80 protein-coding genes, 1 tRNA gene and 1 riboswitch (2 of these 82 only partly in view) are annotated in these 115,343 nt (G+C 45.8%); of the genes, 46 read left to right on the top strand and 35 right to left on the bottom strand.

Annotated elements, in window-relative coordinates:
• The 11 genes from JXR92_RS06840 to JXR92_RS06790 all read left to right on the top strand — a co-directional run.
• Positions 1–522: the final stretch of an MATE family efflux transporter gene (locus JXR92_RS06840; protein WP_138346426.1), read on the top strand. 831 nt of this gene lie to the left of the window's left edge; 522 of the gene's 1,353 nt are visible here — the last part of the coding sequence; its start codon lies beyond the left edge, outside the window; the stop codon is at positions 520–522.
• A 129-nt stretch (positions 523–651) separates the two neighbouring features.
• Positions 652–3,150, top strand: coding sequence for a heavy metal translocating P-type ATPase (locus tag JXR92_RS06835; protein WP_138346423.1), 2,499 nt, complete (start codon positions 652–654; stop codon positions 3,148–3,150).
• 88 nt (positions 3,151–3,238) lie between these two features.
• Positions 3,239–4,177, top strand: a complete 939-nt coding sequence (locus JXR92_RS06830) for a DMT family transporter (RefSeq protein ID WP_117599273.1) — start codon at positions 3,239–3,241, stop codon at positions 4,175–4,177.
• A gap of 21 nt (positions 4,178–4,198) precedes the next feature.
• Complete coding sequence (locus JXR92_RS06825; protein WP_117964922.1) at positions 4,199–4,714, top strand: nucleoside 2-deoxyribosyltransferase domain-containing protein; 516 nt, start codon at positions 4,199–4,201, stop codon at positions 4,712–4,714.
• 83 nt (positions 4,715–4,797) lie between these two features.
• Positions 4,798–5,508 (top strand): UMP kinase, encoded by a 711-nt coding sequence (gene pyrH / locus JXR92_RS06820; protein ID WP_117599271.1) that lies wholly within the window; start codon positions 4,798–4,800, stop codon positions 5,506–5,508.
• A gap of 129 nt (positions 5,509–5,637) precedes the next feature.
• A complete protein-coding gene (gene frr / locus JXR92_RS06815; RefSeq protein WP_025834253.1) occupies positions 5,638–6,198 on the top strand; it encodes a ribosome recycling factor in 561 nt (186 codons plus the stop codon).
• A gap of 130 nt (positions 6,199–6,328) precedes the next feature.
• Positions 6,329–7,261 carry a ribosome small subunit-dependent GTPase A gene (rsgA, locus tag JXR92_RS06810; RefSeq protein ID WP_138346420.1) on the top strand — a complete coding sequence of 311 codons (933 nt, stop codon included), beginning with the start codon at positions 6,329–6,331 and terminating at the stop codon, positions 7,259–7,261.
• A 121-nt stretch (positions 7,262–7,382) separates the two neighbouring features.
• A complete protein-coding gene (locus JXR92_RS06805; protein ID WP_005824248.1) occupies positions 7,383–8,465 on the top strand; it encodes an efflux RND transporter periplasmic adaptor subunit in 1,083 nt (360 codons plus the stop codon).
• A gap of 40 nt (positions 8,466–8,505) precedes the next feature.
• Complete coding sequence (locus tag JXR92_RS06800; RefSeq protein WP_057087088.1) at positions 8,506–11,538, top strand: efflux RND transporter permease subunit; 3,033 nt, start codon at positions 8,506–8,508, stop codon at positions 11,536–11,538.
• A complete protein-coding gene (locus JXR92_RS06795; RefSeq protein ID WP_138346417.1) occupies positions 11,535–12,860 on the top strand; it encodes a TolC family protein in 1,326 nt (441 codons plus the stop codon). The genes JXR92_RS06800 and JXR92_RS06795 overlap by 4 nt, the downstream gene beginning before the upstream one ends.
• A 48-nt stretch (positions 12,861–12,908) precedes the next feature.
• Positions 12,909–14,549, top strand: a complete 1,641-nt coding sequence (locus tag JXR92_RS06790; RefSeq protein WP_138346414.1) for an amino acid permease — start codon at positions 12,909–12,911, stop codon at positions 14,547–14,549.
• Between the two features lie 47 nt (positions 14,550–14,596).
• Here JXR92_RS06790 and JXR92_RS06785 read toward each other — a convergent pair whose 3' ends face one another.
• From JXR92_RS06785 to JXR92_RS06755, 7 genes are all read right to left on the bottom strand, one after another.
• On the bottom strand, positions 14,597–15,754 hold the full coding sequence (locus JXR92_RS06785) for an acyltransferase (protein WP_138346411.1): 1,158 nt from the start codon (positions 15,752–15,754) through the stop codon (positions 14,597–14,599).
• Positions 15,755–16,125: 371 nt separating this feature from the next.
• Entirely contained in the window at positions 16,126–17,766 is a 1,641-nt protein-coding gene (locus tag JXR92_RS06780) for a fumarate hydratase (protein WP_005824254.1), read from the bottom strand.
• Positions 17,767–17,898: 132 nt separating this feature from the next.
• On the bottom strand, positions 17,899–19,890 hold the full coding sequence (locus JXR92_RS06775; RefSeq protein WP_171030470.1) for a DUF4954 family protein: 1,992 nt from the start codon (positions 19,888–19,890) through the stop codon (positions 17,899–17,901).
• Positions 19,891–19,998: 108 nt separating this feature from the next.
• Positions 19,999–21,255: a GTPase HflX gene (hflX, locus tag JXR92_RS06770; protein ID WP_119961765.1), complete on the bottom strand. Its 1,257-nt coding sequence runs from the start codon at positions 21,253–21,255 to the stop codon at positions 19,999–20,001.
• 163 nt (positions 21,256–21,418) lie between these two features.
• A complete protein-coding gene (locus tag JXR92_RS06765) occupies positions 21,419–22,336 on the bottom strand; it encodes a hypothetical protein (protein WP_138346406.1) in 918 nt (305 codons plus the stop codon).
• A 34-nt stretch (positions 22,337–22,370) separates the two neighbouring features.
• Positions 22,371–23,999 (bottom strand): RagB/SusD family nutrient uptake outer membrane protein, encoded by a 1,629-nt coding sequence (locus tag JXR92_RS06760; RefSeq protein ID WP_226791303.1) that lies wholly within the window; start codon positions 23,997–23,999, stop codon positions 22,371–22,373.
• A gap of 27 nt (positions 24,000–24,026) precedes the next feature.
• Positions 24,027–27,245, bottom strand: coding sequence for a SusC/RagA family TonB-linked outer membrane protein (locus JXR92_RS06755; protein ID WP_226791302.1), 3,219 nt, complete (start codon positions 27,243–27,245; stop codon positions 24,027–24,029).
• Between the two features lie 453 nt (positions 27,246–27,698).
• Here JXR92_RS06755 and JXR92_RS06750 point away from each other — a divergent pair, with 453 nt between their 5' ends.
• From JXR92_RS06750 to JXR92_RS06735, 4 genes are all read left to right on the top strand, one after another.
• On the top strand, positions 27,699–28,889 hold the full coding sequence (locus JXR92_RS06750) for a site-specific integrase (RefSeq protein ID WP_131225754.1): 1,191 nt from the start codon (positions 27,699–27,701) through the stop codon (positions 28,887–28,889).
• Positions 28,890–29,724: 835 nt separating this feature from the next.
• A complete protein-coding gene (locus tag JXR92_RS06745) occupies positions 29,725–32,691 on the top strand; it encodes a SusC/RagA family TonB-linked outer membrane protein (protein WP_138346397.1) in 2,967 nt (988 codons plus the stop codon).
• A gap of 31 nt (positions 32,692–32,722) precedes the next feature.
• The gene (locus JXR92_RS06740) at positions 32,723–34,312 is read left to right on the top strand and encodes a RagB/SusD family nutrient uptake outer membrane protein (RefSeq protein ID WP_138346400.1); all 1,590 of its coding nucleotides are present in this window, start codon (positions 32,723–32,725) and stop codon (positions 34,310–34,312) included.
• 30 nt (positions 34,313–34,342) lie between these two features.
• Complete coding sequence (locus tag JXR92_RS06735) at positions 34,343–35,296, top strand: hypothetical protein (protein WP_131225750.1); 954 nt, start codon at positions 34,343–34,345, stop codon at positions 35,294–35,296.
• A 95-nt stretch (positions 35,297–35,391) separates the two neighbouring features.
• Here the strand turns inward: JXR92_RS06735 and JXR92_RS06730 are convergent, their stop codons facing one another.
• Entirely contained in the window at positions 35,392–36,612 is a 1,221-nt protein-coding gene (locus tag JXR92_RS06730) for an ATP-binding protein (protein WP_131225749.1), read from the bottom strand.
• Between the two features lie 416 nt (positions 36,613–37,028).
• On the opposite strand from JXR92_RS06730, the gene JXR92_RS06725 reads away from it, so the two are divergent.
• Together JXR92_RS06725 and JXR92_RS06720 are read left to right on the top strand one after the other, a co-directional pair.
• Positions 37,029–40,001 carry a SusC/RagA family TonB-linked outer membrane protein gene (locus tag JXR92_RS06725; protein WP_226791318.1) on the top strand — a complete coding sequence of 991 codons (2,973 nt, stop codon included), beginning with the start codon at positions 37,029–37,031 and terminating at the stop codon, positions 39,999–40,001.
• A gap of 20 nt (positions 40,002–40,021) precedes the next feature.
• The gene (locus tag JXR92_RS06720) at positions 40,022–41,620 is read left to right on the top strand and encodes a RagB/SusD family nutrient uptake outer membrane protein (protein WP_138346592.1); all 1,599 of its coding nucleotides are present in this window, start codon (positions 40,022–40,024) and stop codon (positions 41,618–41,620) included.
• Between the two features lie 228 nt (positions 41,621–41,848).
• Here JXR92_RS06720 and JXR92_RS06715 read toward each other — a convergent pair whose 3' ends face one another.
• Positions 41,849–42,010, bottom strand: a complete 162-nt coding sequence (locus tag JXR92_RS06715; RefSeq protein ID WP_165491379.1) for a hypothetical protein — start codon at positions 42,008–42,010, stop codon at positions 41,849–41,851.
• A 705-nt stretch (positions 42,011–42,715) separates the two neighbouring features.
• Here JXR92_RS06715 and JXR92_RS06710 point away from each other — a divergent pair.
• The 5 genes from JXR92_RS06710 (at position 42,716) to JXR92_RS06690 (ending at position 53,757) form a co-directional block, all read left to right on the top strand.
• Positions 42,716–45,709: a SusC/RagA family TonB-linked outer membrane protein gene (locus tag JXR92_RS06710; RefSeq protein ID WP_226791317.1), complete on the top strand. Its 2,994-nt coding sequence runs from the start codon at positions 42,716–42,718 to the stop codon at positions 45,707–45,709.
• Positions 45,710–45,733: 24 nt separating this feature from the next.
• Positions 45,734–47,377, top strand: coding sequence for a RagB/SusD family nutrient uptake outer membrane protein (locus tag JXR92_RS06705; RefSeq protein ID WP_138346602.1), 1,644 nt, complete (start codon positions 45,734–45,736; stop codon positions 47,375–47,377).
• 31 nt (positions 47,378–47,408) lie between these two features.
• A complete protein-coding gene (locus tag JXR92_RS06700) occupies positions 47,409–48,218 on the top strand; it encodes a hypothetical protein (RefSeq protein ID WP_174646375.1) in 810 nt (269 codons plus the stop codon).
• A gap of 977 nt (positions 48,219–49,195) precedes the next feature.
• Positions 49,196–52,138, top strand: coding sequence for a SusC/RagA family TonB-linked outer membrane protein (locus JXR92_RS06695; protein WP_262905193.1), 2,943 nt, complete (start codon positions 49,196–49,198; stop codon positions 52,136–52,138).
• A 20-nt stretch (positions 52,139–52,158) separates the two neighbouring features.
• The gene (locus tag JXR92_RS06690) at positions 52,159–53,757 is read left to right on the top strand and encodes a RagB/SusD family nutrient uptake outer membrane protein (RefSeq protein ID WP_138346592.1); all 1,599 of its coding nucleotides are present in this window, start codon (positions 52,159–52,161) and stop codon (positions 53,755–53,757) included.
• Between the two features lie 228 nt (positions 53,758–53,985).
• Here the strand turns inward: JXR92_RS06690 and JXR92_RS06685 are convergent, their stop codons facing one another.
• The gene (locus JXR92_RS06685) at positions 53,986–54,147 is read right to left on the bottom strand and encodes a hypothetical protein (protein WP_165491379.1); all 162 of its coding nucleotides are present in this window, start codon (positions 54,145–54,147) and stop codon (positions 53,986–53,988) included.
• A 705-nt stretch (positions 54,148–54,852) separates the two neighbouring features.
• Here JXR92_RS06685 and JXR92_RS06680 point away from each other — a divergent pair.
• Positions 54,853–57,672 (top strand): SusC/RagA family TonB-linked outer membrane protein, encoded by a 2,820-nt coding sequence (locus JXR92_RS06680; protein ID WP_229096242.1) that lies wholly within the window; start codon positions 54,853–54,855, stop codon positions 57,670–57,672.
• A 17-nt stretch (positions 57,673–57,689) separates the two neighbouring features.
• Positions 57,690–59,207: a RagB/SusD family nutrient uptake outer membrane protein gene (locus tag JXR92_RS06675; protein ID WP_005828430.1), complete on the top strand. Its 1,518-nt coding sequence runs from the start codon at positions 57,690–57,692 to the stop codon at positions 59,205–59,207.
• 59 nt (positions 59,208–59,266) lie between these two features.
• Here JXR92_RS06675 and JXR92_RS06670 read toward each other — a convergent pair whose 3' ends face one another.
• From JXR92_RS06670 to JXR92_RS06650, 5 genes are all read right to left on the bottom strand, one after another.
• The gene (locus JXR92_RS06670) at positions 59,267–59,932 is read right to left on the bottom strand and encodes a MarC family protein (protein WP_008665785.1); all 666 of its coding nucleotides are present in this window, start codon (positions 59,930–59,932) and stop codon (positions 59,267–59,269) included.
• 52 nt (positions 59,933–59,984) lie between these two features.
• On the bottom strand, positions 59,985–60,683 hold the full coding sequence (locus JXR92_RS06665; protein WP_118931246.1) for a YjjG family noncanonical pyrimidine nucleotidase: 699 nt from the start codon (positions 60,681–60,683) through the stop codon (positions 59,985–59,987).
• A gap of 87 nt (positions 60,684–60,770) precedes the next feature.
• Positions 60,771–61,649: a Cbp1 family collagen-binding glycoprotein adhesin gene (locus JXR92_RS06660; RefSeq protein ID WP_005828438.1), complete on the bottom strand. Its 879-nt coding sequence runs from the start codon at positions 61,647–61,649 to the stop codon at positions 60,771–60,773.
• A gap of 34 nt (positions 61,650–61,683) precedes the next feature.
• Positions 61,684–62,358 carry a 16S rRNA (cytidine(1402)-2'-O)-methyltransferase gene (gene rsmI, locus JXR92_RS06655; RefSeq protein ID WP_005828441.1) on the bottom strand — a complete coding sequence of 225 codons (675 nt, stop codon included), beginning with the start codon at positions 62,356–62,358 and terminating at the stop codon, positions 61,684–61,686.
• Positions 62,359–62,371: 13 nt separating this feature from the next.
• Positions 62,372–62,956, bottom strand: coding sequence for a hypothetical protein (locus JXR92_RS06650; RefSeq protein ID WP_117966393.1), 585 nt, complete (start codon positions 62,954–62,956; stop codon positions 62,372–62,374).
• A 110-nt stretch (positions 62,957–63,066) separates the two neighbouring features.
• Between JXR92_RS06650 and JXR92_RS06645 the strand changes: the two genes are divergently transcribed.
• The 3 genes from JXR92_RS06645 to JXR92_RS06635 all read left to right on the top strand — a co-directional run bounded on the left by JXR92_RS06645 (position 63,067) and on the right by JXR92_RS06635 (position 64,980).
• Positions 63,067–63,672 (top strand): thymidine kinase, encoded by a 606-nt coding sequence (locus JXR92_RS06645; protein ID WP_005828444.1) that lies wholly within the window; start codon positions 63,067–63,069, stop codon positions 63,670–63,672.
• A 22-nt stretch (positions 63,673–63,694) separates the two neighbouring features.
• Complete coding sequence (locus tag JXR92_RS06640; protein WP_008665790.1) at positions 63,695–64,810, top strand: AI-2E family transporter; 1,116 nt, start codon at positions 63,695–63,697, stop codon at positions 64,808–64,810.
• 94 nt (positions 64,811–64,904) lie between these two features.
• A tRNA-Lys gene (locus JXR92_RS06635) sits at positions 64,905–64,980 on the top strand.
• Between the two features lie 705 nt (positions 64,981–65,685).
• Here JXR92_RS06635 and JXR92_RS06630 read toward each other — a convergent pair.
• On the bottom strand, positions 65,686–65,895 hold the full coding sequence (locus tag JXR92_RS06630) for a winged helix-turn-helix domain-containing protein (protein ID WP_005835016.1): 210 nt from the start codon (positions 65,893–65,895) through the stop codon (positions 65,686–65,688).
• Positions 65,896–66,129: 234 nt separating this feature from the next.
• Positions 66,130–66,579, bottom strand: coding sequence for a hypothetical protein (locus JXR92_RS06625; RefSeq protein WP_005835014.1), 450 nt, complete (start codon positions 66,577–66,579; stop codon positions 66,130–66,132).
• Positions 66,580–66,706: 127 nt separating this feature from the next.
• Between JXR92_RS06625 and JXR92_RS06620 the strand changes: the two genes are divergently transcribed.
• Positions 66,707–67,522: a helix-turn-helix transcriptional regulator gene (locus tag JXR92_RS06620; RefSeq protein WP_117681346.1), complete on the top strand. Its 816-nt coding sequence runs from the start codon at positions 66,707–66,709 to the stop codon at positions 67,520–67,522.
• Between the two features lie 76 nt (positions 67,523–67,598).
• Positions 67,599–68,006 (top strand): pyridoxamine 5'-phosphate oxidase family protein, encoded by a 408-nt coding sequence (locus JXR92_RS06615; protein ID WP_005835009.1) that lies wholly within the window; start codon positions 67,599–67,601, stop codon positions 68,004–68,006.
• Between the two features lie 48 nt (positions 68,007–68,054).
• On the opposite strand, the gene JXR92_RS06610 is transcribed toward JXR92_RS06615, so the two are convergent.
• Positions 68,055–68,597, bottom strand: a complete 543-nt coding sequence (locus tag JXR92_RS06610) for a hypothetical protein (RefSeq protein WP_117589786.1) — start codon at positions 68,595–68,597, stop codon at positions 68,055–68,057.
• A 129-nt stretch (positions 68,598–68,726) separates the two neighbouring features.
• Here JXR92_RS06610 and JXR92_RS06605 point away from each other — a divergent pair, with 129 nt between their 5' ends.
• The gene (locus JXR92_RS06605; protein WP_005828479.1) at positions 68,727–68,969 is read left to right on the top strand and encodes a hypothetical protein; all 243 of its coding nucleotides are present in this window, start codon (positions 68,727–68,729) and stop codon (positions 68,967–68,969) included.
• Positions 68,970–69,096: 127 nt separating this feature from the next.
• Here JXR92_RS06605 and JXR92_RS06600 read toward each other — a convergent pair whose 3' ends face one another.
• Positions 69,097–69,966 carry a mechanosensitive ion channel family protein gene (locus JXR92_RS06600; protein WP_034528887.1) on the bottom strand — a complete coding sequence of 290 codons (870 nt, stop codon included), beginning with the start codon at positions 69,964–69,966 and terminating at the stop codon, positions 69,097–69,099.
• 104 nt (positions 69,967–70,070) lie between these two features.
• Positions 70,071–70,167, top strand: a riboswitch (TPP riboswitch).
• A gap of 33 nt (positions 70,168–70,200) precedes the next feature.
• Here JXR92_RS06600 and JXR92_RS06595 point away from each other — a divergent pair.
• Genes JXR92_RS06595 through JXR92_RS06585 form a run of 3 tightly spaced genes read left to right on the top strand, consistent with a single transcriptional unit; the run spans position 70,201 to position 73,848 of the window.
• Positions 70,201–72,513 carry a TonB-dependent receptor gene (locus JXR92_RS06595; RefSeq protein ID WP_117599248.1) on the top strand — a complete coding sequence of 771 codons (2,313 nt, stop codon included), beginning with the start codon at positions 70,201–70,203 and terminating at the stop codon, positions 72,511–72,513.
• A complete protein-coding gene (pnuC, locus tag JXR92_RS06590) occupies positions 72,513–73,163 on the top strand; it encodes a nicotinamide riboside transporter PnuC (protein ID WP_117599247.1) in 651 nt (216 codons plus the stop codon). The genes JXR92_RS06595 and pnuC overlap by 1 nt, the downstream gene beginning before the upstream one ends.
• A 7-nt stretch (positions 73,164–73,170) precedes the next feature.
• Positions 73,171–73,848, top strand: a complete 678-nt coding sequence (locus JXR92_RS06585) for a thiamine diphosphokinase (protein WP_117599246.1) — start codon at positions 73,171–73,173, stop codon at positions 73,846–73,848.
• Here the strand turns inward: JXR92_RS06585 and JXR92_RS06580 are convergent.
• Positions 73,808–74,716 carry a DMT family transporter gene (locus tag JXR92_RS06580; protein ID WP_117966355.1) on the bottom strand — a complete coding sequence of 303 codons (909 nt, stop codon included), beginning with the start codon at positions 74,714–74,716 and terminating at the stop codon, positions 73,808–73,810. The two genes, JXR92_RS06585 and JXR92_RS06580, sit on opposite strands and share 41 nt — an antisense overlap.
• Positions 74,717–74,786: 70 nt before the next feature.
• Between JXR92_RS06580 and JXR92_RS06575 the strand changes: the two genes are divergently transcribed.
• The gene (locus JXR92_RS06575; RefSeq protein WP_016274202.1) at positions 74,787–74,954 is read left to right on the top strand and encodes a hypothetical protein; all 168 of its coding nucleotides are present in this window, start codon (positions 74,787–74,789) and stop codon (positions 74,952–74,954) included.
• On the top strand, positions 74,939–75,262 hold the full coding sequence (locus tag JXR92_RS06570) for a type II toxin-antitoxin system RelE/ParE family toxin (RefSeq protein ID WP_117966352.1): 324 nt from the start codon (positions 74,939–74,941) through the stop codon (positions 75,260–75,262). The genes JXR92_RS06575 and JXR92_RS06570 overlap by 16 nt, the downstream gene beginning before the upstream one ends.
• Positions 75,263–75,703: 441 nt before the next feature.
• Here JXR92_RS06570 and thrC read toward each other — a convergent pair whose 3' ends face one another.
• The 3 genes from thrC to thrA all read right to left on the bottom strand — a co-directional run bounded on the left by thrC (position 75,704) and on the right by thrA (position 80,843).
• A complete protein-coding gene (gene thrC, locus JXR92_RS06565; protein WP_117599244.1) occupies positions 75,704–77,005 on the bottom strand; it encodes a threonine synthase in 1,302 nt (433 codons plus the stop codon).
• 6 nt (positions 77,006–77,011) lie between these two features.
• A complete protein-coding gene (locus JXR92_RS06560; protein WP_138346175.1) occupies positions 77,012–78,262 on the bottom strand; it encodes a cofactor-independent phosphoglycerate mutase in 1,251 nt (416 codons plus the stop codon).
• A gap of 148 nt (positions 78,263–78,410) precedes the next feature.
• Positions 78,411–80,843 carry a bifunctional aspartate kinase/homoserine dehydrogenase I gene (thrA, locus tag JXR92_RS06555; RefSeq protein WP_138346142.1) on the bottom strand — a complete coding sequence of 811 codons (2,433 nt, stop codon included), beginning with the start codon at positions 80,841–80,843 and terminating at the stop codon, positions 78,411–78,413.
• Between the two features lie 448 nt (positions 80,844–81,291).
• Between thrA and JXR92_RS06550 the strand changes: the two genes are divergently transcribed.
• Positions 81,292–82,329, top strand: a complete 1,038-nt coding sequence (locus JXR92_RS06550) for an asparaginase (protein ID WP_138346144.1) — start codon at positions 81,292–81,294, stop codon at positions 82,327–82,329.
• Positions 82,330–82,339: 10 nt separating this feature from the next.
• Here JXR92_RS06550 and JXR92_RS06545 read toward each other — a convergent pair whose 3' ends face one another.
• The gene (locus JXR92_RS06545) at positions 82,340–82,882 is read right to left on the bottom strand and encodes a beta-class carbonic anhydrase (RefSeq protein ID WP_117599240.1); all 543 of its coding nucleotides are present in this window, start codon (positions 82,880–82,882) and stop codon (positions 82,340–82,342) included.
• A 120-nt stretch (positions 82,883–83,002) separates the two neighbouring features.
• Here JXR92_RS06545 and radA point away from each other — a divergent pair, with 120 nt between their 5' ends.
• The 5 genes from radA (at position 83,003) to JXR92_RS06520 (ending at position 93,452) form a co-directional block, all read left to right on the top strand.
• Complete coding sequence (radA, locus tag JXR92_RS06540; protein ID WP_117599239.1) at positions 83,003–84,370, top strand: DNA repair protein RadA; 1,368 nt, start codon at positions 83,003–83,005, stop codon at positions 84,368–84,370.
• 5 nt (positions 84,371–84,375) lie between these two features.
• Complete coding sequence (locus JXR92_RS06535; protein WP_138346146.1) at positions 84,376–85,998, top strand: NAD(P)/FAD-dependent oxidoreductase; 1,623 nt, start codon at positions 84,376–84,378, stop codon at positions 85,996–85,998.
• A gap of 95 nt (positions 85,999–86,093) precedes the next feature.
• Positions 86,094–90,086 carry a hybrid sensor histidine kinase/response regulator transcription factor gene (locus tag JXR92_RS06530; RefSeq protein WP_138346148.1) on the top strand — a complete coding sequence of 1,331 codons (3,993 nt, stop codon included), beginning with the start codon at positions 86,094–86,096 and terminating at the stop codon, positions 90,084–90,086.
• 88 nt (positions 90,087–90,174) lie between these two features.
• Positions 90,175–90,783 carry a helix-turn-helix transcriptional regulator gene (locus JXR92_RS06525; protein WP_117599236.1) on the top strand — a complete coding sequence of 203 codons (609 nt, stop codon included), beginning with the start codon at positions 90,175–90,177 and terminating at the stop codon, positions 90,781–90,783.
• A gap of 212 nt (positions 90,784–90,995) precedes the next feature.
• Positions 90,996–93,452, top strand: coding sequence for a TonB-dependent receptor (locus tag JXR92_RS06520; RefSeq protein ID WP_131225746.1), 2,457 nt, complete (start codon positions 90,996–90,998; stop codon positions 93,450–93,452).
• A gap of 5 nt (positions 93,453–93,457) precedes the next feature.
• Here the strand turns inward: JXR92_RS06520 and JXR92_RS06515 are convergent, their stop codons facing one another.
• From JXR92_RS06515 to metA, 3 genes are read right to left on the bottom strand one after another with little or no spacing between them, the layout of a single operon-like run.
• Positions 93,458–94,513 (bottom strand): hypothetical protein, encoded by a 1,056-nt coding sequence (locus tag JXR92_RS06515; protein WP_117599234.1) that lies wholly within the window; start codon positions 94,511–94,513, stop codon positions 93,458–93,460.
• 41 nt (positions 94,514–94,554) lie between these two features.
• Positions 94,555–96,420: a peptidase U32 family protein gene (locus tag JXR92_RS06510; protein ID WP_117966336.1), complete on the bottom strand. Its 1,866-nt coding sequence runs from the start codon at positions 96,418–96,420 to the stop codon at positions 94,555–94,557.
• 32 nt (positions 96,421–96,452) lie between these two features.
• On the bottom strand, positions 96,453–97,370 hold the full coding sequence (gene metA / locus JXR92_RS06505; protein ID WP_138346150.1) for a homoserine O-acetyltransferase MetA: 918 nt from the start codon (positions 97,368–97,370) through the stop codon (positions 96,453–96,455).
• Positions 97,371–97,710: 340 nt separating this feature from the next.
• On the opposite strand from metA, the gene JXR92_RS06500 reads away from it, so the two are divergent.
• The 5 genes from JXR92_RS06500 to JXR92_RS06480 all read left to right on the top strand — a co-directional run bounded on the left by JXR92_RS06500 (position 97,711) and on the right by JXR92_RS06480 (position 103,773).
• Positions 97,711–99,618: a fimbrillin family protein gene (locus tag JXR92_RS06500; protein ID WP_117599231.1), complete on the top strand. Its 1,908-nt coding sequence runs from the start codon at positions 97,711–97,713 to the stop codon at positions 99,616–99,618.
• Between the two features lie 91 nt (positions 99,619–99,709).
• Positions 99,710–100,663 carry a methylenetetrahydrofolate reductase [NAD(P)H] gene (gene metF, locus JXR92_RS06495; protein ID WP_117599230.1) on the top strand — a complete coding sequence of 318 codons (954 nt, stop codon included), beginning with the start codon at positions 99,710–99,712 and terminating at the stop codon, positions 100,661–100,663.
• A 72-nt stretch (positions 100,664–100,735) separates the two neighbouring features.
• Positions 100,736–101,863: a DNA polymerase III subunit gene (locus tag JXR92_RS06490; RefSeq protein ID WP_131225744.1), complete on the top strand. Its 1,128-nt coding sequence runs from the start codon at positions 100,736–100,738 to the stop codon at positions 101,861–101,863.
• A gap of 73 nt (positions 101,864–101,936) precedes the next feature.
• Entirely contained in the window at positions 101,937–103,310 is a 1,374-nt protein-coding gene (locus JXR92_RS06485) for a PSP1 domain-containing protein (protein ID WP_171030462.1), read from the top strand.
• Entirely contained in the window at positions 103,288–103,773 is a 486-nt protein-coding gene (locus tag JXR92_RS06480; RefSeq protein ID WP_117966327.1) for a gliding motility lipoprotein GldH, read from the top strand. Before JXR92_RS06485 ends, JXR92_RS06480 begins: the two co-directional genes overlap by 23 nt.
• Positions 103,774–104,068: 295 nt before the next feature.
• Here the strand turns inward: JXR92_RS06480 and rodA are convergent, their stop codons facing one another.
• The 8 genes from rodA to JXR92_RS06440 form a co-directional block, all read right to left on the bottom strand.
• Complete coding sequence (gene rodA, locus JXR92_RS06475; protein WP_061412063.1) at positions 104,069–105,526, bottom strand: rod shape-determining protein RodA; 1,458 nt, start codon at positions 105,524–105,526, stop codon at positions 104,069–104,071.
• Positions 105,527–105,596: 70 nt separating this feature from the next.
• Entirely contained in the window at positions 105,597–107,465 is a 1,869-nt protein-coding gene (gene mrdA / locus JXR92_RS06470) for a penicillin-binding protein 2 (RefSeq protein ID WP_117966324.1), read from the bottom strand.
• 19 nt (positions 107,466–107,484) lie between these two features.
• Positions 107,485–107,988 carry a rod shape-determining protein MreD gene (mreD, locus tag JXR92_RS06465; RefSeq protein ID WP_005828540.1) on the bottom strand — a complete coding sequence of 168 codons (504 nt, stop codon included), beginning with the start codon at positions 107,986–107,988 and terminating at the stop codon, positions 107,485–107,487.
• 99 nt (positions 107,989–108,087) lie between these two features.
• Positions 108,088–108,933: a rod shape-determining protein MreC gene (mreC, locus tag JXR92_RS06460; RefSeq protein WP_117966322.1), complete on the bottom strand. Its 846-nt coding sequence runs from the start codon at positions 108,931–108,933 to the stop codon at positions 108,088–108,090.
• On the bottom strand, positions 108,933–109,955 hold the full coding sequence (locus tag JXR92_RS06455; protein WP_005828544.1) for a rod shape-determining protein: 1,023 nt from the start codon (positions 109,953–109,955) through the stop codon (positions 108,933–108,935). Before JXR92_RS06455 ends, mreC begins: the two co-directional genes overlap by 1 nt.
• Positions 109,956–110,079: 124 nt before the next feature.
• Complete coding sequence (gene purH / locus JXR92_RS06450; RefSeq protein WP_138346152.1) at positions 110,080–111,603, bottom strand: bifunctional phosphoribosylaminoimidazolecarboxamide formyltransferase/IMP cyclohydrolase; 1,524 nt, start codon at positions 111,601–111,603, stop codon at positions 110,080–110,082.
• A gap of 160 nt (positions 111,604–111,763) precedes the next feature.
• Positions 111,764–113,800: a M13 family metallopeptidase gene (locus JXR92_RS06445; protein WP_138346154.1), complete on the bottom strand. Its 2,037-nt coding sequence runs from the start codon at positions 113,798–113,800 to the stop codon at positions 111,764–111,766.
• 20 nt (positions 113,801–113,820) lie between these two features.
• Positions 113,821–115,343, bottom strand: the 3' portion of a protein-coding gene (locus JXR92_RS06440) for an ABC-F family ATP-binding cassette domain-containing protein (protein ID WP_117966387.1). It continues 439 nt past the right edge of the window; only the last 1,523 of its 1,962 coding nucleotides appear in the window; the start codon falls outside the window, past its right edge; the stop codon is at positions 113,821–113,823.

Below are 115,343 nucleotides of genomic sequence, written 5' to 3'. Positions count from 1 at the left end.
GTCAACACGCTGCTGATGCAGCTCTTCACTTTGTTCTCGTATGTAATGGATGGTTTTGCCTACGCAGGCGAGGCCCTGAGCGGCAGATACATAGGCGCACACAACCGGGAAGCCTTTACAGACACCGTCCGACATCTCTTTGGATGGGGAGCGGTAATGGCAGTTCTCTTTACGTTGACCTATGCACTGGGAGGTAATGCCTTCCTCGGGCTATTGACGGATGACAAAGAAGTGATAGCGGTTGCCGACACCTATTTCTACTGGGCGCTTGCCGTTCCTGCCGTTGGTATAGCCGCCTTCATTTGGGACGGCATTTTTATAGGTGCCACAGCCACGCGCGGCATGCTGCTGTCCATGACTGCAGCAGCCGTCAGCTTCTTTGTCTTGTATTATGGCCTACATCCCGTCCTGGCAAACCATGCTTTATGGCTTGCCTTCCTCACCTACCTCCTGATGCGGGGAGCGGTGCAGACGGGATTGAGTCGGGGAGTCATTAAAAAAGCATTCCCCAGTGAGAAGTAGCCTATTTATTGCGATTTTAAGCGATGAACATTTCAAGGGGAAAAAGCATTATCTTTGTATCGCTATGACTTATACATAACTCAAGTTTCGCAAGTTCAAGAACTTACGAAACTTAAATACATAATTGTTATGACAGACAAGAATATTGTTCAAGAGACATTTCCCGTATTGGGAATGAGCTGTGCATCATGTGCCGCACGGATAGAAAAGACGCTGAACCGGCAGTCCGGTGTCAAGATAGCAGCCGTAAACTACGCTTCGGCAACGGCAACCGTAGAATATGATCCCAAGAACTGTTCTTCCGAGGCATTGCAGCAAGCCGTGCAGGCCGCTGGATATGACTTGCTGATAAATCGGGACGGCAATACGCTCGAAGAAGCGGAAGAGGCCCACAACAAAAAATTCACTACACTGAAACTCCGCACTGTCTGGGCCGTTATTCTATCCTTACCTGTTATCATAATAGGTATGTTTTTCATGGATATGCCCTATGCCAATCCTATCATGTGGACACTATCCACTCCTATTGTATTTTGGCTGGGACGGGGATTCTTCAGCAGTGCCTGGAAACAGTTGAGACATGGCAGCGCCAATATGGATACACTGGTAGCCATCAGCACCGGAACAGCCTATCTGTTCAGTCTGTTCAACATGTTATTTCCGGACTTCTGGCTGTCCAGGGGCATCCACCCGCATGTGTATTTTGAAGCGGCAAGTGTCATCATAGCTTTTATCCTGCTGGGGCGCCTGCTGGAAGAAAAGGCGAAAGGAAACACTTCAACAGCCATCAAGAAGCTGATGGGACTCCAACCCAAGACCGTGACCGTCGTTGGGAATGAGGAACGCATTGTCCCTATTGAGCAGATTCGCCCCGGCGACATCATACTGGTGAAGCCCGGCGAACGGATTGCAGTGGACGGCATCGTGACGGAAGGTTCTTCGTACGTAGACGAAAGTATGCTGAGCGGCGAACCGGTAGCAGTGTCCAAGCAAAAAGATGCCAAAGTCTTCGCAGGTACCATCAACCAGAAGGGGAGTTTCCGCTTCCGGGCAGAGAAAGTCGGCACAGATACACTGCTGGCAAAGATTATACACATGGTGCAAGACGCACAAGGGAGCAAAGCACCGGTACAGCAACTGGTCGACAAGATAGCAGGGATATTCGTGCCTACCATTATCGGCATTGCAGTGCTCGCCTTCATCGTATGGATGATGCTGGACGGAACCGACGGATTCACCCACGGATTATTGGCATTTGTCACAGTGATTATCATCGCCTGCCCGTGTGCGCTGGGGCTAGCCACTCCTACAGCCATCATGGTAGGCATCGGCAAGGGAGCCGAAAGGGGTATCCTGATAAAAGATGCCGAGAGTCTGGAGATTGCCAAAAAGGTAAATACCGTAGTACTCGACAAAACCGGAACCGTAACCGAAGGAAAACCGGTAGTCAGTAAGCTGGTATGGAATACGCCGACAACTACTCCCAATCCAAGCATTTCCTCAAAAGATGTCTTGCCGGACATTTTCTACAGTCTGGAAAAGTTATCGGAACATCCATTGGCAGACGCCGTAGTGAATCACCTCAAGGAATCGGCTTCCATAGACGACATCCAAGATTTCGAAACCATCACCGGAAAAGGTGTAAAAGGGCGGACACAAGGCCGGATTTACTTTGCCGGAAACCTGAAACTACTGGAAGAGAACCGGATTGCCATCAGCCGGTCTCTTCGGGAAGAAGCCACCCGACTGACAGCGAAAGCACAAACCGTCATCTGGTTTGCCGACGAAGAAAACGCACTGGCAATAGCCGGAATCACGGACCGGATAAAGGAAACTTCCATTCGTGCCGTCGACGAGCTGCGTGCCACCGGTATCGAAGTCCACATGCTGACCGGAGACAATGAAACCACCGCCCGCGAAATTGCCCGCAAAGCAGGTATTGCGCATTATCAAGCGAGCGTACTGCCGCAGGACAAGGCAGCCTTTATCAGCCGGTTACAAGCAGAAGGACGGAAAGTGGCGATGGTGGGCGATGGCATCAACGACAGCGCCGCCCTTGCCCAAGCCGACTTGAGTATCGCTATGGGCGGAGGTAGTGACATCGCCATGGACGTAGCCAAAATGACTATCATCTCCTCCGATTTGACAAAAATTCCGGAAGCCCTCCGGCTGTCCCGTCTGACAGTCCGGACCATCCGGCAGAATCTGTTCTGGGCGTTTATATACAATATAGTAGGTGTGCCCATTGCAGCCGGAATACTCTATCCCATCAACGGCTTCCTGTTGAATCCGATGATAGCCGGCGCAGCCATGGCATTCAGCAGTGTCAGTGTGGTGAGCAACAGCTTGCTGCTAAAACGGAAAAAGATACATGAAAGGGAAGAAAACAAAAAAGTTGAACCATCAACAGAAACAATCATGAAAAAAGAATTCAAGGTAGAAGGTATGATGTGCAACCATTGCCGCATGCACGTAGAGAAAGCATTAAATAGTATGGAGGGTGTACATGCCACCGTAACCCTGAACCCTCCGGTGGCCATCGTAGAGCTTTCAGACGGAGAAAAGACACTCGAAGAATTGCAGAAGGCAGTGACAGAAGAAGCCGGTGACTACACACTGAAGGTATAAGGGTAAAATTCATACGGTTTTCATACAGAAAAGAAAGAGGAAATCAAAGTAAATATCTACCTTTGCACGCTAATCTACAGATAAAGATATGAATGCAAAAGCTAAAGGATATATTTTGGGTTCTATCGCCGCAGCCTCCTACGGTATGAATCCATTGTTTGCCCTCCCGTTGTACAAAGCCGGCATGGATCCGGACTCGGTACTCTTTTTCAGATACCTTTTTGCCATCCCATTGCTGGGTATTATGATAAAAGCGAGAGGGCGGACATTCAAGATACAACGGAAAGAAACATTTCCGCTCATCATCATGGGATTACTCGTAGCCCTCTCCTCACTGACGCTTTTTCTGAGTTATAATTATATGGCCGCCGGCATAGCGTCGACACTGCTGTTCATCTACCCCATTATGGTGGCTCTTATTATGGCTATGGTCTTCAAAGAGAAGCTGGCACTGCAAACCATCGTCTGCATGCTGCTTGCACTGGGAGGCATCGGGCTGCTCTATAAAAGTGAGGACGGCAGTACGCTGAGCCTGATAGGGACATTGCTGGTTTTCGCTTCCTCCCTTTCCTATGCCATATACATTGTGGGCATCAACCAGACGTCATTGAAAAATGTAGCTACACTCAAAGTCACCTTCTATGTCCTTCTCTTCGGCTTATCGCTCTTCGTAGCACGCCTGCTCTATTCCGGAGTACTGAACACACCGGACCAGTGGTATCTGTGGGGCAATTTGCTTGCACTGGCTGTCTTTCCCACCGCCATATCCTTCCTCTGCACTACTGGAGCCATCCAATACATCGGCTCCACCCCGACCGCTATTCTCGGTGCATTGGAACCCGTGACAGCCATCTTCTTCGGAATAGCTGTCTTTGGAGAAAGCTTGACTGTCAGAGAAAGCATCGGACTGGTGATGATTATTGTAGCCGTAACGCTCGTCATCGCAGGGGGAAACATTACAGGCCAACTGGTTCGTTTCAGGAAACTGTTTCCAAGACTCCCGATAAAGAGCAAGAAAAACAACTAATTCTATAAACCATCATCAACCATGAAAAAAAATCTCTACCTGCTTTTAGTTCTGTTATTCCCTATCGGCCTACAAGCTCAGTCCGAGGTGATCGTACTCCGTCCGGATGAAGACAAAGCCGAAGTGAACGAAGCTGAATATACCAAAATTTTCCTGGCTGGGACCATTGACATGGGCAAGAGCATAGACTGGCAAAAGGCAACCTGCGACTGGTTCCGAGCACGTCCCGAAGGCAAATATCTCCTATACAACCCCCGAAGGGACAAGGGGTTGAGCGGTGAAATGTCCGACTTTGAACATCAAGTGAACTGGGAACTGGAACATCTGGAAAAAGCCGACCTGATAATCATGAATATCCTGGCAAGCAGTAAGTCTCCCATCACTCTGCTGGAGATGGGGCTGCACATGCGTTCCGGCAAACTGCACGTCATCTGCGAGCCCGGCTTCTACCGCTACGACAATGTGCGAATTACTTGTAACCATTATGGTATTCCGTTATATCACAGCATGGACGAGTTCCTAAAGACAATACGTTAGGCAACTATCCTACCTCATTCTGCAGCACTTTTCAGTTTTATTCTTTATCTTTGCTGCAAAGAAATATAACAAAACTATATATTATGACAACCTATAAAAGAATCTTATTGAAGCTCAGCGGCGAGAGCCTGATGGGTGAAAAGCAATACGGCATTGACGAAAAACGCCTTGCCGAGTACGCAGCTCAAATCAAAGAAATCCACGAATTGGGAGTACAAATAGGCATCGTGATAGGCGGTGGAAACATTTTTCGCGGATTGAACGGTGCCCACAAAGGATTCGACCGCGTGAAAGGCGACCAGATGGGAATGCTGGCAACCGTCATCAACAGCCTTGCCCTCAGTTCAGCTCTGGCAGCTACCGGCGTGAAGGTCCGCGTGCTGACTGCCGTACGTATGGAACCCATCGGTGAATTCTACAATAAATGGCGTGCCATCGAATGTATGGAAGCAGGCGAAGTAGTCATCATGTCCGCCGGTACAGGCAATCCGTTCTTCACTACCGATACCGGTTCCAGTCTGCGCGGCATCGAGATTGAGGCAGATGTCATGTTGAAAGGTACCCGTGTGGATGGCATCTATACCGCCGATCCGGAGAAGGACCCGACAGCCACGAAATTCCACGACATCACTTACGACGAAGTACTGAAGCGCGGTCTGAAAGTGATGGACCTCACCGCCACCTGCATGTGCAAGGAGAACAACCTACCCATCATCGTTTTTGACATGGATACAGTGGGGAATCTGAAAAGAGTGATGCAAGGAGAAGAAATCGGTACACTGGTACATAATTGAATTAAAAACGGAAAACGAAGAATTGAGAATAAAAAAATGAATGTTATTTAATTCTTAATTCTCAATTCCCGATTTAATAATTATATTTGCAAAGTTTCAAATTAAAGCTATTCCAAAAACGAAAATAATATGAGAGACGTAAAAGACATCTTAGACGAAGCGCAAGAAAGTATGGACATGGCCATCATGTATCTGGACGAGGCATTGGCTCATATCCGCGCCGGAAAAGCTGATATCCGTTTGCTGGATGGTATCCGTGTGGATTCTTACGGAAGTATGGTTCCTATCAACAATGTGGCAGCCGTAACCACTCCGGACGCACGCAGCATTGCCATCAAGCCATGGGATAAGAGCATGTTCCGCGTCATTGAAAAGGCCATCATTGACTCCAGTCTCGGCATCATGCCCGAAAACAACGGTGAAATTATCCGTATCGGCATCCCACCGCTGACGGAAGAACGCCGGAAGCAGCTTGCCAAACAATGCAAGGGAGAAGGAGAAACAGCCAAAGTAAGTGTACGTAATGCACGCCGTGATGCCATCGACGCCTTGAAGAAATCCGTAAAGGACGGACTGGCAGAAGACGCCCAGAAAGGCGGTGAAGAAAAGCTGCAGAAGATTCACGACAAGTTCATCAAGCGGATTGATGACATGCTGGCTGCAAAGGATAAAGAAATCATGACCGTTTAATGAATTGATAATTGATGATTGACAGTTGATAATTATCATGTGTAATAATACCTATAGTTAATTATCCAGCAATCAATTATCAATTATCAATTATCAATTATCAATTATCAATTATCAATTATCAATTATTTTGAGGGGACTCGTTATAAAAAACACCGGAAGCTGGTACTTGGTACGGACTGACGACGGAAGGGAGATTGAATGTAAAATCAAAGGGAACTTCCGGTTGAAAGGCATACGAAGCACCAATCCCGTGGCTGTAGGCGATTACGTGAACATCATACTGAACCAGGAAGGTACGGCCTTTATCAGCGAGATAGAGGACCGGAAGAATTACATCATCCGCCGTGCCTCCAACCTTTCCAAGCAATCACATATTCTTGCCGCCAACCTCGACCAGTGCATGCTCATAGTGACGGTGAACTATCCCGAAACCTCCACCACATTTATAGACCGTTTTCTCGCCTCTGCCGAGGCATACCGTGTTCCCGTCAAGATTATATTCAACAAAGTGGATGCCTACAACGAAGAGGAACTGCACTATCTGAACAGTCTCATCAACCTTTATACCACCATCGGTTATCCATGTTTCAAGGTTTCTGCCAAAAAAGAGGAAGGCATCGATATTATCGAGGAAGAGCTCAAAGGACGTATAACCCTCTTTTCCGGACATTCCGGAGTAGGGAAATCGACACTCATCAAGGCAATACTGCCCGATATAGAGATTAAAACCGGAGAGATATCCACCTATCATAATAAAGGTATGCACACCACTACCTTCTCAGAAATGTTCCCGGTTCCCGGTGACGGATATATCATTGACACTCCGGGCATCAAAGGTTTCGGAACATTCGATATGGAAGAAGAAGAAATAGGCCACTATTTCCCGGAAATATTCAAGGTATCTGCCAACTGCCGTTACGGCAACTGTACCCACCGCCACGAACCCGAATGCGCTGTACGCGAGGCTGTCGAGAAGCACTATATCAGCGAATCCCGTTACGCTTCTTATCTGAATATGCTGGAGGACAAGGAGGAGGGAAAATACCGGGCTGCTTACTGATTTGTCATTTTATCACCTTTCCAATCCATATTCTTACACTTTTTAACTCTTTATCTTTTAAACTATTCTCTTTTCCCGTAGTCTAATCTAAGGCTGATTTTATTACTACTAATACTACAACATGAATAAGAGAGTTAAATGGGGCATCATTATCGTGATTGGTGCCGGACTGATTGGAGGAGGAATCTACTCCCAATTACCTAAAGAGAATGAAGAATTAGCCGCTGCAGACAAGGTGATGACCGGTCAACGTAGCGGTAAGAAAATTCTAAACGTAAACGCAAAAATAATCAAACCGCAACTGCTGAAGGATGAAATACAAATCAGCGGCAGCCTGCTGCCGGATGAGGAAGTGGACCTTTCTTTCGAGACATCCGGCAAAATCATAGAGATAAATTTTGAAGAAGGCAGCTTCGTCAAGAAAGGACAATTACTTGCCAAAGTTAATGACCGGCCGCTGCAAGCACAATTGCAACGCCTCGTCTCCCAATTAAAGTTGGCGGAAGACCGCGTGTTTCGCCAGAACGCCCTGCTGGAAAGGGATGCGGTCAGTAAAGAAGCCTACGAACAAGTAAAGACCGAGCTGGCCACCCTGAATGCCGACATTGACTTGATAGAATCGAACATCGCACAAACCGAGCTGCGTGCTCCTTTCGACGGTGTCATCGGTCTGCGCCAAGTCAGTGTGGGTACTTACGCTTCCCCTACAACCATTGTAGCCAAACTCACCAAGATTTCGCCGTTGAAGGTGGAATTTGCCGTACCCGAGCGGTATGCCAATGACGTAAAGACCGGCGCCGGACTGGACTTCACTCTCGAAGGAAAGCTAAACACCTTCCACGCCACGGTTTATGCACGCGAATCAAAGATAGACCCTACTACCCATACCCTGACAATCCGTGCACTTTATCCCAATGCCAACGGAGCTGTGCTTCCGGGCCGCTATGCCAGCATCAAGCTGAACAAGGATGAAATTCAGGACGCCCTTGCCGTACCGTCCGAAGCCATTGTACCGGAAATGGGAAAAGACAAGATATTCCTCTATAAGTCGGGAAAAGCCCAGCCGGTAGAGATTACTACGGGAATCCGTACGGAAGCGGAAGTACAAGTATTGCAAGGCTTGCAGGCAGGAGATACCATCATCACCTCGGGAACCCTGCAACTCCGTACCGGACTACCGGTAACACTGGACAATATCAATTGACAACTGTCAATTATCAACCGTTAATTATCAATTGTAAAGAATGAATATATCCGAATTAAGTATACGGCGACCGGTACTCTCGACAGTACTTACCCTGATAATCCTGCTGTTTGGCTTCATCGGCTACAATTATCTGGGTGTACGCGAGTACCCGTCTGTAGACAATCCCATCATATCAGTATCCTGCTCCTATCCGGGTGCCAACGCCGATGTCATCGAGAACCAGATAACGGAGCCTCTGGAGCAGAACATCAACGGTATTCCCGGCATACGCTCCCTCTCCAGTGTCAGCCAGCAAGGTTCATCACGCATTACAGTAGAGTTTGAGCTTTCCGTTGACCTGGAAACCGCCGCCAACGACGTACGTGATAAAGTGTCGCGTGCACAGCGCTATCTGCCTCGTGACTGTGACCCGCCTACCGTATCAAAAGCCGATGCGGACGCCACCCCTATCCTGATGGTTGCCCTCCAAAGTGACAAACGTTCCCTACTGGAGCTCAGTGAAATAGCCGACCTGACTGTCAAGGAGCAGCTTCAGACTATTTCAGATGTAAGTAGTGTAAGCATCTGGGGAGAAAAGCGCTATTCCATGCGGCTTTGGCTGGACCCCATCAAGATGTCCGGCTATGGAATCACTCCCCTGGATGTAAAGAATGCGGTGGACAACGAAAACGTAGAGCTCCCTTCCGGAAGTATCGAAGGAAACACTACCGAGCTCACCATCCGTACGTTGGGTCTGATGCATACAGCCGAAGAGTTCAACAATCTTATCCTGAAGGAAGACGGTAACCGTATTGTCCGCTTCAGCGACATTGGACGTGCCGAACTGGGACCAGCCGACATCAAAAGTTATATGAAGATGAACGGTGTGCCCATGGTAGGTGTCGTAGTAATTCCGCAGCCGGGTGCCAACCACATTGAAATAGCCAACGCCGTATATGACCGCATGGAGAAGATGAAGAAAGACCTTCCCGAAGATGTTCATTACAACTACGGTTTTGACAATACCAAGTTTATCCGCGCTTCTATCGACGAGGTGAAGCAGACGGTGTATGAGGCCTTTGTACTGGTTATCATCATCATTTTCCTCTTCTTGCGCGATTGGCGTGTGACGCTTGTGCCATGTATTGTAATCCCCGTTTCGCTGATTGGAGCTTTCTTCGTCATGTATCTGGCCGGTTTCTCCATCAATGTGCTCTCCATGCTTGCCGTGGTGCTTGCCGTGGGCTTGGTGGTGGACGACGCCATCGTGATGACGGAGAACATTTATGTCCGCATCGAGAAAGGGATGCCACCGAAAGAAGCCGGCATAGAAGGAGCCAAGGAGATTTTCTTTGCCGTCATCTCCACTACCATTACGCTGGTGGCGGTATTCTTCCCTATTGTATTCATGGACGGTACGACAGGACGACTGTTCCGCGAATTCAGTATCGTGGTCTCCGGTTCGGTGATTATCTCCTCCTTCGCCGCATTGACTTTTACGCCGATGCTTGCCACCAAACTTTTAATCAAAAGGGAACAGCAGAGCTGGTTCTATCGCAAGACCGAACCTTTCTTCGAAGGGATGAACCGGGTATACAGCCAGTCACTGGCTGCCTTCCTGAAACGGCGCTGGATTGCCTTGCCCTTCACCATCGTCACCATCCTGCTTATCGGAGTCCTTTGGAATACTATCCCGGCTGAAATGGCGCCATTGGAGGACCGTTCGCAAATCAGTATCAATACAATGGGTGCCGAAGGAGTGACTTACGAATATATCCGCGACTATACCGAAGACATCAATCATCTGGTGGACTCCATTATCCCGGATGCAGAAGCGGTCACGGCGCGTGTGTCCAGTGGTAGCGGTAACGTACGTATCACACTGAAAGACATGAAAGACCGTGACTATACCCAGATGGAGGTTGCCGAAAAGTTGTCGAAGGCAGTGCAGAAAAAGACCATGGCACGCTCTTTCGTACAGCAGTCCTCCTCATTCGGAGGACGGCGCGGCGGTATGCCCGTGCAGTATGTATTGCAGGCAACCAATATCGAGAAATTGCAGGAGGTGCTCCCCAAGTTCATGACGAAGGTCTACGAAAATCCGGTATTCCAGATGGCAGACGTAAACCTGAAGTTCAGCAAGCCTGAAGCGCGCATCAACATCAACCGTGACAAGGCGAGCATCATGGGCGTAAGCACCAAGAACATTGCCCAAACCCTGCAATACGGCTTGAGCGGACAGCGCATGGGCTACTTCTACATGAACGGAAAGCAATACGAGATATTAGGCGAAATCAACCGCCAGCAACGCAACAAGCCCGCCGACCTGAAAGGCATCTATATCCGAAGCGACAACGGGAACATGGTACAGCTGGACAACCTGATTGAGCTTACCGGCGGCATCGCACCTCCGAAACTGTACCGTTACAACCGTTTCGTTTCTGCCACCATCTCCGCGGGACTGGCGGACGGCAAGACCATCGGACAAGGTCTGGATGAAATGGACAAGATTGCCAAGGAGACGCTGGACGAGACCTTCCGCACCGCACTGACCGGAGACTCCAAAGAGTATAGGGAGAGTTCCTCCAGTCTGATGTTCGCCTTCATTCTGGCCATCGTGCTGATTTACCTGATTCTGGCCGCCCAGTTCGAAAGCTTCAAGGACCCGCTGATTATCATGTTGACGGTGCCTCTCGCCATTGCCGGCGCACTGGTGTTCATGTATTTCGGGGGGATTACGATGAATATATTCAGCCAGATTGGTATTATCATGCTGATTGGTCTGGTGGCAAAGAACGGTATCCTGATTGTGGAATTTGCCAATCAGAAGCAGGAAGCGGGTGAAGACAAGATGCGAGCCATCAAGGACGCCTCCCTGCAACGTCTGCGCCCCATCCTGATGACGAGTGCTTCCACCATCCTGGGACTGATACCGCTTGCCTACGCCACCGGCGAAGGCTGCAACCAGCGCATCGCCATGGGTACTGCCGTCGTAGGCGGCATGCTCATCTCCACACTACTGACGATGTACATCGTGCCTGCCATATATAGTTATGTATCAACGAACCGAAGTAAACTGAAGACCGAATGAAACGCATTGTTTTAATTTTCATAGCCACTGCCTGCACAGCGCTGGGCCTTTATGCACAGCCTGCGCCTACCTACACCTTGAAGTCCTGCCTGGAGCAGGGATTGCTGAACAACTACTCCCTGCGCATTGTCCGCAATGAAGAGCAGGTCAGCAAGAACAACGCCACACTGGGCAATGCGGGCTACCTGCCCACACTGGACCTCTCCGCCGGCTACAAGGGAACCATAGACAATACCGAGACCAAAGCCCGAGCCACCGGAGAGACAACCAAGGACAACGGAGTGTTTGACCAAACTCTCGATGCAGGCATCAACCTGAACTGGACCATCTTCGACGGTTTCAACATTACCGCCAACTACCAACGGCTCAAGGAGCTGGAACGCCAAGGCGAGACCAATACGCGCATCGCCATCGAGGACCTGATAGCCAACATAGCCGCCGAATACTATAACTATGTGCAGCAGAAAATCCGCTTGAAGAACTTCCGTTATGCCGTATCGCTATCCAAAGAGCGCCTGCGCATTGTGGAAGAGCGTTACCACATCGGTAACTTCTCGCGCCTGGACTACCAGCAGGCCAAAGTGGACTTCAATGCCGACAGTGCCCAATACATGAAACAGCAGGAACTGCTGCACACCTCACGTATCCAGCTGAACGAACTCATGGCAAACAAAGATGTAGACCAGCCGTTTATCATACAAGACAGCCTCATCAACGTGACCGCCTCCCTGAACTTCGAGGAGCTGTGGAACGCCACCCTCGCCATCAACGCCTCACTGCTACGTGCCGAACAGAACAATACCCTGGCCCGTCTGGACTACAAGAAAGTCTGCTCGCGCGACTACCCATACGTGAAGATGAACGGCGGATACGGCTACACCCTCAACAAGTATGACATCTCTGCCAACAGCCGCCGCAGCAACCTCGGTCTGAACTTCGGCGTCACGGTCGGCTTCAATCTGTTCGACGGCAACCGGCGCCGCGAACGCAAGAATGCCCGCATTGCCGTGCAGAACGCTCGCCTGGAACGGGAGCAACTGGAGCAAGCCCTGCGCGCCGACCTCAGCAACCTATGGCAGGCCTACCAAAACAACCTGCAAATGCTGAACCTTGAACGCCAGAACCTTGTCGCTGCCAAGGAGAACCACGAGATTGCCATGGAACGATATATGCTGGGCAACCTCTCGGGAATCGAGATGCGCGAAGCCCAAAAGAGTCTGCTGGATGCAGAAGAACGTATTCTCTCCGCAGAATATGATACCAAATTATGTGAAATCTCCCTACTGCAAATCAGTGGAAAAGTAGCGCGCTATATGGAATAAGCAATATAATCCGTACCTTTGCGCCCGATTTATCAGAATTGAAGCATAATGGGATTATTCATCAGAAAGCCATTCGAGGCACTGCAAGCGGAGGCTAATGCCTCCGGAAAGAAAACATTGAAACGTGTACTTGGTCCGTGGAGCCTTGTTGCCCTGGGCGTGGGAGTCATCATCGGAGCGGGTCTATTCTCCATCACCGGAACGGTGGCGGCAGGCTATACGGGACCGGCCATCACACTGTCCTTTGCCATTGCCGCACTGGGATGCTGCTTCGCCGGACTGTGTTATGCGGAATTTGCGTCCATGATACCCGTAGCCGGCAGCGCATACACCTACTCGTATGCCACGATGGGCGAACTCATCGCCTGGATTATCGGGTGGGACCTGGTATTGGAATACACCGTAGCCGCAACCACAGTAAGCATCAGTTGGAGCCGCTATCTGGTCGTCTTTCTCGAGGGACTGGACATACATCTACCGCAAGCCCTCACCGCCTGTCCCTGGGATGGCGGAGTCGTAAATATCCCCGCCTTCCTTATCGTCGTGCTGATGAGCCTCTTCCTGATACGGGGTACGGAAGGCAGCTCCATCTTCAACGGCTTCATTGTATTCCTGAAGGTTTCCGTCATACTGATTTTTGTCATACTCGGCTGGAAATACATCAATACCGACAACTATACACCTTACATCCCTGCCAATACGGGCGTGCTGGGCGAATATGGCTTCTCCGGCATCCTGCGAGGGGCGGCCATCGTATTCTTCGCCTTCCTCGGGTTCGACGCTGTGAGCACAGCCGCCCAAGAGACGAAGAACCCGAAGCGGAACATGCCTATCGGCATTCTGGTCTCCCTGCTGGTATGCACCGTGCTCTATATGGTTTTTGCCCACGTCATGACGGGAGTGGCACACTACACCGCCTTCAGCGGACAGCAAGGCATTGCTCCCGTTGCCATAGCCATAGAGCACATGGGGCAGGCTGATGCTGCAGGTATCATCCAGCCGGACTATCCCTGGCTGAACCGTGCCATCGTGCTGTCCATTCTGTTCGGATATTGCTCCGTCATCATGGTGACACTGCTGGGACAGAGCCGCGTATTCCTAAGCATGAGCCATGACGGGCTGCTGCCTCCTTTCTTCTCGCATATCAACGAAAAGTTCCGTACTCCGGCACGCAGCAACCTGCTCTTCATGGTACTTGTGGGCCTGCTGGCAGCTTTTGCACCCGCACGGCTGGCCGGAGAGATGACAAGCATCGGCACGCTGATGGCCTTCACGCTGGTCTGTGCCGCTGTACTGGTAGTACGCAGAACCATGCCTGACGTGCCCCGTTCCTTTAAAACCCCACTTGTTCCACTTATCCCCATACTGGGTATTCTTACTTGCCTTTGCATGATGTTGTTCCTTCCTGCCGATACATGGATACGCCTGGTGCTGTGGATGCTCATCGGCCTGGACATCTACGTGGGCTACGGCATGAAGCACAGTAAGCTGGAGCATGGAGGCGCCACCCGCCACGGGCAGGTGGCCTTGAACATGATTGGACTTATCCTTGCCGTTCTTTGTGTCATCACCGGACTGTGGCACCAACAGACTGTGGGATGGGGAGAAAGCAAAGTGCTGCTGATTATCTCGTTTGTTTTCGCATTCACGCACTGCGCTTACTATATGTGGAGAATCTGGAGGAAATAATAAGCCCTAAATCTCCTCCTTTAAAGATAAACAATCTTTCATCCAAACTACCCCAGCACCCACTTGGTCCGCTTCCCGAAACAACGGTATGCCATTGCCACCAGAAACCAGGAAGTACAGAAAGCGACGACTGCGGCACAAGGTATCTGAAGATAGATAGGAACATGGATAGCACGCATCAAGACTACGCTCGGTCCGGTAAAGAAATAGTGTATCATATAGACTCCAAAACCACAGAGCGTCAAGTTTGCCAATGCTTTCTTGATGCGCTCCGAACGGAAATTGGCCCGCTTGCAAAGCATAAACACGGGGATGGTCATCATTACTACATTCAGCGAACAGTAGGTGAAGAAGAGTTCGAGCATCTCATCCGTAAAATCCGGCAAGGAGGTCATACGACGGAAACCAAGGAATGTCACGACATAGCCAATGGCAAACATGGGAATGCCGATGCCACAGAGTTGCCGGCCCGTCCAGTTATGGTTCCTCAGATAATGGCCCAACAACAGGTAGCCGTTAAAACCGGCAAAGTAATACAGCATACCGAACGAGTTCCACGAGCAAGTCCCCCAAAGGTACGGAGCGGCAAACTCGGTATAATAAGGCAGCAGCAGTGTCACTCCCCATGCTGCAAGAAACCATAGTTTGGCACGTTCCGAGGCCTTCTCCACCCATGCCGAGAATATCGGAAGATAGAGATAAAGCCCTATCAGCAGATAGATATACCACATGTGTACATCCAATAGAGAGAAATTAAAAGGCATTTCTGCAATATATCCCAGGCTCACTGCCAGAGACTGGCGCATCACTTCCTCACCCGAATAAGGGAAGAAATCCAGAATCACTTTCGGATCCACTCCCAGCAGTCCCGTTATCCAGGGGAACAGATTGTAAATCACAGACCAGATGAGGAAAGGAAAGAATACGCGGGGGATACGTTTCTTGTAGAATGCCGAGGCGTCACCCCGTACCGGCAACAGCAATGCACCGGTAATCATTACAAAAAGCGGTACGCAAGGACGGAGCGCCGCACCGTAGACAGCTCCCCAGAACTTGATGTCAACAATGTCGGGCGATGTGCCCGGATAGAAGTTAAAAGGGTCTGTGCAATGGCAGCAAACTACTGTAAACATTGCAACAAGGCGTACCACATCCAGCCATACGATGTGTTGTGCCGGAGTTTGTCGTGTAAGAGTTGGTTCCATGTTTTATTAAATTGGTTGTTTGGAGGGTTAAAGATAAAGAAGTTAACCGAGAAATGAAAAGGAGAATGTAACAAAAATACGACAACAAACGAGTTTCAGTTTTATTCTCCTATAGAGAACAATCTGTTTTATCAAGGCAGAACAGAGTGTTCCAATAGGGAAGAACAATTTGTTCCAACATAAAAGAACAGTTTGTTTCAATAGGAAGAAACAATTTGTTTCAACATAAAGGAACAGTTTGTTTTGCTTGATGAAACAGAGTGTTCTATGCCGCGAAACACTTTGTTTTCCTCTACAAAACAAAAAAGCCGTAACAAGATTTTCTCCGTTACGGCTTTCCTTATATTATGCCTTTCTAAAAGGCTTCTGTTTTACTTGCTGCAATTCCAGGGCTTCAGTTGCTTGAAGAAGTCGTTGCCCTTATCGTCCACCAGGATAAATGCAGGGAAGTTCTCCACCTCAATCTTCCAGATAGCTTCCATACCGAGCTCGGGATATTCCACGCACTCAATGCTCTTGATGTTGTTCTGTGCCAAGATAGCGGCAGGACCACCGATAGAGCCCAGGTAGAAACCGCCATACTTTTGGCAGGCATCTGTCACTTGCTGGCTGCGGTTACCTTTGGCAAGCATAATCATGCTGCCGCCGTGGCTTTGGAAGAGGTCTACATACGGGTCCATACGTCCGGCAGTAGTCGGGCCCATGGAGCCGCAAGCCATGCCTTGAGGAGTCTTGGCAGGACCGGCGTAGTAGATGGGATGGTCTTTGATGTACTGCGGCAGGTCTTCGCCACGGTCCAGACGTTCTTTCAGCTTGGCGTGTGCGATGTCACGGCCTACGATGATGGTTCCATTCAGAGACAAACGGGTGGAAACCGGATACTTGGTCAGTTCCTTCAGAATATCGGCCATCGGCTGGTTCAAGTCAATCTTCACCACGTCGCCTTCACCGGCCTTACGGAGTTCTTCGGGAATCAGTTCACCCGGGTTGCTGTCGAGCTTTTCAATCCAGATACCTTCTTTATTGATTTTACACTTGATGTTACGGTCGGCAGAGCAGGAAACACCCAGACCCACGGGGCAGGACGCACCGTGACGCGGCAGGCGGATGATGCGGATGTCGTGAGCCAGATACTTGCCGCCGAACTGGGCACCGAGGCCAATCTTATGAGCTTCTTCCAGTACCAGCTTCTCCAGTTCCACATCGCGGAAAGCGCGGCCGAATTCATTGCCGGTAGTGGGTAGGTTATCGTAGAAGTGAGTGGAAGCCAGTTTCACAGTCAGCAAGTTCTTTTCGGCAGAGGTACCGCCAATAACGAATGCGATGTGATAGGGAGGACAAGCTGCCGTACCCAAAGTCTTGATTTTTGAGATAAGGAAGGGAACCAATGTTTCGGGGTTGAGGATAGCCTTTGTCTCCTGGTAGAGATAAGTCTTGTTGGCAGAGCCACCACCCTTGGTTACGCAGAGGAACTCGTACTCCATACCTTCCGTAGCTTCAATGTCAATCTGTGCGGGGAGGTTGCACTTCGTATTCACCTCATCGTACATGGTGAGGGGAGCGTTCTGAGAATAACGCAGATTCTCTTCGGTATAAGTCTTGTAAACACCCAGTGAGAGAGCTTCTTCGTCACAGTAGCCGGTCCATACCTGCTGTCCCTTCTCACCATGGATGATTGCCGTACCCGTATCCTGGCAGAAAGGAAGTACCCCCTTGGATGCTACCTCGGCATTGCGCAGGAAGGTGAGTGCCACGTATTTATCGTTGTCGCTTGCCTCGGGGTCACTCAGAATCTTAGCAACCTGCTCGTTGTGCGAACGACGCAACATGAACGATACATCACGGAAAGCCGCATTGGCCATTGCCGTCAAACCTTCTTTTTCAATCTTCAAGATAGGTTTTCCTTCAAACTCGCTTACTGACACGTAATCTTTCGTAAGCAGATAATACTCAGTAGTATCTTTTCCCTTCTCGAACATGGGTTGATACTTGAACGGAGGTGTTGTTGCCATAATTACTCGTATATTTAATGTTTAAAAGTGATTCGGGTAGCAAAGACAGCACAAAACCGCCTTTACCGAGCAAAGGTAAAAACTATTATTGAAATAATTCTTTAATTAGAGTAAAAACGCAACAAATCATAATTAATTTTCTGATACCCGCTGCATCCGCCCTATCAGTTCATCGCCCAGCGCCGTCTTCACCTCAATGTGTTTCAGTACAGCCATTACAAACGGATTGCTTTCAAAATCGCCGCGTACCTGCTCAAAGTCGAGTTCCTTTTCCAAGCGTGAGCCATCGGCTCCAAAGCCCGTCATGGAAGCCAGTGAAAATTCTTTCTTGGCATCCTCATACACCATGCGGTCGAGGCCAACTACTGCTTCTTTCCATTTTTCGACAATATGTATGACGTCTTCCGCCGTCATACCTTCCGGCCTGATACCATAGAACTCTTCCAGCTTCTCATACGCCCAGGTCCATTCGTAGGTGTAGTAGTTGCTGTGCATCTTCTCAAACTCGGCATTGATAGACTTCAAGCGATTGACTTTGCCGGACTCAATACCGTCTATCAGCGCATCTATCTCACTCTTTGGGGCTATCAATCCGGAAATATCCACCCATTCGCCGCTGCCAATGACCGTATCGGGCTTCAAACGGGCACGTATTTCTTCATTGCTCCGGAAGTCAATGCCTTCCAAGCGCTTGATGACAGAGTTTCCGAGAAACTTATGAATGGCTATTTCATAGAAGCGGATGCCTTTCACCAAAGCCGAGTTACGTATCTTCGCGCTATGGAAAGAATAGATGTCCGAAAGCTCGCCACTGGCATGACGCAGATTCTGCAACGTTTCCCGTCCCTTGAACATTTTCTGCACCGTGTAGGGGCTGAGAAGATTATAGTTGATGTAATCCAGTTTGTTCGGGTCGGTACGCCCGTCACGTTTCGGCCACTTCTGGGCATCGCGGATGGTACCCACACTACGCAGGTTGACACCGGGCACGAGATAAGTCGTATTATTCTGCTCTATCAAGTAAGAGAACGGCAGGTTCGAAGTATCAGAATGGTTGACATGGCGCCCCATTACCAAGGAGAACGCTCCCACCCTTGCAGGCCACAAGATGTACGAATCGGAAGTCGTCTTGGCACCACGCTCCAAAGTGCCTTGATGGATAGGCCCTAACTTATACATATGGTTGCTCTGATTGGACCCCGAACCGGCATTCATAAAGGAAAACATACCGGCAATCAGCAACGTGGATTTATGGTGTGTCACCGTATAAGGTCCGGCAAAAATAGCGCACGCCTCCCCGTTCTCTCCCTGGCAGTTGCTGAAAAACAAAGAATCCGAAGCAGAGTAGTTGTGTCCCAACTTGCATGCCTGCCCCACGAAGCAGCGGCTCAGCATAGCTCCGTCATCTACATGAGACCCGGTAGAGATGATAAAATCATCGCAAATCACCCCATGCCCAATGTGTACCGGCGCCACCTCGTTGCTGTTGATGCTTCCGTTATACAGACGGCATGTACCACAGATGCGGCAATAATCACCGATGCGCACATTCTTTATGGAACCGGTGTTCAATATCATTACATGGTTCCCGATGCTTCCTACAGCAGAAGCATGTTTGTTGGAATAAAAATCCGTGATTTCCTTCATCCGTGTAATCAGTTCCGGACGATGGCGGTAAAGCGCCAGAATATAGGCTTGGTGTGCGGAGAGTTTATCATTAATCAGCACCTCACGGCCTCCCGTCTCATTCAGGACAGACACTTCTACCCCGTTACCGAACTTCGACACACCGTCTACCAGAATAATATCCACATTCTCAATAAAAGTATCATGCCCTATTTCATAATTGGCAATATAGTTCTGGATATTCTCAATGCAACAGTTATCTCCCACCGTTACATTATGCAGCGTCACATGCCGCAAACCGGAATGCTTCCTGATTCCTCCCGGCAACATAAATTCTGAATGGAACACTCCCAAACGCACCTCACCCGAAAAACGGGTATGATGCACAAATTCCGTTGAGAACTCTTCTGCAACAGCTACTTTTCCCCAATCATCAGCCAGACATGACTGGCTCTTCAACCGGAGAATTTCATCTTCGGTCAGTCTTCTGTAATTCATCCTTATAACGAGTTATGAATTATGAGTTATAAGTTATTGCCTTTGCCGGCACTACCGATTCAAACCGCTGCCAGCAAATAACTCATAACTTATCACTCATAACTAAAATTAAACTTCTTCTTCGTAGGTCTGATAAAGAAAGTCATTATAGGGGTACTTCTGCACGTGCAATTCCTTCACACGCTGATAAACCACACTCTTCAGTTCCTCCATATTGATTTTTTCGCGGGCAGAAATAAAGAGGCAGTTATCCTCCATCTTAGCCATCCACGTCTTCATCAGTTCTTCGAGTGTCAAGTTTTCCTTGGTTCTGGGGGTAAGGTCGTCAGCCGCTTTCTCTATATAGGTATAAGCGTCTATCTTATTGAATACAAGAATCATAGGCTTACCGGCGGCACCGATATCTGCCAACGTCTTGTTCACAACTTCTATCTGTTCTTCAAAATCCGGATGAGAGATGTCTACGATATGCAACAGCAAGTCTGCCTCGCGTACCTCGTCCAGAGTAGACTTGAAGGAGTCTACCAAATCCGTCGGCAATTTACGGATAAAGCCCACTGTATCAGAAAGCAGGAACGGCAGGTTCTCAATAATCACCTTACGCACCGTAGTATCCAACGTGGCAAACAACTTGTTCTCGGCAAAGACTTCACTTTTCGAAAGCAAAGTCATCAATGTGGATTTTCCTACATTGGTATATCCCACCAATGCCACACGAATCAAGCGTCCGCGGTTCTTCCGCTGGGTAGACTTCTGCTTGTCAATCTCAGCCAAGCGTTCCTTCAATAATGACATACGGTTCAAAATGATACGGCGGTCCATTTCCAGCTGCGTTTCACCCGGACCGCGAAGTCCCACGGAACCTTTACCTCCACCGGCACCGGAGCCACCACCCTGGCGTTCCAAGTGGGTCCACAAACGTTGCAGACGAGGAAGCATATACTTGTATTGAGCCAGCTCCACCTGCGTTTTTGCATTGGCAGTCTGGGCACGCATGGCAAAAATATCGAGAATGAGCGAAGTACGGTCCAATATCTTAATCTTCAGCTCCGCTTCAATGTTACGTATCTGTTTGGCAGAAAGTTCATCGTCAAAAATCACCATGCCGACTTCACGTTCGGCTTCTTCTTCATTCCGGATATACTCTCTGATTTCTTCCAGCTTGCCCTTGCCGACGTAGGTCACGGAATGCGCCTGGTCCAGCTTTTGGGTAAACCGCTTTACTACTTCCGCCCCGGCTGTCTCAGCCAAGAATGCAAGCTCGTCTAGGTATTCGTTGGTCTTACGCTCATCCTGAGTCTTCGTGACAAGACCTACCAATACCGCTGTTTCTGCCCGCACTTCGGAGATTACAAATTCTTTCATAGTTTCTATACCTTATTATATATATTGTTGGTTCGGGCAGCAAATATATATAATTTTAGCGGAAGCTCCTTAGAAAGAGAGATAAAATAAAGGGAGGATGAATTCTATTATAATTCACCCTCCACATTCATAAGTTCCGTATCACACGGAATACAAACAAAAATCAGTTGTTCAAATACAGCAAAGTTGTACCCTTAAGAGGATAATTTAATTCAGAGCCACTGTCATCTATACAAAAGAAGAGAGCTCCCAAATCAAATACCTTCTCAGCATCGTTGTAGCTTCCCAATGGATAAGTACCAAGGTCTTCGGAAAGATTTCCATAAACAGAACCGAAAGTTCCCCAATCGCTATTGGCCTCAGGACCTACACCATTTACCATTTTCCATCCCAATTTTGTAACAGTGATATAATATCCACCCGGATAAGTATTACCGTCCAACTCAATATAAGGAAGTTTAAAATCATCAGGAAGAAGAGTTCCTATGCCAAACAAAGAGTTAAAATAAGAATTGTCATAAGGACTCTTAAAACGATATTTGTTAAGTTCGGGATGCTTTTCCACCGTAATACCGGTCAGTTTAACACCGGTAGCACCAAATGCCTCAAACATATTGTCTATCAATGTGGCATTAGTACTTACCACTTCCCAAACTAATGGACAAATGGCACTGATCGTCAAGTCAGTAATGCCATACGGAGTGCCGTCCACTGCAGAGAGGGTCAAAGTATAGGGGACATCACGCTTCATATTCTGGTAAGTCACCGTTATTTTTGCCTCTGTCACACCATCAGCAAAGCTTACTTCGGTAGGAACTGTAAAAATGCCAGCAGCATTCTCACCGGGAGTAACAGTTATTTGTGTGGTGGAGGCTCCTGAACTTACTGTACGAAATACACTTACCTCGAAAGAACCAGACGTCTCGGTCAGCGTTATACTGCTTGATTGACTCGAAGGGAAGAAGACCCCTTGTCCATCGGCAGCAGCACCGGGATTCCAGTCAATATCGTCTGAACAAGCCGTCATTGTCAAGCCGCATACAGCCATGACCCAAAACAGTTTATTAAATATCTTATTCATATACAAATTCAATTATAAAGTTAGTTCATTTAATTTAATTGTTACCAGGCGCAAACTCTCCTATCGGAGTAGGACGCTTAGGAATAGCACCGGTCGGGTCCGGATTGTTCATTCCTTGAAGCGCGATATTTGAATCCACCTCGGTCTTGGGGATCATCAGCGTCCAGTTAGGCTTCACACCTTTACAGTTGATCTTGAAGTTATCTTCTTTAAAATTGGTACCCTCATAGTGCTGAATAACATCCGGTTTCAAACGCTTGGCAGTAGGGAATGCAACCCCCTCTCCCCAAAACTCGATACGCATCTGCTTCAAGACCTCAAGTTGGAAACTACGCAAATCGCCTGCGTTAAAACTGTAATCAGACTGACGATTTTGCTTCATAAAGTTATTCAACAGTTGTACACCTGCTGCCACACTCTGGCTGGCACCTACAGCTTCAGCCTCTATGAGATACATCTCTTCCACACGCATCACGGGAATATCAGCAGCCGCACCCACAGAATAAGTGCTATAGTCACCGCCCACGGGACGGAACTTCAATGACATATAATCCGGCTGTTCGTCCAACCACTCATTGCCTCTCACAGACTGGTAAGCGTAAACAGATCTGTCCGGGTCAAGGTAAGAATATTTGCGGAAATCGGTAGTAGGAATCGCGTCATAAAGTGAACGTGCCATTTGGAGTTTAGACAAAGAAGCATATCCCCAATCCGCTTCATTGGAAATGTGACCGATGAAATTAGCAAGGTTACCCATGTTGGAAGCTGTGGGGTGAAGATACCACATCCATGCAGAAGTAGCCGTATTGAAACCTGTAGTGGGGTTATGCCACTGTGCTTCGTTCATAGGAGTTGCACCCGACTTATCAATAGCCTTGCGGGCATACTCGGCAGCTTTATCAAATTGGCCATCCCACATATATACCTTAGCTTTCAGACCATATACTACAGCCAAGTCGGGAAAATTCTTGCTAGTAGGTATATAAGACTCCAAACCTATCTCTGCTTTGTCAAGGTCAGAAAGGATAAAGTTCACCATTTCTTCGTGAGTCGCACGCGGATTGCTCTTCGCAATGTCATTAGTTGTTTCCTCAGTTACAATGGGCACTGTCAGTCCCAACACCTTGCTACAATCAGTATAGATATTCTCTACTGGCTCGAAAAGCACCATCAGCGTATAATAGCTAAACGCACGGAAAGCATGGGATATACTGCCGAGTCCACGTATCTCATCGGTAATCGTGGGATCGGTAACGTCAACAACTGAAATCACGTCATTGGCCGATTTAACGAACTTATATAGGGTAAAGTAAGGCAAATATGAGTAATAACCATTGTCATACATCTGCAAGCTTGCATTGAAGGGCCACCACCAGTCATACCCATAGTCTGTGTCCACTACATCGCCCAACAATTCAGACTGTGCCAACATCAGCGAAGGATAGCCAAGGTCGGTTTCATGGGTCTGGCTACCATACACCAGATAGCCTTGTACCATTTGTGACGGCATGCCACTGACTGCAGCCTCAAGTGCCGTAGCTGACGCACCGATTTGCTCGGAGGTCGCAGTAGAATCTTCGGGAAAAACCTCTTCTATACAGCCGGTTAGTACTGTAGCCGATACCACCATGGCTGAAAACAACTTGAATATATTTTTCTTCATAATCATTGTTATCTATAATATTTAGTTTTAGAACTCGAATGACACACCACCGGAGATGGTACGCATCGGTGAATAGAAAGTAGCGTTGGTCGTCTCGTCATATGATTGACGCGGGTCGAACCCTTTACGTTTAGACCAGTAGAAAACATTTTCTGCCGACATGTACACGCGCAAAGAGCTTATAGCCAGTTTCTTTGTCCACTTGGAAGGCAATGTATAGCCCACATTTATGTTCTGGATATTCAAGAAACTTGCATCAGTCAAGAAACGTGTAGATGATGAAGCCGGATATGAAGGGTCATTCATCATGAAACGCGGAATATCAGTGTTGGTGTTCTCGGGAGTCCATGACTTTAGGATATCCTTGTGATAGTTGTAACCTGCCGTGCCTTTGGGTGATGACATAAAGTATGCATACGTGCCATCATACTGCTTGCCGCCAATCTGGTAAGTGAAGTTAATACCGAAATCTACACCATATACTTTCAGTTTGGTACCGAAACCACCGTATACCTTGGGCATCGTGCTTTCCTCTGTGATGTAATAGTCAGCTTCAGCATGGTTCCAAGTCGTTTCGCGTCCGGTGATGTTGCCGGCCTCATCCTTAACATTCTTATAATACAAGGCTCTTCCCTCTTCGTCCACTCCGGCATATTCCTTCATACGCCATGTAAACATAGACAAATCTTCACCAATGAAGAAGCTTCCGTTAGAATAACCCTTATATCCCTTTCCGTCAGCTGTATACTCAGTAGTAATCAACTTGTCAGGATCAAGCATCGTAATACGGTTCTTCAAAGTTGAGATGTTCAAATTTACGTCCCACGTAAAGTTACGTGTATCGAAGATATTCACATTGAAATCCATTTCTACACCACTATTGACCATGTTACCAACATTGTCCAGATAAGAAGAATAACCCAATGAAGGAGCCACGGAGAATGAGAATAACATATCTGAAGTCTTGCGTCTGTAGTACTCTATGCTACCGGTAACGCGGTCCCACAATTGGAATTCCGCACCGATATTGAAATTGGTATTGGTTTCCCAAGTGATGTCCTTAGTACCTTTAGAGTAGAACGAAGTGCCGAGACTATTATTGGAATTAATAATATTAAATCTATCCGTATAGCGGAAATCACCGATGTTATCGTTACCTTGTGAACCGATTGAAGCCTTCAACTTCAGTTCCTGCACCCAAGAAGCATCAAACCAGCTTTCTTTGTTGATGAGCCATGCACCACCTGCCGACCAGAATGTACCCCAGCGGTGGTCTGGATGGAAACGGCTGGAAGCATCACGACGCAAGGAAGCTGAGCCGAAGATGCGTTCGTCATAGTTGTATTGCAAACGTCCGAAGAAGCCTTCGTTGTTACGACGACTCTTATATGAAGAAGCACTCTGTCCATCTATAATGGCACCATCCAATTCCTGATTGTCCTGAGAGAACATCTGTGACTTACTGGCTCCCAAATAAGAAAGGCGGTAGTCATAATATTCATGTCCTAACAAAATATCGAAATTATTGCTTCCGAATGATTTGGCATATGAGACAAGTTGTTGCAAGTTGTAGTCGTAAGTTCTCTGATGGCTCTTGCTTACTGTACCACCGGTAGAATCGAACTGTCCATAATAAGGATTATAAACATATGTAAAGCGTGTCTCATCCAAGTTGAAAGTACCATTGAATGTCACCTTTAACCCTTCTATAGGAGTTATGTCTACAAAAGCATTACCACTGATAGCATTTCCTTCAGCATTATGGGTGTTAAGTTTGTTGTCCAGAATAGGATTGGCATCAGGAATGAAAGGACGTTGCATACCTGCATTGATACCGCTACCGTAGTCCATCATTCCAATACCATTCTTATCAACCATGATACTGCCATCAGCATTACGTACGTAAGCAGGATAGATGGGAGCCATTTGGGTAATAAATGCCCATACATTACCTTGAGAACTACTGGAACCATTATTACTCAATGAATTGGAATCAAATCGCGCATATGCCATATTACCACCGATCTTCAACCACTTCTTGGCTTGATAGTCGGCTTTTAAACGGCCAGTCAAACGTTTCAGGTCAGAACCTTCAGTGATACCCTCATTTCCAAGATAGCCTAAAGAAACATAGAAAGAAGATTTTTCATTAGCTGCGCTCACTGAGAAGTTATATTCCTGACGTAAACCGGTACGCATACCTACATCGTCCCAATCATCCGGAGTAAGCAGATAGTCGCGTCCTTTATAATTCACAACTCTACCCAATGTGGCATTGGGATTAAGCTTGCCATTCTGACCGATAAGGTATTGTCCTTCGGGAACCGTATAGACATTGTAACCCAAGCCACCGTTAGAGCCAAACAAATTGTTATTTGCCTCAAGCCATGCAGCCTGATCACTCATTCCCCCCTCATATTTATAGTAGTTTTTCATTGCCTCATAGTGCGTCTCATAGTACATGCCAGGATTGTCAATCACGTCATATTTCTGCAACGCACGGGTATTTGCTCCCCACTTGGCATCGAAAGTTACTTTGGCCTCACCCGACATATTGGCTTTCTTGGTAGTGATGATAATTACACCGTTAGCACCACGCGCACCGTAAAGAGCATTGGAAGCCGCATCCTTCAATACCGTCATTGATTCAACGTCGTTGGGATTGATATTATTGATATCACCGCTATAAGGAGCACCATCCACAATAATCAGAGGGTCGTTTCCTGCATTGAGTGAACTGAAACCACGGATCTTGATGGATGACTTTGAACCAGGAGCACCGTCATTGGATGTCAATGTCACACCCGGCACAGCACCAGCCAAAGCATCGGTAACGTTTGTCACCTGCGACTGCTCCAGCTTTTCCGTACCTATCACCTTAGCCGAACCCGTAAATGCAGACTTCTTTGCTGTACCGAAAGCAACTACCATTACCTCATCAAGCATCTCTGTATCAGACTTCATCACCACTTTTACGCTAGGTTTTATTGTCACCTCCTGGGTTTGCATACCAATATAAGAAATTACCAGAGTTTTCGCGGAACTTGGTACGTTTGGTAATGTAAAATCACCATCTACACCGGTAATAGCACCAACTTGTGTACCTTTTACCAATACAGAGGCTCCAATAACTGGCTGCCCGTCTTCTTCAGAAATTACAACACCTGTAACCTTCTGGGTTTGGGCAGTTACTAGGCCTATTCCAACAAAAAGACAGGCCAATAACAGCATTAATTTTCTTTTCATAAATTCTCTCTTAAAGTTTAACTTTACATTAATTGTTTCTTTACTCTAACAAAGTGCAAATATATTAATAAAACTGAAACGAACAACTATTTTATTGAAAAAACCTTGTAAATCTATCAATCTGTTAATTAAATACGCTACTTTATGCTTAATAACAGATTTTTCATACTTAAAAAACCTAAACCGGCTTATGTTTACTATCACTATGATTCCCTCTTTCAAGGTGATTTTTCCAAGAAATACACATATTTTAAAACAAAATGGTTAATAAACAAGCCGCTAAAACAAAAAACATACCTGATTTTGAAACAAAATGAGAATTTCCGGAGATTAAATACCAATTAATAGCTAAACACAAAAAGACACTTTTTAGAGATATTAATTCTTATTCTATTCTCACCGAGCACAGAATATCGTCTTATTTGTTATTAGTATTAATTAAAACCAAACAAAATGAGTAAAATTATTTACAATCTAGTGTACAACAGAAAAAGAAGCCTGAATAAAAAAGGAATGGCGTTAGTGCAAGTAGAAGCCTATTTGGATAGAAAAAAAAAGTATTTCTCCACCAAAGTTTATCTAAAGCCAGAACAATGGGACAATAAAAAGCTTATCGTGAAGAATCATCCTAATGCGGATGCACTGAATAGATTGATATATGAATTTATGGCTATGATAGAAAAAAAAGAGTTGGAATTGTGGCAGCAAGGAAGGCGTATTTCATTAGAATTACTAAAGGACGTTTTGAGCACAAGCGAAAACAAAACCTCTTTTATTTCTTTTTGTAGACAAGAGATAGCAAACTCTGCTCTGAAAGAAAGTACAAAACGAAATCACCTCTCCACTCTTTCATTATTACAACAGTTCAAAAAGGATGTAACCTTTTCTGATTTAACATTCGAATTCATATCCTCCTTTGAATATTTCTTGCAATCAAGAGGCTATCACACAAATACGATAGCCAAACATATGAAGCATCTGAAGCGGCATATAAATGTTGCCATCAACAAGGATTATATAGAGATACAAAAATACGCTTTTCGAAAGTACAAGATTAAAACTATAGAAAACAAGCATACGCACTTATCCCCTGAAGAGCTGGAGAAGTTGGAGAAATTAAGCTTGGCTGGCAGATATACTAAATTGCAGAAGACTTTAGATGCATTCTTGTTTTGTTGCTATGCAGGAATGAGATATTCTGATTTTATCAGTTTATCACCCGATAACATCGTGGAGATCCGTCAAGAAACCTGGCTAATTTATAAATCCATAAAGACGAGTACAGAAGTCAGATTGCCTCTTTATCTCTTATTCGAAGGAAAAGGGCTTGTTATTCTGGACAAATATCGGGATGACTTACAAAGCTTCTTTCATTTAAGGGATAACTCTAATGTGAACAAAAATTTAATTGTGATTTCCCGCCTAGCCGGTTTATCAAAAAAGATTTCATTTCACACCGCTCGCCATACTAATGCAACTCTATTGATTTATAATGGAGTAAACATTACAACGGTGCAAAAATTGTTGGGGCATAAAAGTGTTAAAACCACACAAGTGTATACGAATGTAATGGATATGACTATAGTACATGATTTAGAAAAGAGCCATGCACTCATGCCTTTGCCTAAAAAAACACGAACTTAGCATAGTCAATACTGCACTTTCATATCATTAGTCATATACTTCTCCTTTAAAGTCTATTCACTCACTATTCTGTTTCAACCTGCTCGCTGCAAACTCACTGCATACGTTTTGCAGTATTACTGCATATTGTTTGCAGTACCACTGCATATTGCTTGCAGTACCACTGCAACAGCTTTGCAGTATCACTGCAATAGGTTTGCAAAATCTTGCAGCAAGAAACTATTTATAATCAATTAGATACAGCATAGTGTGAATAGAAGATTAACATTGGTGTTTTATCAATATTTAAACTGATTGGAGGTGTGGAAGCTAAATTTGCTTCCACACTTTTGCATTGCTTCCACAGCATCTGTGATGCCGATGAATAGAGGGATATAAGGAACGGGTGGAAGCGTGGAAGCAAAAATGATGAAAACTGTTATGAGGAAACAATTGTTGTCTTGATTGTTTAGCCAATCAGAAAGTTTTGAATTTGCTGTTTTCTGAAGCTATTGAAATATTCTTTTACATAGACTTTAGTAGTTTCGCTAATAAAGTGACAATGTAGAATAAATACTTCATTGAAAGCAGCTAAGATGATAGATATTGACAAAAGACATGCTTCATATAAGAGGAAGAATCATTTAAAATCTTTAAGCAGTGTATTAACTTTATGGTATACATCTGATAACTTGGTTGTTAATCCAACAAATAGTATCACAGCAGTAAGGTTTTATGCGTTGCCCCCCATACACATACCTTGTAAGAAAGAAAATTTCGCTATAGTTATTTCTATCACACAGTATAATTACCTGATTATTAGCGAAATAAATAACAATATAGTTCCGCGAAAACTTTGGTGATTTCGTACATTGGCATGCAGACTCAAGAGGTTGAGATTAAGCCGAATATAAAAGTATTCATGCGTTCCGATTCTGAGATGCTTGATGAGGTAATGGTGGTAGCTTACGGAACAGCAAAGAAGTCCGCTTTTACTGGTTCAGCCTCTGTGATCAAGTCTGAGACATTGGAGAAGCGTCAAGTCTCCAACTTATCGAACGCACTTTCCGGTACTGTATCTGGTGTGCAGACACAAAGTACAAATGGCCAGCCGGGTACGAGTGCGACAGTTCGTATTCGCGGTATTGGTTCTATGTATGCCAGCAACAATCCTTTGTATGTAGTGGATGGCATTCCTTATGAAGGAGATATCTCCGCTGTCAATTCACAAGATATTGAATCGATGACCGTATTGAAAGATGCTGCAGCTGCTGCTCTGTATGGCGCACGTGGTGCAAACGGTGTTATTTTGGTTACTACAAAAAAAGGTAAGAGCGGTGATACGCAGATTTCTTTAGACGCCCGTTGGGGAGTCAACTCCCGCTTAGTAAAAAACTATGATGTATTGCAGAATGCAAATACCTATATGGAGACTGCATATTCTGCTTTGTACAACGGATACCTATATAATAGCGGATATACAGCAGAACAGGCTTATCAATTGGCCAATGCAGACTTGTTTCCCAAGCTGGGCTATCAAGTTTATACCATACCTGATGGACAATATCTTATTGGTCGGAACGGCAAGTTAAACCCTCATGCAGCTTTGGGATATAGTGACGGTGACTATTATTATACACCGGACAACTGGTCTGATGAGATGTTCCAAAGTAATTTGCGCCAAGAGTATAATCTTAGTGTTTCTGGTGGTTCGGACAAATTAAGTTACTATCTGTCTGCCAGTTATTTGAATGATGAAGGTATTATTGAAAATTCAGGTTTCGAACGTATCTCCACTCGTATGAACGTGGATTATCAGGCTAAAAAGTGGTTGAAACTTGGAGTGAATCTTAGCTATTCGAATGTAACAAGCCGTTCACCGGGCGATCAGGATACCGATGCCGCTACTTCTTCCGGCAATGCGTTCTTTGTTGGTAACTTTATTGCACCAATCTATCCGATGTATGTACGGAATGCAGACGGCAGCTTCCAATATAATGCCAATACCGGCTATCATGTATACGACTATGGTGATGGTTCAAGTACAAACTTCACCCGTAATTTTATGAGTATGTCCAATCCTATGAGCGGTTTCCTTTATGATACTGAAAAATATCTGATGGATATCCTGAATGGGAAATGGTATGCAAAGATTGATATCATTGACGGTTTGTCATTGACAGCTTCTTTGGGCTTGCATATTGACAACACACGCCAGCATAGTGTGGGTAACAAGTATTATGGTCAGTCGGCTTCCTATGGCGGTTCTGTTATGCAATACTCCTCACGCGTTTATTCGCTTGACCAACAATATCTGTTGAATTACAAAAAGACATTCGGCAACCATAACTTGGATATTCTTGCCGGCTATGAAAGTATGGACTTCAACACGGAAAGTCACTATATTTTAGGATATAACATGTATAGTGACAAGAACTGGACTGCATCTAATGTTATCGACCGCAAGAATGGTTCTGGCAGTTACAATGAATATGCCACAATCGGTATCATTACACGTGCCAGCTACGATTTCAATGAAAAATATTATGGCAGTGTTTCTTATCGTCGTGATGCTTCTTCACGCTTCCATCCGGATAACCGTTGGGGTAACTTCTGGAGTGTGAGTGCAGCATGGGATATGGCAAAAGAAGACTTTATCAGTCAATACGATTGGATCAACATGCTGAAGCTGAAGGCTTCTTTCGGTCAGCAGGGTAATGACAACCTCTATTATAAAGGATATACAAACTACTATCCGTATCTGGATCAGTTCACGGTTAGCGGGTCTGACGGTGTATTCTCTGATGGTGTGCTCTACTACAAGGGAAGCAAAGATATCACTTGGGAAACATCCAATTCATTCAATGTAGGTGTGGATTTCGCTCTTTTGGGAGGACGTATTGACGGTACAATCGAATACTTCAACCGCCAGACTAAGGATATGTTGTATTATAAACCGGTAGCGATGTCTAACGGTTATACCCAACTTCCTATGAATATCGGTTCGGTACGCAACTCCGGTGTGGAAATTGAATTGAACTATACTCCTATTGAAACTAATGATTTAAAGTGGGTGATCAATTGGAATGGAACATTGATGAAAAATAAGATTCTTGAGCTGCATCCGGATTTGAAAGGAGAGATGATTGATGGTTCCTATATTTATCGTGAAGGTGAATCTTTGTACCAGATGTATTTGACAAAATATGCAGGGGTAGATCCTGATTCCGGCGAAGCTCTGTATTGGGCAAAGGACGAAAACGGTGTAGAGCATAAGGATAAAGATTGGTCTGCTGCCTACAATTCCAATAGACAAGCTTCCGGTGACCTGTTGCCTACTATCTATGGCGGTGTCGGTACAACATTGGAGTTCCGTGGCTTTGATTTCTCCATCCAGTGTGCTTATCAGTTGGGTGGTACGATTTATGATAGTGGCTATCAAGCTTTCATGCATGGCGGTGACTCCCACTACATGGGATATAACTGGCACAAGGATATCTTGAATGCATGGACACCGGAGAATAGAAATACCAATATTCCGCGTGTAGATGCCATTGATAAATACACCAACTCTTCATCAGACCGTTGGTTGACAAGTTCTGATTATTTCTCTATCAACAACATCACCCTGGGCTATACTTTACCTAAGAGATGGTTGAGAAGTCTGGGTATCGGAAGCTTGCGTATTTACGGTGCGGCTGACAATGTGGCTCTTTTCTCTGCCCGTAAAGGGCTTGATCCACGTATGAGCTACACAACAGCTTCTACAGATAGATATACGCCTATACGTACTATTTCCGGCGGTTTGAAAGTAACATTCTGATAATAGTTCAATAATAAAATACAGAAAAAATATGAAGAAATTATATAAGATAACACCGTATGTTATGCTCGGTTTGATGGTAGCTGGATGTACAGATCTGGATACAGAACCGCTGAGTTCGACTATTACATCTGACCAAAAGGAAGAAGTTGTTGAATCTGATCCTTCCAGATTGGAAGCCAGCGTAGCAGCCGTGGCTGCAAATTTCACCCAATATGCCAAAATCTACACAGAAGATGACAATGTGCATAGTGATATAGGTTATCCGACCATTATGCTGGCCACGGAATCAAGAGGTACGGACATGGTGGCAGATATTACTGGTTATAACTGGTATTCCAATTCAGCCGATTACAGTGACTGCTTGAATACAAGTACAGCTACCATTGAATTCTGGGGTACATTGTACAATCAGATTTTTACAGCCAATAACGTAATCGGTACTGTAGATAACGAAACTGAAGATCCTACGTTACAATATTATCTGGCGCAGGCATTAGCTGTCCGTGCTTTTGACTATTTTACGTTGATACAGTTGTATCAGTTCAATTACAAAGGACATGAGAGTGCCATGGGTATGCCTTTGATTACAGAGCAGAATGCAACAGAAGTTGCAGCCAATGGTTGCGCCCGTTCTACGGTGCAGGAAACTTATGATTTTATCTTGGCAGACCTGAATAAAGCTATTGAGTTGCTGACAGCCACTACAAAAGAACGTGCTGACAAGCGCTATGTCAGCTTGGATGTCGCTTACGGTATCCGTGCGCGTGTCTACTTGGCAATGCACAACTATGCAGAAGCTTTAAAGGATGCGGAAGCCGCACTGGCCAAAACTACTGCCACTCCATACTCCCGTGCTGATGTAAGCAAGCCTTCATTCATTAATATCGAAGACAATTCATGGATGTGGGGTATCTTGATTACAGAACAGGACCGTGTAAGTACAACCGGTATTTGTAACTTCCCGTCACACATGGGATCTTTGAATTATGGTTATGCTTCTGTAGGCGGATGGCGTAGAATCAGTCCGAAACTCTATAATGAGATTCCTGCCAGTGATGTCCGCAAGGGATGGTTCCTGAACGGTGAAGGTATATCCGCCAATTTGCCTGCTGCAGCCCAGGCATATATTACTGGGAAAAAGGCACCTGCCTATACACAAGTGAAGTATGGGGTGCTGAATGACCAATGGGGAACTGACAACAATGCTACGGATATAATATTGATGCGTGTTGAGGAAATGTATCTTATCAAGGCTGAGGCACAAGCTATGAGTGGTAATGTCAGTGGCGGTGTATCTACCCTTAACTCGTTTGTTACTGCATATCGTGACCCGTCTTATCAGTGTACAGCCACTACACCGGAAGCTGTGCAGGAAGCTGTTTGGCAACAACGTCGTCTTGAATTCTGGGGAGAAGGTATGGCATATTTTGATATTATGCGTCTGAACAAGGGAGTCAACCGTTTAGGCTGCGGCTTCCCGACTACTGCCGTATTTAATATTACAGCAGGTGATCCGGTTCAAATTTACAGTATTCCTAATAAGGAAGTACAATATAACCCATTATTGGAGAACAATCCGCTGGTTTCGGCACCTACACCAATACCTGATGTAGAATAATGTATATGTTAACTATTAAAAATATGGAATATGAAATATATAAATAAGATACTTAGTCTGTTTGTCATCGCACTGATAGCTACCTCTTGCGATCCTGATGCAGAAAGTTATACTCCGGGTGAACAGGAAGACGGTAATCAAGGCATCTGCTTTGTGGGCAATTACACCCAAACAGTGGAAGTTGAGCCGGGAATAACCTCTTTTGATTTAACCTTGACACGCGCCTTGACAGATGCTGTCGGTACGGTTGATGTTACTGTGATAAATAATGAAGAGAATATATTTATATGCCCTTCTACTGTATCATTCGCTGCTGGAGAGAAAACAGCCAAGTTGACAGTTGAAGCACCATCAGCTGCTGAGGGTATCACTTATAATCTACAGCTGGCTTTGAGCGGCAATGATGTCAGTAACTATTCCTCCGGATACCATGAAATATCAGTGAATTTTGCTATTTTGAAGTGGGAATCTATCGGTACCGGATACTACTTGGATGGTACAGTTTCCAATTTCTTTAAAGTAGATCCGTCTGTTCCGATGGCTGTGGAAATTGAAAAGACTACAACTGCTACCAGTACACGTTTCCGTTTCGACAGCCCGTTTGCCAAAGTTGCGACCGCACAAGATGAGGTTGGTGGTTTCAACGGTTATCCCTTTAATGAAGAGGCTGATATAGTTCCAGGTGAATATACTTTCGTAATTGATGTGACTAAAGAAGGCGCTTCTTTGAAACCAATTCAATATGGTATGGATTGGGGATATGGTATGTTCAGCGGTGGTTCTGTATATGGCAACTTATCTACTAATATAAATTCTTATCCTTTGGGAGTTTATAATGAAAAGGCCGGTAGTATTACCTTCCCAGCCAATTCGTTGTACGTAAGTATGGCTGACTATCAAGACGGTGGTGCATATCCTTGTACCAACCCGTCTTATCTCTACTTGAGTGCGGAAGCATACCTTAACTCTTTGGAGACAGAGTAATTTGAAAATTAAAAAAATTACATAAGAAAAGCCGGTTCACACAAGGGGCCGGCTTTTTACTTTAAATATCGATTCGCAGAGATTGAATCGTTAATTTACAGTTTTTCCTTATCCTCTGCCAACAAAAAGTTTCGCAGTGAAATCTGTTTAATTCCTTTGTAATTTCCCCCGCTTTGCATTTCATCCATTGTTACCACATATTTGGGGTAATTGTCTGCTATTTCCAAAAGATTGCCAAATTCTCGCCTAACAGTTGCATCATCGGGAAGCATATATGCTACTTGAATATAGATTTTATGGTCGTCTTTGGAAGCAATGAAATCAATTTCCTTATTACCACTCTTTCCAACATATACTTCATATCCATATCTTAACAAATCAATGCATACTACATTTTCCATTAACTTGTTGATGTCTTTTCGAAAATCGAAATGCTGTATGGAATTATGTAATCCCAAATCTTCAAAATAATATTTCTCACCAATCTCAAAGATTTTCATCCCTTGGATTTCAGCTCGTTGAATTTTGTAAATAAAGAAACTATTGCACAGTGCCTTTAGATAGTTCAGAATTGTCTGCGTAGGAATGTTGACGTGTTGCGACTTTAAATATTTACTAATATTCTGGGCAGAAAAAAGAGAACCGGTATTATCTATCAGATAAGCTACGAGATTTTCCAAAAAAGATACATTCCGGATTGATTCACGTGCAACCACATCTTTTAGTAGGATAGTGGAATAAACGTTTCTCAAATACTCAAATATGACATTCTTGTCCATTGTTAGATTATGAATGTAGGGCATACCTCCGAATGTAAGATAGAGTTTTAAACTTTCGGTGGAATCTTGACATTGATTGAAAGTTAAGAATTCCCCGTAGCTAAGTGAATGAATGGGAAATTCTATATATCTTCCTGCCAACTGAGTAGCAAGTTCACTGGATAGCATTTTAGCATTACTTCCGGTGCAATAGATATCGCATCTATTTTCATTCAATAAACTCCGCAGACACAATTGGAATTCTTCAATCTCTTGGATTTCATCTACAAAGAGATAGTTATGATTATGCCCAATAACCTTCTTTAAAACATATTGATAAAGATCCATGTAGTTCCTAATTTCCGTGAAGGCAAGTTGCTCTTTATCTACAAAAATGATATTGGCTTCCGGTATGTTTTTCTTTATGATATCTGATATCTGCAAAAGAATGTAGCTTTTACCTATCCTACGTTGGCCGGTTATTACTTTTATTATACTTTTATCAATAAACGGTTCAATTCTCCTTATGTATAAAGGGCGGGAGATATAATTTTTCATATTCAAACACGATTTAGTTTATGCACAAAGATATAAAATCATTCAATTATAATTGAATCTTTCCATACATATTATATATTCATCGATTATAAATAACATATGTAAACCAAATATTTCTCAACAAAAAATATTTTGGAACTTTCATGGATAAAATCTATCTTTCAAAATATATTCCTCTATATAATCTATCGTTATTCTTGAATAAAAAACATTTATTGGGTTAATTAGTACATCACCAATTAAAAGAGTAGAATGAAATGTTACAATAACGTGCTCATTATCAGCTTTTAATTATTCAAAACGGTATGAAATGGGTACTTTGAGATACTTACCTCCCTTTGCCATATACCTTTATAGATAATATACAATAGAATAAACCCTGTTCTACGGCAAACATAAACAGTTGTTTTTCAACAATATACAATTATTATAGTTCCGCGAAAACTCTGGTGATTTCGTACATCGGTATGAAGACTCAAGAAGTAATAATCAAACCGAGCGTAAAAGTGGTTATGACGCCTGATACAGAGATACTTGATGAAGTAACAGTAGTGGCTTATGGCACTAAACGCAAACAAGATTTGGTGGGCTCTATCAGCAGTGTAAAGAATGAGATTATCAGTAATTCACAAGCTACATCCGTGTCCAATGCACTAGAAGGAGCTGTGGCCGGTTTGCAGGTTGTAAGCTCTTCCGGCCAGCCGGGACAAGATGCCAATATCGTATTGCGCGGTATCGGTTCTATTTCGGCCAGCAACAATGCGCTGATTGTAGTAGATGGTGTGCCCTTCAACGGTAAGTTGTCGGACATCAACCCTACGGACATTGCTTCAGTGAACGTGTCGAAAGATGCTGTATCCAACTCTTTGTATGGTTCTCGTGCAGCTGGTGGTGTGGTCATGATTACTACCAAGACCGGACGCAAAGACAAGGTGGCCATCAACTTTAACGGTACCTGGGGTGTGGCACAGCGTGCGTACAAAGATTATGATATGGCTACTGATCCGGAAGAGTTCTACCGTTTGTCTTGGTATGGTCTTCGTAATACTTATTGGGCGGCTGGAAAATCCATTGAAGACTCTAATTTAGCAGCCAGTCAGGATTTACTGGGCGAACTAGGTAATTACAATGCTTATATCATCCCGCAAGGAGAATATTTAGTAACACCTGATGGAAAACTTAATCCCAATGCACGTTTGCGTTATAATGATTCGTTTGCCGATGCCTTGTTCGACAATGCCTTCCGCCAAGAATACAATGTATCTGCATCGGGTGGTAATGACCGTACAGATTTTTATGTATCTATGGGCTTTTTGGATAATGACTCTTATGTGTTAGGTTCTTCTTATGAGCGTTTTACAGCTCGTGCCAACGTTAACTCTCAGTTGAAATCCTGGTTGAAGGTAGGTACCAATGTAGGATATTCCAAAGCAACTCAGAATGGTGTACAAGAGAATGCCGGAGCTGCCTCCAATCCTTTCGAAGTAGCACGATCTTGGGCTCCTATCTTTCCGGTTCATGCCTATGATGCAGAAGGTAACATGAAATATTATGAGGATGGAAGCCCCATGTATGATGCCGGAAATGGTGAAACAGACGGTACATCTAAACGTCCTACGGCTACTAACCAGAATGTGATAGCCAACATGAAAGAAGACATCCGTGAAACTGTGTATAACAACCTGACTTCACGCTCGTATCTGGAAATCTCGTTTTTGAAGCATTTCAAGTTTACAGCAAACTATAGTTATGATTTCACGAACAGTAGCCAGACAGTATTCTACACTCCGCTTATCGGTGACGGACAGTCTTTCGGTGGTCGTGGTACAAAAGGAAGCTACAACACTACGACTACCAACTTCAACCAGATTCTGGCTTACAGCAATGTATTTGGCGATAACCACCACTTGTCGGCCAAGATAGGTCACGAGTACTACAAGTATGAATATCAGTATTTGGCAGGACAGAAGACCAACTTCTTTAATCCGAACAATCCGGAACTAGACAACGGTGGACAAATGCAATACATCAATAGCTACACGGCAAACCATAACATCGAGGGGTATTTCGGTATGGCAGACTACGACTATAGCAATAAATATTACGTTTCTGCCGCTTTCCGTCGCGACGGTACTTCCCGCTTTTTGGACCGTTGGGGTAATTTCTGGTCGGTAGGTGCTGCTTGGCGTATTTCCAACGAAGCATTCATGGAAGGTACAAATTCTTGGTTGAACGACTTGAAACTGCGTGCATCTTATGGTACCCAGGGGAATGAAAGCATCCTTTCAGAGTATGACTATGCCTATGTATACACGCCTTACCAAGACCAATACACAGTTACTTGGAATGGTTCAGAGTTGGGTTATTCACCGGAGTTCTACGGTAATCCGGACCTGACCTGGGAAAAGCAGAAGACTTTTGACGTGGGGGTCGATTTCCGTCTCTTCGATAGAGTATACGGTTCATTCGAATATTTTTATCGTCGTACGGATGATATGCTTTTCAAGCGTCCCGTAGCTTTCTCTACAGCCGGACGGCCGTATAACTGGGAAAATCTGGGTGCGATGAAGAACACTGGTATAGAGTTTGAAGTGAATGTGGATATCTTCAATCAGCCTGACCTGAAGTGGACGGTATCGCTCGTAGGCTCCCACTACAAGAACCGTATTGTGACATTACCCGAAGAAAACCGTAAAGATGGCATCACTTCCGGGCCGTTCAATCTGCGCGAAGGTAAGAGCCGTTTTGAGTACTATACTTATATGTATGCAGGCATAGACGAAAAAGGAAATGCCATGTGGTACATGGATGAGACAAACGAGAAAGGGGAAGTGACAGGCCGTACTACCACCACCACTTATGCAGACGCAACCCGCTACTTCATTGGAAAATCTGCACTGCCCGATTTCAACGGCGGTTTGAGCACTACTTTTTCTTACAAGGGAATTGACCTTTCTATAGCAACGGCTTTCCAAATTGGTGGCTATGCTTATGACTACTCTTATCTGTCCGGCATGAGTTCTTCATTCTACGTAGGTCATAATAAGGATATGTGGAAAACATTCAACCCTGAGACCGGTCAAGGTTCACTTCCTATTTGGAATGCTGACAATGCTTCCAACTCTTTCACTCAGCAGTCAGACCTCAATCTGATAAAGGCCAGCTACTTCAGCATACGTAACATCACTTTGGGCTACACATTGCCGAAGAACCTGATGCAGAAATTGGGTGTTGAGAAACTGCGTATCTATGCTACGGCAGATAATCTCGGCTTGTGGTCCAAACGTCAAGGATTTGACCCTCGTGTGGCAATGGCTGGTTCTGATGATGAATATGGAGGCTATTCTCCGATGCGTGTAATTTCCGGAGGTATCAACCTTACATTCTAAACTAAAAAATAAAATTGTATATGAAGATAATGAAATATATGATGCAGGTGCTCCTTGTCGGGGGCCTGCTTACATCTTGCATTGAAGATGCTGATGTTACCGCTTATTTGACTGAAGACCAACTGGGCAATGTGGCTCAGGAAGATCCTGATAAGGCTTTTTCAGCTGCTGTGGCAGGTATGTATACTGATATGCAACAGTATGTTGACGTCAATATGAGTCACAACTATTTCGGCCAAAAGAGTTTTGATTACTTAACATCGCTGATGGGCAATGATATGATTATGACCGGACGTTTCGCCATGAGTATGTATCATTATTTGCTGGACTATTGGCAACAGAGTTATACTCCAACCAACAACCGTTGGAAAGAGTACTATCGTGTCATAGCCAATGCCAACGATATCCTCAAGCTTATTGACCCCAGCAGTGAAGATCCCGCCAATTTGAAATATCGTGCCATCGCCCTTGGTTTCCGTGGCTACGCCTACTTGCAACTGACTTACTTATATCAGTATTCTTACTATACCGGTGCGGATGGAACAAAATGGGGTCGTGGAGAGAAATATGACTTCTCCCAGTCACCGTGCGTACCGCTTATTACAGAGGATACGGAAGGTGACCAGCCACGTGCTACTGTAGCTCAAATCTATGAACAAATCAAGAGTGACCTTACTACTGCTTTCGACTTGTTCAAGGATTTGGATATGACGCGTACTTCCTCACCCACTGATATGGATGGCTGCGTAGTAGCTATGCATTTGGCTCGTGCGAACATGGTTATCCATGAATGGGATGAGGCGATAAAGTATGCGCAAGTGGTGATTGATAATTTCCCTATATTGCAGAGTGAAGACCAGATACTCCAGGGATTCAGTAATATCAGCTTACCGGATGTAGTATTCGGATGTGATATTACAGCAGATAATAGTACGACTTATATGTCTTTCTTCTCGCAGATGGATGCTTATGGTGATGGGTATGCCGGCATCGGTGTATGGCGTGCTGCATTTAAGCCATTAGTAGACCGTATCGCGGATACTGATATCCGTCTGCAATGGTTCTGCTGCGACCGTTCTACAGGTGTAACAGATGATTCCGGTAATCGTACAACATTGATTCGTGACACTCAGTCTCCAGTTGCCGTGGAATACCAAGCTGTAAAATTTATCGGTACAGGTCGTGATAATATCAAGGCCGGTGTGTTCAGTGGATGGGAACTGGGAGATTATATTTACCTGCGCTCAGAAGAAGCTTACATGATAAAAATGGAAGCTTTGGCTCACAAGGGTTCTGCAGAAGCAGTGACTGAACTGAATAGCTTTATGAAGACTCGCCAGCCCGATTATAATTACACTTTCACGAACAAGGCTGACCTGATAGAGGAAATCATTTATCAGAAACGTGTAGAGTTCTGGGGTGAAGGTTTGGAATATATTGATAATCGTCGTTTGAATATTCCTGTAGATCGTACAGATGAAACTTGGGGCGCAGAAAATAATAATCACTTCTCTGCCGGTAAGTTCCGTTATAACCAAGAAGACAGGCCGTTCCTTTACCAGTTACCTCTCTCTGAAATAGAGAATAATTCTCAGCTTTCTCCGAGCGACCAGAATTAATACTTCAAAGGACATGTTATACGGAAAAATGACACAGAAGCGCTATCTGTGCAGACTAATCAAGCTGCATTACCCCAACAATAATAATGCGGCAATTATGATGATTCATCCGGTTGAACATACCGGAATTTCATAATAAAGTGTTTTTGAGAAGCCACTCATTGCGAAATGGGTGGCTTTCTTCTCTTAATCCAACAAAAGACTTCAGGGGGAAGTGTTATTTCAAGATTACATATCTTCCAAAGAAAGCCCTTTATAAGAAACAGAGCAGTTTTTCCATTCTTTGTTGATTGTGACTTTTTTCTTCAATATCCCCCAACCTATCCGTTCAGGATTGTGTTTAATTTCGACCAATTCATAAAATGAAAAAATACGATGTCGGTCTTTCATCCGTTGATTTCAATAAAAGTGAGGTCTTACCGATGCGCCTTCTTCCTACTAAAACCGGCATTTGCGATTCTTCTTGAAACTGTTCTGCTATATTCTTTAAAACAGCCAACTCTTTTTTGACCATAGAATTTCATAATACACCTATTATTTTACATCAAGTCCACTATTATCCGTAGTGTACATTACGATAATACTAATTAAAGACGATATTTGTATAAAATGAATTTATTTTTGAACTTTTACACAAAAAACTATAAAGTAATTTATTTAAGATCCTTTAGAAATAACCTCATAAGTTCATTAGTTTTTTATCCGACAAACACAGACTTTCTCTATTTGAAATAGGAATAGTTATTCTGTAATTTAAAATAGTATTTACATGAAATGCAATATTCTTATGGATGAAATAAATAATACAAGTAAATATTCAACGAAAAATAAACAAATGATAGATATTGACATAATCACCCATTCTTTTAAAAAGAGGAATGCTAATTTTACAACTGCAGTACATTAATTAACACTCAAATAACTATTAATCAAAATATTACATTTGTTAATGGTATCACATAAGTAAGGTTTTGTTTATTGTAGACCCATATAGGACAGCTTTGAAAAGAGTATTCCTTGTTTTAGCCAATTCTTTGACTTATTGTATATTCTTTATTATCAACAGAATACAGATAGTGTAGTTCCGCGAAAACTCTGGTAATTTCGTACATTGGCATGCAGACTCAAGAGGTCTCGATAAAACCTAATTTAAAAGTGATTTTGAAAAATAATGCAGAACTCCTTGATGAAGTGATAGTAACAGCTTATGGTACTGCTAAGAAGTCGGCATTCACAGGTTCAGCGAGCGTAGTATCATCTGAAGATATTGGCAAAATTCAAAGTAGTAATGTAGCCAATGCTTTGAGTGGAAAAGTGTCTGGTGTTCAACTCAACAACAACTCTGGTCAACCTGGTTCCACAAAGCCGACTATCCGTATCCGAGGTATCAGTTCTATCAATGCAGGGAATGACCCACTTATTATTCTTGATGGTGTTCCTTACGATGGTGACATGAATAATATATCTTCTCAAGATATTGAGTCCATGACCGTGTTGAAAGATGCTGCATCCAACGCATTATATGGCGCTCGTGGTGCTAATGGAGTGATTATTATCACTACTAAAAAAGGAAATTCAGGGCAAGCGCGGGTGACGGTAGATGCCAAATGGGGCTCCAACTCACGTGGTACACAAGACTATAAAACAGTATCCAACCCTGCACAATATTATGAGATGTATTATGGTGCATTAAAAAACTATTTAATAAACTCGAAAGGTTACACTCCTAATGATGCACATATCTTTGCAGCAACAAATATGGCTGCACATGATGCCAACAATGACTACTCATTGGGGTACAACGCTTATAATGTTCCTCAAGGTCAATACCTCATCGGAAGCAATGGCAAATTGAATCCCAATGCAGTACTGGGCAATATTGTTGAATATGGAGGTCAACAATACCTAATTCGTCCAGACAAGTGGCTGGATGAAGTTTACAGCCATGGCTTGCGCCAGGAATATAACGTCAATGTATCTGCTGGAACGGATAAGTCCTCATTTTATACTTCTGTTAGTTACCTAAACAATGAAGGTATTACCGTTAATTCTAACTATGAGCGCCTGACCGGTCGTTTGAAAGCTGACTACCAAGTAAAAGATTGGCTGAAAGTAGGTGCAAATATGGCCTATACTTATTTTAATGCAAATTCTTTGAGTGAAGACGGTTCATCAGCTTCTTCTGGTAATGTGTTTGCCATTTCTACCCGTATTGCTCCTATTTATCCTATGTATATTCGTGATGGAGAAGGCAATATTATGATTGATAAAAATGGCTATAAAATGTATGATTATGGTGATGGTGAGAATGGCGGTCTGGGACGTCCATTCATGTCAGGTTCCAATGCTTATTCTGCCACTATGCTGAATGAAAACAATGCTGAAGGTAATGCAATTAATGCTATGGGATTCGCAGAACTTCGTTTCCTTAAAGATTTCAAATTCACTTGGACCAGTAGTGTAAATGTGGATGAAACTCGCTCTACAGCTTTTACCAACCCTTATTATGGGCAATATGCCAGTCAGAACGGCATGCTCTATAAATACCATACCCGAAATCTGGCCTATAATCATCAACAATTACTGAACTGGAAACGTAGCTTTGGTTCGCATAATCTGGATGTGATGTTGGGACATGAATCTTACCGCTACAAATACTATTATTTATATGCCAGCAAGTCCAACATGTTCGACCCGACTAATCATGAATTAGCTGGTGCCATCACTGAGAACGGTAATAACTCATACACTACGGATTATAATACGGAAGGCTATTTCGGTCGTGTACAATATGACTATAACGAAAAATATTTTCTTTCTGGCTCTTATCGCCGTGATGCTTCTTCACGCTTCCATCCAGATCATCGTTGGGGTAATTTCTGGTCCGCCGGTGCTGCATGGATTATTTCCAAAGAGGACTTCTTCGATGTGCCCTGGATTAACCTATTGAAACTTAAAGCCTCTTATGGTTCACAAGGAAACGACAATATAGGTAACTATCGTTATGTAAATACTTACATTATTGAAAATTCAGCTGGTACTCCTGCTGCCACCCCTGATGCTATGGGAAATAAGGAGATTACTTGGGAAACCAATGGCAACTTTAATGCCGGTATAGAATTCGAATTGTTTAGCCAGCGTCTTACCGGTAATGTGGAATATTTTGTTCGCAAAACAACGGATATGCTGTTTACTTTCCCGCTGGCTCCGTCTTTTGGTTACAGTTACTATTATGCCAATGTAGGTGACATGCGCAATATGGGTGTGGAAATGGAGTTAACAGGTACCCCCATTAAGACTAATGATCTGGAATGGAATCTACGGTTAAACTTGACGCATTATAAAAACAAAATCACTTATCTTCCCGAAAAGCGTAAGACTCTAGATTTGGGAGGACATGGAGGATATAGCAGTGGCAGTTACTTCTATGGCGAAGGATTGCCCCTTTACACTTACCGTCTCCAGAAATATGCAGGTGTCAATGAAAATGGTGAAGCACTCTATTATGTAGATGTAAAGGACCAGAACGGTAAGGTGACGGGACGTACAACCACCACCAACTATTCAAGTGCTACTTATTATGACTGTGGTACAGCCTTACCCGACGTTTATGGTGGTTTTGGTACAACATTGACTTATAAAGGATTTGATTTGACTGTAGACTTCAACTATCAAATTGGCGGACAAGTATATGATGGTGACTATGCCAGCATGATGGGCTCACCCAGCAGCAGTAGCAAAGGAAGCGCTTTCCACGCTGACTTATTGAATGCTTGGACACCGGAACACCATACTAACATTCCTCGTCTACAGTTTGGTGACAACTATACAGCAGCTTCATCAGACCGATTCTTAACTGACGCTTCTTACTTAAACCTGCAAAGTGTAAACTTCGGCTATACACTACCATCAACATTAAGTCGTCGGGCAGGTATTGAAAAAATACGTCTCTACTTCTCTGGTGAAAACTTATGGTTATGGTCTAAGCGTCAAGGACTTGATCCGCGTCAAAGTATCACTGGTGCTGTAACCTCCGCATATTATGCACCGATGCGTACTATTTCAGGCGGTGTTACTTTGACATTCTAATTGTAAAATTAACTTGTAAATGAAATGAATATGAAAAGAAATATATCTAAATTGCTAATTGGAGTTTGTCTCTCTTCGTCCATGCTGATAAACACTGGCTGTATTGAAGAAACATTTCCCACCAATGCTGCGACCGAAGACCAAGTAACCTCCTCTGAGGAAGCTGCTGGAGCTATGCTGTGGTCTATGCATGCTATGCTTAATACCTATGCGATAGATGTTGACCGTAGTAGACATTTTGACTGGGGGTACGGTTCTATCATGCACATTCGTGATGTACAAACTGGCGACATGCCCATTTCTTCTTCAGGTTATGACCACTATTGGCCATGGGAAGAAAACATATATCAAGGTGAAAGCTATATTTATAATCAATTCGTATGGAACTTCTATTGGAGAAATGTACTAGCGGCAAATAAGTTGCTGGCAGCCTTCCCACTGGAAACATCTTCGAATGTAGAAAAAGGTTACGTAGGTGCTGCCCATGCTTTTCGCGCTCTGATGTATTTAGACATGGCACGTATGTATGAATATCTGCCTACAGACGGAACTTCCATGCCAAACGACGCTGGTAATGATGTGACCAATCTTACTGTACCCATTGTTACGGAAAAGACCACCGAAGAAGAATCATACAACAATCCTCGCGTTACCCGCGAAAAAATGGCAGAATTTATTCTCTCTGATTTGCAAGCAGCCGAAGAAAACATTGTTTATCTTACCGAAAGTTCTCGTGCGCTGCCCCATCTGGATGCCGTGTATGGTCTGATGGCTCGCTACTATATGTGGTTGGAAGACTATCCTAATGCTAAAACTTATGCTCGTAAAGCCATCGATGAATCGAAATTGAAGCCTATGACACAAGAAGATTGCCTTAGCACTTCCAAAGGATTCAACACATTAAGCTGTTGGATTTGGGGTTCACAGTTGGTAAAAGAAAATGATGTGGTACAAACCGGTATCGTAAACTGGACTTCATGGATGTCTAATGAGACTTCTTTCGGATATGCAGCACAACGTGTTGGCGGTCCGTACACAATGATAGACGCCAATATGTATAGCCGTATAAACGACAATGATTTTCGTAAGCGCATGTGGAAGGCTCCTCAAGGCACAGCCTTGGATGGTAAGACAAACTTTCTGACTTCTGCCAATCCGAAATATGGAAACTTTGGCACTTGGTTGCCTTCTTATGCTTCTGTCAAGTTCCGTCCTGGTGAAGGTAACCCTGATGATGTAAATTTGGCAGCAGCTATAGCTTACCCATTGATGCGTGTGGAAGAGATGTACTTCATTGAGGCTGAAGCCGCTGAGCATGTGGCTGCAGGTACTGGTAAAGTACTTTTGGAAAATTTCATGAATACATACCGTTTGGCTAATGATGCTCCGGAAGGTACTAAATATGTTTGCTCCGTTACCGATGTTGTAGACGAAATTATTTTCCAAAAACGTGTCGAATTGTGGGGTGAAGGACAGACTTTCTTTGATATTAAACGCTTGGATATGCCTATAGATCGTACTTACAAAGGTAGTAACTTTTATTCCAATACACAATTCAAAACCACACGCCGCCCCGCTTGGATGAACTTCTGCATTGTACAAACTGAGAAAAACAGTAATGCTGCGTTGAGAGGCTATGAAAACCCCGATCCAAGTCAAGTCTATTAATCTAAAGTTCTATTTTTAAAGAAATCAAAATATGAATAAATCAATTAAATATAGTTTTATGGCTTTATCAACGGTATTTGTACTTGGGTTCAGCGCATGTACCGAAGAATGCGACTACGTTCCGGCTCAACAAGTGAACGCTGACTGCATCAAAGCATCATTTGTAAGCGATGGAGAACAAAACATTATAGATGCCAATTCTGAGAAGAAAGTAACCATTACCGTAAATCGCCAAAAAACAGATAGCGAACACACCACGCGATTAAAAGCATTATCTACTAATGATAGTCATTTTATCATACCCGAAAGTGTAACTTTTGCCGCAGGTGCAAACACTGCCACGTTTGATATCATATTCTCTGATGTCGAAGCCGAGGAATATTACACTTACAGCGTAGCATTAGACGAAGCGGACATAGATAGCTATTCGGAAAGTACAATTGCCAATACTACCGGCAGCGTGTTGCAACAAGCTTACTGGGATACGCCAATAGGTGTAGGTGAATTTACACTCTCGGGATTAGGCGCTGTACTTCCTTGTGAAGTACTTCAGACCAGCGAAGCTTCAACCTGGTTCAAAGCAGTAGCTCCTGCTGCTGAAGGAAATGATATTATATTCAAAGTTAATGCTGACAATTCTGTACGAATGAGGGAGACGCCAGTTTGCCTAGTAAACGTAGGATTGCCGGAACCGCAAATGCTTTATATCAATATCAATCCCACTTACGGTGGTTCCTATAATCCTGACACACGCACTATTACTGTGGTTTTAGATTACACATGTTCAGCAGGTCCACTGGGAACTTTCCAAGACACTTTTACGCTTCCTGCAAGTAAATAAGTCATAGAGAAATTAAATAATAAATATTTAAGGGTAGAAAAAGATGGTTTAAAGAATCTTTCTCTACCCTTTTTTTAAATCTGTAGAATGTGCAAATAAAAGCGATAATCAACTTAAAAAAACAATAACTATCAATAACCCATAATCTTATAAAAATATCGTATGTCTGCAATTAGATAAATACATGAATATGAACTCTAAAAAAATAGCTCTATATCATTAGTGAATGTTATGATACTGGTAAGACTACAGTATCATAATGCTATTGGATCGCACAATGAATACATTATACAAGGTTTATCCAATGGAGAATCTAAAAGTGTACTTACATGTATCGTGCTTCGTAGACTTTATGGAAAAGAATTGCGACAATAGGAATATCCTCTCTCCAATAAACAGCAAGCCTGAATAGCCCTACACGATACGGAAGTCGGTGCAGATCACAAAAACAGATTCTTCACCCCGGTGACATAATTCTATGTAAACTACATTTTCTTATAATAACTCTTCCTCACCAGAAAATGTAAATCTGAGGGAAAAATCGTAATATTGTCTATTTATTTAAAATAGGGGAAATTGCATAGTACCCTATGAATAAGATAGGTAGGACAGTATCTACATAACCCTTATAATTTTGAATAGTATTTTACATAAGACTTTATATTCTTATGGATGGTACGAACAACACTAGTAAATAATTGATAAAAAACAACCAAATGATGAATATTGACAAAAGTGTTCCTATTTTTAATAAGGAGAAATCCTGACTTTATAGCTATAACATATTAGCATAGAATCAATATATTATAAATCAGGATATTACCATTACAAATAGTATCATATAAGTAGATTGCCATTTACAGTGGATATGTATAGAGTATCTTCTCTAGAGGATTACTTTATTTCAGGAGCTCTTTTTATTTATTTTATATTGCTTATTATCAACAATATAGACTTATTGTAGTTCCGCGAAAACTTTGGTGATTTCGTACATTGGCATGCAGACTCAAGAAGTAATAATCAAACCGAGCGTAAAAGTGGTTATGACGCCTGATACAGAGATACTTGATGAAGTAACAGTAGTGGCTTATGGCACTAAACGCAAACAAGATTTGGTGGGCTCTATCAGCAGTGTAAAGAATGAGATTATCAGTAATTCACAAGCTACATCCGTGTCCAATGCACTAGAAGGAGCTGTGGCCGGTTTGCAGGTTGTAAGCTCTTCCGGCCAGCCGGGACAAGATGCCAATATCGTATTGCGCGGTATCGGTTCTATTTCGGCCAGCAACAATGCGCTGATTGTAGTAGATGGTGTGCCCTTCAACGGTAAGTTGTCGGACATCAACCCTACGGACATTGCTTCAGTGAACGTGTCGAAAGATGCTGTATCCAACTCTTTGTATGGTTCTCGTGCAGCTGGTGGTGTGGTCATGATTACTACCAAGACCGGACGCAAAGACAAGGTGGCCATCAACTTTAACGGTACCTGGGGTGTGGCACAGCGTGCGTACAAAGATTATGATATGGCTACTGATCCGGAAGAGTTCTACCGTTTGTCTTGGTATGGTCTTCGTAATACTTATTGGGCGGCTGGAAAATCCATTGAAGACTCTAATTTAGCAGCCAGTCAGGATTTACTGGGCGAACTAGGTAATTACAATGCTTATATCATCCCGCAAGGAGAATATTTAGTAACACCTGATGGAAAACTTAATCCCAATGCACGTTTGCGTTATAATGATTCGTTTGCCGATGCCTTGTTCGACAATGCCTTCCGCCAAGAATACAATGTATCTGCATCGGGTGGTAATGACCGTACAGATTTTTATGTATCTATGGGCTTTTTGGATAATGACTCTTATGTGTTAGGTTCTTCTTATGAGCGTTTTACAGCTCGTGCCAACGTTAACTCTCAGTTGAAATCCTGGTTGAAGGTAGGTACCAATGTAGGATATTCCAAAGCAACTCAGAATGGTGTACAAGAGAATGCCGGAGCTGCCTCCAATCCTTTCGAAGTAGCACGATCTTGGGCTCCTATCTTTCCGGTTCATGCCTATGATGCAGAAGGTAACATGAAATATTATGAGGATGGAAGCCCCATGTATGATGCCGGAAATGGTGAAACAGACGGTACATCTAAACGTCCTACGGCTACTAACCAGAATGTGATAGCCAACATGAAAGAAGACATCCGTGAAACTGTGTATAACAACCTGACTTCACGCTCGTATCTGGAAATCTCGTTTTTGAAGCATTTCAAGTTTACAGCAAACTATAGTTATGATTTCACGAACAGTAGCCAGACAGTATTCTACACTCCGCTTATCGGTGACGGACAGTCTTTCGGTGGTCGTGGTACAAAAGGAAGCTACAACACTACGACTACCAACTTCAACCAGATTCTGGCTTACAGCAATGTATTTGGCGATAACCACCACTTGTCGGCCAAGATAGGTCACGAGTACTACAAGTATGAATATCAGTATTTGGCAGGACAGAAGACCAACTTCTTTAATCCGAACAATCCGGAACTAGACAACGGTGGACAAATGCAATACATCAATAGCTACACGGCAAACCATAACATCGAGGGGTATTTCGGTATGGCAGACTACGACTATAGCAATAAATATTACGTTTCTGCCGCTTTCCGTCGCGACGGTACTTCCCGCTTTTTGGACCGTTGGGGTAATTTCTGGTCGGTAGGTGCTGCTTGGCGTATTTCCAACGAAGCATTCATGGAAGGTACAAATTCTTGGTTGAACGACTTGAAACTGCGTGCATCTTATGGTACCCAGGGGAATGAAAGCATCCTTTCAGAGTATGACTATGCCTATGTATACACGCCTTACCAAGACCAATACACAGTTACTTGGAATGGTTCAGAGTTGGGTTATTCACCGGAGTTCTACGGTAATCCGGACCTGACCTGGGAAAAGCAGAAGACTTTTGACGTGGGGGTCGATTTCCGTCTCTTCGATAGAGTATACGGTTCATTCGAATATTTTTATCGTCGTACGGATGATATGCTTTTCAAGCGTCCCGTAGCTTTCTCTACAGCCGGACGGCCGTATAACTGGGAAAATCTGGGTGCGATGAAGAACACTGGTATAGAGTTTGAAGTGAATGTGGATATCTTCAATCAGCCTGACCTGAAGTGGACGGTATCGCTCGTAGGCTCCCACTACAAGAACCGTATTGTGACATTACCCGAAGAAAACCGTAAAGATGGCATCACTTCCGGGCCGTTCAATCTGCGCGAAGGTAAGAGCCGTTTTGAGTACTATACTTATATGTATGCAGGCATAGACGAAAAAGGAAATGCCATGTGGTACATGGATGAGACAAACGAGAAAGGGGAAGTGACAGGCCGTACTACCACCACCACTTATGCAGACGCAACCCGCTACTTCATTGGAAAATCTGCACTGCCCGATTTCAACGGCGGTTTGAGCACTACTTTTTCTTACAAGGGAATTGACCTTTCTATAGCAACGGCTTTCCAAATTGGTGGCTATGCTTATGACTACTCTTATCTGTCCGGCATGAGTTCTTCATTCTACGTAGGTCATAATAAGGATATGTGGAAAACATTCAACCCTGAGACCGGTCAAGGTTCACTTCCTATTTGGAATGCTGACAATGCTTCCAACTCTTTCACTCAGCAGTCAGACCTCAATCTGATAAAGGCCAGCTACTTCAGCATACGTAACATCACTTTGGGCTACACATTGCCGAAGAACCTGATGCAGAAATTGGGTGTTGAGAAACTGCGTATCTATGCTACGGCAGATAATCTCGGCTTGTGGTCCAAACGTCAAGGATTTGACCCTCGTGTGGCAATGGCTGGTTCTGATGATGAATATGGAGGCTATTCTCCGATGCGTGTAATTTCCGGAGGTATCAACCTTACATTCTAAACTAAAAAATAAAATTGTATATGAAGATAATGAAATATATGATGCAGGTGCTCCTTGTCGGGGGCCTGCTTACATCTTGCATTGAAGATGCTGATGTTACCGCTTATTTGACTGAAGACCAACTGGGCAATGTGGCTCAGGAAGATCCTGATAAGGCTTTTTCAGCTGCTGTGGCAGGTATGTATACTGATATGCAACAGTATGTTGACGTCAATATGAGTCACAACTATTTCGGCCAAAAGAGTTTTGATTACTTAACATCGCTGATGGGCAATGATATGATTATGACCGGACGTTTCGCCATGAGTATGTATCATTATTTGCTGGACTATTGGCAACAGAGTTATACTCCAACCAACAACCGTTGGAAAGAGTACTATCGTGTCATAGCCAATGCCAACGATATCCTCAAGCTTATTGACCCCAGCAGTGAAGATCCCGCCAATTTGAAATATCGTGCCATCGCCCTTGGTTTCCGTGGCTACGCCTACTTGCAACTGACTTACTTATATCAGTATTCTTACTATACCGGTGCGGATGGAACAAAATGGGGTCGTGGAGAGAAATATGACTTCTCCCAGTCACCGTGCGTACCGCTTATTACAGAGGATACGGAAGGTGACCAGCCACGTGCTACTGTAGCTCAAATCTATGAACAAATCAAGAGTGACCTTACTACTGCTTTCGACTTGTTCAAGGATTTGGATATGACGCGTACTTCCTCACCCACTGATATGGATGGCTGCGTAGTAGCTATGCATTTGGCTCGTGCGAACATGGTTATCCATGAATGGGATGAGGCGATAAAGTATGCGCAAGTGGTGATTGATAATTTCCCTATATTGCAGAGTGAAGACCAGATACTCCAGGGATTCAGTAATATCAGCTTACCGGATGTAGTATTCGGATGTGATATTACAGCAGATAATAGTACGACTTATATGTCTTTCTTCTCGCAGATGGATGCTTATGGTGATGGGTATGCCGGCATCGGTGTATGGCGTGCTGCATTTAAGCCATTAGTAGACCGTATCGCGGATACTGATATCCGTCTGCAATGGTTCTGCTGCGACCGTTCTACAGGTGTAACAGATGATTCCGGTAATCGTACAACATTGATTCGTGACACTCAGTCTCCAGTTGCCGTGGAATACCAAGCTGTAAAATTTATCGGTACAGGTCGTGATAATATCAAGGCCGGTGTGTTCAGTGGATGGGAACTGGGAGATTATATTTACCTGCGCTCAGAAGAAGCTTACATGATAAAAATGGAAGCTTTGGCTCACAAGGGTTCTGCAGAAGCAGTGACTGAACTGAATAGCTTTATGAAGACTCGCCAGCCCGATTATAATTACACTTTCACGAACAAGGCTGACCTGATAGAGGAAATCATTTATCAGAAACGTGTAGAGTTCTGGGGTGAAGGTTTGGAATATATTGATAATCGTCGTTTGAATATTCCTGTAGATCGTACAGATGAAACTTGGGGCGCAGAAAATAATAATCACTTCTCTGCCGGTAAGTTCCGTTATAACCAAGAAGACAGGCCGTTCCTTTACCAGTTACCTCTCTCTGAAATAGAGAATAATTCTCAGCTTTCTCCGAGCGACCAGAATTAATACTTCAAAGGACATGTTATACGGAAAAATGACACAGAAGCGCTATCTGTGCAGACTAATCAAGCTGCATTACCCCAACAATAATAATGCGGCAATTATGATGATTCATCCGGTTGAACATACCGGAATTTCATAATAAAGTGTTTTTGAGAAGCCACTCATTGCGAAATGGGTGGCTTTCTTCTCTTAATCCAACAAAAGACTTCAGGGGGAAGTGTTATTTCAAGATTACATATCTTCCAAAGAAAGCCCTTTATAAGAAACAGAGCAGTTTTTCCATTCTTTGTTGATTGTGACTTTTTTCTTCAATATCCCCCAACCTATCCGTTCAGGATTGTGTTTAATTTCGACCAATTCATAAAATGAAAAAATACGATGTCGGTCTTTCATCCGTTGATTTCAATAAAAGTGAGGTCTTACCGATGCGCCTTCTTCCTACTAAAACCGGCATTTGCGATTCTTCTTGAAACTGTTCTGCTATATTCTTTAAAACAGCCAACTCTTTTTTGACCATAGAATTTCATAATACACCTATTATTTTACATCAAGTCCACTATTATCCGTAGTGTACATTACGATAATACTAATTAAAGACGATATTTGTATAAAATGAATTTATTTTTGAACTTTTACACAAAAAACTATAAAGTAATTTATTTAAGATCCTTTAGAAATAACCTCATAAGTTCATTAGTTTTTTATCCGACAAACACAGACTTTCTCTATTTGAAATAGGAATAGTTATTCTGTAATTTAAAATAGTATTTACATGAAATGCAATATTCTTATGGATGAAATAAATAATACAAGTAAATATTCAACGAAAAATAAACAAATGATAGATATTGACATAATCACCCATTCTTTTAAAAAGAGGAATGCTAATTTTACAACTGCAGTACATTAATTAACACTCAAATAACTATTAATCAAAATATTACATTTGTTAATGGTATCACATAAGTAAGGTTTTGTTTATTGTAGACCCATATAGGACAGCTTTGAAAAGAGTATTCCTTGTTTTAGCCAATTCTTTGACTTATTGTATATTCTTTATTATCAACAGAATACAGATAGTGTAGTTCCGCGAAAACTCTGGTGATTTCGTTTGTTGGTATGCAAACCCAAGAAGTAACGATTAAACCTCATGTAAAGGTAATTTTGAAATCCGATTCTGAGCTGCTTGAAGAGGTTGTGGTTACCGGTTACGGTACATTTAAAAAAGCATCATTTACCGGAGCTGCTTCTACTGTAAACACTTCCACCTTGGAAGATGTACCTGTTCTTTCTGTTGCCGACAAGCTTTCTGGTAATGTCGCTGGTGTTACTTTTGGTTCAAGTTCAAGTAATCCAGGTTCTGTAAGCAGTATTCGTGTACGTGGTATGGGTTCCATCAATGCCGGAAACAATCCGCTTTATGTTATTGACGGAACACCGGTAACAAGTGGAGACTTATCCGAGTTCACTTATAGTGATGCAGGAACTGATATTCTGTCTTCACTCAATACCAATGACATCGAGTCTATCACAGTTATCAAAGATGCGGCGGCTGCCTCTCTTTACGGCTCGCGTGCTGCTAACGGTGTTGTGGTCATTACGACGAAAAGCGGAAAACAAGGTAAAACAAATGTAAGTTTCCGCTCTGACTGGGGTTTTTCAAACATGGCAATAGATTATCGTCCTATGCTCGACGGTGACTCACGCCGCGAACTCTTATGGACCGGTCTCAAGAATTATGGATTATACAGCGGAAACATGTCCGATGCAGATGCCGCAACTTTTGCAGACCAGAACATCGAGGACTTCGCTTCAAAACCCTCAACCGGATGGACGGATTGGAAAGACCTGCTTTTCCGTAACGGTTCTCATCAGAACTACCAGCTGAGCGTATCTGGCGGCAACGACCGTACCAAATTCTACACCTCAGCCGCTTATACCAATCAGGAAGGCATCATTTACAAACAAGGTCTGGAACGTTTCACTGGTAATGCAAACCTCACTCATAAGTTTGGAGACTTTGAAGTTCAGGTTACAAGCCAATTTTCAAAAGTAAGACAAAACAAAACCAATGAAGCTACCTCCTATGATGGGCCTGTAGCCAATTATGCATTCTTCCAAAGCCCCTCATCAACTCCCTATAATGAAGACGGCACATTAAACAATGGTTGCGGCATATTTGGAGTCAATCCTTTGTATGAAAGAGAGCACAGCTCTGACGTTTATACCCTGATGAAGGCATTTAATACAATCAAGTTGACCTATAATATTTGGGACAAGTTAAATTTAAGTGAAAAGATTGCTTATGATTACGCACAAGGTACCAATGATGTTCTTTGGGACAGACACTCAAACAATGGCGCTCCAGGTGGTGTCATGCAGCGCATTGTCAATCGTAATGACCAGCTGAATACACAAACCCAGCTCTCTTACATCAACTCTTTCGGCCTGCACAATATTGATGCCCTGCTTGGTTTTGAAACACAAGATACGGAATATGCTTTCAACTATATGGCAGGCCAAGACTATCCGGGTGATTTGTACGAATTGACAAATGCCGGTTCAACAAGTGCCGAAACCAACAGACAGAGCTATCGCATGACTTCGTTCCTCGGACGTGCCAATTATAACTACGCAGACAGATATTATCTCGGTCTCAGCTATCGTACCGACGGAAGTTCACGTCTGGCAAGAGAAAACCGTTGGGGAAGTTTCTGGTCGGTTTCCGGAGCATGGAGATTCATAGACGAAAGTTTTCTGAATCCCGTCAAGAGTGTATTGACAGATGGAAAGCTCCGTGTGTCATATGGTGTAAACGGAACGCAACCATCAGACTATTACGCTTATATGAATCTTTATAAATATGGAGTCATATACAATGGACAGTCAGGAATGTCAATCGTCGGAATTGCAAACCCGGACCTGAAATGGGAAAAGAACAAAACATGGAATATCGGTCTCGACTTTTCATTCATTGACCGTATCTCCGTAACATTCGACTACTATCAGCGTAAAACCAGTGACCTTATATACGACCTCCCCGTATCACAAGTCGGAGGATATTATGATGGCGATTACGGATATACCACTCCGCAGAACATCGGTTCACTGAAGAACTCCGGTTTTGAGTTGACCATTACATCAACCAATTTCAGAAACAAGGATTTCACATGGACCACTTCTCTGAACATGGCACATAACAGCAACAAACTGACCAAACTGGATGGCCAGCAGAATGAAATCGTATCAGGACCACTGATTCACCGTGTAGGCGAACCTTACTATTCATACTATGTTTATGAATACGCCGGAGTCGACGCTGAGACCGGTAAAGAAATGTTCTACCTGAATGACGGAACAGAGAATGCCCGCAAGACAACAACCAATATCTCTGAAGCCAACAAAACTATTGTAGGCAAGCATCAGGCTAGTATAGAAGGCGGTCTTACCAACAACCTCAAATGGAAGTTTATTGACTTGGGCTTCACTTTCACTTATTCATTGGGTGGTGATGCTTTTGACTACTCCACTTGGCAGCACTCCAATGGCGGTTCACATCTATACGATGGTGCCGTACCGACATACTACGACATCTCAAAGATGTGGACCGGCCCGGGCGACACGAATGCCACATTGCCTAAATTTGAATATGGAAGCGTAGCTTCACTGTCTTCACGCTGGCTGATGCCTACTGATTATCTACGTCTGAAGAACCTCACATTAGGTGTAAGCATTCCGCAAAACTATATCAGCAAGCTTGGGCTCAGCAAAGCCAGAATCTACTTCTCTGGTTCCAACCTGCTTACATGGAAGTCTAAAGACTTATTTGTAGATCCGGAAATGCGTGTAGACGGACTATGCACATTTGAGACTCCGGCATTGAGAACATATACATTCGGAATAGAATTGAATTTCTAACTAATAAAGATACGAAAATGAAAATATTAAAGACATTATACACAGCAACGCTTTGCGCAGCTATGGCAGTCAGCACTTCATCATGCCTCAACAGTTGGCTGGATCAGTCACCCGCAGACGGAATAGATGCTGAAACCGCAATCAAGAACAGCGATGATTTGGCCAATGTGCGGACGGGACTTTATGCTGCCGTTAAAGGTAACAGTAGCCTAATTAATTATTATGGACGCCTCATGTTCGTATACGGTGACATGAGAGGGGAAGATATCCAATATGAATATAACGGTGGAAGTGGAAGAGCAAACTTCTACTACTATATGGAATATACAACTGCCGACAATTTCACCACCTCAACAGCCGTATGGCAGATGCCTTATGTAGTCATAGCACGCGCCAACCGTCTGATTCAGGCAGCAGAAAGTGGCAACCTGACCGACGCGGCAGAGGCAAAAGCCACTATTGACCAATATGATGCAGAAGCAAAAGTTCTGCGTGCCATGGCACTGTTTGACCTTACACGTATCTACGGTAAACCTTATACGGTAGATCAAGGCAGCTCACTCGGTGTGCCCATCGCTACCTCCCCGCTGGAATCGACAGAAAAGCCAAGCCGCAGCACGGTAGCCCAATGTTATGAGGCTATTGAAAAGGATTTGACAGATGCAATCAACTCAAATGCACTGCCCAAAACCAATGAAGTGGGTTATGTCAACCTTTGGGCTGCCAAAGCCTTGCAGGTACGTGTATATATGACAAAAGGCGAATGGAGCAAGGCTTTATCCGTAGCTGAAGACATCATATCAAACTCGTCTTACAAACTTTGGGAACCGTCAGAATATGTTGCTGCATGGAGCAAAAGTGATGCCAATCATTCAAAAGAAATCATGTTCGAGATTTCCATCAACAACAATACTGACTGGACAGACCGTGAAGGTATTGCCTACTTATATGCAGACAAGGCTGGCGCTTCTCCCGGATATGGAGATGTAATTGTCACAAAAGACTTCTCTGACATGCTTACATCCGACCCGGCAGACATCCGTAACGACATATTATTGGCAGCGGCAGCAGGAGGATTTGACAAACGTAAAGTTTACATCAACAAAATGCCTGCTGTAAACGGAGATGTACGTTACTCCAATGTCCCATTGCTGCGCTTGTCAGAAGTTTACTTGTCAGCAGCAGAAGCAGCTTTCCAAGCCGGAGACAAGAACAAGGCTGCCAACTTGCTGAACGATATCATCTCCAACCGCACAACGGATGAAAGCAAACAAGTAACCAGCGGAAACATCACATTAGACCGCATCTACATCGAACGCCGCAAGGAACTTGTAGGTGAAGGACAGCGCTACTTCGATGTTATGCGCCGAGGTGAAACCGTTACACGCTACACGGACGTTAATGACAGAGGATGGCACGACGTATTGAGCGAAGAAGCGCGTACATTCAACCGCGACTCCAAGAAAGCGCTCCCGTTGATTCCCGTCGGTGAAATCAATGCCAATCCGAACATAGAACAAAATCCAGGCTATTAATCAATAGTAGCCTAAAGAAACTTGGGAATTTTCCCAATGTGTTTTTATAAATAAAGTGTTTAGAGGAGGTGTGCCAGTGATGGTATGCCTCCTTCTTTCAATATATCCACCAATATAGGTTTCACTCCGCTGACAAAACACTCAACGGCAATAACCATCAGGATAAGTCCCATTAGGCGCATCATCACATTGTTTCCCGTCTCACCCAAAATTTTGACCAACCGCGTGGAAGCACGCAATATGAAAAAGGTAATCAGATAAATAAAGGCAATCATTCCTATAAGAACTCCTTTCATCTGAATGGTGTGGGCATCCTGCATCAGCACAATGGCATTGGCTATGGCACCAGGACCACAAAGCATCGGAATTCCAAGAGGAGTAATGGAAATATCATCGGCATAAGTCTTGATTTCCTCGTCTTTCAGCTTCATTGGGGTATAACGGGCTTGCAGCATATCGAAGCCAATCTTAAAGATAATAACTCCACCGGCAATACGGAAACCATTGGTAGAGATACCGAAGAACTTAAAGAGGAACTGTCCCGCAAACGTAAAAACCATAATCGTAATAAAGGCAACCAAAGTGGCGCGCGATACTACCGACTGCCGTTCACGGTCTGTCATTCCATGCGTCATGGTCAAAAACACCGGCATGGTGCCGAGAGGGTTTGTCAACGTAAAGAAGGAGGTAAAACAAAGTAAAGCGAAAGGTAAGATTGTGTCCATAGCTGTATAATATACGTTTCTGCAGACAAAAGTACAACTAAAAATTTCAATGTCACAAAATCTGCATCAATTCTTTCAGATTACTGATATGATAAGTCGGTTGGAAAGGCAGTTCTTCCTTCCCTGTTACATTATAAAACACTTGGTGCATGCCCACTCCTTTGGCTCCTGCCACATCATTCTCCCAACTATCGCCTATCATCAAAGAATCACGCACTTCGGATTGTGTGGCAGAAAGTGCAAAATGAAAGATTTCGGGCCAGGGCTTCAAGACACCGATGTCATCAGAGAGAACAATCTTCTTAAAAAAGCGGTCGATACCCGCCGAACGCATCTTATGACATTGCAGTTCTTGGAAACCATTGGAAAGGATATAGAGGTTATATTTCCCCGCCAAATATTCCAGCACCTCATAAGCATGCGGCATCAGCCGATTTTTTGTGGGAATGACCGAAAAGAAATCATCAGAAAAAGCCTCAGCCAAAGCAACATCCCTCGCCCCTACTGCCTCCAGAGGATATAGGAAACGCTGGCGGTTCAACTCTTCCTTACTGACCTGCCCTCTACCGTATTCTTCCCACAGCTCTGTATTACGATGCTGATAAAGAGTATAGAAATGCAGGAAAGAGCGAAAGAAACGACCATAGTCATACTTGTGATACATTTCTTCGAATGTATCACGTGCATTAAGGGAAAATGCCCAAAGCGTATCGTCCAGATCAAAAAAGAGGTTTTTATATTGAGATGCCATTACTTAAAGGAAAGGTATATATAAAAATAGACGCAGATTATCAATTCCAATAACCTGCGTCCGTTCTGTATCAATCTTATAACAGTGTTATTTTACTTGGATTACCAAATACTTGGACACACTCCAGAAGTCTTTCGGATTTGTAATCTTCAAAGTCAGCTGTCCTTTATCATCTTTCTCCAACGCATAAGAGCCAGCAGGATGAGTGGTCAAGATATCAGCATCTTTGGAGTATAGTTTAATCTCTTTTGTCGTACGGATATCCACTTGTGTAAAGTAGTCCTTGTTGATATCAGAATCTTTCAGCACCTGGCCTTTTTTGAAAAGCCCGGTATTTGTCAATATCTTCTGGTCTTTCAGCTCCTTCTTTGTGCCAAACACAAACCAAGCTGTGTTAAGTGCCTTATCTTGCTCGGCAACGGTTTTGGCCTTCGCCTCATTTTCGGCAGTCAATTCCTCCTTCTCACTAGACAAGCCGGTCACGGCAGCATCCAGTTCCTGGATACGGATATTCTTGGAAGCCAGCTCAGCCTGCAATTCTTCAATACGCTGGGTCTTTGCCACCAACTCCTGAGTCAAAGATTCTACAGCTCTCTTCAACTGAACAGAGTTGTTTTTGCTGTTCTTCAACATAGATTGCAGTTTGGCAATCTGCTCCTTGTTCTCTTCCATCTGTTTACGGATAAATTCAATGTCCGACGCAATCTGCTGCTTGGCATTCAAAGAGCCTTCTGCCACAGCGCCACGTTGCAAATCCACACGGCTCTCCGCCGCATTAATCTGGCGGAATCCCTCTGAAATATCATTGAAAGTACCCATCATCTCGTCTAATTCAGCATTACGCTGAGTCAGTTCCATCAATAAAGAATCATTTTCAGCTTTCAGCTGGTTCTTACTGCCACCAGAGAAACTGTCACACGAAGCCATTACAGCCGCGCATACAATTAAAACTGCTAACTTTTTCATACGCTTTCGTTTTACGTTTGGTTAATGAAGTTATTTAATCGTCTATTCCTGCTACTACAATCACAATTTCACCGCGCGGTTCGTTCGCCGTGAAATGTTCTATTAATTCTGTAAGCGTTCCACGCACCGTTTCTTCGTGCACCTTTGAAATTTCCCGCGAAACAGATGCCTGACGTCCGGCACCGAAATGTTCGGTAAACTGCGCCAAAGCTTTTACCAATCTGTGGGGAGACTCATAGAACACCATGGTACGACGCTCCCCGGCCAATGCCTTCAGGCGAGTCATCCTTCCTTTCTTCTGTGGAAGAAAACCTTCAAAACAGAACTTCTCATTCGGCAATCCGGAAGCCACTAATGCCGGCACAAAAGCTGTCGCTCCCGGCAGGCATTGCACTTCGATGCCGTTGCGCACACACTCTCTGACCACCAGAAAGCCCGGGTCGGATATACCCGGTGTACCTGCATCCGAAATCAAAGCTACAGTTTCTCCCCCCTTTATTCTATTAACAACACTTTCAACCGTTTTATGTTCATTAAATTTATGGTGAGATTGCATCACATTCTTTATTTCGAAGTGTTTCAGCAATATGCCGGAAGTACGTGTATCCTCAGCCAATATTAAATCCACTTCTTTCAGAATCCGGATAGCACGGAATGTCATATCTTCCAAATTCCCTACCGGGGTAGGCACTACATAAAGTTTTCCCATACTTATCGGTTGTTTAGCTGAAATATTTTTTGAGGAGTTCCATAAAATCGACAGCGGCTTCATTCTCTTCATCCGGCTGCACTTCCGAAACGAAAATATCCATAGCCTTGTCCAAAGAAGGGGCCTCACCCAAACGTCGTACCACTTCATTCATCCGTGCAGCATCGCCTGCGAACAGCTCGCGGACAAAACGGAATGAATCGTTCAGACTGATGGCATGTCTCAAATCCTTGGCAGGCTTGATACGTTCTGCCAAAATAGGAGATGCCGAAGTTACAACAGTCTGGAGCGCTTCAGCCGTATGAACTGTTTCCGGTTCCTCACATACCATCTTCATTGTATCAGGGACGACCGGTACAACCGGAGAAACCGGTCCAGCCAAAGGAGTAGTAGCAGTAGGGATGTCCTTCAGGGGCGGCACAACAGCCGTTGGCGCCTCCTCAAGCAGTTCTTGCAACGCCTCCAAGCGTACCTTCATCTGCTGGATATTCCGTTTTGCCACAATCCTCAATGTCGGATTGGTATCACTTGAAATGGCTTGCATCAAACATTTCAATTCCTGAATATCTAATTCTATGTCATTTAATAAGGTTTGCATATCCTTTACACAGTCCGTGTTAACGCTACAAATGTAGAAATAAATAATGAAAAAATATCGGAAAGCAAACAAAAGTGTTACTTTTGCGCTTAAATATAACACTCGAAAGCATGGTATTATTCTCAGAAGATCATATACAGGAAACCAAACGCAGGGGAAGAATTGAGGTCATTTGCGGTTCTATGTTTTCCGGCAAAACCGAAGAGCTGATAAGGAGACTGAAACGGGCAAAATTTGCCAAACAACGCGTAGAGATATTCAAGCCCGCCATAGACACCCGTTATTCCGAAGCCGATGTAGTATCGCATGACAGTCATTCCATAGCCTCCACTCCCATCGACTCGTCTGCCAGCATTCTGCTCTTCACTTCAGAGATAGATGTAGTGGGCATTGACGAAGCCCAGTTCTTTGATAGCGGCCTGATTGATGTATGCAACCAGCTTGCCAACAATGGTATACGCGTCATTGTTGCCGGACTGGACATGGACTTCCGGGGTATTCCATTCGGTCCTATGCCGGGACTGTGTGCCATTGCAGACGAAGTTTCCAAAGTACATGCCATCTGTGTGAAATGCGGCCAACTCGCCTCGTTCTCCCACCGTACCGTCAAGAACGACAAACAAGTACTGCTGGGGGAAACCGAAGAGTACGAACCTCTATGCCGGGAGTGCTATCAGCAAGCCATCCAAGCCGACCAAAAGGAAAGCGGTCATTAACGAATACAAAAAACAGAGCATTATGGAACGCAAAAAGATTACATTCGACAGTTTTATCCGCGGTGTCATACTCGGTGTCATTATTATCGGCATCCTTATGCTCTTCAAGCGTCTAAGCGGCGTATTGCTGCCATTCTTCATCGCATGGCTCATTGCCTATCTGATATACCCCCTGGTCACCTTTTTCCAGTACAGATTAAGGCTCAAGAACCGGGTCATATCCATCTTCTGCGCCTTATTCAGTATTCTGATTGTAGGAGGAACCGCATTTTATCTGCTTGTGCCTCCCATGATGGACGAATTCGTCAGGGTGAAAGATTTGGTAATAGACTACTTTTCCAACGGAACCCACGACGGCAATGTGCCCAAAACACTCTCTGAATTCCTTCGTGAGAACATAGACACCCAGTTTGTCACCCAATTGTTCAAGGAAGAGAATATGCTGAACGCCATCAAGGAAACCGTTCCCCGGCTCTGGTCCTTGCTGTCAGAATCCGTCAATCTACTGTTCAGCTTCTTCACTTTCTTTCTCATTCTTCTCTATATAATCTTCATATTGCTGGACTATGAAAGCATTTCCGAAGGGTGGCCCCACCTGGTACCACAGAAATACCGGCCCTTCGTAATCAATGTAATGAACGATGTGAAAGACGGCATGAACAGATACTTCCGCGGACAAGCATTCGTGGCATTGTGTGTCGGTATTCTGTTCAGTATAGGCTTTCTGATTATTGATTTCCCACTGGCCATTGGGCTCGGCTTGTTCATCGGTGCTTTAAACCTAGTGCCCTATTTACAGATTATTGGCTTTATACCTACCATCGTGCTGGCCATACTGAAAGCAGCGGATACGGGAGGAAACTTCTGGATTATCATTGCATCGGCCCTTGCGGTATTCATCATAGTACAAGCCATTCAAGACGGATTCATCGTACCGCGTGTCATGGGGAAAATTACGGGCCTGAACCCTGCCATCATCCTACTGTCTTTATCAATTTGGGGCTCATTGATGGGTATGCTGGGTATGATTATAGCACTTCCGCTTACCACCCTTATGCTCTCCTACTATCAACGTTTCATCATAAACAGAGAAAAAATTCACAAGTTTGAACAGACTGATAATCAACAAGAAGAGTAAAAGCAGAAGTCGTTATCAAAACTTTTTCCCTTAATCCATTTGTTTTTTAAACAAAAGTATCTATCTTTGCACCCGCTTAACAGCAATAAGGTCTGAATCGCTAGCTCAGCAGGTAGAGCACAACACTTTTAATGTTGGGGTCTTGGGTTCGAGCCCCAAGCGGTTCACCAAAGAAAAGCAGTTATCTGAAATAGATAATTGCTTTTTTCTTTTAAAGGCATCTGCTACGTAATGAGTTGGTTGGAAAGTTTATAATCATACCGATACTTCAGAACACAAAACAGAAGCACAATGAAAATGATTGGTTTTACCCAGTCATCTTATCCGGTATTTTTACGCCCCTCCGATGAGGATTACAAAACTCTTTTGGTTTTCTAATTCGCGTGCAAAAGAGAAACTTATTTTTCAAGTATCCCAATATTCATGATTTCTTTCACTGAAAAACTGTAAGACATGAACATTATCCACTGCCATATCACTCTTTTGAAGGTACATACACAGCCAATGAAAGACTATTTATCAGTTTTTCATCACTCAAATATAGGTTTTTAGTCCACTGAGTAAATGACAGTTAGATATGCGCACTATTGTGGTACTGCTTCTCCACAAGCATGAAGAAGCCGTACCACAATAGTGAAGAAACTGCATCACAACCGTGCACAATAGTCATTAATAAGCTTTTAGTAGAAGAAAGAGCCGTTCTTTGCGGAAAGAAGACCAGCCATTTGCACAAGAAAAAACAGCATGCAAGCAAAGTTTGCCTACATACTTGCATAGCGTCTGCTTACATACCGTAAAACGCGGTATAACAAACAATTAGAAAGCGCCATGCAAGCATGTAAGCAAAATGTGTGGTAAACCTATTGTATATCTTTTCATTTTGCGACGACTCCATAGTAAACCATGTTATCAATACGCTTCTGATAAATCTGGTTATTCTGCAGCAGATACCCCAAGGCCAAACACAAATCCACATCCCTGAACTTCGTCAGTTTCTGTAATTCAAAGATTGTACACTTCTTAAGATTGCACAGAATGGAATATACCATTTTCATATTATTGGTCGCCTTCTCAATATTCTTCATATTATTATCTTATTATTAGTTCCTTTCTTAAAATGATATCCTATATTATCTACTCAAATATAAGATAAAGACAGAGCAATGACAAACATTGCCCATTCTTTTCATTTCAGATAACATTCTTTGAACTACATATACCTAAAATCTGCAAAAAATATAGAACTTTATAAATATCAGCACTTTATAGAAAGGTATATTCACATTATACTATATCCGGAAACGATTATGCTGGTATAATCAAGGTACTATTATATGCTTGCCTTCGGGAGTGACTACTACCGAGCCCATTTTGATGTAATGTTTCCCTTCCGGCGAAACTATTACCTTTGTTTCGCTACTCTTGTCGGAAGATTCTTTTTTCTCGTCCATGAAACTCTTGTCCCGCGAAGTGGTAACTGGATAAGTATCCTCCAGATAGCTCTTCATTTCGTCCACTTTTCCGTCTTTGAACCACACCTTGACAGCCGACCACCCCGCAGGAGTATAAGCACGGAATGTCCAAGCCTCTCCCTCCTTATTCAAATCTCTAAATGCAGGCTCTCCTAAAATGGTACACACCTCTTTAAAGCTCATACCACGTTCAATGCTGCTCAACTGCTTATAATCAAACCCGTAGCTCTCATAAATGCCACAGCCCGTCACCAAGACAGCGAGTAACAAGCCTAAAACAACTGACATCTTTTTCATAATAGAAAGTTTTAGTATTTATCCATACAGCAAATGTAGTATGATAAAAACCTCCTTTTCCGTGATTCTCTCTATTTATACATAGGGATTTCCCTATCTTCGAAGTTTATTCCTATCTTTACAACCTATGTACAAAGAATATCATCCCAGCCCCCTGCTCTCCCCCTATATTGACAAATATTGGGAGTTTAAAGGACAACCCGGATACGGCATGCACATCAATATCCTGCCTGACGGATGCACTGACTTTATATTCACGTTGGGTGAAGCTCCTAAGGCCGTACACGACAGCCTCGTTATGCAGCCCTACCATGCCTACTTCATTGGAGCCATGACCAAATATTCTGAATTGGTGACCCATACGGTAACAATCCATATGCTGGGAATCCGTTTTCTGCCTTGCGGAATACTTCGCTTCATGGACCTCCCTTTGCAGGAGCTCACCAACTTACGGTTAAACGCCGATGAGCTTACAAGCCTCTTTACCCACTCTTTTGCAGAGAGACTGGGCGAACTGGGAACCATTCAAGAGCACCTGGTCTTTATTGAAAACTTCCTGCTTCAAGCCTTATGCCGATACAGTCCAAAAGCAGAACGGAGCATGCTGTTCGCCATACAGCAAATCAATCGATGCAAGGGTGACTTGTCACTCCTCCGGTTAGCGGAGGAGACTTGCCTATGCCAACGCCATTTCGAACGGAAATTCAAGCAGCACACCGGACTTACACCCAAAGAGTACAGTCGGATTATGAAGTTCAAACATGCTGTAGACTTGTTGCGAAGTACCTCTTTCGACAATCTGCTGTCCGTTGCCATCAAAGCAGGATATTATGATGTTTCCCATCTCTCAAAAGAAATCAAAAAGATGTCCGGCAACGCGCCAAGCCAGCTTCTCACTTCCGCTCCATTGGAAGAAGGGACTTTGAGTTATGTGAAAACATAAAAGTCGATTTTTTACAATAGCTCTTCCTATTACCATGCCTATATTTGCAGCAATCAAATCAATAAAAACATCCAATATGGCAACATTAATCGAGAAAGCAGCAGAAATCTTGGCAAGATGCGAAACCGTCGTCATCACTTCCATCAACCAAGAGGGATATCCCCGCCCCGTTCCAATGAGCAACATCAAGTCGGAAGGGGCCACAACCGTATGGTTGGCGACCGGCAAAGACAGTCTTAAAACAAAGGAGTTTGCAGCCAATCCGAAAGCAGGTTTGTGCTTTCAGGAAAAAGGAAACAGCGTAGTGCTCACCGGTGAGGTGGAGATTATAGAAGACGAAGCCACCAAGCAGGAAATGTGGCAAGAGTGGTTCAGCGCACACTTCAGCAAAGGCCCGACAGATCCCAATTATGTATTACTGAAATTCAAAGGACACCATGCCACCATTTGGATTGACGGACATTTTGTACGCAGAAATCTTTAAGAAGAGCATTCTGTTCCTCATCTGATGTCTTGCATGGGGGAATTAGAACTATAACCCCTTCGTTATCACCGGCAATCCGAAAGCTCCTTTCTGCAAAGTCAAGACTTTCGGTTTGTCTTTTCGTGCTTTGTTGTATGTGGCTGTGGAAACATGCAAGGTCTCTATCGCTCCATCCTCGAAAGCCACCTTTAAGTAATACTCCTTACGTACTCCGTCCGACACATAACGATGCTTGCCTACTTTACGTCTCTTTTCATGTTCTTTTATCAGCTTCTCAAGTACGGTGACCGTCACCTCCTTTGTCGAAGCAGGAGCCGCCATCTGATAATTTCCTACCAGAAAAAGCGAACAACTGATGACACCCACGCACACCACATGACACAATATATTCACTGCCTTTTGCTCCATCGTTGTCAGCCATATCCATTTTTTATATAGAGGAAGTGTAACGACTGCCACCACAAGTCCTACCCCTACGGGTATCCACACAGCAGCCAACGTATCTTCATAGATGTTATATCCGATGCAGCCCAAAGCTACGACCAGTACAAACATCAGAAAACGGAGTATTTTTATAAACAGTTCTTTCATTGCCGCGCTTATATTTTTGGCAAATATAAAAAGAAATATCGTTCGGTCGACTGTCAAGTCTGTTCAATCTACATGAACTAACTTGCTTGATAGAATGTTATAACTACAATAACTAAAACAGAAAATATCATGGAAAAGAGCTTAATTCATAGTAATGAACTGCATTTTATCAGTAAGAAACGCATTCATCAAGCAGTAGAGAAAATGGTTGAGTCATTGGATTTGGCTGCGGGTTCCACAACCGGCTTCAACATCTATGCAGTAGTGGAGAGCTATTTCACGGATTTGGAAAAACGAAAAGAAATCAATCAGCTGCTCAACCTGGAACAAGATGTCTGCGAAGAAATAGAGGCAGAATTAAGTTATAAATAAACTACGGAGTTACCGACTACTATTAAGTTACGGGCTACAAGTTGTCCTGCAGTATGATAATGCAGGACAACTTGTAGCCCGTAACTTATAGTGGCTGATAGCTAATAAATTGAAACTTGTAGCCCACTCAGTCTTTCGCCTGATGCACCGTCAACTGCGGGAATGGGAAGTCGATACCTTCCTCGTTGAATACGGAGTAAATCTTCTTGTTCATATCAAAATAAACGCCCCAGTAGTCTCCGCTCTTCACCCAAACACGAATCACCACATTCACACTGCTGGCATCCAGGGCATGAAGAGCCACAAACGGCTCGGGAGTATTCAAGATACGGCTGTCTTCGGAGATGATACGACGCACGGTGCTCTCTACCTTGTCATAGTTCTCACCATATTCTACACCGATCACCCAATCTACACGACGCGTATCCTCACGGCTGTAATTAGTCACTGTACCACTGCTCAACGCACCGTTAGGTATATAGATTACCTTATTGTCGGCTGTGGTCAGAATCGTATGGAAGATTTGAATCTCACGTACCGTTCCGGACACTCCCTGGCTTTCAATCCAGTCGCCTACCTTGAAAGGACGGAACAACAGTACAATCAATCCACCCGCAAAGTTCTGCAAGTTTCCGGAAAGTGCCATACCGATAGCCACACCGGCAGATGCCAACAAAGCTGCAAATGAAGTAGTTTCCACTCCCAATTTGCCGATAACGGCAATAATCAGCAGAATGGTCAGCAAGATATTGACTAAACTTTTCACAAAGCTCTGGATACTGGCATCCACATGTCTTTTTGCCAATAACCTCGCCAGCATTTTCCTAAGAAAGGAAATCAAGAACCGTCCTACCACAAAGATGATGACAGCTCCAATAATACGTCCACCGGCACTTACGCCCCAATCTATCAATTGCTGAAGGAATATCTGCAGTTTGCTGAAACCATCGTCAGCAACTTGGGCAGCAAAGGCTGCCATGAATAAAGATGATAACATAACTATATTCTTTTTTTAAAATTAATGCTACAAAATTAACAAATAACTCTGAGTTTCGTTCACTTAACTTGCCACTTTCGACGAAAACTCCTACCTTTGCCCCGATTTCAACTAAGGGGTGCCCTAATACGACGGGCTGAGATCATACCCATTAACCTGATCCGGGTAATGCCGGCGGAGGGAAAAGAAGAAAAGTTCCCCTTTTCTGTATTCATCTAAACGAAACAATTGCAAATGAAGAGACATGCAATGGCGGTCTGCCTCCTGACGGCAGCACTGGGTGTCTGTGCGCAGGCACAAGAACAAGACAGCCTGCGGGTGATAAACCTGCAGGAAGTGGAAGTCATCTCCACACGTGCCACAAACAGCACACCGGTGGCATTCACCAATATAGGCAAAGAACAACTGAAAAAACAGAATTTCGGACAAGACCTGCCGTATCTGTTGAGTATGACACCCTCCGCCATTACTACCAGCGATGCCGGTGCCGGGGTGGGTTACACCACGCTGAGAGTCCGCGGAACAGACGGCACACGCATCAACGTCACCGCCAACGGTATTCCCATCAACGACGCGGAGAGTCACACGGTATTCTGGGTCAACCTGCCGGACTTCGCCTCCTCCGTCAAGGACATGCAGGTGCAACGCGGAGCTGGTACCTCAACGAACGGTGCAGGAGCTTTCGGTGCCAGCATCAACATGCAGACGGGTGATTTCTCCATGAAACCCTATGCAGAATTCAACGGTTCCTACGGCTCCTTCCATACGCACAAGGAGACGGTGAAAGTGGGAACGGGACTCATCAACAATCATTGGTCGTTCGATGCGCGGCTCTCCAACATCAGTACGGACGGGTATATAGACCGGGCATCTGTGGGACTGAACTCCTATTATCTGCAAGGAGGATACTACAATGACAATACCTCCGTCAAACTGATAACCTTTGCCGGCAAAGAGCGCACTTACCACGCATGGAACTATGCCAGCAAGGAGGAGATGGAACGTTACGGACGGCGTTACAATTCCTGCGGATTCATGTACGCCACCGACCGGGACGGCCATGTATACAGCAAAGAATATTATAAAGACGACAACGGCGAGAAGCATTACCTCACGGACGAAGGAGGTGCACTGCATTTCTATGACGACCAGACCGACAACTATACGCAGAAGAATTACCAGTTGCTGTTCAACCACAATTTCACCTCGCAATGGAATCTGAATATCGGCCTGCATTACACCAAAGGCGACGGGTACTACCAGGAATATAAAGGCGAACGCTCGTTGACAGAGTACGGCATGTCGCCTTTCGAATACAATGGCGGCAAGGTAGAAGTAAGCGACCTTATCCGCAAGAAGGCAATGGACAACTGGTTTGGCGGTGGAATCTTCTCCGTAAGCTACAAAGCCGACCGTCTGCATGCCTCGCTAGGCGGTGCACTGAATCGCTATGACGGCGACCACTTTGGAAAAGTGCTTTGGGTAAAGAACTATATCGGCGAACTGAACCCCGACCACGACTACTACCGCAACAACGCCACAAAGAATGACGGCAATATTTATCTGAAAGCCAATTATGAACTGGTAAGCGGCCTCAGCGCCTACCTCGACCTGCAATACCGCCACATCGACTACAAGATAAACGGACTGAACGACAAGTACAACTGGACTGCCACCACTCCGGGAATGCAGAAGCTGGACATCGACGAAGACTTCGACTTCTTCAACCCGAAAGCCGGACTGTCCTGGCAAATCGACCGCAACCACCGCCTATACGGTTCGTTCAGCGTAGCCCATAAAGAGCCTACGCGCAACAACTACACCGACGGCTACTTCACCGAACATCCCAAGGCTGAGCGCTTGTTCGACTACGAACTGGGATATACCTTCGCCAACTCATGGCTCCATGCGGGTGCCAACTTCTACTATATGGACTATAAAGACCAGCTGGTACTGACGGGAGAGCTGAACGAGATAGGCGAAGCCATGGCCAGCAACGTGCCCGACAGCTACCGTACGGGTATTGAACTGATGGCTGGCATCAAACTGGACTGCGGCTTGCAATGGGACATCAATGCCACACTCAGCAAGAACCGTGTGCAGAACTTTACCGAGACACTTTTTGAAAACGAAGAGGCAGGGTCGGAAGCATGGGTCATCGAACACGGAGATACCCCCATCGCATTCTCTCCCGACTTCATACTGAACAACCGCTTCGGCTATACGTTCAAAGGATTCGAAGCCTCGTTACAGTCACAATATATCAGCAAGCAATACATGAGTAACGCCAAGCAAGAGGAGTGCACGCTGGATGCTTATTTCGTAAGCAACCTGAATCTGTCCTATACCTTCAAGTTGCCTAAAGTAAAGTCGGTAACCATAGGGTGCACCATCTATAATCTGTTCAATGAAGAATACGAGAATAACGGATACGCAGGCAGCGGATACTATCTCGACGATAACGGAGGAAAAGTCCGTTACAACTATGCCGGCTACGCTGCCCAGGCGGGAACGAATGTATTGGGACATATAGCAATCAATTTCTGATGGAACATATTCTTGAGATTACAGGCACTGTGACCGGGATCCTCTACCTCTGGTTGGAGTACCGGGCAAGCATTTATCTTTGGATAGCGGGCATCATTATGCCTGCCGTCTATATTTTTGTCTACTATGATGCGGGGTTGTATGCAGATTTCGGCATCAACATCTATTATCTGGGTGCTGCCATCTACGGCTGGATGATGTGGAAGTACAGAGCTGTACTACGACGTACTATCTTGAAACGGAAAGATGCCCCACAAAGGGGAGAGAACAACAGAACAGAAGAACAAAAGCAGGAGCTTTCCATTACCTATATGCCGACGCGCTACTTGCTGCCGCTTACTGCCGTATTCACCGCCGCCTTCCTCGGCATTGCCTGGATATTGATAAACTTCACGGACAGCAATGTGCCCTGGCTGGACTCCTTCACCACCGCACTGAGCATCGTCGGCATGTGGATGCTGGCACGGAAATATGTAGAACAATGGTGGGCATGGATTGCGGTAGATGCCGTCAGCGCCGGACTGTACATCTACAAAGGACTTGATTTTACAGCCGGACTATATGCCCTTTATACAATTATAGCTATCTTTGGCTACTTCAAATGGAGAAAGATGATGAGCAAAGACGAAGGATTAGAGATTAGGGATTAAGAAAGATATGAAAAACGAACTATCAACGAGCAACGAGCAATTATCAACTATTGATGCCGTAGTTTTAGCGAATGGGGAATATCCTGCCGGTCCCCTGCCTTTGAAGATATTGGCGGAAGCGCCATACGTGGTTTGCTGCGACGGCGGAGCGAACGAATACATCCGCCGGGGTCATACTCCCGACATAATCATCGGCGACGGCGACTCCCTCAGTGATGAAAACCGCCGGAAGTTCGGACATATCCTGCACCGTATCAGCGACCAGGAAACCAACGACCAGACCAAAGCCGTCAACTTCCTGCTGGCGCAAGGCAAACGCCGCATCGCCATCATCGGTGCCACGGGCAAACGTGAAGACCATACACTGGGAAATATCAGCCTGCTCATCGACTATCTCCGTGCCGGAGCCGATGTACGTACCTATACCGATTACGGCATCTTCATCCCCTGCCGGGGTACCCGCACCTTCCCAAGCCATCCCGGACAGCAAGTATCCATCATCAATTTCACTGCACACGGTCTGCATGGCAAAGGACTGGTCTATCCTCTCAGCGACTTCACCAACTGGTGGCAAGGCACACTCAACGAATGCACCGGTACGGAATTCACCATCGAGGCGGAAGGGGAATACCTGGTATTCGTCACTACTTCTTCGCTTCCGCCACTTCAACAAAGTACACGCTGATACAAATCATGGCAATGGCAGCGGCTTGCGTCCAACTGAAACGGTCTTGCCCCAAGGTGAGGGAAACAACGGTAGTCACCACCAATATCAGATAGCTGTACATGGATACAACCGTCGTCTTGAGATACTTCAAGCCCACCGGAACCAGAAAGTAACTGAGGTAAGTAGGGAAAACCAGCACAAACGCCAACACCGCCCACGGTACCCAGTGCCACTTCCCATGCAAGGCATCCGTAAGCAAGGGTGCATCCCAGCCTATAATGGACGACACAATCAATCCCGTTACTGCCGCACCGCCAAAGATGTACTTCATCATCGTCACTACCCCGACCTCTTCCAGCAGTTTCTTGCTCACAATCAGGTAAACGGCAAAGACCAGCGAGCTCACCATGCAGAGCATGTTGCCCGTAAACGCATCGTGCGCCAGGTCATCACTGCCTTGCGTAAGGATGCACAGCAACGCACCGCCAAAACCCAGCGCTATGCCGATTATCTTCATCAGCGTAGCCTTTTCGTGCAGGAAAAAGACAGATATCAGAAAGACCCAAATGGGCTGCATGGAGTTGAAGATGGCACTGGAAACCGGAGTCGTCTTACTGATGCCCAGCAGATAGCAGAACATGAACCCGTAGAGTCCGAAAGCCCCCAGGCAGAACAGCCCTATCCGCTGCCGCCTTGTGGCCGGTGCCTCCTTTACAAACCAGCCTGTTATCCAAAATGCCACGGCAGCAAAGACACAACGCACCGTGACACCCGTCAATGCACCCAGCCACAAAGGGAGCAGAAATTTCAATCCATTCATATTCAACCCCGCCATGACGCGCGATGCAACCATACTGAGATTGGCTTCCAGTTTCTTATCTTTCATCAGCTTCGTATTTTTCCCCTCAAACAATTCATTACTTTGAAATGTTTTAGGAGAAAAAGGAGATAACACTATGGCAAAAGTTAAAGAAGAACAATCGTCTCAGCAAACAAAGCAAGTCCTCGCATTCTCCACCCGGCTACGCCATGACCTTAAGAAAGCCTGCCGGCAACTGGATGAGGGAGAAGGACAAGAGGACGTCACAATCAGTAAGGAGGTGAAGGCATGGCTAAACAAATAATATGGTCGCCCCTCGCCAAAGAGGCGCTGAAGGGCCTGCTGATTTCCTCGCAAGAAAGAGATGGCAACAAACGGTGTGGCGGGGTTCTGTACTCCTTATTCCAAAATGCATTGTACCGCATCACGCTGAATCCGTTTATCGGACAGCCCACCGAAGCAGAGAACATACGGTACATCATCCCGCATCCCGACTATACGCTTCTTTACCGGCACAGTCTCCGGAAGATAGAAGTGCTTGTGCTATGGAACAACCATCATAAGTTGGGCAGCATGATAGACCTCATCCGGGAAGAACCCGATACAGAATAAAGCAGCCAATCTTGTCAAGAGCAGATTTATGGAAGATTAACGGAACAGACGCATTATCGTCCGTTCATATAGCCGGAACAAACCATGTATCCGTCCCGAACATATCATCTGTTTATCCTCGACACACCATCTGTCGGCGCTGAACATATCATCCGAAACATCCGAGCTTTTCGTCAAAACCACTGGGATTTTCCAAGCAAATGCCCGCTATTCCGCTTGCTGAAGTGGAGGATTAAATCTGTAAAGCACTGGTTCAGGAGAGTAAACCCTAAGGTTTAGCAAATGAAGTGACGGAAGAACACAACAAAAAAGGAGAAGCGACGCCTCTCCTTTTATGCTAATTTAAAATTGAATCTGAACTAAGATTGCAGTTACAAAGATACAACATCCGAAAGGCAATGTCAAGCAATCCGGTGTTTTTCTTTACTGACGTCCCATTCTTTATACATGCATCAGATATTGCTTGAAGTCCGCGAAATCCTTCGACATCGGCAGGCTCTTCTTCTCACCGCGCATAAAGGCCTGAAGCTTGGCTGGTATTTCTACGGCTTCACCGATAATCTTCTCGACTGTATCCTTGAACTTCGCCGGATGAGCCGTTTCAAGGAACACGCCCGTTTCACCGAGTTTCAGTCCTTCGACCAAAGCGCGGAAGCCGCAGGCTCCGTGCGGGTCGAGCAGGTAATGGTCCTTCTTCCACACTTCCCGCATAGTTTCGGCAATCTGCTCATCGGTATAAGTGGCACCGCTGATTTCGGCAGAGATGGCGGCATGGCTGCCTCCGTAAAGGTCGAGTATGCGAGCAAAGTTGCTCGGGTCGCCCACATCCATCGCGTTAGCAATGGTAGCGATACTGGGACGCGGTGTATAAATGCCCGTCTGCAAATATTGGAAGAAGATATCATTGCGGTTGTTGGAAGCGATAAAGCGTTCCACGGGTAGTCCCATACGCTTGCCGAAAAGGCCGGCAGTGATATTGCCGAAGTTACCACTGGGTACACAAATGACGGCATTGTCTCCCTTACCGGCACGCTTCAGTTGAGCATAGGCATAAAAGTAATAGAATGCCTGCGGCAAGAAACGCGCCACGTTGATGGAATTGGCGCTGGTCAGTTGCAGGTGCTCGTTTAGTTCCCCGTCCATAAAAGCGGATTTAACCAGAGCCTGGCAATCGTCGAACGTACCGTCAACCTCAATGGCCGTGATATTCTGCCCTAAGGTAGTGAACTGTTTCTCCTGGATTTCACTGACTTTTCCCTTCGGGTAGAGCACATAGACGTGTATGCCTTCCACACCGAGGAAACCATTGGCAACGGCACTCCCCGTATCACCGGAAGTAGCCACAAGCACATTGACTTGCTTCTTGCCCTCTTTCTTGATAAAGTACCCCAGCAAACGCGCCATGAAGCGACCGCCTACATCCTTAAAGGCAAGTGTCGGACCATGGAACAGCTCAAGCGAATAAATATTCTCCGTCACCCGGACCAGAGGGACATCGAAACTGAGTGTGTCATAAACAATCTGTTTCAGCGTATCGGCAGGAACATCCTCACCAAAGAAAGCATCTGCCACGCGATAGGCTATCTCCTGAAAGCTGAGTGTATCGATGCTATCGTAAAACTCTTGTGGCAGAGTTTTGATTGTAAAGGGCATGAAAAGCCCCTTGTCTGCGGCAAGCCCCTTTACCACGGCCTCTTCAAGAGTGACTTCGGAAGCTTGTTTGTTGGTGCTATAATATTTCATATTAAATTAAAAATTAAAGAATTCATTGATAAACTCGTCTTCTTTCATCAGTCCGTAACTGCCTTCACAGGCTGCCACTTCATCAAATGTCCGTACTTTGTCAGCCTCGATACCCGGATGCCAGATGAGGAATGGAACAGGTTCGGCCGTATGCGTACGGAGCTCGCAGGGAGTGGGATGGTCGGGCAATACGGAGATGGCAACGGGTTCCTCCCAATCCTTCACAGCCTCGTAGATAGGACCTACAGCACGGCTGTCCAGATTCTCAATCGTCATAATCTTCAAGGGGACGTTTCCTTCATGACCGGCCTCATCACTGGCTTCGATATGCAGGTAGACAAAATCATCCGTCCGCAATGCATCGAGAGCGGCAGCCACCTTATTCTCATAGTTGGTATCATAAAGCCCCGTCGCACCTTCTACGGTGATACGCCGCAGCCCCGCATAGTAGCCGATGCCGTTAATCAAATCCACGGCAGAAATCACGGCGCCGCGCCTCACCTGCGAAAACTTGTCTGAAAGGCGCTCCATCTGCGGACGATAACCGGGACTCCACGGCCAGATGCTATTGGCAGGGTCCTTACCCTCGGACTTCCGCTTCATGTTGACCGGATGGTTTTCCAGCAACACTTGCGAACGGATAATCAAATCGTTAATCAAATCGGCAGTCTGCTTCGGAGTAAGCTCTGCACCGCCTTCGGGGACCGAAATATTCTCCGTCCCCTCCATCGGCTTCACCATCAACGGACGGAAAGGCCTCAAAGGGACATCGTGGGGCGGCGTACAGTCAATGCGCTTGTCCCCTCCTTTTATTACCAGCAGATGGCGGTATTGCACGCCCGTATGGAAACGCACGCGGTCGTCGCCCAGATGCTCTTGAAGGTATTTCACCAACACATCCGCTTCCTCTGTAGTGATGTGCCCGGCAGAATGATTCTTGATATTGTCTCCCTCGATGCAGATAATATTGCAGCGCATCGCCATCTCACCTGGCTGCAAGTCCACACCGATGCTCGCCGCCTCCAACGGACCGCGGCCTTCGTACACCTTCGGCAGGTTATAGCCCAGAACGGACATATTCGCCACCTCACTGCCGGGATGAAATCCCTCGGCCACCGTCACCAGCCTTCCCACACGTCCCATGCGTGCCAGCTTGTCCATATAGGGAGTTGCAGCCGCCTGCAGCAAGGTTTTGCCTCCCAGAGCCTTCACGGGCCAGTCGACCATACCATCACCCAGGATGATGATGTGCTTCAAGCCTCTCCCCCTAACCCCCTCCCCCGTAGGGAGGGGGAATGAGTTACTATTGTTTTGTACTTCCATATTCTTCTCTGCTATATAATTTATGAATGCCAATCTATCCGCTCCCCCTCCCTACGGGGGAGGGAGAAGGGGGGGAGAGGCTTTAAACATTCGCAATACTCATAATATCCGCAAATACCCCCGCAGCCGTTACACCCGCACCGGCTCCGTATCCTTGTATCATCATCGGATATTCCTTATAACGTGCCGTGGTCAGCAGGATGATGTTATTGCTGCCTTCCAGACCGTAAAACGGATGGTTAGCGCCGACTTCCTGCAAGCCGACAGATGCTTTGCCGTTTTCCAGCTTGGCTACGAAACGCCAATGCTTGTTCTCGGCTTCCAACACCTTGCGACGGGCCTCGAAATCGGCATCGAGGCTCGGCACTTTCTTCCAGAAGTCATCCAGGGAGCCTTCAAAGAAGTCATCGGGCACAAAGAGGTTCTTCTCAACATCGCTCTGTTCCAAACAGTAACCGGCCTCGCGTGCCAGAATCACCAGTTTGCGGATAACATCCTTTCCGCTGAGGTCGATACGCGGATCGGGTTCGGAGTAACGTTCCTCCTGTGCCATCTTAATGGTCTTGCTGAAAGGAATGTCGGCACTGATTTTATTGAAGATATAGTTCAACGTACCGCTCAGCACGGCTTCAATCTTCAATATCTTATCACCGCTATGAATAAGGTCGTTAATGGTATTGATGATGGGGAGTCCGGCACCTACATTTGTTTCAAACAAGTACTTCACACCGCGTTGGCGGGCAATCTGTTTCAGTTCACGATAGTTCTCGTATTCGGAAGAAGCGGCAATCTTGTTGGCAGCCACTACCGAAACATTGTGCAGCAGCAAGTCCTTGTAAAGGGAAGCCACGCCTGCACTTGCCGTACAGTCCACAAAGACAGAGTTAAAGATGTTCATACCGATAATCTCATTACGCAGCGTTTCCAGAGAGCTGTCCTTTCCCTTCTCCTGCAGTTCTTCACGGAAACGTCCCAAATCGAAACCTTCGCGGCTGAACATGGCTTTGTTTGCATCGGCAATACCCACTACATTCAGCTGCAGGCCGTTCTCCTGCATCAGCTTCTGGCGCTGGCTGTGGATTTGCTCTATCAGGCTACCGCCTACGGTTCCTATGCCACAGATAAAGAGATTCAGTACCTGATATTCCGACAAGAAGAAAGAATCATGGATGACATTCAGCGATTTGCGCAATGATTTGCTGTCCACTACAAACGAGATGTTGGTTTCCGAAGCACCCTGAGCACAAGCAATCACATTGATACCGTTACGCCCCAACGTACCGAACAGCTTTCCGGCAATACCCGGCGTATGCTTCATGTTCTCGCCTACGATGGCCACGGTAGCCAAGTTCTTTTCTGCCTGAATAGGAGAAATCTCTCCCATCTCTATCTCTTTGGCAAACTCCTCGTTCAGCACCTCGCAAGCCAGGTCAGCATCCGCATTGCGCACACCGATAGACGTTGAATTCTCCGAAGAAGCCTGGGACACAAGGAACACACTGATGCCATTCTTTGCCAGCGCCTTGAAGATACGGTAGTTCACACCGATAACACCTACCATACCAAGGCCTTGCACTGTAATCAGGCTCGTATCATTGATGGATGAAATACCCTTGATGGCCTTGCTTTGCGGGTCGGAAACCTCTCGCTTGATGACAGTTCCCACACCCTCCGGATTGAAGGTATTCTTCACCAGAATGGGGATATTCTTGTGGCAAACCGGATAGATTGTAGGCGGATAGACCACTTTCGCACCGAAGTTACAAAGCTCCGTAGCTTCCACATAGCTCAATTCATTGATAGTGTATGCCCTGGAAATCACACGCGGGTCAGCTGTCATGAACCCGTCTACATCCGTCCAAATTTCCAGACTGTCGGCATCCAGTGCGGCAGCAATGATTGCCGCTGTATAGTCGGAACCACCTCTACCCAGGTTCGTTACCTCTCCCGTCATTTTGTCTGTGGAGATAAACCCCGGAACCAATACGCGTTTGGGCAGGCTGCTGAATGTTTCGCGCACCAACGAATTTGTCAGCTCCGTATCCAGCACATGCTTGGAATGTTTCTTCTCCGTCTTGATAAACTTACGCGAATCAAACCATTCAGCTCCCGTCAGTTGTGCCACGATGATAGATGAAAGCCGTTCGCCATAGCTCACAATCGTATCGGACGTCTTCTGCGAAAGGTCCTTTATCAGATAAATACCCTGAAAAATATCTTTCAGCTCATTAAGCAGTTCGCCAATCTGACGTTGCAAGGCAACCTGCTCCTCGCCTGCCGGAATCACTTCCTTAATCATTTCCACATGACGGTAGACAATCTCCCGGAACTCATTCTCGTAAGAAGCATCACCGGCTGCCGCCATTCTGGAGGTGTTAATCAACTTGTCCGTGATGCCACCCAATGCGGACACTACCACGATAACCGGTTCATCGACTGCTTCTACAATTCTCTTGACGCTCAAAATACTGTTCACGGAACCTACGGACGTTCCGCCGAATTTCATTACTTTCATTTCTCTTTATATTGTTGAGATGGTTGATACAATGTGTCGGAAACAAGCTGATACGGCTTGCATTGACTTTTATTAAATGGAAAAACTGCTTGAAAATGGTGTAACACGTAGAAACACAAAATACTATCCCTAACCCCTAAGGGTCATGGTCCACATGGATGTGACTATATGCTGATAGTACTTGTTCATTGTCTCTTGTTTCTATCGTTTATGATAAGTGTTGCAAAAGTAACAATAAAAACATTCAATCTATCACTTTTTACGACTTTTTTGCGATAAAAATACAGAAAGCCTTTAAAAAGGCAAGAAATATGCGCAACTTACGGCTTACACTTTCACACTTTCCATACCTTTTTTCTGTATATCCGTTTATTCTTTTCTAACATTTTGCTATCATTCTCAATATATATCATTATATTTGCATGGAAAACATGAAAGAAAAGTGCGCATGAACCCAGAAAACACTTCCGTTTTGCTAATATACACCGGTGGAACTATCGGAATGATAGAGAATGCAGAAACCGGCGCCCTGGAAAGCTTCAACTTCGAGCAGTTGCAGAAACATGTTCCCGAGCTTCAGAGATTTGCGTTCCGTATCGACACTTATCAATTCGACCCGCCCATGGACTCTTCGGACATGGACCCCGATGCCTGGCGCAAACTGGTACGTATCATCAGCGACAACTACGACCAATACACTGGCTTCGTCATTCTGCATGGCACAGACACCATGGCCTACACAGCTTCCGCACTCAGCTTCATGCTTGAAGGTCTGAACAAGCCCGTCATCCTAACCGGCTCGCAACTGCCCATTGGCGTGCTCCGCACAGACGGCAAGGAAAACCTGCTGACCAGCATCGAAATAGCCACCGACCGCCACTCCAACGGACAGCCCATCGTACCCGAAGTCTGCATCTTCTTCGAAAATCACCTGATGCGCGGCAACCGTACCACCAAAATGAACGCGGAGAACTTCAATGCTTTCCGCTCCTTCAATTATCCGGTACTCGCTTCTGCCGGTATACATATTAAATATAATAATGTGCAGATTCATACACACGGCACTCCCCGCGAACTGGAGCCTCATTATCTGCTCGATACCAACATCGCCATACTGAAGTTTTTTCCAGGTATTCAGGAAAATGTCGTGGCAGCCATACTTGCCACTAAAGGACTGAAGGCCGTAGTCCTCGAAACCTACGGTTCCGGCAACGCTCCCCGAAAGGAATGGTTTCTACGCCGCCTGCATGATGCCTGCGAACAAGGCATCATCATTGTCAACGTCACCCAATGCAGTGCCGGCACCGTTGAAATGGAGCGCTATGAAACCGGTTACCACCTGATGCAGGCAGGAGTTGTCTGCGGATATGACAGCACAACGGAATCTGCCGTAACCAAGCTGATGTTCCTTCTGGGGCACGATTATCCACCTGCCGAAATACGCGAACTGATGGGACGACCGCTGGCAGGGGAAATTACCGTGTGAAGCACAACTATCACTGCACCGGGGTCAATTCTCCCGTCACAGAATCTATTATGAAACCGCTGACATTGACATCATCCGGTATCAGCGGATGGTTGACAATGGCTTCCACCGTACCTTTTACCGATTTCTCCGTATCTTCGAACCCATATAGCCAGGACTCGAAATCCACTCCGCAGAAACGAATCATATCAATCGTCTCCTGCTTGATACCCCGGGTCTTCATATGCTCTATCATCTGGGCACTGCTCATATGGCACGCACCACAATCGGAGTGGGCAATAACCATAACTTCCGTCACTCCCAACTCATAGATGGCCACCATCAGACTACGGATGACGCTACCGAACGGATGTGAAATGATTCCACCCGCATTTTTTATCATCTTCACATCACCGTTCTTGATACCTAAGGCCGCCGGCAGTAAAGCGGTCAAACGGGTATCCATACAAGAGAGGATGGCAATCTTCTTATCCGGGTATTTATTCGTGATGTATTTCTCATATCCCTTCTCGGCAACAAAACGCTTGTTGTATGCAAGAATATCTTCTATCATGGCTTTTATAACATGTTATTGTTTTCTACTCACAAAAATAAAAAAACTCTATGGGAGTCTGCAAGCCCTGCATTGAAAAATTGTACCTTTGGGCAATCATTTTAGAAGGAATGCGCAACTATGGCTAAAGAAAAGACGGTTTATGTATGCAGCAACTGCGGACAAGACTCTCCCAAATGGGTAGGCAAGTGTCCGTCGTGCGGAATGTGGAACACGTATGTGGAAGAGGTGGTACGGAAAGAAGTGGTGAACAAGCGTCCCGTATCGGGCATAGAAACCGCCAAAGCCAAACCCGTAACCCTCCATGAGATTGTAGCCGATGACGAACCGCGCATCGACCTCCATGATGCCGAGCTGAACCGGGTACTGGGTGGTGGTCTTGTACAAGGTTCTCTTGTTTTAATTGGCGGCGAACCGGGTATTGGGAAATCCACCCTGGTGCTACAGACCGTACTCCGCATACCGGAAAAACGTATTCTCTATGTATCCGGCGAAGAAAGCACCCGCCAATTGAAACTGCGTGCCGACCGCTTGACAAGCACCTCCAGTGACTGCCTCATCGTGTGCGAAACTTCCCTGGAACAGATTTACGTCCACATCAAAAATATTCGCCCGGATATAGTCATCATCGACTCCATACAGACAATTTCTACCGAAACCCTTGAATCGTCGCCTGGGAGCATCGCCCAGGTACGGGAATGTTCCGCCTCCATCCTGCGCTTTGCCAAGGAAACGCATACGGCGGTCATCCTCATCGGGCATATCAATAAGGAAGGAAGCATAGCCGGCCCCAAGGTACTGGAACATATCGTGGATACCGTACTCCAGTTCGAGGGCGACCAACACTACATGTACCGTATCCTGCGCAGCATCAAGAACCGTTTCGGAAGTACTGCCGAACTGGGGATTTACGAAATGCGGCAAGATGGATTGCGCCAGGTGAGCAACCCATCCGAACTGCTGCTGAACCAGGACCATGAAGGTATGAGCGGCATAGCCATCGCCTCCGCGATAGAAGGCATCAGACCGTTCCTCATCGAAACGCAGGCATTGGTCAGCAGTGCCGTATATGGTAACCCGCAACGCTCTGCCACAGGGTTCGACATCCGCCGCATGAATATGCTGCTGGCCGTATTGGAAAAGCGTGTAGGCTTCAAGCTGGCACAGAAAGACGTCTTTCTCAACATTGCCGGCGGATTGAAAGTGAACGACCCGGCAATAGACCTTGCCGTCATCAGTTCTATCCTCTCCAGCAACATGGACACGGCCATAGAGCCGGAGGTGTGCATGGCGGGAGAAATAGGTCTGTCAGGTGAAATCCGCCCAGTGAACCGCATAGAGCAACGTATCGGAGAAGCAGAGAAACTTGGATTCAAGCGATTCATACTTCCCAAGTATAATATGCAAGGACTGAACACGAAGAAGATTAAAATGGAATTGATACCGGTACGGAAGGTGGAAGAAGCATTCCGTGCCCTATTCGGATAATCATTATGATACAAGAATACCAACTGCGCGTATTGCCCGAAGTAGCGGCAAACGAGCAACGCCTGAAAGAGTACTTAATACATGAGAAAGGACTGAATGCGCGGGAGATAACAGCAACGCGCATCTTGAAGCGCAGTATCGATGCCCGCCAACGGACCATCTATATCAACCTCAACGTACGGGCATATCTGGACGAAATGCCGAAAGAGGACGAATATCAACATACCTTATATAATAATGTAGAAGGAAAACCCCAAGTAGTAGTGGTAGGCGCCGGTCCCGGAGGACTCTTCGCCGCTCTGCGCCTGATAGAACTCGGTCTACGCCCCGTCATTGTGGAACGTGGAAAGGACGTACGGGAACGCAAGAAAGACTTGGCGCAAATCAGCCGCCAGCAACTCGTCAACCCGGAGTCCAATTACAGCTTCGGAGAGGGAGGTGCCGGAGCTTACTCGGATGGCAAGCTGTACACACGCAGCAAGAAGCGCGGCAATGTAGACAAGATTCTGAACGTCTTCTGCCAACATGGAGCCTCCACTTCCATTCTGGTAGATGCACATCCGCACATAGGTACGGACAAACTGCCGCGTGTCATCGAAAACATGCGGAACACTATCATCCAGTGCGGTGGCGAAGTCCACTTTGAAACACGCATGGACGCCCTGCTCATAGAGAAGGATGAAGTCAAAGGCATTGAAACAAATACCGGCAAGACTTTCCTTGGCCCGGTGATACTTGCCACCGGTCACTCTGCCCGGGATGTATACCGCTGGCTTGCCGCCAACAATGTAGAGATTGAAGCTAAAGGCATTGCGGTAGGCGTACGACTGGAACATCCCGCCACCTTAATAGACCAAATACAATATCACAACCGGAACGGACGGGGAAAATATCTGCCTGCCGCCGAATATAGCTTTGTAAACCAGGTAGACGGACGAGGAGTATATAGCTTCTGCATGTGTCCCGGTGGTTTTGTTGTGCCCGCCGCCAGCGGTCCCGAGCAGATTGTAGTCAACGGGATGAGTCCCAGCAACCGCGGTTCCCGTTGGAGCAATTCGGGAATGGTGGTAGAGCTACGCCCGGAAGACATAGAGCAATTTACTATTGACAATCTACAATTTACAATTTCTATGCAGCACGACAGCGCGGCTAATTGTCAATTGCCAACCGTCAATTCCCCATTAAGCATGATGTACTTTCAAGAATATCTGGAGCGCCTCTGCTGGCAACAAGGCAATATGAAGCAGACAGCACCGGCACAGAGAATGGCAGACTTCACTAAGAAAAAACTAAGTTACGACCTGCCGGAAACTTCGTATGCACCGGGATTGGTCTCCTCGCCTCTCCACTTCTGGATGCCTTCTTTCATTGCAGAACGCCTGAGCAAAGGTTTTCAGTTATTCGGGAAATACAGCCGGGGGTTCTTGACGAATGAGGCGGTCATGATTGGAGTGGAAACCCGTACATCGGCTCCGGTACGCATAACAAGAGATAAGGAGACACTACAACATGTACGCGTAAAAGGACTATTCCCCTGCGGAGAAGGCGCTGGATACGCTGGCGGCATTGTTTCTGCCGGAATTGACGGCGAACGATGTGCGGAAGCGGCAAAGGCATTCTTTAATTAAGCTATAATATTTACATTCAAATTTTTATTTTATCGTTTAATTTGTAAACAATTATCACATATACATTGTTTTATTGTATTTATAGAAATATTTATATGAGATTCATCAGAAACATTGTATGCTTTCTATTTTTCTTACCTTTCATTGCCACAGCGCAAACCTATAAATACATCGGAGTGGAAAACGGATTAAGTAACCGCAGAATCTTCGACATTCAAAAGGATTCAATAGGTTACATGTGGTTCCTCACCAACGAAGGCATAGACCGGTACAATGGAAAAGACATCAAACATTACAAATTAATTGAAGAAGATAAAAAGTCAAACTCCCCCATCCATCTTGGCTGGCTATATTTTGAAGACCAAGGGAAATTATGGGTAATAGGCAAATCCGGATGCATTTTTCAATATAACCAAGAACGCGATTCGTTCAACAGGATATATAAACTGCCCAAAGCATCGGTCAATATCAGCTGCAGCTATATGGATCACAATAATAGAATTTGGCTATGTAGCAAATACAGTATCATTCTCTATGACACAAAGACCGGAGAAACCCATCAAATGCCCAATGAATTAAAAAGGAGCATTACAAGTATCGAACAAATAGACAATAACCACTTCTTCATGGGCACCAGCAAGGGAGCGCGATACGTCAAACTCGAAAACAAAACATTGCAGATTGTCCCTCTTGAACCTCTTGACAAAATCCGGGCCCAAATCAGTGCACTCTATTTCCACCAAGAGTCACAAAGACTTTTCATCGGTACTTTTGAAAAAGGAGTCTTTGCCTACGACATACGGCAACAACGAATTATACACTCCAATACAGATTTGAGCGATGTAAACATCGCCCGAATCAGACCTCTGAACCGGACAGAACTATTGATAGCGACAGAAGGTATGGGCATACACAAAATCAATGTGAACTCGTGCATCTCGGAACCGTACATCACCTCCAACTACAAAAGTTACAATGAGATGAACAGCAATAACATCAATGACATTTATATTGATGAAGAAAAGCGGATATGGATAGCCAACTACCCGGAAGGGATTACCATTATAGACAACCGGTACAAAAACTACAACTGGATAAAGCATTCCATCGGAAACAGACAATCGCTGGTCAACGACCAGGTGCACTCTGTCATTGAAGACAGTGACGGAGACCTATGGTTCGGAACAAGCAACGGAATCAGCCTTTATCAATCAAAAACCGGGCAGTGGCATTCATTCCTGAGCTCTTTCGACCATCAACTGAAAGACAAGAACCACATCTTCATTACGCTATGCGAGGTATCACCCGGCATTATTTGGGCAGGAGGATATACTTCGGGAGTATACAAAATAAATAAAAGGACACTCTCGGTAGAATATTTCTCCCCTTACCTGCTCAATCCGGACAACATTCGTCCTGACAAGTATATCCGCGACATTGTAAAAGACTCCAAAGGATATATCTGGTCCGGAGGGTTCTACAATCTGAAGTGCTTCGATTTGTCCCTGAATTCTGTCCGTCTGTATCCCGGAATAAATTCCATCACCGCCATTACAGAAAAGGACGACGGACACATGTGGATTGGGACAAGTACCGGACTATATCTGTTGGACAGAGAGTCAGGCAGATTCCAATATATCGCCTTGCAGGAAGAGGCGACCTATATCAACACACTTTACCAAGCGGAAGACCTCTCTCTATATATAGGAACAAACGGCTCCGGAGTGGTTGTATACAACGCAAAGGACAGTACGTTCAAGCATTATCATAAGGACAATTGTGCCTTGATTTCAAACAACATCTACACCATACTCCCCGAGTCGGACGGGCATATCCTGATGAGCACTGAAAACGGGATCAGCTGTTTCCACCCTGCGGAGAAGATATTCCACAACTGGACCAAAGAGCAAGGGCTGATGTCCTCCTGCTTCAGCGCCTCTTCCGGAACGCTACGCAAGAACAAGGGTTTTGTCTTTGGCAGCACAGACGGAGCCATCGAATTCCCCGAAGGAACCCGTCTTCCCAAGTACATCTACTCCCCCATGATACTCAGCGATTTTCAGATATTCTATCAGACAGTCTTTCCCGGCAGTATGAATTCCCCCTTGAAGGAAAACATCAACCAGACAGACCGGTTAAAGCTGAAATATAACCAGAACACTTTCTCTCTCAACATTTCATCCATTAATTATGACGCACCGGACAATGTCACTTTCTACTGGAAATTGGAAGGATTTTACGATGACTGGAACCGACTGAGTGAAGAAGGGCATCTCCGCTTCACCAATCTTGCCTCGGGCGATTACAAGCTTTGCATACGGGCGGTATCCAAGGAAGAGCCGTATCTCTATTTTGAAGAGCGAAGTATCGACATCAGCATTGCGCGTCCCGTCTGGTTCAGTTTTTGGGCTATAGCTTGCTATGTTTTATTGGCGGCATTGATGTTCATTACCGGTTTTCGTATCATAGCACTGAGAAAACAAAAAAAGATATCCGATGAGAAAACCCGCTTCTTTGTCAATACCGCACATGATATCCGCACGCCATTGACACTGATAAAGGCACCTCTGGAAGAAATGCTTGAAAACAAGACATTGAACGAAGCCGAGACCAACAATATGTACATGGCACTGAGAAATGTCAATTCACTCCTGCACATGACCACCAATCTGATAAACTTCGAACGGGCAGAAGTATATTCCTCCCATCTGTACATAGCAGAATATGAACTGAATACTTATATAAAGGAGATATACAATATTTTCCGTACATACGCTGCCATAAAGCACATTTCTTTCAGATATGAAAGTAACTTCAGTTACATGAATGTGTGGTTCGATAAAGAGAAAATGGACTCCATCCTGAAGAACGTCATATCCAATGCCTTGAAATATACTCCTGAAAAAGGTGACATACTCATTTCCGTATATGACATTGGAAATACGTGGAGACTGGAGATCAAAGACAATGGCATAGGGATTCCAGCCAAAGAACAAAGGAAATTATTCAAGATGCACTTCCGTGGTACAAACGCCATTAACTCCAAGACCACGGGGAGTGGCATCGGTTTAATGCTGGTACGGAAACTGGTAAACCTGCACAATGGCAAAATACACATTGAAAGTACCGAACATCAAGGCACTACTATCAGAATCACCCTGCCCAAAGATAAAGAACAGTTCAAGCACTTCACATTGGCAATCAAAGAGAAGAAGTCTGCCTATGAACTGGACGTTCCCATTACTCCTTCGGAACGTACCGACTCTTTCCTGACCGAAGACAAGGACAAACTGCAACGTATCTTGATTGTAGAGGACAATGACGAGCTACGAAACTATCTGCTCCAGTCATTCTCCCCCAATTACAACGTGCAAGTATGCGGTAACGGCAAAGAAGCGCTTGCTATTGTAAAACAATTCTGGCCAGAACTGATTCTTTCCGACATCATGATGCCGGAAATGCGAGGAGACGAATTATGTACAGCCATCAAGAGCGACATCGAAACTTCCCATATCCCGATACTACTGCTGACGGCACTGGGAGATGAAAAAAACATTCTTGAAGGTCTCCAGATCGGTGCTGACGAATATATTGTAAAACCCTTCAGCATAAACATACTGAAAGCCAGTATAGCCAATCTGCTTGCCAACCGTGCATTGCTACGTAAGAAGTATGCAGATTTGGAAATCAATGCAGCAGAAGAGGAACCTCCTACAGCTACTTGTTCCAATAGCCTTGATTGGATATTCATGTCCAATGTAAAGAAGAACATCGAAGATAACATAGATAATCCCGATTTCACAGTAGACACCTTATGTTCTCTCCTGAACATGAGTCGCACCAGTTTCTACAACAAGCTGAAAGCGCTAACCGCCCAGGCCCCGGCAGATTTCGTACGGAATATTCGTTTGAAACACGCTGCCAATTTACTAAAAGAGGGAAAATATTCTATTACCGAAGTCGCAGAAAGAACCGGTTTCTGCGATGGGAAATACTTTCGGGAAGTCTTTAAGAAATATTTCAATGTCAGCCCCAGCCAATATGCGAAAGGAGACACTCCCTGCTCCCCCAAAGGAGAGGGAGAATAGTTCTGCATAGGAGAATTTTTCATTTTGCAGCCCCACACAGCCAAACCCTAAAAAATTATCCGTATTTTTGCAGAAACAAAAAACGAGAATGACTCCTGAAATAGCAATCGTCGACTCCAACACCCTCTCCTGCCTGGGACTGCAGAACTTGCTGGAGGAAATCATCCCGACAGCCGTCATCCGCTCTTTCCGTTCCTTTGGTGAGCTGATGGATGATACGCCTGACATGTATGTGCATTACTTCATCTCCTCGCAGATTTACTTCGAGCATACCGCTTTCTTTCTGGAGCGCAAACCCAAAACCATTGTGCTGGTCAACGGTGAAACCGTTCCCCAATTGTCGAGCGTGCCGACGTTGAACATCTATCAGGACGAACAGAACCTGGCAAAGAACATTCTGCAGCTGCGTCAATACGGAGACCAATACCACCTGCACCAAGGCAGACCGGAGTCTGCCGGACACGCAAACATGGCACCAGACACCACCAGCCACGACCTTTCCGCCCGAGAAATAGAAGTGCTGGTGCTGATTACCAAAGGCCTCATCAACAAGGAGATTGCCGACAAACTGAACATCAGCCTGACCACCGTCATCTCACACCGCAAGAATATCACCGAGAAGCTGGGCATCAAGTCCGTATCCGGGCTGACTATCTATGCAGTCATGCACGGATATGTGGAAGCCGACAGAATATAATCCTGCAACCGGAACACATCAGAAGCGGAGTTTTTCAGAAAGGCTCCGCCCTAATCAGTGTACTTGTATGCCAAAGTTTACTCCACGATGGAACGATATTTTCCACATGATAGAGCGATTTAAGATTAGCACTCCAAGAACGAAATCCTAATAAATGAGGATTGCCCCTTCCGCAAGAATCCCCTTACTTTGCAGGTACAAAAAAACAGTTTATGAACAGATATAGAATTTTAGCCGGCATCTTCTGCCTTTTGGCAACCGGCAATGTACTTGCCGAAGAGGCAGACACTTTGAAAGTGGTAGACGTAGAGGAAATAACCGTCATTGCTACCCCAAAAGAAAACCGGAAACTGCGCGAGCAGCCCACTGCCGTCACCCTGCTTTCGCAACAGGACATGCAGAACGCACAAGTAAACTCCATCAAGAATCTGACATCCGTAGTGCCCAATATATTTATCCCCGACTACGGATCTCGACTGACTTCGGCTGTCTATATCCGCGGCATAGGTTCACGCATCAACACTCCCTCCGTAGGACTTTATGTAGACAATATACCTTATATAGACAAGTCAGCCTTCGACTTCAGCTATGCCGACGTAGAGCGCATCGACGTGCTACGCGGTCCGCAAGGCACGCTCTACGGGCGCAATGCTATGGGCGGATTGATTAAGGTACACACCAAATCTCCCTTCTCCTACCAGGGAACGGACTTCCGCATGGGGGCAGGTACGCACAATGCCTATAATACCTCGCTGACCCACTATCATCGGCTTTCGGAACGGTTCGCCTTTTCCACCGGAGGGTTTTACGATTATCAAGGAGGATTCTTCCGCAACACGGTGAGGGACGAGAAAGCGGACAAGGGGCAATCGGCAGGCGGACGCATCCGCGCCATTTACCTCCCTTCGGACAACTGGAAGGTGGACCTGAACATCAACTACGAATACAGCGACCAGAGAGGATACCCGTATTTCTATCAAGGTAGCCTGGCCCCCGAAGCACAGAGCGAGGCGATGAAACCCTACATTGGAAAGGTCTCCAACAATGCCCGAAGCAACTATTACCGCAACCTGCTGAACACCGGTCTGAACCTGGAATACCAGGCACAGCACTTCACGTTGAGCATGGTCACCGGCTACCAGTTTCTAAAGGACTGCATGGACATAGACCAAGACTTCACCGCCAACGACATCTATACCTTGCAACAGAAACAATGCTCCCACGCACTGAGCGAGGAAATCATCTTGAAGAGTAAAAGCGGCAACCGCTGGCAATGGACCACCGGTGCCTTCGGCTTCTACCAATGGCTGAATACGGAAGCTCCCGTAACCTTCAAAGAAGCCGGAATGGGGATGCTGAACCAGATGTTGGGTAGTGTCATTCCATCACAAATACAAGTAGAGATGGGTCCGTCCATGAGCATGAATATCCTGCCCTCACTGGGCATCATCAGCCGGGCTATGCCCATCGGAGGCAGTTTCGACACTCCGCTGCTGAATGGGGCGCTCTTTCATCAATCCACCTTCAGAGATTTATTCGGGCTGAAAGGAGTGTCCTTCACCGCCGGGCTACGTTTGGATTATGAACGTATGAACATGGATTACAACTCCGGCACCAGCCTGGAGTACAAGGTGGGCATCAAGGGAGAAATGAAGCGAGGCGATGTCGTCATCCGCGAAATAGAGATGATGCCGGAGACAGCGCTGACCGTAGAGTCTCGCTACCAGGGAAGTATCGACAAAGATTATCTTCAGCTGTTGCCCAAGTTTGCTTTGCAGTATGACTTTGCGCGAAACAGAGGAAACATTTACGCTACGGTCAGCAAAGGTTACCGTTCGGGAGGCTACAACGTGCAGATGTTCTCCGACTTGCTGCAATCCAGTTTGAAAAACGACATGATGCGGCAAAGCAAAGAGGCGATTATGTCCAACGTACCGGATGCCTACAAAGAGTTGGTGAGCAAATACTTCCCCGATGCAGGAGAGAATCCGGATGCAAAATCTGCCACTGTCTATAAACCCGAACAAACCTGGAACTACGAAATAGGAACTCACCTGAATCTGTTTGACGGACGTCTGCATGCCGACGCCTCCATCTTCTGGCTGGAAACCCGCGACCAACAGATTTCACGTTTCGCCCCAAGTGGACTGGGACGTGAAACGGCAAATGCCGGTAAAAGCCGCAGCCAAGGGGCAGAGATTGCCTTGACAGCTGCCGTTACTACGGATTTCACGCTGAATGCAAGTTATGGCTATACTCGTGCCATCTTTAAGGACTACATCACCAACGAAAAAGTAAATGGTGAGCTTCAGGAAATCAGCTACAATGGCAAGTATGTACCTTTTGTTCCCAAGCATACCATGAACGTGGGCGGTCAGTACATCTTCCGCATCCGTCCGGGGTACTGGCTGGACCGCATCCAGCTGAATGCTAACTACACCGGTGCCGGGCGCATCTACTGGACCGAGAAAAATACCGTGAGCCAAGCCTTCTACGGCACGCTGAACGGACGCATCAGCTTCCAGAAAGGACATGGACAAATTGACTTCTGGGTGCGCAATGCCCTCAACAAGGATTACGCCTCCTTCTACTTCGAGAGTATGGGAAACGGATTTATGCAGAAAGGACGTCCCGTGCAAGCAGGGATAGAACTACGATGCAGATTCTGATTTCCTTATTCATTGATAGCTCCGCAATGCGGACAGACTCCCTTCTCCCTTAATTTCTGCCCGCATCTGCCGCAACGATAGCGTGAAGCCAGCAGCGAAATACGAAGCCTTTTGAGGAATACCCATACAAAAGCAGCCAAAAACAAGTATCCGACGTAGATAGATGTAGTAAGGATAAAGAAGAAATAACAGAAGATGCAGCAGGAGGCCAGCCCCAACAGATAGAATACGGCCGCCGCCGGACTTAACTGGCGGAACAAATCGTCGAGTACCGCCAGCAACACCACGATAAACAGCCAGAATCCCATCAGAAAAGCAGAAAGCACAAACGGTACCTTGAACGGCGACAAGGTAGGATTAAAATAGAAGTGTTGCCACGTCTCCGGCGCAAACACTTGTATAGATTCGTAAATAGTGGCACAGAACGCCATCAACAGACATAGCAACAACGGATAGAGACTGTCTATATCATTAAAGTACACCATCCTTAGCTGCTTGCGCCGAAAAGCCCGGAACAGCCAGACTGTCACAAACAAGGCAAAAATAATGATAAAATAAGAGGCATGGGTATCACTGAACAAGTAGATGGCCTGCGAAATGCTGTCTGTAGGAACAAAGGCATGCATCATTTCGGACTCCCGCAACCAGCCCTGCACTTCCTGCGAATGGGCAAGCTTCACCCATACACTATCCACACTGTCGGCAGGATGGATGGCGAACTCGGCAACCACCACGCGGTCTCCCCGATAAAGCATATTATAACAGTCCTTCACGGGCAGACAAGCCAAATTCACAGAATCTGCCAGCACTTCCAGATTGGTATTCCAAGTATAATGCCGTTCAAAAAGATAGGTCAGCGAATCACGCGTCTCCTTAGACAGATGTTCATCTTCAAGATTAGGACGGGAATAATGACAGGAAACTAAAGCAATGAAGCATAAAAAATAAAGAATGCAGAATAGGAGGGAACGCAGTGAACGCAAAGGATGTTTGTCCCTGCCCGCTTCCCGGTACCGGTCATTTGCCAGCCTTTCATTATGTGCCCGTTCCTCACTCCTCATTTTCAAGTCTTTATTAGTAATTCCTCATTCTTCGTCCTTCATTAAAGCGGCTCTTCATGAGCAATGACTTTCATCTGGCAATTCTTACAATCAAACGACAAGCGGAAACGCTTGCCGTCCGTCCCAACCAAATAATAAGGTTCCCTATAGGGAGAATGTCCTTTCTGATAGGTGGGACACCATCCCATACTGAAACGCAGGCAATGTTTGCAGAACATGAGCACAGCCTCTGGAACCGCTTGTGCCTCATAGGCAGGCGCTATAGACGAGAGTCCATGCTCACGGTAAAAACTCCGGGCAGCACTGTTCATCACATTGCCCAGATAGGTCAGCGAAGTAGCTGGGAAAGCATGGCTGGTCGGTTTCCAAACAGCCAGCTCACGACGATAAGTAACACGCCGAGCCTCAATCAGCTTATCTATCACCTGCCGGCGCCAGTCTGCCACCACAGAAGCAGGAATGAACCAATTCGCAGAAAGATTGAGCCTGATACCCGACGCCTCTTCTGATAAATGCCCGGCTACCTCGAAAGGTGTATTTCCCAACTTAGCCAGTTGGCTGCGCAGGTTATCCGCCTGCGGTGTACGTGCCAACTCCTTCGGATAAGGGAAAGAAAGTGTCACGCGGTTATCATCTTCGTCCGCAGCCGTCAGGCTAAATCCGAAAGAATTATCTGCCAACTCCCAACAAACACCGATTTTGCGTTCGGAGGATTTACGGGTAAGGATACGTTCAAATTCCTGGTCGAAGTTACGATAAAGCCGGGTACGTGGTTTAATACGGGGCACTTCCCCTGCCGGATAGAGCTTGTTGCCATCCACCCGGTTGATACGGAAACCTTGCAAACGTCCTTGCTCATCCAAGAAGCAGACACCGTCTCCGTTGTGGAAAGGCTTTATGCCTGCCACCGTGAGATAGCCCCCGCGCTGTTCCTTCAAAGTGCCCATCTCCTCTCCCAAAGATTTGGGCGTATCGAACGAAGTGATCTCCCCTCCCCTTCCTTGCAGGAAGTAATGAGTGAAACCACGACTGAAACTCTTGTCCAACTGTGGCTGAAAATCGAAACGGCAAGTGCCCGAAGAGGCACGGGCATATTCCTTGCGACGGGCAAAAATGGCATCGAGTCGCCTACGGTAAGCCGCCGTCACATTCTTCACGTACGTCACATCCTTCAAGCGGCCTTCTATCTTCAAGGAAGTGGCTCCGGCATCCAGCAGTTCTTCCAACACCTCACTTTGGTTGAGGTCTTTCAAAGAAAGCAAATGCTTATTACGCACAATGGTCTTGCCATCGGCATCTACCAGACTGAAGGGTAAACGGCAGAATTGCGCACATTCCCCCCGGTTGGCACTCCGTCCGAAACAAGCCTGGCTGACATAGCACTGCCCGCTATAACTGACGCAAAGAGCCCCGTGTACAAAGACTTCGAGCGGCACGTCGGGACACGCCTCATGGATACCGCGTATCTCCTGCAAAGAAAGTTCGCGTGCCAACACCACCTGACGGAAACCGGCATCGGCAAGGAAACGTACTTTCTCCGGCGTACGGTTATCCATCTGTGTACTGCCATGCAACGGGATGGGCGGCAAATTCAGCCGCGTAATCCCCATGTCCTGTACAATCAGCGCATCCACACCGATACGGTACAATTCCCAAATCATCCTCTCTGTCTCTTTCAGCTCTTCTTCTTTCAGAATGGTATTGACCGTCACATAGATACGGGCATTATACAGATGGGCATGCTCCACCAAAGCGGCAATATCCTCCAAAGAGTTGACAGCAGCAGCACGCGCACCGAACTTGGGTGCACCGATGTAGACCGCATCCGCTCCATGATTCACAGCTTCTATGCCACACTCCAAATTCTTGGCAGGAGCCAGCAGCTCTATTTTACGTTGTTTTATCATTGTTCAATTACGAGTGACAAGTGACACGCTACTCACTCTATATCATTAATATTATACGGTGTCTCCTGATATACAAAATAATTCAGCCAATTGGAGAACAACAGATTGGCATGGGCACGCCAACGCACCAACACTCCTTTGTCCGGGTCATCGTCCACATAGTAGTTACGGGGTATCTCGATGGGCAGGCCCTTATTCAAGTCACGGCGATACTCTGTGTCCAGCGTCAACGGAGAGTATTCCGAATGGCCGGTCACGAAGAACTCACGCCCTCCACGGGCCACCGCCATATATACACCGGCATCCTCCGACTCGGAAAGCAGCGTCAATTCCGGAACCTTCTGTATATCTTCCCGGCGCACTTCCGTGTGGCGGCTATGCGGCACATAGAACATATCATCAAATCCACGGAAAATGGGATGCAACGGTTGCAAGGTACGATGTTCAAAGATACCGAACATCTTCTTATCCAGTGCATACTTCGGCACTCCATAATGATGATAGAGCCCTGCCTGCGCCGCCCAGCAGATGTAGAGCGTAGAGGTGACATGCGTACGCGCCCAGTCGAAGATTTCAGTAATCTCATCCCAATAAGTCACCTCCTCAAAATCCATCTGCTCTACCGGAGCACCGGTGATAATCATGCCATCGTACTTTTCACCGCGCATCTTGTCGAAATCCGTATAAAATGTTTTCATGTGTTCTATCGGAGTGTTCTTGGAAGTATGGCTTTTTATCTTCATGAACGAGATTTCCACCTGAAGCGGAGTATTGGAAAGCAGACGCACCAGGTCCGTTTCCGTTGTAATCTTTAGCGGCATCAAGTTCAGAATCACGATACGCAGCGGACGGATATCCTGCTGGGTTGCCCGGGAATTGTCAATGACAAATATATTCTCCTCTTTCAGCAACTCGATAGCGGGTAGTTTATCGGGTAAATTTAAAGGCATGAGTTTATATCTATGGTTTAACTTATTACTGTCTACGATTTTAGCGTGTAAAGTTAGGCAAAAAATCAGAGTGTGATAAATAAATTATAAAAGTTTTATCGATTTATCCCTCTTCATTTAACACGTTTAATTACATTTGTACCCGAAACCTATTAAAAGTTATTAAAAAATAAGATTAAAAAGCACTGCGGCATCAAGCGTGATACTGATAATTAGCATCCAAAAGCGTAAAAGACTTTTCCATACCGGTTATAGCTCTGCTAAATCCATATTTTTAAGACAAGGTTCATTGAGTATAATTGGGAAAGCGGAAAAACCGTTGCCCCACAATAATAATATAATGAAAAAACTTATTCTTGCAAGAGGAGTCTTAGCTGCCTCTTTATTCTGCTGCGTGTCCTTAGGGAATACAGCTTGTGTGAACCGGATTGACGAAGAATCAGAAGCGGAAATCGAGGAAGGGACGACGCCTATCACGTTCTCTATCAAAATAGAAAAGGCCAGTACCAAGGTCACAAACACCGCCTTTGAAAAAGGAGACAAAATGGGCTTGTTTGCAACCACTTCCTCCGGCTCTATCAAGGGGAAACGGTATATTGACAATCTGGCTCTGGAATATACGGAAGGCTCTACACTGATTCCCCAAAAGACAGTATTCTATCCGGAAGGAGATGTGCCACTGGACTTTATCAGTTACCACCCTTACCAAACCGAAGGGGTAGTTGCCGGTACACCCGTTCTTCCCGTATCTGTACAGATAGACCAAAGCAATGAGAAAAACCGCGCACAAAGTGACTTCTTGGTAGCTAAAGCGCAAGGAATCACCAATAAAACCAAATCTGTAACCCTGGAGTTCCAACACAAGCTGTCCAAACTGGCAATCTCTCTGACACCCGACACAAGCAACTCTGCCAATGATTTGCTGAAAGCCAATCCGCGTATCATCGCAACCGGGCTCAAGACCTCGGCCGATTATAATCTGGAAGACGGGACTTTCAGTAATCTTACGGGGACACAAGACATCATAGCCTCCGGTGAATGGAGTGTCAAAGACAACAAACTTACCGGCAAGGAATTCATTATCATACCCCAAACGATAAATGATGGCAAGCAATCCTTCATTATGGAGTGGAGCGGACGTATATACAGTTGTGCAATACCCGAAGTGGAAATGAGTAGCAGCACGCAATGTATCATCAACATATCAGCCATGCAGAGCAACAGCAACGTCCTGAGCAGCTTTGCCGGCAAAATCAAGGAATGGAGCAGCCTCCCTCCCATCGACACCGATAATATGGAAGATTACACTGCCATACATATTTCCGCTCTCTCCTTTTCTCTTTCAAATGTATACAGAATTTATCACGAAGGGATACCCATTGCAGAAGTCTGCAAGGAATATCTCAAATCAGCGTCATTGACTTCCAGAGCCGTTATAGCCTATCCCATAGGTAAAAATGAAAAGGCCGACCTGAGCAATGGCGTCATCCTACAGCTTGCGGACCGTAAAGACACCATCTGCGGAGGAAGAATAAGCTGGAATACAGACGACTATGGATTTACCTACACTAAAGGGGAATATACCGGCATAGACAAGCTCTATATAGACAACAGCCATAAACTACTTCTGGAAAAGCCGGAAAACGCCATCAAGGTGAATGTGGCATGCTACACCCTTCGAGACATCAGAAAAGGAGTGTCTACCGAATACCCCATTGTCAAGATTGGAGCCCAATACTGGATGGGGAAAGAGCTCCATGCCACCACCTACCGTGACGGAACTCCCTTGAAAAAACAGATTGATTTGGGAACAGACAAAGCCGGATATTACAAGCCGGATAAGTATGATATTTATTTTTACAATGGAGAAGCCATACTGGCAGGAGAGCTGGTACCCGAAGGCTGGAAAATACCATCGGATGCAGACTGGGAACAGCTGAAAAGCTATACCGGCAACGACAGCTCCATACTAAAAGCCGGAGAATGGCAGACAATGGTATCCGGTGAAGTAGCCCCCGTCAACAACTATACCCGGTTCAATGCTTTTCCCGTAGGAATGTGGTACAACAAGGGGCACAACAGTCCAAACAAAATGACCGCCTTCTGGAGTTGGGATCATACAAAGCATACCCTTTCGGAAAGCACCATTTATTTTCTCGGCGAAAGCGACGAGTTTGTCTCAAGCGCCGCCCATGTCACCGGCAAGCCCTACTATAAAGCTCTTTCCATCCGCTGTATAAAAGAATAGCCGGCAATTTCGACATTTCTCATTTCTTTTTTGTATTTTTGTTCCCAATGTGCAAGATTTTTGCCAATCGGACAAAGATAACGAAAGAGAAATGAGAGTAATCGACCTGATAAACAGTAACGAAAAAACAGCTTTTTCCTTTGAAATATTGCCACCACTGAAAGGTACGGGCATCGAAAAGCTGTATCAGACCATAGATACGTTACGGGAATTCGACCCCAAATACATCAACATCACCACGCACCGCAGCGAGTACGTGTACAAAGACCTCGGCAACGGATTGTTCCAGCGAAACCGCCTGCGCCGCCGCCCCGGCACCGTAGCCGTAGCTGCTGCCATCCAGAACAAGTACAACATCACCATGGTGCCGCACATCCTTTGCAGCGGCTTCACCCGCGAGGAGACGGAGTACGTGCTGCTCGACCTGCAATTCCTCGGCATCACCGACCTGCTGGTGCTTCGTGGCGACAAGGCAAAGCACGAATCTTCGTTTATCCCCGTAGGCAACGGTTACCACCACGCCGTCGAACTACAAGAACAAATCAACAACTTCAATAAAGGCATCTTTGTGGACGGCTCCGAGATGAAAGTTACCAATACCCCGTTTTCGTACGGCGTAGCCTGCTATCCGGAAAAGCATGAAGAAGCCCCCAACATGGATACAGACATCTACTGGCTGAAGAAGAAAATGGAAATGGGTGCAGAGTATGCCGTGACCCAGCTCTTCTACGACAACCGGAAATATTTCGACTTCGTGGAACGCGCCCGCCAAGCCGGTGTCACCATCCCGATTATCCCGGGCATCAAGCCCTTCAAGAAGCTGTCACAACTCAGCATGATACCCAAGACGTTCAAAGTAGATTTGCCCAAGGAACTGACCCAAGAGGTTCTGAAGTGCAACACCGACGCAGAAGCTCAGCAAGTGGGTATCGAATGGTGCGTGCAGCAGTGCAAAGAGCTGATAGCCCATGGCGTCCCAAGCCTCCACTTCTACTCGGTAGGAGCTACAGACAGCATCAAGGAAGTAGCCAAACAAATCTACTAAACAATGGACAATCAACAGTTGACAATTGACAACAGGCAGTGTCACAAGTAATAACTTATAACTAATTACCCCGTGTTCAGTTTCAAGGACATAATAGGCCAAGAGCCAGCCAAGCAAAGGCTGATACAAGAAGTGCAGGAAGGACGTATCCCCCACGCACAACTCTTCTGCGGCCCTGCCGGAGTAGGAAAACTCCCATTGGCACTTGCCTATGCCCGCTACATCTGCTGTCCCAACCGGACGGAAACCGATGCCTGCGGTACTTGTCCCTCCTGCGTGAAATGGAACAAGCTGGTGCACCCGGACGTACACTTCGTATACCCTATCGTCAAGAGTGCCAAAGGGAAAAAGGAAGTCTGCGACGACTATATCACCAACTGGCGGCACCTGCTGCTGAACAGCCCCTACTTCGGACTGAATCATTGGCTGAACGAGATGGATGCCGAAAACGGGCAAGCCATCATTTATGCCAAAGAAAGCGACGAGATAACCCGCAAGCTCAGTCTGAAATCCAGCGAAGGAGGTTACAAAGTCACCATCGTATGGCTGCCCGAAAAAATGCACGAAGTCTGCGCCAACAAGCTGCTGAAGCTGCTGGAAGAGCCGCCCGAGAAAACGATATTCCTCCTCATTTCCGAAGCTCCGGAAATGATACTGCCCACCATCCTCAGCCGCACGCAACGCTTCAACATCCCCAAGATTGAAGAAGTTGACATAGCAGGAGCCTTACAGCAGAAGTACGGAGTGCAGCCCCGCGACAGCGAGACCATAGCCCACCTGGCAAACGGAGACTTTATCAAAGCATTGGAGACCATCCATATGAACGAGGAGAACGAACTGTTCTTCAATCTCTTTGTCAGCCTGATGCGACTCTCCTACCAGCGCAAGATACGGGAAATGAAACAATGGAGCGAGCAGCTTGCCGCCATGGGACGCGAACGGCAGAAGAACTTCCTGGACTACTGCCAGCGTATGACCCGCGAGAACTTCATCTACAACCTGCACCGCAAGGAGATGAACTACATGACGTTGCCCGAACAGAACTTCGCCACCCGCTTCGCCCCCTTTGTCAACGAGCGTAACGTCGTGGGCATCATGGACGAACTGAGTGAAGCGCAGCGCCACATCGAGCAGAACGTGAACGCCCGCATGGTGTTCTTCGACTTCTCCCTCAAAATGATTGTTTTATTGAAACAATGAAAAGTGGCAAGATAATGAAATGCAAAGTATCAAATCGTAAATAGTAAATAGTCAAATAGTAAATAAACAGATGATGGAATTTAAACTACATAACGGAAGCGGAGGTCTCTGCTGCAAGAGTTGCGGCAGGCAGGACAAGCAACTGAACACCTACGACTGGCTGGCCGACATACCGGGCAATGCCGATGAGAGCGAGCTGGTGGAAGTTCAGTTCAAGAACACCCGCAAGGGATATTTCCGCAACAGCAACAAGATACCCCTGGAGAAAGGCGACATCGTAGCCGTAGAAGCCACCCCCGGACATGACATCGGCGTGGTGACCCTGACCGGACGCCTCGTGCCGCTGCAAATGAAGAAAGCCAATATCAAGTCCGAGGCAGACATCAAACGCATCTACCGCAAGGCGAAGCCCGTAGATATGGAGAAGTACAACGAAGCAAAAGCCCGCGAGCACGCCACCATGATACGCTCGCGCCAGATTGCCCTGGACCTCAACCTCAACATGAAGATTGGTGACGTGGAATACCAGGGAGACGGCAACAAAGCCATCTTCTACTACATCGCCGACGAGCGTGTGGACTTCCGCCAGCTCATCAAGGTCCTTGCCGACGCCTTCCGCGTGCGCATCGAGATGAAACAGATTGGCGCCCGCCAGGAAGCCGGACGCATTGGTGGCATCGGTCCCTGCGGACGCGAACTCTGCTGTGCCACCTGGATGACCTCCTTCGTGTCGGTATCTACCAGCGCTGCACGCTTCCAGGACATATCACTGAATCCGCAGAAACTTGCCGGACAATGCGCCAAGCTGAAGTGCTGCCTCAACTACGAAGTGGACTGCTACGTGGAAGCACAGAAACGCCTGCCCTCACGCGAGATTACCCTGGAAACCAAAGACGGCGAGTTCTTCTTCTTCAAAGCCGACATTCTGAGCAACCAGATAACCTACTCAAGCGACAAGAACATCCCTGCCAACCTGGTGACCATCAGCGGCAGACGCGCCTTCGAGATTATCGGTTTGAACAAACGTGGCATCAAGCCCGACAGCTTGATAGAAGAAGCCCATCGCTCCGAACCCAAAAAGCCGGTGGACTTGCTGGAACAAGAGAGCCTCACACGCTTTGACCGCAGCCGGAAAGGCAAGAGTGGCGGTGACGGCAACGGTAACGAGAACAGCAACAACAGCCGTAACAAGAGAAAGAAAAAGAGTGGGAACGGTCGTCCGCAAGGAGGTGAGCAGGGTGCTCCCCAATCCAACAACCAGAGAGAACAATCCAGGCAAGACCGGCAACCGAGACAGAAACAAGACCGGCAAGTACCCAAACAAGGTGAACAGCAACAAGGCGAACGTCAACAACGGAACAATAACAACCGTCGTCCGCCCCGTAACAATAAGCCCAAACCTCAAGGTGAAAGACCTGCCCAAAATGACAAACCGGCTCAAGAATAGGAATCTCTGCCTGAAAGGTATCATACTACTGTTTGTCGCAAGCCTGCTGAGCGCTTGCGACAAACAGACCGTATACCATTCCTTCCAATCCCTCCCCACCGAAGGCTGGCCGCGCGAAGACACGCTCTCTTTCGACGTGAAGGTCACCGACTCACTGACCTACTACAAACTGTCTCTGGAAGTTCGTAACCGAAGCAACTACCCCTATCAGAATCTACCTCTATCCATCTGCTACACCACCGCAGATTCCATCCCTTCCCCCGCAGACACCATACAGCTAATCCTGGCGGACAAAGAAGGGATCTGGAAAGGTGACGGCTGGGGAGGTCTCTATCAGACTGCCGTCTCCGCAGGAAGCGTTCAAATCGGCAAACCCGGCACCTACCTCTTTAAAGTGGCCTATACGCTACCGGACGAAAGGCTGCAAGGAATCAATGACATCGGCATCAAACTGAAGAGATAGAAACTCCCTATTGTTCTTTATCACCTTCTTCTAACAACCATCTCAGTCTCCCACTCACGTCTCCTTGAAGCGGAAACGGGCGGGGTATCATAACTTGCCCTCTTACCTCATAGCGTTACGTCTTTTACGCCAGAATGTATCGGCCGTTACACCAGCATGTAAAGGGCGTTACAATATAGCGCAAAGGACGTTACAATGCGGTGTAACAGCCTTTACATTACGATGTCAACAATGTGTAAATGCAATGTAATGATAATCAAGTCCATTCGTATGTCCCACAAGGAAACGGTCATAACTAAATTCGGCGATTACGTCCTGCATCAATCCGCAGAAAGATAAACAGCAGGATTGTGAATCCCCAGAGAGAAGAACCTCCGTAACTGAAGAAAGGCAAAGGGATACCAATGACGGGGGTCAGTCCCAGCACCATGCCTATATTGATGAATAGATGGAACAAGAATATACTAAGCACAGAGTAGCCATACACCCGGCCAAAGGGGGATTGCTGCCGCTCGGCCACGGCAATCAGCCGTAAAATAAGAATAAGGAACAGTAACAGTACAGCCGTAGACCCTACGAATCCTTCCTCCTCACCCACGGTGCAAAAAATGAAGTCCGTATCTTGCTCCGGCACATACTTCAGCTTTGTCTGCGTACCGTTCAAGAAACCTTTGCCGGTCAGCCCCCCGGAGCCGATGGCTATCTTCGACTGGTTCACGTTATAGCCGGCACCAGCAAGGTCCTCCTCCATACCGAGCACCACCTTGATACGTATCTGCTGATGGGGTTCCAGCACTTTATTGAAGAAGTAGTCGCTGGAGTAGAGGAAACCTATCGAACCCAAAGCAAACAGCCCAATCAGAAAATAAGATAAATGGCGCTCGCTTAAAGAAAGAAAGACAAGATACCCGACAACAAGTGCACAAAGCCCCCACTGCACCCACACCAAGTTGAAGGGTACCACGTATTCCGAAATCAGATAAGCCACGAGCAGCACTCCCAGCGAACCGCCGATAATATTCCGCGTGGGCTCCCAGCGCTTTTTATAAACCCACACCATGCCTCCGGCAAAAAGCAGTACCATCAGCAACACGGCAAATTCTCCGATAGGCGTCGGCGTATCGGCAATCATCACCGCATCAAAACGGATGCCCACCACAAAGTAGACCACTGCACATATACCCGAGAACAGTACCACGCCCGGCATTCCCTCCCGATAAAGCATCAGGAAAAATGCAGAGTACACCAATGCCGAACCCGTCTCCCGCTGCAGGATAATCAGCAACATGGGGAAGAGAATCAGGAAAGCCAGCATAAGGGAGCTTTTCCAGTTCTTCATCGTAAACGAGTAGGCGCTCATATACTTGGCAAGCGCCAGCGCCGTGGCAAACTTGGCAAACTCCGCCGGCTGCAAACTGACCGGCCCCAGGATGAGCCACGACCGCGACCCTTTCGTGTCAGGCGCAATGAATATCGTGACAATCAGCAACAGCATCAGCCCTATATATATAAGGTAGGAGAACATGTCATAGAGGGAATCGTCCAGCATCAGCAGCACAAACCCCAACCCGAAGGAACATATAATCCAGACAAACTGCTTGCCGGCACGCGTAGAGAAGTCCAGAAAGTCACGGTCACCATAATCATAACTTGCTCCACAAACACTGAACCAGCCGAATACAATCAGCAGCAGGTAAACGACAATCGTCACCCAGTCCAATGATTTCCATATGCTATCTCTCCTCGTCACCAATTTATTTACAATTTTACGATTTACTATTTACTATTGAAGCCACCCACAGTTCATCCCTAACCCCTAATCATCATCTCTCCTCATCTCCGTAAAGTATCACCCGGTTACTGAATTCTTCCGCCCGTATCTCATTCTCGGGCGACAGCTTTCCATGCAGATACTGGTCCATCATCATGGCACCGATAGGTACGCCATACGTGGCACCGAAACCACCGTTCTCCACATAGACGGCAATGGCTATCTTAGGGTTGTCCATCGGGGCAAAGCCCATAAAGACAGAATGGTCCTTGCCGCGGTTCTGTGCCGTACCCGTCTTTCCGCAGACCTCCACACCCGGCAGGATGGCTCCCGCCATGCGGCAAGTGGCGCTACCCGTACTTCCGTCTACAGCGGCACGCATACCTTTCACCACCATTTCATAATATTCGCGGTCGATGGTGGGATAACGGGGATTGCGATAGATGCTGTCCAGTTCATTGTCTTCTATCTCCTTCACGATGTGCGGAGTAATGAAATGCCCCCGGTTGGCAATGGTGGCACCCAGATTGGCTATCTGCAAGGGTGTAGCAAGAATCTCTCCCTGCCCGATAGCGATACTGATAACCGTCAGACCGTTCCACGAACCCCGATAGGGCTTGTCGTAGAACTTTGCATTCGGTATCAGTCCACGCTGTTCGCCGGGGAGGTCGGTACCGAGCCGATAGCCGAAGCCCTGCGATACCATGTGGTCTTTCCATACGGTAATGGCATTCTGCGGCGAACCGTATTTTTTATCACCGAACATGCGATACAATCCCCAACAGAAATAGGAATTACAAGAGGTAGCGATGGCAGGAATCAGCGACAGAGGCGAACCATGTCCGTGACATCCCACATGAAGGCCTTTATGATTGAAACCATGCGCACAAGGGAAAGTCGGATAATCTTCGTGGATAATCTCTTCCTGAAGGAAAGTCAGTGCCTGCGCCGTCTTGAAGGTGGAGCCCGGCGGATAAGCTCCCATGATGGCACGGTTCAACAAAGGCTTCCGCTTGTCCATCTGCAGCAGGCGGTGGTTCTTTCCCCGCTGGCGCCCTATCATCAGATGAGGGTCAAAGGTAGGCGAGGAAACCATGCACAGAATCTCACCCGTAGCCGGTTCGATGGCCACAATGGCACCGATTTTGTGTTGAAGCAGCCGTTCGCCCAACATCTGGAGGTCAATGTCGATGCCTAGTGTCAGGTTCTTGCCGGGTACGGAGGAACGGTCCAACTGTCCGTCCATGTAGTGTCCCTGGATGCGCCCGTGAGCGTCACGAAGCAGAATCTCCACCCCCTTCTCTCCACGCAGATACTTTTCATAGGATTTCTCGATGCCTTGCTTGCCTATATAGTCTCCGCGAATATAATAGTCATCGTTCTCAATGTCTTTCTTGGACACTTCGCCGATGTCTCCCAGCAAATGGCCGGCAGAGTTATAGGTATATTGGCGGATAGTACGCCGCTGAATATAGAAACCTGGAAATTTGAACAGCTTCTCCTGAAACACACCGCACTCTTCGGCAGAAAGCTGCGTCATGAACACCTGATGGGTGTATTTGGAATAACCGGGGTTCATCCAGCGGTTCTTGACGTCCTTCATCCGTTTGTCAAACTGCTCACGGGTAATGTTCAAGGCACTGCAAAGGTCGAGTGTATCCAGCTGCGTCACCTCCCGAGGCACAAACGTAATATCATAGGCAGGCTGGTTAAACACGAGCAACTTACCGTTACGGTCGTAGATAGCCCCCCGTGATGGATATTGTATCTTGTTCAGAAAAGCGTTACTGTCCGCGTTCTTCTTGTAGTCATCAGTCATGATTTGCAGGTCGAACAGCCGGAACACGTAAATAAGAACGATGACAATAGCCGCCGCTCCAATTACATATTTCCGCTTTTCCAGTGTATAGTCTTTCATCAATTCCTAATCCTTAATCCCTTTATCCTTTCTTTCTTATTCCCTCAACAGCCATAATGCAGGTCACAGTAAGCAGGGTACTTGCCGCAATTCTCAACAACAGCGTACCAATATGGGCAAAAGAGAAGAATTCGAGGGTAAGCAACAAGCCGTGATGTATCAGCACACTCACAACCAGATATTTCAGGAAAGGAAGAATCCCCATTGTACGGATGGCCGGAACCAGTGTATCCAGCGTGTCACGAGGCACGAACAGCCGCAAGAAAGTGGGGCGCAAGAAAGCCAGCAACACCGTAGCGGCAGCGTTCATCCCCGGTGTGTCGGAAAAGACGTCGACAGCCAGCCCTAAAAAGAATGCCCACAACATCAACGCATTGCGGGGAGTGTCCGACTCAAACTTCAGTATCAAGTAGATATACAGAAATGGAGTGGCATATCCTGCAATATGCACATTGTTCAATATCAGCACCTGCAACAGTACCAAGCCTATGAACCATCCTATTTTATGCAGATAATTAATTAACAACGCTAATGAGTTATAAGTTACGAGTTACAAGTTATTGAGTGTATAAGTTATAAGATATAAAAATGATTAATCCTTAACCCCTAATCCCTAATTTCTTAGTCACTTCTCGTCCGCCCTCGACTCCAATGTCTTTTGTTCATCCTGCCCGTTGCGGGAAATGACGCGCACATTACTCACCTTTCCAAAGTCTGTAGCCAGCTTTATCTTCAACAGATACGAAAGCCCGTCGTGCGAGTCGGACATGTCATCCACCGTCCCCACCATAACACCTTCTGGAAACACGGTGGAATAGCCGCTGGTCACTACTGTATCTCCCAGATTGAATTCGGCATGCCGGGGCAAATCCTTCAGATAGGCAAAACGGGAATCACCTCCCTCCCACTTCAAATAACCGAAATAATCACTACCCACAATCTTACAGCTGATGCTCGACTTGCTGTTCAGCAACGGAATGACCAACGAATAATGGGGAGAGGTCTTATACACAATACCCACCACGCCATTGGCATCTACAACTCCCATCTCAGGACGGATACCTTCTGTTGTTCCACGGTCTAAAGTGATATAATTGTCAGCCTTGTTCAAGCTGTTCTTTATGACATTCGCCTTGAATATCTGATACTCCGTAGGAGCAAGCCGTTCCATGCTGTACAACCTGGCGGAGTCCAATCCTTTCTCCTTCAAAACATTTTCCAGAAACGAAAGCCGCTGCTCCAGCCACATGTTGCGGTCGAGCAGGTCTTCGTTGGCCGTCTTCAAGTGGAAATAAGAAGTGATGCCACCCGATATTTCATAAACCTTCCCTGCCACGCCATTGGCAGAGGTGAAATACACACTCTGCTGGTAATGATTGAAGCGAAATAATAAAATAAAACTGGCAACCTCTAACAGTAGAAAGAGGAACCAGTAATTATATTTAATGAGAAAGTTTAATAAATTCCGCATTACCGCATCAAGAATGAGAAGCGGTCAACGTTCTTCAATGCCACGCCCGTACCTTTGGCAACGGCATGCAAGGGGTCTTCCGCAATGTGGAACGGTATGTTTATTTTATCAGTCAAACGCTTATCCAGTCCACGAAGCAATGCACCGCCACCGGCAAGGTAGATGCCGTTGTGAACAATGTCGGCATACAATTCGGGAGGCGTATTTTCCAATGCACTCAAGATGGCTGTCTCAATCTTAGAGATAGACTTCTCCAGGCAGTGCGCCACTTCCTGATAGCATACCGGCACTTCCATGGGCAATGCCGTGATGCGGTTCGGACCATGAACGATATAGTCTTCAGGAGCATCCTCACCGAGTTCCGTCAAGGCAGCACCCACATTAATCTTAATACGCTCAGCCATACGCTCGCTGACCTTCACGTTGTGCTGGCGGCTCATGTATTCCTGAATATCGGCAGTCAAGTCGTCACCGGCAATGCGGATGGAGTTGTTACTTACGATACCTCCCAAAGAGATTACGGCAATTTCCGTAGAACCACCACCTATGTCAACAATCATGTTGCCTTCGGGAGCCTCTACATCGATACCGATACCGATGGCAGCAGCCATCGGCTCGAAAATCAAATAAACGTCGCGCCCGCCGGCATGCTCGGCAGAGTCGCGCACGGCACGCAGTTCCACTTCGGTACTGCCCGAAGGAACACCAATCACCATGCGGAGTGACGGAGAGAAAAGACGGTTACGGTTGTTCACCATCTTGATAAGTCCGCGTATCATCTGCTCGCAAGCATAGAAGTCAGCAATCACACCGTCGCGCAACGGACGGATGGTACGTATGTTTTCGTGGGTCTTTTCGTGCATCATCTTTGCCTTGTCACCCACGGCAATCATCTTATCGGTACGACGATCCAAAGCCACCACCGAAGGCTCATCCACCACAATCTTACCATTCGTGGTGATGATGGTATTGGCTGTGCCAAGGTCCATCGCTATTTCTTGTGTAAAAGAGAATAATCCCATCTATTGATTTACTATTAAATGATTTACTATTTACTATTTGGCAGATCTGCTATCTGACGACCTCCACCTACAATGACACCTCCCGGCAAATAGTAAATAGTAAATCGTCAAATAGTAAATGACCTTAATGTTTAAAGTGACGGAACCCAGTAGTTACCATGGCAATGCCATGCTCGTTGCAATATTCAAACGAGAGTTCATCCTTGATGCTCCCACCCGGCTGGATGACGGCTGTTACACCTTCATTGCCGGCAATTTCCACGCAGTCGGGGAAGGGGAAGAATGCGTCACTTGCCATTACAGCGCCATTCAAGTCGAAACCGAAGTTTTTGGCTTTCTCGATAGCCTGCTTCAAAGCATCCACACGGCTGGTCTGGCCTACACCACTTGCCAACAACTGCTTTCCTTTTGCCAACACAATGGCATTCGACTTACTGTTCTTCACAATCTTGTTTGCAAAGAGCATATCCTCAATTTCCTGTGCAGTGGGAGCCTTCATAGTTACAGTCTTCAATTCTTCAGGAATTTCCACCTTAAGGTCGCGGTCCTGAACCAATACGCCATTCAGCAAAGAACGGAACTGCTTCTTAGGCAGAGCTGCCGGCTTGCGAACCAGGATAATACGGTTCTTCTTCTGACCGAGGATTTCCAACGCATCCACATCATAATCGGGAGCGATAATTACCTCAAAGAAAATTTTATTGATTTCTTCGGCAGCAGCCTTGTCAATCACGGCATTTGTAATGAGCACACCACCAAAAGCGGATACCGGGTCACCGGCAAGCGCATCGTTCCATGCTTCGAGCACAGTGGGACGTGAAGCCAGTCCACAAGCATTATTATGTTTCAGGATAGCGAAAGTAGTATCCTTGAATTCGTCAATCAAATCAACGGCAGCATTGATGTCGAGCAGGTTGTTATAAGAGATTTCCTTACCGTGAATCTGGTCGAACATAGCATCAATATTGCCATAGAAATAACCTTTCTGATGCGGATTCTCGCCATAGCGTAAAGTCTTCTGGCTGTTGGCAGAACAACGGAAAGCGGAACCTTCCTCGCCATCGAAATAGTTGAAGATGGCAGAATCATAGTGTGAAGACACTCCGAAAGCCTCTTTGGCAAACCAACGGCGTTCTTCGATGGTAGTAGTGGCTCCGTGTTCCATCAGCATGTCGCGGAACGGCTGATATTGTGCTTGCGAAGCGATGATAACCACGTCGTTATAGTTCTTGGCTGCGGCACGAATCAGAGAGATACCGCCTATGTCAATCTTTTCGATGATGGCAGGTTCTTCGGCACCACTGGCAACGGTAGCCTCAAACGGATAGAGGTCAACAATGACGAGGTCTATTTCGGGGATTTCATATTTTTCAATCTGTTGCATGTCTTGCTCCAATCCGCGGCGGCAAAGAATACCTCCAAAAACCTTCGGATGCAAAGTCTTCACGCGTCCGCCCAGGATGGAAGGGTATGTAGTGAGGTCTTCCACTGCCTTGCAGGGATAACCCAGGGATTCTATAAACTGACGGGTTCCACCGGTTGAGAGGAACTCTACACCTTCTTCATGCAGTTTGGTAATGATTTCGTCCAAACCTTCCTTATGGTAAACAGATACCAGAGCTGTTTTGATTCTTTTTGTTTCAGACATGGATTTGCGTATTAAAGTATGCGTATATTAGTATTTGATGCGCAAAGTTACAAATTTTGTTTATTCATACATACATTCATACACAATAAATTAGGTATAATTAAAAAAGGCGGCATCTGTTTCCAGTCTGCCGCCTTTTTTTAAGGGTTATTTTGTTGGTTTACCAAATAGATACACGTTTTTCTACCGGCAAGAACATCGGGTCTTTTTCTGTCACGTTGAATGCCTCATACCAAGCACCGATTTGCGGCAATGCACCGTTTACGCGCCATTCGCCCAATGAGTGCACATCACTCTTCGTGCGGTTCAACACTTCTTCGGGACGGATATCATTGGCCCATACACCTGCGTATGCCAGGAAGAAACGTTGTTCGGGAGTAAGACCATCCAGCACCGGCAGCGGATTGGCAGCCGTAGCTTTCTTGAATGCCTGATAAGAAACCTGCAGACCACCGTGGTCGGCAATATTCTCACCCAATGTCATGCGTCCGTTGGCATATACGCCCGGAGCAACCTCGATGCTATCGAAGAAGTTCACCATCACCTGAGCACGCTCGTCAAAGTTCTTGGCATCTTCAGCAGTCCACCAGTCTTTCAGGTTACCGTCCTTGTCGTACTGGCGACCCTGGTCGTCGAATCCGTGAGTCATCTCATGACCGATTACCACACCGATGGCACCATAGTTGAAGGCATCATCCGCATTCATATCGAAGAAAGGATATTGCAGGATACCGGCGGGGAAACAGATTTCGTTCGTAGTCGGGTTATAGTAAGCGTTGACGGTCTGCGGAGTCATCAGCCATTCGTCCTTATCCACCGGCTTGCCGGCCTTGGCTATCATTTCGGCATGGCTCCACTCGTTGGCACGTTCCATGTTTGCCCAGTAAGAGTCGTTTTTGATTTCCAGTGTGGAGTAGTCTTTCCAAGTGTCGGGATAACCAATCTTCACATGGAAGGTAGCCAGTTTCTCCAGAGCTTTCACCTTAGTGGAATCACCCATCCAGGCAAGATTCTGAATACGTTCGCCCAAGCTTTCCTGCAAGTTCTTCACCAAAGTCACCATACGCTCCTTGGCAGCAGCAGGGAAATATTTCTCCACGTACATCTGACCTACAGCTTCGCCCAGCGCGCCGCTTACAGTGCTTACCGCTCTCTTCCAGCGAGGCTGCATTTCTTGTGTACCGCTCATGGTGCGGCTGTAGAAGTCGAAGTTCTGTTCTGCCATAGCATCGTTCAACAAGCTTGCGGCAGAATCAATCAATTTCCATTGCAGATAAAGGCTCTGCTGTTCAATGGGCAGCGTATCCAGAATATCGGCAGCAGCTTTCAGTGAAGCGGGCTGGCCTACGATGATTTCCTTCACATCCTTCAAGCCCATGGCAGACAAATAAGCATCCCAATCGAAAGTAGGATAATTCTTCTTCAACTCTTCCATGCTCATCTTGTTATAATTGGCATGCGGGTCACGCAACTCCGTACGAGAGCGGAAAGCCTTGGCAAGACGTGTTTCCACATCCATCACCACCTCCATACCTTTCTTGGCAGTAGCCTCGTCGAAACCAGCCAACTGATACATCTTCTGTACATGTGTACGGAAAGCATCACGAATTTTGGCAGTAGCCTCATCATTCTCCAGATAGTATTCACGTTCGCCCATGCTCAGCCCGGTCTGATAGGTCTGTACAGCATTCATGCTACTGTTCATTTCGTCAGCGCCAACATACAGCACGTTGTAGACGATGATACCTTTCTTCTGCATATCGCCCAGCAAGGCATAAAGCTCCTTCTTGTCCTTCAAAGCAGCCAGCTGGTCGAGTTCAGCCTTGATGGGGGCCACACCGTCCTTGTTCAGCTTCACGCTGTCCATTACGATTTTGTACAAGTCACCGATTTTTTGTGCCACGCTGCCGGCTTCGTGCTGGGTGGCGGCAAGTTCTTCAATCAGTCCTTGAATCTGCTTGCGGTTGTTTTCTGCAAGGATAGTGAAAGAACCGTACTGTGAGTATTCAGCAGGAATCGGATTGTTCTTCATCCAACCGCCACATGCGTATTGGTAAAAGTCAGTTCCGGGTAGAGCCGTTGTGTCAAGATTGGCGAGCTGGATGCCTGCTGTAAGTTCAGCCTGCTGCTTGCCGGTGTTGCAGGATGCCGTCATCAGACAGAATGCTGCAATGGGTAACAAATGATTTGCTTTCATAAATATATAAAATATAATAGTTAGTGATTCTCCAACTCTACAGTAGCCGCGTCCCACTCTTCCATCACACGGTCAAGCTGCTCTTTCAGTTTTTGGTGCTGCTCATAAAGCGACATGTCCGAAGCACCCTCCGGTGTAGCCATCCTAGCCTCAAGAATGGCAATGGCAGCCTCCGTCTGCTCTATCTCCGCTTCACAATCGGCAACGCGGCGTTCCAGCTTCTTAAGTTTCTTGTTAAGCTCCTTCTGCTCCTCATAGGAGAGTTTGGCAGCCGAGGGCTGAGCCGGTTCTGCACCAGCATTTCCTGATGCCGCCTTACCGGCAGTGGGCGAAGCGGAAAGTGAAGGAGATTTCTGTAACTCATTCAGGCTCTCTATCTGCTTCTTTTGCAGGAAATCATAAATTCCTCCCAAATGTTCCTTCACCAGTCCGCCACCAAACTCGTATACTTTAGTCGCAAGTCCGTCCAGAAAATCACGGTCATGACTGACTATTATCACCGTCCCGTCAAAATCGCGGATAGCTTCCTTCAGTACATCTTTGGAACGCATGTCAAGATGATTCGTAGGTTCGTCGAGAATCAGAAAATTCACCGGCTCCAACAGCAGTTTTATCATGGCAAGCCGGGTACGCTCTCCACCGCTGAGCACCTTCACCCTTTTATCCGAAGCCTCACCGCCGAACATGAAAGCACCCAGAATATCACGAATTTTGAGGCGGATATCCCCTACGGCCACGTGGTCAATCGTATCGAATACAGTTAGGTTCTCATCCAAAAGTTGTGCCTGGTTCTGGGCAAAATATCCAATCTGCACATTATGTCCCAGTGTAAGTTTTCCGGTATAATCCGTAATCTCACCCATAATACACTTTACAAGCGTAGACTTTCCTTCGCCGTTCTTACCGACAAAAGCAACCTTCTCTCCTCGGTTGATGGTCAAATTCACATCATGGAAAACAATGTGCTCACCGTAGGATTTCTCCATATCCTCGCAGATGACGGGATAATTACCGCTACGGCTGCTGCAAACAAACTTCAGGCGCAAAGAGGAGTTGTCTTCCTCATCCACCTCGATACGTTCTATCTTTTCAAGTTGCTTGATGCGACTTTGCACCTGCACAGCCTTGGTAGCTTTGTACCGGAAACGCTCGATAAAGTCTTCCGTATCTTGTATCTGCTTCTGCTGATTCTCGTAAGCACGCAGTTGCTGCTCCCGGCGCTCCTTGCGAAGCACCACGAACTCATCGTATTTCACTTTATAGTCGTAAATGCGTCCACAAGTTATTTCGATGGTACGCGTAGTGACATTGTTCAAAAAGGCGCGGTCGTGGCTGACAAGCACCACCGCATTGGCACGGGTGGAAAGGAAGTTCTCCAACCACTGGATACTCTCGATGTCAAGGTGGTTGGTAGGCTCGTCGAGCAGCAACACATCCGGACGACGAAGCAACAGCTTGGCAAGCTCTATACGCATACGCCAACCACCGGAAAACTCGCTTGTAGAGCGGTCAAAGTCCTCGCGGCTAAAGCCCAGCCCTTGGA

Source organism: Bacteroides parvus (genome assembly GCF_017309675.2).
In the GTDB taxonomy this organism is placed as follows: Bacteria; Bacteroidota; Bacteroidia; order Bacteroidales; family Bacteroidaceae; genus Bacteroides; species Bacteroides uniformis.
This window is presented reverse-complemented; position numbering and strand designations above follow the sequence as displayed.

Coding starts and splice junctions, on each gene's coding strand:
- JXR92_RS06835 (WP_138346423.1), top strand. CDS start 652: ATGACAGACAAGAATATTGTTCAAGAGACATTTCCCGTATTGGGAATG.
- JXR92_RS06830 (WP_117599273.1), top strand. CDS start 3,239: ATGAATGCAAAAGCTAAAGGATATATTTTGGGTTCTATCGCCGCAGCC.
- JXR92_RS06825 (WP_117964922.1), top strand. CDS start 4,199: ATGAAAAAAAATCTCTACCTGCTTTTAGTTCTGTTATTCCCTATCGGC.
- pyrH (WP_117599271.1), top strand. CDS start 4,798: ATGACAACCTATAAAAGAATCTTATTGAAGCTCAGCGGCGAGAGCCTG.
- frr (WP_025834253.1), top strand. CDS start 5,638: ATGAGAGACGTAAAAGACATCTTAGACGAAGCGCAAGAAAGTATGGAC.
- JXR92_RS06805 (WP_005824248.1), top strand. CDS start 7,383: ATGAATAAGAGAGTTAAATGGGGCATCATTATCGTGATTGGTGCCGGA.
- JXR92_RS06800 (WP_057087088.1), top strand. CDS start 8,506: ATGAATATATCCGAATTAAGTATACGGCGACCGGTACTCTCGACAGTA.
- JXR92_RS06795 (WP_138346417.1), top strand. CDS start 11,535: ATGAAACGCATTGTTTTAATTTTCATAGCCACTGCCTGCACAGCGCTG.
- JXR92_RS06790 (WP_138346414.1), top strand. CDS start 12,909: ATGGGATTATTCATCAGAAAGCCATTCGAGGCACTGCAAGCGGAGGCT.
- JXR92_RS06785 (WP_138346411.1), bottom strand. CDS start 15,754: ATGGAACCAACTCTTACACGACAAACTCCGGCACAACACATCGTATGG.
- JXR92_RS06780 (WP_005824254.1), bottom strand. CDS start 17,766: ATGGCAACAACACCTCCGTTCAAGTATCAACCCATGTTCGAGAAGGGA.
- JXR92_RS06775 (WP_171030470.1), bottom strand. CDS start 19,890: ATGAATTACAGAAGACTGACCGAAGATGAAATTCTCCGGTTGAAGAGC.
- hflX (WP_119961765.1), bottom strand. CDS start 21,255: ATGAAAGAATTTGTAATCTCCGAAGTGCGGGCAGAAACAGCGGTATTG.
- JXR92_RS06765 (WP_138346406.1), bottom strand. CDS start 22,336: ATGAATAAGATATTTAATAAACTGTTTTGGGTCATGGCTGTATGCGGC.
- JXR92_RS06760 (WP_226791303.1), bottom strand. CDS start 23,999: ATGAAGAAAAATATATTCAAGTTGTTTTCAGCCATGGTGGTATCGGCT.
- JXR92_RS06755 (WP_226791302.1), bottom strand. CDS start 27,245: ATGAAAAGAAAATTAATGCTGTTATTGGCCTGTCTTTTTGTTGGAATA.
- JXR92_RS06750 (WP_131225754.1), top strand. CDS start 27,699: ATGAGTAAAATTATTTACAATCTAGTGTACAACAGAAAAAGAAGCCTG.
- JXR92_RS06740 (WP_138346400.1), top strand. CDS start 32,723: ATGAAGAAATTATATAAGATAACACCGTATGTTATGCTCGGTTTGATG.
- JXR92_RS06735 (WP_131225750.1), top strand. CDS start 34,343: ATGAAATATATAAATAAGATACTTAGTCTGTTTGTCATCGCACTGATA.
- JXR92_RS06730 (WP_131225749.1), bottom strand. CDS start 36,612: ATGAAAAATTATATCTCCCGCCCTTTATACATAAGGAGAATTGAACCG.
- JXR92_RS06720 (WP_138346592.1), top strand. CDS start 40,022: ATGAAGATAATGAAATATATGATGCAGGTGCTCCTTGTCGGGGGCCTG.
- JXR92_RS06715 (WP_165491379.1), bottom strand. CDS start 42,010: ATGAAAGACCGACATCGTATTTTTTCATTTTATGAATTGGTCGAAATT.
- JXR92_RS06705 (WP_138346602.1), top strand. CDS start 45,734: ATGAATATGAAAAGAAATATATCTAAATTGCTAATTGGAGTTTGTCTC.
- JXR92_RS06700 (WP_174646375.1), top strand. CDS start 47,409: ATGAATAAATCAATTAAATATAGTTTTATGGCTTTATCAACGGTATTT.
- JXR92_RS06690 (WP_138346592.1), top strand. CDS start 52,159: ATGAAGATAATGAAATATATGATGCAGGTGCTCCTTGTCGGGGGCCTG.
- JXR92_RS06685 (WP_165491379.1), bottom strand. CDS start 54,147: ATGAAAGACCGACATCGTATTTTTTCATTTTATGAATTGGTCGAAATT.
- JXR92_RS06675 (WP_005828430.1), top strand. CDS start 57,690: ATGAAAATATTAAAGACATTATACACAGCAACGCTTTGCGCAGCTATG.
- JXR92_RS06670 (WP_008665785.1), bottom strand. CDS start 59,932: ATGGACACAATCTTACCTTTCGCTTTACTTTGTTTTACCTCCTTCTTT.
- JXR92_RS06665 (WP_118931246.1), bottom strand. CDS start 60,683: ATGGCATCTCAATATAAAAACCTCTTTTTTGATCTGGACGATACGCTT.
- JXR92_RS06660 (WP_005828438.1), bottom strand. CDS start 61,649: ATGAAAAAGTTAGCAGTTTTAATTGTATGCGCGGCTGTAATGGCTTCG.
- rsmI (WP_005828441.1), bottom strand. CDS start 62,358: ATGGGAAAACTTTATGTAGTGCCTACCCCGGTAGGGAATTTGGAAGAT.
- JXR92_RS06650 (WP_117966393.1), bottom strand. CDS start 62,956: ATGCAAACCTTATTAAATGACATAGAATTAGATATTCAGGAATTGAAA.
- JXR92_RS06645 (WP_005828444.1), top strand. CDS start 63,067: ATGGTATTATTCTCAGAAGATCATATACAGGAAACCAAACGCAGGGGA.
- JXR92_RS06640 (WP_008665790.1), top strand. CDS start 63,695: ATGGAACGCAAAAAGATTACATTCGACAGTTTTATCCGCGGTGTCATA.
- JXR92_RS06630 (WP_005835016.1), bottom strand. CDS start 65,895: ATGAAGAATATTGAGAAGGCGACCAATAATATGAAAATGGTATATTCC.
- JXR92_RS06625 (WP_005835014.1), bottom strand. CDS start 66,579: ATGAAAAAGATGTCAGTTGTTTTAGGCTTGTTACTCGCTGTCTTGGTG.
- JXR92_RS06620 (WP_117681346.1), top strand. CDS start 66,707: ATGTACAAAGAATATCATCCCAGCCCCCTGCTCTCCCCCTATATTGAC.
- JXR92_RS06615 (WP_005835009.1), top strand. CDS start 67,599: ATGGCAACATTAATCGAGAAAGCAGCAGAAATCTTGGCAAGATGCGAA.
- JXR92_RS06610 (WP_117589786.1), bottom strand. CDS start 68,597: ATGAAAGAACTGTTTATAAAAATACTCCGTTTTCTGATGTTTGTACTG.
- JXR92_RS06605 (WP_005828479.1), top strand. CDS start 68,727: ATGGAAAAGAGCTTAATTCATAGTAATGAACTGCATTTTATCAGTAAG.
- JXR92_RS06600 (WP_034528887.1), bottom strand. CDS start 69,966: ATGTTATCATCTTTATTCATGGCAGCCTTTGCTGCCCAAGTTGCTGAC.
- JXR92_RS06595 (WP_117599248.1), top strand. CDS start 70,201: ATGAAGAGACATGCAATGGCGGTCTGCCTCCTGACGGCAGCACTGGGT.
- pnuC (WP_117599247.1), top strand. CDS start 72,513: ATGGAACATATTCTTGAGATTACAGGCACTGTGACCGGGATCCTCTAC.
- JXR92_RS06585 (WP_117599246.1), top strand. CDS start 73,171: ATGAAAAACGAACTATCAACGAGCAACGAGCAATTATCAACTATTGAT.
- JXR92_RS06580 (WP_117966355.1), bottom strand. CDS start 74,716: ATGAAAGATAAGAAACTGGAAGCCAATCTCAGTATGGTTGCATCGCGC.
- JXR92_RS06575 (WP_016274202.1), top strand. CDS start 74,787: ATGGCAAAAGTTAAAGAAGAACAATCGTCTCAGCAAACAAAGCAAGTC.
- JXR92_RS06570 (WP_117966352.1), top strand. CDS start 74,939: ATGGCTAAACAAATAATATGGTCGCCCCTCGCCAAAGAGGCGCTGAAG.
- thrC (WP_117599244.1), bottom strand. CDS start 77,005: ATGAAATATTATAGCACCAACAAACAAGCTTCCGAAGTCACTCTTGAA.
- thrA (WP_138346142.1), bottom strand. CDS start 80,843: ATGAAAGTAATGAAATTCGGCGGAACGTCCGTAGGTTCCGTGAACAGT.
- JXR92_RS06550 (WP_138346144.1), top strand. CDS start 81,292: ATGAACCCAGAAAACACTTCCGTTTTGCTAATATACACCGGTGGAACT.
- JXR92_RS06545 (WP_117599240.1), bottom strand. CDS start 82,882: ATGATAGAAGATATTCTTGCATACAACAAGCGTTTTGTTGCCGAGAAG.
- radA (WP_117599239.1), top strand. CDS start 83,003: ATGGCTAAAGAAAAGACGGTTTATGTATGCAGCAACTGCGGACAAGAC.
- JXR92_RS06535 (WP_138346146.1), top strand. CDS start 84,376: ATGATACAAGAATACCAACTGCGCGTATTGCCCGAAGTAGCGGCAAAC.
- JXR92_RS06530 (WP_138346148.1), top strand. CDS start 86,094: ATGAGATTCATCAGAAACATTGTATGCTTTCTATTTTTCTTACCTTTC.
- JXR92_RS06525 (WP_117599236.1), top strand. CDS start 90,175: ATGACTCCTGAAATAGCAATCGTCGACTCCAACACCCTCTCCTGCCTG.
- JXR92_RS06520 (WP_131225746.1), top strand. CDS start 90,996: ATGAACAGATATAGAATTTTAGCCGGCATCTTCTGCCTTTTGGCAACC.
- JXR92_RS06515 (WP_117599234.1), bottom strand. CDS start 94,513: ATGAGGAGTGAGGAACGGGCACATAATGAAAGGCTGGCAAATGACCGG.
- JXR92_RS06510 (WP_117966336.1), bottom strand. CDS start 96,420: ATGATAAAACAACGTAAAATAGAGCTGCTGGCTCCTGCCAAGAATTTG.
- metA (WP_138346150.1), bottom strand. CDS start 97,370: ATGCCTTTAAATTTACCCGATAAACTACCCGCTATCGAGTTGCTGAAA.
- JXR92_RS06500 (WP_117599231.1), top strand. CDS start 97,711: ATGAAAAAACTTATTCTTGCAAGAGGAGTCTTAGCTGCCTCTTTATTC.
- metF (WP_117599230.1), top strand. CDS start 99,710: ATGAGAGTAATCGACCTGATAAACAGTAACGAAAAAACAGCTTTTTCC.
- JXR92_RS06485 (WP_171030462.1), top strand. CDS start 101,937: ATGGAATTTAAACTACATAACGGAAGCGGAGGTCTCTGCTGCAAGAGT.
- JXR92_RS06480 (WP_117966327.1), top strand. CDS start 103,288: ATGACAAACCGGCTCAAGAATAGGAATCTCTGCCTGAAAGGTATCATA.
- mreC (WP_117966322.1), bottom strand. CDS start 108,933: ATGCGGAATTTATTAAACTTTCTCATTAAATATAATTACTGGTTCCTC.
- JXR92_RS06455 (WP_005828544.1), bottom strand. CDS start 109,955: ATGGGATTATTCTCTTTTACACAAGAAATAGCGATGGACCTTGGCACA.
- purH (WP_138346152.1), bottom strand. CDS start 111,603: ATGTCTGAAACAAAAAGAATCAAAACAGCTCTGGTATCTGTTTACCAT.
- JXR92_RS06445 (WP_138346154.1), bottom strand. CDS start 113,800: ATGAAAGCAAATCATTTGTTACCCATTGCAGCATTCTGTCTGATGACG.